Origin of the sequence: Bradyrhizobium sp. CCH5-F6 (genome assembly GCF_001556045.1) — a bacterium.
Classification (GTDB): domain Bacteria; phylum Pseudomonadota; class Alphaproteobacteria; order Rhizobiales; family Xanthobacteraceae; genus Bradyrhizobium.
Genome location: NZ_LSIC01000017.1, coordinates 1 through 96034, shown reverse-complemented (window position 1 = coordinate 96034; position 96034 = coordinate 1). Strand labels below are relative to the sequence as shown.

The following is a 96034-nucleotide window of genomic DNA, read 5'->3' as shown; positions in this document are numbered from 1 at the left end:
GCGGCTCCATGCCTGATTCTGAGACAGGATCACAGAGTCAAGATAAGGCGACCAGTTCCTCAAAGGCATATTTCTTGGTGCCGTAAGATCCACTGAGGTCGCGGTTGAGGCGCGAGCGATGCCCGGTCGCGTGGCCGAGTTCATGCAGCGCGGTGCGATGCCAATTGATCGGCTCGAAATAAGCCTGCGGCGGCGGGACTTGCACGAAGTCTTCAGCCGGTGCGTAGAATGCGCGATCGCCTCCAATCCGAAATGTAATCCCGGTGGCCTTGATCAGGGACTCCACCGTAGGCTCGATCAAACCAGCCGGCGGTGGCGGAGCCGCGGTCGCGATCTCGTCCGGAAGTCCGTCGCATTGATCCGTATTAAAGACGGTGAATCGCTTGAGAAATGGAATGGCCCGCGCTTCGTCGCCGGTCTCGGCGGCGCGCCGCTTTTCGTCGCTGGGTACGAAACGGTCAGCATAGACCACGGTGGTGCCGCGCTCGCCCTTGCGCACGTGGCCGCCAAGCGACAGCGCTTGCCGGAACGTGAGCCAGCTTTGACCGCTGTAACCATGCTCGATCGTACTTCCCCAGAGCAGCAGAATGTTGATCCCGCTGTAGGATCGACCGGTCGAAGCGTTTTTCGGCAGCGCTAAAGGCGCCTTTGCCGCGGCAGTGCCCCAAGGCTGGACCCAGGGCACGCGACCTGCCTCAAGCTCGGCAATGATCTTATCGGTGATTTCGTCATAGAGGGGCGCCCGGTCCTGACAGGCGCGCGCGCGAGAAGCATGGTTCGACATCGCGGGTCTCCGCGACGGGCGCCGCGAGCCTCTCTCGCAGCCAGTAACCCGTCACGGAAAAACCCAGCCTGCACTCTTACTCTCAGCCTCCTGCGCAAGGGCCGCAGGCCCTGACCAGGCGTGGGCCAAAGCGCATCGCCTTCAAGAAAATGGCACCCGCAGGAGCGTGAGCATAGCGACGCCGAAGGCGGCACGCGGGACCGAGTGCAGCGACGAGACCGGTTAAGAGGGCACCCGGGAACGGGGCAGTGATAGCGACGCCGGCATACTTCATGGCGGCGGGACCCTTTCCCGAGTGCCCCCGGCGAGGAGCTCCTTAAGCTCTGGCGCGAGGGATCGAAGCCATACGGCCGAGACGCTTTGCGGCTCGGTTCACGAGAGCCCGGTGCGGCGCAGCCGCACGCGCACTATCGCGGTTTCAGGACGCTGATCCGCCTCGCGCGACACGAGCCGCTTCCACTCTCCAAACCTAGAAGCATTGGGACGCGCATCGAGCAACTGAGTCTCGGCCCCACCGTCACGCCGATCTACGCTGCGGTTTCGCTGCCGGTTTCTTCGCCGCAGCTTCCTTCGCCGGCTTCTTTCCGGCAATTGGCATGAGCATTTCCTTCTGACCACTTGCGACCCTGCGCGGCTTCTTGGCCGGCTTGGAGCTCTTTGCCGCTACCTTTTCACTGCCAATGCTCTTGCGCAGCGCATCCATCAGATCGACGACGTTCTCGCCGCGGGGACGTGCTTTGGCGGTGATGGGCTTGCCGGCGCGCTTCTGGTTGATGAGATCGATGAGGGCGGTTTCGTACTGGTCTTCGAACTTGTCCGGCTCGAAGTGGCCCGCTTTCTGATTGACAATGTGTCTGGCGAGATCAAGCATGTCCTTGGTAACTTTGACGTCCTGGATGTCGTCAAAATATTCGTCCGCAGAACGTACCTCGTAAGGATAGCGCAGGAGCGTCCCCATCAGGCCCTTGTCCATGGGCTCAAGGGCGATGATGTGCTCACGGTTGGTCAGCACCACCCGCCCGATCGCGACCTTGTTCATTTCGCGGATGGTCTCGCGAATGACCGCAAAGGCGTCGTGACCGACCTTTCCGTCCGGCACCAGATAGTAGGGACGGATCAGATACCTCGAGTCGATCTCGCTGCGCTCGACGAACTCATCGATCTCGATGGTTCGCGTCGATTCTAGCGCGACATTCTCGAGCTCCTCCTTCGTCACCTCGATGAAGGTGTCGGTGTCGACCTTGTAGCCCTTGACGATGTCCTCGTTGGCGACTTCCTCGCCGGTGTCGGCGTCCACCTTGGCGTATCTGATGCGGTGGCCGGTCTTCCGGTTGAGCTGATTGAACGAGACCTTTTCGGATTCCGACGTGGCCGGATAGAGCGCGACCGGGCAGGTGACGAGGGAAAGACGCAGGAAGCCTTTCCAGTTAGCGCGGGGGGCCATGGCGGGGGAAACTCCGATACTAATGCCGGATTCAAGACGAACGGCCGGGCTTGGTTCCGACACCGCGCCCCTACCAAAAGGATGATTTTTTCTCGAATGCCAGCCCAAGCGGACTCGACTTTTGTTCTCTTTATGTTCTAATTCGGAATGCCCGACCGACCCGCGAGCTGGCGCATGCCGACCCCGAAGCAGATGGAAAAACTGGCTGCCGAAGCCGCCCGGAGGCCGGCTTCCCCCGGTGCGGCTCCAGATGTGCCACTCCCGGCCGAATATTGGGAATCGGTCCTCAAGGACCCTCGCGCCGGCACGACCGGGGCCCAGATACGACAGCGACGTCTTTCGGAAATTCAGCGCCATGTACTCCGCGTCTCCTGCCGCCGCTGCGAGCGGACCGTGGAAATCCAGACCGCCGATGCAGTCCGATTGTATGGCCGCAACGCAGTCTGGAAGGACGTGGCGCAGCGCCTGCTCGACAACACCTGCCAGCAGCGCACCGGCAGGCATGAAGAAGACGGGTGCTGGCCAGCGTTCGAGACGCCGTAGCCCCCTCTGGATTGCCGATCCGAACTGTTTGCGCCTGGATTTCCGGATGGCCCCGAAGTATCACCCTACGCCCCTGTCGGGCGGCGACCGCAAGGCTCTTGCGAAAGAGCTCGGCAAGGCGCGGGCAATGGCCAACATCTTGGCTACCCGATCGGCGGAGACGCGAGCGAAGGGGGAAGCGCTCATCCAGCAGGCCGACAAGCTGCTATGCGAGAGTTGGAACGAACGCATGTGGTCAGACGGAGAACCGATTGATCCGTCCCCGACGATCGATCAAGCGGTGAATGGCGGCTTCCCTTGGCTGGAGATCCAGTGCGCGCGCTGCAAGACGCCGAGCGACGTTGACCTCGCGGCGATGAAGCATCCACCGACCACCTTCGTGCACGACCTCGCCAGCCGGCTGCGCTGTCGCAAGTGCGCCAAGGCGGGCCGGCGTCCATCTGCGACTCTGCTACAATTGGCCTGGCAGCCGCGCCACCCTCGAACCGAAGCCTGACCCATGTGTAATCTCTATTCGATCACAACCAACCAGGCCGCGATCAGCGCGTTGTTCCGCGTCGTGAACCGATACGTCGGCAATCTGGCGCCGATGCCCGGGGTTTTTCCCGATTACAACGCACCGATCGTGCGCAACGGGGCCGAGGGCCGCGAACTCGCCACGGCGCGTTGGGGAATGCCGTCGTCGTCAAAAGCGCTGATGGACGCCACCAAGAAACGAGCCGAGAAGCTGCAGGCCAAGGGCAGGACCGTCGATTTCAAGGAATTGCTACGGATGGAGCCGGACGGCGGCACGACCAACATCCGCAACGTGAAGAGCAAGCACTGGACGAGATGGCTGGGAACCGAAAACCGTTGCCTAGTGCCGTTCAACTCCTTCAGCGAGTTCAACAAGGCCGAGGGCGGTGATATTTGGTTCGCGGTCGATGAGACCCGTCCCCTCGCCTGCTTCGCCGGCATCTGGACCAACTGGACGTCCGTTCGGAAGGTCATGGAAGGCGAGACCACCAACGACCTCTACGCGTTCCTCACAACAGAGCCGAACGCCGAGGTCGACGCCATCCACCCCCAGGCCATGCCTGTGATCCTGACGACGCCAGACGAAGTCGAGACCTGGATGACGGCGCCTCTGGACGAGGCCCTTAAGCTACAGCGGCCGCTTCCCGACAGCAGCCTTCGGATCATCGCCCGCGGCGTCAAAGAAGACCCTCCGGCTTGGCCGTCGTAACTGACGAGGCCGACGACCAAACAGGGCCGCGACCGCGTCCAATCCTCGGCGAATCAGACGATCGCGCGACACTGAAATACCCTGCAAAGTCCCAGTTTTTGGGTCGATAACTTCACTTCAGATCATATAGTTATCCTCCGCATACGAATCACGCTGTTGGAATCTGTCCAAAGGAATACGTCGCCATGGGGCGAGGTCCGAAGCTAGGAAAGGCGAAGCTCGACGCACGGTTTGCGTTTGCCGATACCGCGTTTTCTAGTGGCGTCGATGGCTGGCATTCTCAACTTCGCTTTGCCACCGGCATCGCCGACGGCGAAGACTATCTCCTCCGTCTGTTTAAGAAGACCGGATCTGCGCTCGACGAAGACCTGAAACGACTCATCACGCACGGGCTCAGGCGTGTCCGGCGCGTCCTGTCGTCACGCCGTGCACGACAGCTGTTGGTTGAGGTTCTTGAAATCGTCGAGGACCAGGATGAGATCGGCATCTTGATGGTCGATCCGGGCAGTCCGATCTCCGGGTCGTCGCACAGGGTTCGAGCGCGAGAAGGCCGGCTGCTTACGACGGCCGGTCGCAAGGTGTTTTGGCGCAATATCCTGCGCATAGCCGAAGGACTCGCGCTTTGTCATGATGCGGGAATTGTGCATGGCGCTATCAGCGAACATGCGATCTTCTCGCATAGCGATGAGAAGGAGGATTTCCGACTCGGCGGCTACGAGGCGTGTGTGCACATCGCCGACGGCGATATGGGCGGTGCGGGACATCTCCTGCGGCCCTCGGGCACCGTATCGTTCCGGCAGGACTGGAGCGATCTGGGGCAGACGGCGTCCCGTATCCTTGGCCTTACCGAGGACGGCGGTGGACCTTCCCTGCTGCCGATCGAACGGCGCATGCTCAATCGCCTTGCCAATCCACCACACCATCAGCTTTTCGACGGCAGTATTGTCCTGAGCGAGCTGACGGAGATCGTGGCCGATCTTGACCGGTCAGGATCGAGCGCCGAAGGCGAGCTTGTTCTCTATCCCTCGCCTCAAGTTATCCAAAGCGACCTTCCGGCTCTCACGTCGGGCACGATACAGGCAGATGACCGGGACGCAGTCCTCCGGTTTGTCGAAGACGATCTGAGCGGACCAACGGTACGTACTGTTGCTGTGGATCAGGCCTTTGTGCGTGTCGTCACTGATCTTGCCGCCTATGGCGTGAAAGTCGTCGATGATTGTGTCGGCATGATCGAGAATGCCAACAAAAGGCGGCCTGATGATCACATCTTCGATGCCGTCGAGGTTTCTCACAGGGTCTACCTCGCGCGAACGCGGAAAAGCGCTGAAGAGCGGGTGCGCAAGCTTGGTCCCGGTGCCAAGCGGTGGATCGACGCCAGTGGCAATAGCCGCGCGGCTCAACGACCCGACGATATTCCGACCTGGTACGCCCTCATCCTCCTCGAAGCCTTTACATGGTTGCGGGAGCAGTTTCGCATCTATCCCGTCGAAGTGCTTCATCCGCCATCGGACGGAGATACCGATTTGGCCTGGCTCGCATGCCGCGAGGATGACGAGCGCGACATCCGGCGCAAAATGATGGGACTGCGTCCGGCATACGATGCCTTAGGCCACGAGTTGAAGTACGACGACGGCAAGCCAAATTGGACGCTGTCACGCCTTGATGCGCTCGCCGGCGATCGCGAGCGGCTTCCCGAGCTCAGTTATGAAGGAACGGGCGGCCTCGTCGAGGGACGGCTGACTTACACATTCGCGACCAGCGAAGCGGTCGTGCCGGGGCAGACTCTCTATCTTCGCCCTAGACGCGATAGCGGATTTGAGCGCGCTATCCGCCGTCGCCTTCAAAATATCGTGGCGGCCCGGACCAATATTGAACTCTTAAGAGCGGTCGACGATCCGGCACAGGTCGCGCTCGACGATGTGCTGCGCGATATTGCAGCTCCCGGCAGCACGCCGCCGGACGACATGGATGCATCGAAAAAGTCGGCATGGGACGCGATTGTCGCCGGTAGATCCATCAATGTCGTTGTCGGCCCCCCTGGCGTCGGCAAGACCTTCCTGATCTCGCATCTCGTCAAGAGTATTTTGGGGAAAACACGGGACGCCAGGCTGCTGGTCTCGGCCCAAAACCACGAAACCTTGATTCAGATGGAGGACGAACTCAAAAAGACTCTGGCGGGAGGTCCGGAGATCGTGGTTCGTGTCGACCGCACGCGGCCGACCGACGAAGTAACCTCCCTGCGGACGAACTCCGTTGGCCTGCTCAATTCGGTCTCAGTCGCAGGCCACGCCGCGGAAAGTGCGATGGTCAACCAACGCCATCAAATCAAACAGGCCCTTCAACCCGTGGATCCGTCGGAAACGGTGGTTGCCGACCGCGTGTTTCGCGATACCGAAAATCTGTTGTTGCGATCATCGGATGTGACGCTTGCCACGACGTCGTCCCATATTATCGAAGAAATGATCGCTGACGGCGACCAGTTCGACTGGGTCATAGTGGAGGAGGCTGCCCGCGCCAATGGCGCGGAACTGATCGGCGCACTGTTGTTGGGCAACAGGAGGATCATGGTTGGAGACCATAACCAGCTGTCTCCATTCGATGCCGCGCAGCGGCAAAAGTTCTACGATCCTGAACGCGCGTCGGAGCTGCTGCGGGGCGCGAAAGAGCAACTTGAAACCATCTCCGATCTGCCGCCAGAAGTGAACGAGGCGCTCGATACTATTAAGTCGAACGACTTTCTGCTGAAAGAAGTGCTCGCCACAGCAGCCCGTCTTGAAGAACCCTTCCGATCAGTCGCAGAGCGCGAAGAGCAGCGGGAAAAGGACGCGCGACGGCCGAGTACGATCGTCAACACTCTCCTCGAGCAGAGCCGCATGCACCCCGCCATCGGGGACCTCGTCTCGAATACTTTCTACAACAGAAGGCTCGTTCCCTCCGAACGTGTCAAGCGTCGCGCGCTGACTGTCACGTCGACCGCGCCTCACCTCGCCGCGCCGATCGTTCTCCTCGATTTTCCGCCGCTCAGCGTGACGAAACGGCGCAATTTCGAAACGAAAGTGAAGCGATCGTACCGCAACGACCTTGAAGCTCAGGCTTTGATAGCAGCTTTAAAAGGCTTGCAGCCGGTCGTCGGCGACGACGGCCGCCGGCCCACGCTGGTGATCCTTTCGCCGTATCTGGCGCAGGTTAATTGGTTCAAACACCTGCTCAACCAACAAATCAAGAAAGACAAGACCCTGTTCGGCTTCGTCAGCCCGCGCAGCAATGGAGCGTTTATCTTTACGAGCGACAGCTTTCAGGGCGGTGAAGCCGACGTCGTCGTGGCCAGTCTCACGCGCAACAATGTCATGGTCGGATCGCGTGCGCTCGGCTTCGTTAAGAGCCCGCAACGCATGAATGTGCTGCTCAGCCGCGCCAAGCAAAAGCTGGTTCTTGCCACAAGCCAGCGCTTCATTCGAGAAGTGGTCGAAGGAATAGATCCCGATGGAAACAAAGATGAGCTTGAGTTCCTTCGCAAGATGCTGAAGGAGCTCGCGACGCTGGCCGGGACTGATTACGATCTCGTCAGGAAGGACGGCACCACCGTCAAGGTGAAGGGTGCTTCTATCATCACGGTCGATGAGAACGGGAGATTTCCCGCGTGAAAATCTACCTTCCCGCCTGGCACTATCGTGCGCGTGCCATCGTCCAACGCACCTGGGGATGGAGCCCAATCGAGGAGATGATCCTGCTCGCGCTCGATCGCGCCCCAGACACGATCGAGGGTGTTGCCGCGTCGCTCGGAGTTCCCGTCCAGGTCGCCGGCTCGACCATAGCGCGGCTGATGCAGTTCGGCTTAGTCGAGATTCGGCTGTCACCTGTTCCTCAACTGGCGACAAGCACTGTCGGTCACGACTTCATCCGGTTGGGGGGCGCTCTGCCAGAGCGAACCGAAGATCGCGAGATTCACATCAGTCTTGTGCTGGAAAAGGTCGGGCACTCCGTCTTTCGCAACCGCGACGTCGACACAGTCCAGCTCCATCGATTGTCCCACGCGGAGCACAAGGTCAACTTTCCTGCGGGGCCCGATGAGACCGACGACACGATGGTGGTTCGCGTCACCCAGTTTGTGACGAACATGCTTCGCCCAGGTGAATGGTTGCGCGGCGTGCAAACCATCAATTCGGTCCTCGAAAGGAAATATCTCGCCATCGAACTCAATGATGTGAAAAACGGTCTGCTCCCCGAGGGAGCCAGTCAAGATCTGATTGAATCCCTCCGAGCAACCCTCAAAACCGGCATCCTTCCTGAAGCCAGCGATCCACAACCAGACCGGTCACCGACCATCGATACGGCGATATCCACTGACGACTTGATCATGGGCGGCGACCAGCATCTGGAGACCTTCGAGCGCATCGTCGGCCAGGCCGAAGAAGACGTCTTTGTACTTTCGACCTTCATTACGCCGCACGAAGGAAAATACACGGAGCGCCACGAACGTATCCGCATCGCGCTTGAGCGGGCTTGTCTACGTGGCGTACGTTGCCATTTGTTCTATGGCACCGTGCTTGACGCCGAGAGAAAAAATGCAATCGCAATGCAGGAGCTGAACGTTCGACTCTCCTCAGTGCGCAACGCGCGTGGTTTTGTGCTTGCACACCGCGACTCGGTTCGAAGCCACGTGAAATGTCTCGCCGCAGATGACGGCCAAGGAGGGGCTGTCGTCTTGCTGGGCTCCTCCAATTGGCTGTCGTCGCCTTTTTCGGCCGTGGAGCTTTCTGTCGAGCTCACCGAAAATCAGGCGGCAGCGGCCGGCTTGGATCTTTTGCGTTCGATCATCTCGCCTCTTTCGAGCGCAAGTCGTTCGATCGAAACGCTACAGTTCATGGCATCGGACTTGAGGCGCACCAGAAGCCCCCTATCACCCACTACCGATACCGGCCAGAGCGTGCCGGTTCGGATGACTTTCCTGCAGGCTGACGATCACGAGCGATTGCTACGGCAGGTGGCGCACGAGGCCGATGAACGGTTCGTTTGCTGCAGCAACAAGGTCGGTGCACCCATGGTGCCCGGGCTCTTCAACCCGGCCGAAATCGCGGGCCGCCGCCTCGGCGACGTCCGTGTCTATTATTCGCGCTCGTCTGGACCCATCAAGCGGCGGCATGTCAGGGCCCACCGCGATCGGCTGAACGGCGTCGTCGATCTGATTGCCGTGGAGGATCCGCAAGTCCACGCGAAATTCCTGCTGTGGGGCAATGATGATGTTGTCGTGAGCACGATGAATTGGGGCTCTCAGACAGGTTCGCCCGACAATCCTCTCGACGAGATTGGCCTACATCTGGAAGGGGAAGGCCTGGCTACATCCCTTTTGGCAAAATTCGAGGGAGAGCTCGAGGGCTGATCGACCCATATAGCGGGTTACATGAGCTTAGTATGCGCAATGATCTGCATCTGGTGCCTAAACGAATTTGAACGCCTTTCGACCGAGCACGGCATCCCTGAGGCTCTCGGGTGCCCGGAAGACTTGGTCTTGCGCAACGTGATGTGCGTAAACTGCAACAACGCCTTGGGGACGGTGGATCAGGCCCTATTAAAGCAGTTCGAGGTGGCGACTGTCGTCTATGGCGTGCCCCGAAAGGGCGGGCGTAGACCTTCAATTGATAGCTGGCGCGCCATCAGCAGCAAACACTCGGCGACTGGACAGCATATTTTTCTCAACGCTGGGCCTCAAATTGTGGAAGCAGAGGGAAAGCGCCTGCACCCAGCGGCCAAGTCCAACGGTATTTTTGACACGTGGATAGAGCCGGAGGCCGGACGGCTCGGATTCAGCCAGCAGTTCGGGAATGACCCTCGTTTTGTGCGTGCACTCTACAAGATCGGGCTCAATCTTATCGCCAGGCACTATGGCGTAGCCGAAGCAGCTGACACACGATACGAACATGTTCGTGCGTTTGTATGGGGCCGACCTGACGCGCCAGCACTGCGTGCGGCGATGGACACAACTCAAACCCTAGGACCTGTTACGGGTGCGTCCACTCCGATCGCAAAAGACGGACGTAATTTTCCGCTGTTCAGCGTAACTATCCTTGGTCTGACGTTCTTGATCGACATGTCACCGCAGCAGCTGGGCCTTCGTGATTTGGAAGCCGCGGCGACTGTCCGTAATGAATTTCTCGTTTTTCTGCCGCCAGGGCGCCCATCATCAAATCGCTGAACTTCCAGGCTGGCGAGAGCGTTTTGCTCGCCCTAACCCTGATTGGTGCCTTGAAGGTTCAAGGCAAACCTCGAAGTTGGCAATGCGATGGCGCGCAATACAACAATAGTTCTTGAGCTCGATTCAGTGCATATCGACACTACCGCTTGCCGTAACGACGCCTCAAGAGCGCCAAACACTGCCGCATCGTTTGCTCGTCCTTTGTGTGGACGGTCGGGGAGACCAGGCCGGGCAGCTCTGGATCGCCCGCTGTCATGTAGAGGCGAAGCATGTCGAGCCGCGGAAGCAGCTTCGATGCTTCTCGCTCCAGTTCATCAACCCATTTCGCTTTCTTGATCAACTCTGCTTGAAAGCTGCGCAAAAGACGGGTTGCAATTTCGAGATGCCCTCCAGACAGTTCAGCGGCTTCGCGCGGCGACATCCCGTCAAGGTCCGAGTGTGGTGCCTCTAGCCAATTCGAATGGGCATCGCCGATCCGCGAGATTGAAAGAGCCGTGATTGTCCTTAGCCGCTCCAAACGCTGAAGTCGCTCTGCTTCCTCCTCTTCGGCCTTGCGCTCGGCGGCCCGGCTGTCGTGGATCGAACGCATCGCCTGAAGCGCACCGCGAACCGGCAGCCCGAGATCATCGGCCTTCTGCTCAGATTCATCTTTGAGAACTGCAAGGGTGGTCGCGAGAGCTTTTTTTAATGCCTGCCAAGCGGCATCGCCCTTGGTGGCGATTTGCTTCAGGGATTGCTGGCCATCCGGCGCATGCTCCATCCAAGATGCGACGTCGAAGCCCTGTCGCTCAATATCGGATCCAAGGAGGGCAATACTTTTGCCGAGACCGCTTAGGGATGCCAGCCGCGCCGCCAGCTGTGCAGCCTCTCGATCCGCACGATCCTGCTCAATGCGGCGCTGATGCAATTCAGCGGATCGCCGCTGCGTCTGCTTCCAGGCCCAGCCTGTATCCTCCACAATTCCTTTGACAGCAAGAGAACGCAGGAACTTAAGGACGGCTCGTTCGGCACCACCTTTAGGAAGGTTGGCGTCAACCAGAAGTGGATCCTGGTGCTGCCCGCTGAATTCCTCTGTGATCCAATCGCGCGTGCGAAACTCTCCGATCACGGAGAACGGGATTACGCCACTGAAACGCGGTACCATGTCACACAGGATGGCCGCCTTCCACACCTTGGGATGAACCGTGAAATATCCCTCTCCGATGGAAGGCCCGTCAAGGAGCGTGCCGTCTCCCGCCGCAGCAACAGCTTGTACCTGGGGCGATTCCCGCCAGTCAGACGATAATGCCCTTTGTCGTGCGGAAGCATAGGTTGCTTTGACCTTCTCGATCTGGATGCGACGTCTCTCCTCTGCTGCAGCTGCTTCCTGTTTCTCTATTTGCTCCAGTTCATCTCTGACGTGGGCGGCCTTGCGATTATAAATCCATTCACGCGGAGCCGACGTTAGAATCGCCTCGTCGAGACCTGCTATCGTCGTGTCTCGGGACAGCGCAGATAGATCAATTTCTACTGCCGAGATGCCAGCGCCCGAGATCTTGGCCCGCTTCTCGTGGCCGCAGCGATGCGTCACATAGACCTCGACCTGCATTCGATCATCGCCTTTTTGCAGGATAACATCCGGAATGGTTTCACCATCCATGGTCTCCAGCATAGCTGAGTCAAAGACGAAAGGCTTTGCCTGGCGAATTGTCCTGATGTGCGCGCCGTACGTGGCCTGCACGGGGGGAAGAACGAGGCTTTTGCGGCTATTGAGCAATTGCTCGGCATAATGATGGAGCGCCGTCATATTGCCGTGCTTGCAACTCGGGGCGATACCTGCTTCTCGCTCCGCCGCCGTGAGTGGCGCATGCGCGAAGTGGTGGGCCATGTCACTATCAGGCTTTCGCGCGACGAGCTTTCGGCCGCAATTTCTGGCCGGACACTGACAGCCACATGACGAGCCACGCGACGCCTGCGAAATGTGGATGATCTCCCCATCCCAGCGCTTGCCAAAGGCAAGCCTAACGCCATCTCGGGCGAAGAAGGCGTGGCCAATTTTTGACAATGCAGCCAACGGATCCATGGCGTCGCCATCAATTGCAGTGAGGTATTTATGTACGCGATCTATCGTTCACTGGCATCGTCGCAGTCGCGAATCCGAAGCTGCTATTTCTTCGGCTCTGCTGCGCTCCGAACACGTCGCATCGCGTCAGGCGATCGAGCGGATTCGCTAAGTTTCGTCCAATCGTCCGGAGGGTTGCCGCGCTTCAGCATCTTCCGAAATACGGCGTAGGCGTCGTTGGCGCTCTCGTAGGCGCGCAACGTTGAGTCGTCGTTGACCCAGGCCAGGATGATGACGTTGCCACCGGCTGATTGTTGGTAGCGAAAAAACAGGCGAAACTGCTGCAAAAACTTTGCACGGAACCAGTGCTTGTATTCACTGCCCAACGTCGAACCCTGACGGTAGGTGTCTCGAGTCGGATCGCTGGGAATATCCTCGAATGCGACCTTCAGCACCGCCGCAAGGAGCTTTGCGGCGCGCTTCTTTTTATAGTCCTTCGGATCTTTTTTGCGCGCTTGCTCGACCTTTTCGATCATCGCCTCGAGTTGATCGAGGAAGAGCGGGTGCGCATAGATTTTCCAACCATTGATTTCGGTGGTGTCGTCGCTCACCCTTCGTCATCCGGGAGCGCTGCGTCGAGATCTACCTTGACACCCCGGACCAACCCCTTGCCGCGCGCAACCAGCGACTGCGGCACCGACCGAATTCGTGCTGGCTCGTGAGCCATGTCACGTGCCAAGAATTTGAGGAACGTACCGATCACAGGGTCAGCTTCGGCTTCACGCCTCTGCTTCTTCGCTATGACGACAGTGCCGTCGGCGAGGCCACGGAACACGACCTTGTCCCGCTTGCCGAGAGCCAGCATCTTACGGATAGCGGCCGGCACTGTCGTCTGACCGCGCTCGGTGATGGTGGCGGGGATTTCGAGGATTTCAGCCGTTTTGGCCATAACTGACTCCTTGCATCATCACACCTTCCGATGTAATGCATTTGCATTGTAAGTCAAGTCCTGCCAAGTCGTTGGGCTGGCGCTGGATTGACAAAGAGCTGCGGAATTCTCCCCGTTGGTGGATGTTTCCGGCGACGCGCGAGCGGAAGGAGAACGCAGCATGGCTCTTATCCGTGTGGTTGAAATTGAGAACTTTCGAGCGGTGAAATCCCTTCGCTGGCTGCCTAGTCCGGGCATAAATTGCCTGGTCGGACCGGGCGACAGCGGCAAGTCGACGATCCTTGATGCAATCGATCTTTGCCTCGGTGCACGCCGATCGCTTTCGTTCACTGACGCGGATTTCCACGCCATAGATTTCGGCCGACCGATCCGCATTGCGCTGACCCTTGGTGACCTCGACGACCCTCTGAAGAACATCGATGCCTATGGTGACTTCCTCGTGGGCTTCGATGTGGACACCGGGCTCGTGGAGCCGGAACCCGGCGCCGGGCTCGAAACCGCCCTGACGCTCCAGCTCACAGTGCATGACGACCTCGAACCAGAATGGAAACTTGTCTCGCCGCGTGCCCAGGCAGCAGGTCGGACACGTAATCTCAACTGGGCGGACCGCACGCGTATCGCTCCGGCGAGGCTTGGCGTCACCGGGGACATGCATCTGACTTGGCGGCGAGGATCCGTGCTGACAAAGCTCAGCGACGGCAAAGCAAACGCATCAAAGGAGCTGACGCGGGCAGCTCGCGAGATGCGCGACGCCTTCGACAAGAAAGAGCTCGAAGAGCTTGCGGAACCGCTCAAGATCGTTACGGTCGCTGCAGATAATATGGGCGTACCGGTCGGAAAGGCTGTACAGGCGCTGATCGATGCCGGTTCTGTCACGTTCACCGGCGGCACGATCTCGCTGCATGACGATGACGGAGTGCCGCTGCGCGCTCTCGGACTTGGTTCTTCGCGGCTGCTGATCGCTGCCCTGCAGCGGAAGGCGGCCGAAAAGGCGACGACGTTTCTGATCGACGAGCTGGAATATGGGCTTGAGCCGCACCGGATCATCCGCTTGCTCGGCGCACTGGGAGCCAAGGAAGACGTGCCGCCGCTGCAGGTCTTTGCAACGAGCCATTCACCAATTGCCGTCACCGAGCTGAGCGCACACCAGCTTCATATCGTCCGCAAGAATGACGAGCAGCATACGGTCCGCCGCGCGAGCGACGCCGGGGACGTACAGGGCACGATCCGGGCCCACGCCCATGCATTGCTCGCCTCGTCCATCGTGGTGTGCGAGGGTGGCAGCGAAATCGGCCTATTGCGCGGCCTAGATCAGCATTTCACTAGCCTTGGCGAAAAATCGCTCGCAGCAAATGGCGCAGCCCTGGTCAACGGCAACGGCGACGAAACCTTCAGCCGCGCGGTCGCTCTGCAGTCTCTGGGTTACCGGACGGCTATCCTGCGAGACAGCGACAAACCCGCCCCAGCGGAGAAGGAAGCTACATTCATTGCGAGGGGCGGCAGCGTGTTTGCATGGGATGGCGGGCGAGCGCTGGAACAGGAATTGTTCGCCGCACTTCCGGACGGCCCCGCTGCTGATCTTCTGGATCTCGCCATCGAGGTGAAGGAACGCGCGTTGATCGAAGCGCATATCCAAACGATTTCGAACAACGAGGCGAGCCTCACGGATCTGGAAAACGAGGCATTGATAGATGGCCTCGGCCTCGATACGCGAACGCTTCTCGGAAATGCAGCGGCGCGCTTTGGATGGCTAAAGACCATCAGCACGATGGAGACGGCGGGCCGGACTATCGTGGGCCCCGCCTATAGCGAGACTGACGACAGTCTCACCGACGTGATGGACGGCGTTCTGGACTGGGTCGAAGATGGCGGCCGCTGACATCGACCTGCGCACGATTGGGCGTGGACTGGTGATAGCGCCAGCCGGCTGCGGCAAGACCCAACTTATCACGGATGCTCTCGCGAGGCATGACGGCTCAAAGCCAATCTTGGTGCTGACTCACACAAACGCTGGCGTCGCCGCACTACGCGGCCGCCTCGAAAAAGCGAGTGTAAAGCCGAGCGCTTACCGCGCAGCAACGCTGGACGGCTTCGCCATCAAACTTATTTCGACATTTCCTCAGCGAGCGGGGCATGATCCGCGCATCGTCACCGGTGCCCGACCGAACTATGAGGCGATCCGTGACACGGCAACCCGTCTCGTCGCCGCCGGCCACCTCAATGACATTCTCGCCGCCAGTTTCGCGCAACTATATGTAGATGAGTATCAGGACTGTTCGACCCGACAGCACGCGCTGGTAACGTGGTTAGCTCAGAGTCTACCCACAGCCATCGTCGGGGATCCGTTTCAGGCCATCTTTGGATTCGGCGCCGATCAGTTGGCGGATTGGCAGACGGACGTACTGGCGTTCTTCCCAAAGGCGGGAGAACTTACCACACCGTGGAGGTGGAACAACGCAGGCGCGCACGATCTGGGTCAGTGGCTGCTATCGATAAGACCCGACCTTGCAGCAGGGAAACCGATCGATCTTCGGACCGCACCGGGCAGTGTGCAGTGGGTTCAACTCGATGGCCGCCAGGACGATGCCTTGCGGCAGGCGGCGGCTTCGGTCGCCGCACCGGGCGACACGAAGGTTTTGATTATCGGCGACAGCACGGACCCTCGGGGACAACGTCGTTTCGCCCGGCAAGTCGAAGGAGCCGTCACCGTCGAGGCTGTGGACCTGCGCGACCTCACGGAGTTTGGCAGTGCCCTCGACCTTGCCAGACCAGACGCGCTCTCGGTCGTGGCCGGCTTTGCAGAAAACTTGATGAGCGCTTTTTCAGCAAGCGATCTGGTCAAGTCTGTTTCGACCGCACACGCCGGTAAACTCGGGCGGGCTCTCACGGCCATCGAGCAAGCGGCCGTAAGATTTGACAATTCGCGGTCGCTTGCAGATGTTGCGGATCTACTCACCACCATCAACCGCGCCGGCGGAGTTCGCTGCTACCGTCCTGCAGTTCTGGCAGCCGCACAGCGCGCTCTTCAACTTGCAACCTCACCGGAGGGACCATCGTTTCGAGAAGCGACTGTGACGATCCGAGAGTACTCGCGGCTCATCGGACGGCCGCTTGCGAAGCGTTCGGTCGGAAGCACCTTACTCCTGAAAGGTCTCGAAGCCGACATCTCGGTCGTCCTCAATGCCGGCGCTCTCAACGCGCGCAATCTCTACGTCGCGATGACTCGTGGATCGCGCCGGGTCTTGGTGTGCTCGCCGTCGCCAATCCTCAACCCTCCCTGGTAAATCGGGGCTACGGCGGTTCGACCCAAGACACTTGCGCCGCCGACATGTAGACGATCGCGCCCCGCTCGGCACCCGTGACACGCAGATAGTCGCGCAGTTGCGCCACATGCGCACTGTGTGTCGTCGCCGCGGGATTCACGTCTGACTTCCAGTCGACGACGAGTGTGATGCGCTCTCCCTCGATTGCGGCTGCATCTGCACGACCCGCAAGAAAACGCGGCGGATTTGCCGTCCAGAGCGAGACTTCGGGCACCAGTTTCGCGAGGAAGGGCGCGAGCTCAGGCAGGGCCAACGTGCTCAGCGCCGTCTCGGCCATCTCGATCGCGTCGGGCCTTGCGGCATCCGTCGGATCATCGGATTGCAGTTGAGCAAGCAGCTCGGTCGCGCGAAGGGTAGCCTCTTCACGAAATTGCTCAAGTTCCCCCGTGAGTAGCTCTTCCATAAGCTTGTGCAGGATCGTACCTCGGAGAGCGCCCGCTCCTACAATCCGCGCCGTCACGTCGGTCGCCGCATCGACTACGAATGCATCAACAAGGTCGGCGCTGCGATCAGCATCGCGGTCGCTCGGACGGTCCCATACGATCGGCGGTGAAGCGGCGGCTAGTCGCTGGCTTTCTGCAGAAAATACCGCCACTGTCTGATCATTGGCGATGGGTTGCGAAGCGCTCATCACAGGCTCGGGCAACGCGTCAGCTCGGATCTCGGAAAGTCGCTTTTGCCCCAGATTCATCACCCGCGACCACGATCGCGAGGGAGCGCCGGGCAGATCAGGGATCACCAAGAGATCTCGGGCACGCGTTGTTGCGACATACCAGAGCCGCTCGCGCTGCCGCGCCTCGCGAAATTCCTCCTCTTCACGGGCGGTAGCCAGTTCAGGCGGCTCGATCCCTCCGACGATCCAGTGAATTGTATCGTCTGACTGCCTATAGACGAACTGATCCTGGGGCTTGAACTGCGTCGACGAGTTCACGGTGATGACCACGGGCCATTCCAGCCCCTTGGCGCTGTGCATGGTGACGATCTCCACCGAGTCCTCGGACGCGTCGACTCTCCCTTCCGGATGCCGGCGCTTGCTCTGCCATCCGCGCTGGAGATCGAGCGCGAACGCGCGCAGCCCGGCAACGTTGTAGGGTCTGGCGAGTTCGACGATGGCATCAAGGTTTGCGAGCGCGCGCGCGTTGCGCTGGCCATGCCGAGCCGCCATGATCACTCTCAAGTTGAGGCGCTCGATTGCGAAAGCGACGAGCTGCATCGGCGTGAGTTCAGCGGCAAGGCGATGCAGCGCCTGGAGCTTCAACAGAACATCTTTTGCGAGGGGGTTGACTACGTCGTCCGCTGAGGTCCGCAACTGGAAGCGCCGGCGCCCATCTTGGTCGGGCGAGAGAGCCGCCGTAATATCAAGAAGGTCTTCATCGGTGAGTCCGAGGACGGGACCTCGCATGAGCGCGCCGAAAGCCAGAGTGTCGAGCGGGTCCGACAGCGCACGAACCAGGACGAGCATATCCTGAAGCTCCTGGCGCCGGAAGAGCGCGTGACCTGCCTGGGAGGCGACCGCGATGCGTTGCGCTTCGAGGGCGCGTTCGTAACGCCAGAGATCGGTGTGTGTAGGAGCAAGCAGCGCTATGTCGCCTGCGCGCAAATAGCGCTCAGTTCCATCCGGATGATGGATTTTCAGGGCGCCGATCAGGCGCGCGCACAGCTTGGCAACAGCTTCCGCCTCCGCTTCGCGCTGTTCCTCCGCGTTGGCATCACGTGGCACATCGATCGTCAGCTTCGCCGCCGCACTGATCGGCATTGGCGGCAGCGTAAGAGTCGGTGCGAGCGGGACGAAACCCGGTTGTCCCGCCTTTCCAAGAACGTCGCTGAACACGTGGTTTACGTGCGTGATGACATCCGGCCGGGATCTGAAATTCGCGGTGATAGAGAGTACGCAGCCATTGCCGGCCTTTCCAAGTACGGACTTCGCGAGGGCGTAAGACTCAATGTCAGCACCACGAAATCGATAGATCGCCTGTTTGGGGTCTCCTACCAAAAAGAGCGCTCCAGGGCGCAATGTTGCGCTGCTCCAAGTCGCTGGCTGCGAACGCGCAGCGAGGCAGAAAACGATCTCCGCCTGCACGGGATCAGTATCCTGGAATTCATCGACCAGCAGGTAAGCATACCGGCCGGCGAGCCAAGCGCGAATATCGGGGTTCTCGCAAACAAGCGCTCGCGCCTGACGTAACAAGTCATCGAAATCGAGAACGGCCGCCTCTCGCTTGCGCCGGTCGTACGCCTCGATCACCCCGGTCAGATGCGCAGCCAATTCATGCGCCAGACCTTGCGCAATGCAGCCAATCAACGTTCGATACGCGGTGCGAACCGTCTCGAAGTGTTCGACCGCTTCATTTGCGCGACGCCGTCCATCCTTCTCGCCAAGACTCTGCTTCCAAGCGCGCATCCTGTCATAAGACAGCAAGTCGATGCTTCTTTGCCGCATCATACCGATACGGGGCGGCTGGGTCAGGCGCCACAACGCGGAAAAACTCGCAGTGGCGTGATCGCCTGCAAAAAACGCAGAAAGGCGCTCAAGATCCGCGATGAGGCCTGCCGTCCACGGCTCTCCTGGTCCCGCGACATGCCAGCGGGCAAATGCAGAGACGGCGTCTGCGAACGTTTTGTCCGGGCGAGTTGAGAAATCCGGCGCCGGCACGGTCGCGGTGCGATGCTCTCGCCGGAGGATGGCAAGTTCGCGGACCCGCTCGACCACCCCCAGCGGGTCATCCTTGGCAAGGACACCGATGGGACCGCCGTCTGCTTCGTCAGAGACCAGCATCTCCTTCAGCCAATTCGCGAGCACTTCGTCAAAGAGTGCATTGGCAATGATCGCGTCCACAACACGCGAACCGGGATCGAGGCCCACGTCTATCCCGTGCGAACGAAGAATTCCTTGGCAAAACCCGTGGATGGTCGTGGCGGTGATTTCTCCGATGCGTGGTGCTGCCTCATCAAGATGCGCCCGCTCTGCTGGGTCTAACGGCAGTGAGAGAATTCCGGCAAGTGCGGGCGGAGTCCTTCCGTGGCGAAGCTCCTCGACCGTCCAGCGTATCCGCGCCTCCAGCTCGCTCGCCGCCGGTTCGGTGAAGGTGATCGCTGCAATCTTTGAAGGACCAATCCCGCTTGCGATCATCATCGCGACGCGCGCGGCCATCAATGACGTCTTGCCAGTGCCAGCCGCAGCCTCGACCAGCATGTTGGTCTCAAAATCAGTGAGCGCGCGTCTGCGGGCATCGAGGTCAGGCACGCTCACGGGCTACTCCAAAGTTTGTCTAGCGCGCTGTTCGCTCCAGCAAATAGACGCCGCTTTACGCGACGGTAAGAATCGAGCTCGGCTGGCAGGGCGATAGCAAGCGGATCAAAGAATATAGGCGCAGGTCCTGGCGCAATCTGGCCATTGCGTTGCAGCCGAACGCCGGCCGCCGTGAATGCGACCGCCTGGTCAATCGCCTTCTCAAGTTCCTCGTTCGTAAGGCTTAAAGTCCGCGCCGGGTCGTGCTTTAGGTAAGTCAATTGCGAGCTCACGCTCCGAACATCAGCAAGGAGAGACCGCACGGCGAGGCCGTAGAAGACACGCTGGAGTTCTGCGCCACGATCGAACACGACTAACTTCTTCCGCTCGGGCGCCGTCCCAACTTTATAGTCCGTGACGACTGCCGCGCCGCGTGCCGCGTCTTCGTCAAGGCGATCAATTCGTCCACGGAAGACAATTCCGGTCTTTCCGATCTGGACCGGTGAGAGTGTGGTCCATGGATGAGGTCCGTCATTGGGCTCGCCAAACGAAAGCTCGGTCCAGCTCCTGCCGCGCGGCTCATCGATTGTATCTTTGAGTCCTCGCAGCGCTCGCTCGCGTGCCATCTCCACTGTATGACGCCAGAGAAGCCCCGGTGGAACGGCTCTGGTGATTAGCCATCTTTCGGTAAGAAGGGCGGCCTCTCGATCCAGGGCAATCTCAATCTCATCGATGTTTTTTGGCGCGCCATTCCGCAACACGCCCGCAATAAGAGCGTGAACGAGCTCGCCGAAGGCGCGATGGTTTAGAGCGAGGGGCTGAGGGTCTAGATTTGGCTCGCGCCAGTGAAGGGCGTACTCCCAGACGAACCCCAACGGATCGCATAGAAGGCGATGGAGAGAGGTCGTGGATTGGACTTCGGAAAGGGCATCGACAACGAGCGGGTGGTTGGCACGAACCTTCCCATCATGAGCCGTGTGTTGCTCACCATCCCACCATGCGCGCCAACACGCACGACTTGCACGCACTTGGGGATCTTTGCCGGCGTCGCCAGGTCTGGCGTACAGACGATCGCTTTCGCTGAAAGCATGCGGGGGTATCGCGCTCCGCCCGACGACACGTTCTGCTTTTCTCGGCCACAATGTGCTGGCTGCTTGTAGAGATCCAGTCGCACTCCGATGGGCGCGTGACAGCGAGTAGTTGGTCGATTGGCCGACAATGATGTCATGCGTCATCCGGTCAATTTCGGCTGCTTCAGCGGACGGAAGTCGTAATTGCCCAAGCAGATGTTGCGGTAGCAACGCGTTTTCGTTCGACCGCCTGGGCCACGCGTTCGCATCCAGCCCGACGAGGCGAACATATGCGCGCGGGGCCGCCGCCACGTGACGGGCGGGTCCCCACGCGATAGAATTTCCCGGCTCGCGTCCGTCGGCAACGCGAAGAGCCTGCAAGGAGAGCTCGATTGCCTGTGGGGGCGCCATGCGCAAAGCATCCCGCCACAGGCTCAGCGCCGGCCCATTCAAAAGACTGCGCCCTACTCCCTCTGCCGACGCAATCCCGCCGGCCAAGTCTTCGAGAATCGGCAACAATGTCCGTTCCGCAAGGTCACCATTTGCCCTTTCGTCTCGAGTTTGCTCCAGAACATGCCGCCAAAGGGTCGGACTGGTCAGCGCCGCGCTTCGCCGCAAGCCTTTAGCCCAGTCGCTGGGCACGTTTTCCTTGGCTGGGCTGCGCGGCAGCCGGGCAAACAGGAGCCTCACGCGTTCCTGAGACAGCCCGCGTAGCAGGATGTCCGCGAGTGCAGCGCAGGCCTGCCCTTCACGGGTCGCTAGCGCCGGAATGCCGTGCGTGAAATGCACGGGCATACCTGCCTCGCGCGAGAGAACCAGAAACGCATCGTCCCAAGCCGACGGCGAGGCAGCCGAAATGGCGACCTCGTGGGGAGCGGCTTTTCCGTCCGCCACAAGCGCGCGCGCCCAACGCAATGATTCCCGCACTTCGTTTCGTGGATCGGCACAGAGATCTGCGGAGCCAAGCAATGCTGTGCCGGATGGGCGCGTTTGGGTCTTCCCAGAGAACCAGTCGCGCCGACTATGCTGCGATGCAATCCATCGCACCGGCACGACATCGCAGAGCGCCTGAATGAGCGGATACCAAACGGCTTGGATATTGGCGACGTCTTGAATAGTGACGGCGCCGAGTACTTTTGGAGCGAAACGAAGTCGCGCCAGGGCAGCTTTGACCAAATCGGGAGGCGTCAGCATTCCAGACGGCAGTTCGTCTCGGACGCGGCGTTCGAGCAACACAAAGTCCCTAAGGCGGGCATTGTCGGGCAAAGAAGCCGGGGCCTCCATGTCCCACCAGTCCCGGAGCGCCGATAGCGCAGCCGCGGGCATCCCCGGCAGTTCGGAAACCTTGCCAATGTCCTCGTATCCGCCCGCCTCGAGCGCCTGCCTGATAGCCAGATACAGGACCTCGTGCGAGGCTGGCGACACGAAGCCGCCGGCAAGGCGTGCGGCGAGAAGCGGCAGCGTCAGGACCTGCCGACCCGTGGCCCCTTCGCGAGCCGCATCAAGGCGCCGCATTCGCAGCGCTAAAGGCCCATCGACGACTACAGTATGGATTAGCATTTCGCGCCCTATCGCCGGACTGAAGGCAGCGATACCCGATCGCTGCCGAAATCGCGAATCTTAAGGGCGACGCAATTCCCGCCGTCTAACGCGTCGCCGCTATCGCGTCAGCCATCTCGTCGACGGTCTTCTTGAAGTGCGCCGGATCGTTCAGGGCGGCCTTCGCCGCTTCTGCCCATTCCGATCTTGTCGACATCCACCCGACCATCCTCCCGGCATCGATCCCGCGGTTTCGGGCGAGATAGGGTGACAAGATCTTAGCCGGCACCGATTCGCGCAGTAAGTCGGCGCTCTCTGGATGGATCATGTTAAACACGCGCCAAGCCCGGGAAACGGCAACCAGTTCTCCATTCTCTGCAAGCTTGGACAACAGTTCGAGGATTGGCCCAGGCGGTGTGATTTGTGTCTCCGAACCTTTGTCGACGACGGCTTCCGCTACACGCGTAGGCTGCTCAATTCCGGTTGCGGAGAGCGCCACGGAGAGCGCTTCCACTGCCTCGTCGCCTCCGACGCCAGCGAAATACTGTGCGCGGTCGGTGAACCCTCTGGCCGCGTGCGCAGCGACCTCGTCCTTGTCCGCCGGCAGGACCCGCAGGATGCCATCTTCGTATTCGAATATGCCGGCCGCCACGAGGGAGGCGAAATCCTTCTCGAACCGAGGATGCTCCGCATCGACGCCGAAAAGACTTGCGGTGTCGCCGGAAACGACGAGCGCTAAGGTGTCCGGCTCGAGCTGCGGGATCAATCTCTTGCTGCCTTTTCCTCCGAGCAAGAGAGAGACGACCATCGATTCCCGCAACCGCTGTCCCGCACCGGAGCCAGGCCGAAGCAGAGCGGACTTGCTTCGGTGAATGACGGACGATGAAAAAACGTAGGGCACGACGGCGCGGTAGTAGTTGTGCGAGAGTCCGTCGCCATCCGATATCTCCAGTTTCCCCTCATCCAACCAAAACAATGCGGGGATCCAACATGGCTGGGGCAGAAACGCGATCAGCCTCCGGCGAAATGCGCCAGGATCGACGGGCCGTTCCGACCCTGCCAACGATCTGCTGAGGTCGTGCCAATCTCGAAAGCCGCCCGCGATCGCGGCGGCTTGCTGGCAACGATTAAGCGGAAAAATGATCCCGCTGTCGTCGAACAAAGATTTGAGGTTCTTAGCGAATTTCTTCGCGCCTTCGAGGGTCGAGAACATGCGAGCGTCCTTCATCTCGGCCGGGTCAAGACGCGCTGCTCGTCTCATCGGCCGAATGAGGGGAATCGGTCGCGAGAGCTGGATGATGAAGTAGTCGTTGGACCAAAAGTCCTTTGCCGAGGCAGCGGCCTAGCCGACGAAGGCGGCGTGAGGCGAATCTATTGCCGTTCGCCGAACTTTTCAACAATTAGTGTGAATTGTCCCGTGATCTTTGCTCGTCCGAGATTCCCTTCCGAGGACTTCGGTCTGCGACCTTGGCGCATTGTAGACGTCACTCCGAACTGTCCGCGAAAGCAAGGCACGAAGCATGGAACTAACGTAGCAGGAGCTCCGCGACGCCGGCTTCATTGTAATCGCCAGCGATGCCAGCATCTAATCAGCGGACAGCACCGGTAGCGGTTTGTCGCATACACTTTCGTGACGCGATCGCTCGAGACACGTCAGGCAGGTGCATCTGCCGCGACCAGGATTTCCTGGACGCCTATCGAAGATAGTATCCGCCGGGCGGTACGGCGCGGCGGAAGAGATAAGCTCGACCCTTTCGGGCCGAGAGCAGTTTCACGCCGATAGCCGCTTGCCGATCTCACGCTCTATGATGCGCACGGCGCCGAATCGTTCGACAGGAATCAGCGATGAAGATCGCATATCGTTCCGACCATCGGAAACCGTTCAAGAGCGCGGACGTCATGGAAACGGGCGGTGACCATCTCGACGTCGCCGATTTTCCGGACATCTCGCGCAAAGCCGAGATGGCGTTGCGGAACAGCCCCGAGCATAGCGATATCCGCGCCAACGCGCTCTATCTCTACTCGGATCCGCAAATGGCCGAACAGGACTGGCGGCACCGCGGCAAAGGCGTGCGCACCCTCTACAAGGTGTCTTTCGAGGACGACGACCTGCTCCACACCGGGGACTTGGATACATTCGATCGCGTCGCGAAGGACATCGCAGCGGGGAATACCCCGTCCGTCAACGTCGAGAAGTATTGGGCCGGATGCAGCCCTTCCAGATATTCGGAGCATCTGGTCCGCAAGGCAACCGTCATCGAGATCGTGCGGGAAGCCGCAAGCTGGAAATCGTTTTATCGGACCGCGGTCGAGAGGCTTCGCGACGAGCCCGGCAACGCGGACTGGTACCGCAATCAGACGCTGGACCGGAAGGATTAGGGATCATGGGCCAGGCGAAGCACCGGCGCACGCAGATTGACGGTTGGAAAGCCACCCTCTCGCCCACCGAGGTCCAGATCGCCGAAGCGGCGCAGCGCTTGCTCGAACGTTTCATCGAGCCCGATGAAGCCACCGGCATGTGCTATCGCATGACGTTCCTGCTGCACCTGTACCTCGCAGAGCGAGGCATCGGCACGACGCCGGTCGTGGGCTACGTCAACGACGGGACGGACGACGCGATGATATCCCACGCGTGGCTCGGGTACGAAGGAAAGAAGACCGATTTGACCCTTGCGCGGGCCGAGCGCCCCGACCTCAATCCGCTCGGCGAGGTACTGATCCTGGATTTTCCTGTTCGGCAGGGGCACAAGTACACCTATCACATCACCAAATCGGAGGCGGCAACTGCGTTGGAGGAGAAGTGGCTCGCCCAGCCGCGATCGGCCGGCGTCGTTCTGAGCAAGCGCACCGAGCATGAAATGATGGCGGGACTTGCGCAGAGCCGGCAACGAATGCGGGTGTATCTCGACAACGCTCCTGATAGGCTCACCTACAGATTCTTTTCGGACATGTTGGATAGGCCATGACCTTCATGCTGCTCACCGGCGCGGGGTTCTCCCATAACTGGGGCGCACCGCTGGCATCGCAGGTGTTCAGTTCGGTCTTGAGCGATCGCGATATCGATGGAGAGACGCGCGAGAGGCTGATTGCTTCGGGCGGCGCTTTCGAGGGCGTTATGGCCGATTTTCAGATTTCGAGCGATCCTGAGGACCAGAAGCGCTACGAAGCGCTGCTCACGTCGGTGGTCGGGATCTTCAACGGCATGAACCAATCCTTCATGCAGACCCAGTTCGAATTTGAGAACCCGCCAAGCGTCCAGCATTCCATGGCTGCTTTCCTGAGCCGGTTTCACGCCATCTTCACGCTCAATCAGGACACTCTGTTGGAGCAGCATTACAATCCGCACATCGGGCCGCCGATGAACTGGGGTCATCTCCAATGTCCCGGCATGCGTTACATGCAGCCTTATACGCCGACCGGCTCGCGACACGACAAGTTCGCGATCATGGAGCCCCATCCACCCTTCGCCACCATCCCCGGGAGCGGCGCGCAGCCTTACGTGAAACTCCACGGTTCCGTGAATTGGGTAGAGTCCAATCGCGGCAAGCGCATCATCATCATGGGCGGTGCAAAAGCCGTCAGCATAGGCCGCTTTCCGGTTTTGACCTGGTACCACGATGAGTTTCGCAGAATGCTCGCACGACCATCGGCTCGGTTGATGGTGATCGGCTACAGCTTCAGCGACGAGCACATCAACGACGCCATCGTCGATGGCCTTGCTTCCCATCTGAAGCTGTTCGTCGTCGATCCCACCCCATTCCAGGCCATCGATCGAGACAAGCGCATCGACCGGAAGCAGATTATAGGGATGATGAATACGCCGCTGAAAGACATCTTCGGCGGCAACCGCTACGCCCACACCGAGATCTCGAAGTTCTTTAGCTGAAGTCCGGAGATCCGGCGCATTCTCGTCGTGGCTCGTCTCCTGCAATTGTCTCTCGGTTCGACACTCGGCGCAACGACGAACATTTGAGGAAGCAGACTGGCCGTCACCGTCACTGCGAAGATATTCAAGAAGCCGTTTTCAGGGGCGAACGGCACGAACATGCTCGGCGCCGCGCGCTGACATCATCCGTTCGTTAGTCGAGGTCGGCTAAAGCTAGCACCGCGCACCACACGTCGGTGTTGTTCATTGCGATGCATGCTTGTTCGGCCCGCTCTGCGAAGAGCCTTGTTGCCTTTGATCCGTTCAAGCGGATCCTTTGACAAGTCTCAATGATGTTCTGACGGTCAGAGAGCTAGGCGATCGGATCACTGAAATGGCGTGGAGGAGTTCGCCGATGTTCGCTGGCGCTTATTCGACGGATATTCGACGACTCTTCGAGAGAAGCCGTAAGTTGTTGAAATCTCTGGCGCTCCCTAGGGGAATCGAACCCCTGTTTCAGCCTTGAGAGGACGACGGCAAAGCGCAGGCGGGCGATAGCGCGAAGTCACTCACAAACGAGTGACGTCCAGTCGCCCAAGATCACCGTCGTCGCGGTAGCTAGTTGGTAGCTATGAGGGTATTTAAAACTACGGAGATTTCTTTAACCGCTTGATTTGTCTGGTACAGTTGGGTGGGCTCGAACCACCGACCTCCTGTTCCACAGACAGGCGCTCTAACCAACTGAGCTACAACTGCATCCTGGCGAGCCGCGCCTCGGGACGCCCGTAAGTAAGGGCCGGTGCCGAGGGGGCTGGACGGGGCGGAAACTAGGTGCAACGGGCGTTTTTGGCAAGGCCGCAGGACCCGATATTTGGCCTTCAGTCAACGCGAGAAAAGGTCGGTCGGCTGGGGGTTCACCTCTCCCCGACGGGGAGAGGTCGGATTGCTCCTGGCGATGCGAAGCATCGTCGGGAGCGATCCGGGTGAGGGGCCGCGGCCGCCAGTGAGACCTGAACCCCTCACCCGGATCGCATCTTCGATGCGATCCGACCTCTCCCTTTGGGAGAGGTGGACCGAGCTCTGGGCGCCGGCTGAGTCCATGCCGAAAGAAAAACCCGGGCACTTGGCCCGGGTTTCATCAGCTCAAACCGGCCTCACCGCTCAGGCGGCGGGCGGCATGTACTTCGAGGCGGAGGCCTTGATCGGCTCGGCGGTCTCGGCGGCGACGCGCTGGGTGAGCTCGACCAGCTCCTTGGCCTGGGACTGCAGGGTCTCGAGCTGCTTGCGGGCGTGGCCGGTCCACAGCTCCATCGCTTCCGACGGCGACTTGGCGCCGAACAGCTGCTGGGCGAAGTCCAGCTGGGCGCTGGTGTTGGCCTTCATGAACTCCACCAGCTTGGCGGTGTATTCGCTCGCGCCCTTGGAGGCCGAGGTGAACACGGCTTCCACGGTGCCGTTATGGGTCTCGGCGGCGTCCTTGAACTTGGCGTAGTTCTCGCGGGCCTGCGACACGCCCTTTTCGGCGAACGCACGCATCTGCTCGGGAACCTCGAACGGAATGATCGAGGCAGAAAACGGATCAGTCGCACCTGTCATGGTTGTCCCTCACGCAAAATGAAAAAATGGAGTGAGCCTTCTGGCGCGCCCGCCGGCCCCCATCTGGGCCCTTGCATTCAGCGGGAACGAAGACTGGAAACGCGAAACGAATGAGATGGCTCGCCCAGCGCCCAGCACTATGGCTGCCTATCATGTCAACATTGTGCATCGCAACGCGCCAGACGGGTGCGCTGCGAAATTTAATCTAGGTGAGGATGAGGTTCCGGTACGGGGGAACCGGGGGTTGAGGGCCAACCGTCCCTCTCTATCGTCATTCCGGGGCCCGAGCGAAGCGAGGGAGCTATGGTGCGCAATTGCGCACCTGAGAATCCATCGAACCGCAGCGACGGGAGATGGATGGATTCCGGGTTCGCGCTGGGCGCGCCCCGGAATGACGGCGGGGCGAATCCCTTGGATGCAACATTGGCGCGGCTTGCGGGGTTGGCACCATTAAGGTTATCGCCGCTTGGGGGGCCCTTCCGGGCCTGCGACCGTGGACCTGCCCGCGCCTCTCGGGCGATAACTCTTTCTTAAGGCTGCCAATCCCGGCAGCCGCCACACCTGATGCGAGAGCTGCAGCCGGCCTCATGACGCGTTCGGATTTCCAGTTGCGAGGTGTGGGCGATCCGCGGCTGGCCGTGCACGCGACCTCCCAGCTCGCGACCTGGCTATGGTCGATCGACGGCGCGCGCGTGCTGTGGGCCAATCCGGTCGGCGCCAGGCTGTTCGGCGCGGCGAACAGCGCAGCGCTCGCGGAGAAGACCTTCGGCCCGGCGGACAGCCACCGCCGCCACATCGTCCGGCTCGCGCGGCAACTGCCGGGAGGCGGCACGGTGCGGCTCGAACGGCTGCGCGGCTTCGGCGCCCGGCTCGGCTCACTCATGACCTGCGCCTGCGCGCGGCTCGACTTCGCCGATGGCAGCCAGGCCGTGCTCGTCACCGCGATGGACCCGACGCTGCGCACGATGCCGCTGATCGAGCGGCTGCATCGCCTGGTCGCGGGCGCCAAGGTGCCGATGGCGGCGTTCGCGCCGGACGGACAGTTCGTCGGGGCGAGCGAGACCGCCCGCTCCCTGCTCGGCTTCCGCGATCTCTTCGAGGCCGGGCTCGACCGGGCGCGCAGCGATGCGCTGGCGAACGGCCGCGCCGCGACGCCGATCGGGATCGGCCAGATGGTGCTGCAACGGGTCGGCACGGGCGCCGATGTCGGCCTGGTCGCGCTGATCGAGCCGGCCGCCACGACGGCGACGGCACGCGATGCCGCGTCCGAGGCCGCGCCGGATATCGCACGCGACCAGCCGGCCCAGCCCGCACCCGAGGCCGCCGCGAACGAGCCGCCGGCGGCCGTGCCTGACGACGCGCAGCCTGCGCCATCGCACGAGGCCGCGACGGGAATCGCGCTGTTCGACGCCTTCGCCGACCCGGTCGAAACGGCTGCACCGGCCGAGACGATCGCGCACGCGCCCGCCGAGCCGGCCGGCGCCACTGCACCGGATCTCGTGTCGGTCGAGGCCACCGACGAGACGATCGTAACCGACGCGATTGAATCCTCGCCCAAGACTCCGGTTGAAAACCCGGCGGAAGCCATTGTGTCGCCGCAGGCTGCCCCGATCACTGCCCGCATGGTCGAGCCGCCATCGGGCCAAGAGTCTTCGAGCCAAGAGTCTTCGGGCCAAGAGTCCTCGGGCCAAGCGCCGCCCGCACCGCGCCAGCATCCGCTGCGCTTCCTCTGGCAGATGGATGCAGAGGGCCGCTTTGCGCTCGAGTCCGATGAATTCATCCGCCTGATCGGCGCGCGCACCGCCGCCGGCTTCGGCCGCCCCTGGCGCGAGATCGCCGAGGCGTTCGGGCTCGATCCGGAAGGGCGCGTCGCAGCGGCGCTTGAAAGCCGCGACACCTGGGCCGGCATCACCGTGAACTGGCCGGCCGACGGCGGCGAGCGTCTGGCGGTCGAGCTCGCGGGGCTTCCGGTCTATGACGGCGAGCGCAGGTTCGCCGGCTTCAAGGGCTTTGGCGTCTGCCGCGATCTCGACGGCCTCAACCGGCTCGAGGCGCTGCGCCGCTTCGAGCTGCTCGCCGCGCCCGTGCAGCACGGCCTCTCCGCCGACGTCGCCGAACCCGGTCCGGAGCCTGAGGCCAGGCCGGAAGCACCGCCCGAAGCTGAGCCCGAAGCTGAGCCGGTAACGGAGCCCGAAGCGGCGGCAGCGCCTCCGCCGATCGAGCCGCCCGAGCCTGTGCCAACTCCCGAGCCTGAACTGCAAGACCCCACAAGCGAGCCGAATTCACACCCAACCGATCTGGAAACGCCCGTGGAAACGCCTCCGAATGTCGTGCCGTTCCGTTCGCCCGGCGATACGCGACCGCCGACGCTGACGCCGGTCGAGAACAGCGCGTTCAACGAGCTCGCGCGGCAATTGTCCGAACGGCTCGAACGCGAGCGCGAGACGATCGCGGTCGATACGGCCGAGCCGCCGGCGGCCGAGATGCCGTCCGAACCGGCCGCGCCGGAGCCCGAGGCGCCGCGCGCGGCGGCCGAATGGCTGAGCGAACCCGCGCCGGCGCCGCGCGGCGCCAGCGCGCGCGACCGCGCGCTGCTCGATCTCTTGCCGTCGGGCATCCTGATCTACCGGCTCGACCGCCTGCTCTACGCCAACCCCGCCTTCCTCGCGCGCATGGGCTATGCGAGCGTGAACGCGCTGGAGAATGCCGGCGGGCTGGATGCGCTCTATGTCGAGCCGGGCGTGTCGGCGGCGAGCAGCACCTCGCAAGGCGGCACGCCGGTCACGATCAGCGCGACGCTCGCGAACGGGCAAGCGCCGCTCGCGACGACCGAAGCGCATCTGCACACGATCGACTGGGACGGCGAGAGCGCGCATGCGCTGATCTGCGCTCTGCCGCAGGCGGCCCCCGTCGCCGCCGCCGCGGCGCCAGCCGTCGCGGAGACCGTCATCACAGGGACCGTCATCACCGAGTCCGTCGTCGCAGACTCCTATCCCTACGATGCCGAGCCCATGGCGGGCGAAGCCGAGGCCGAGGATCTCGCCGCGATCCTCGACACCACGGCGGAGGGCATCGTGATGTTCGATGCCGAAGGCAACATCCACGCCTGCAACCGCAGCGCAGAAGCGCTGTTCGGCTATGACGGCGAAGCGCTGCGCGAGCAGAACCTGATGACGCTGTTCGCGCCCGAGAGCCAGCAGATCGTCGCCGACTATCTCGAAAGCCTGAAGAGCCAGGACATTTCGAGCCTGCTCGACCACGGCCGCGAGGTGCTGGGACGCGAGAAGAAGGGCGGCGCGATTCCGCTCGCGATGATCATGGGCCGCACGCGGCCGGACGGGCCGAACTTCTTCGCCGTGTTCCGCGACCTCTCGCAGAGCAAGAAGGGCGAGAGCGAGCTGACCCAGGCCCGCCACCTCGTCGACGGCGCGGCCAATGCCAAGGCCGACATGCTGGCGCGGATCAGCCACGAAATCCGCACGCCGCTCAATGCCATCATCGGCTTTGCCGAGGTGATGATCTCCGAACGCTTCGGCGCGCTCGGCAACGAGCGCTACGGCGAATACATGAAGGACATCCGCGCCTCCGGCGAACGCGTCATCGCGATCATCGACGACCTGCTGGAGCTGTCGCGGATCGAGACCGGCAAGCTCGATCTCACCTTCGCCAACCTCAACCTCAACGACCTCGTCGAAGCCTGCGTGACGGTGATGCAGCCGCAGGCCAACCGCGAGCGCATCATCATCCGCACCTCGCTCGCCCATGCGCTGCCGCAGGTCGCGGCCGACGCGCGCGCGATGCGGCAGATCACCATGAACCTGATCTCGAACTCGATCCGGCTCGCCAGCGCCGGCGGCCAGGTCATCGTCTCGACCGCGCTCACCGACCGCGGCGAGATCGCGCTGCGCATCCGCGACACCGGCCACGGCCTCAGCGAACGCGAGGTCGCCGCCGCGATGGAGCCGTTCCGCACCCCGCCGCCCGGCGACGCCGCGGACAGCTCGGCGCTCAGCCTGTCGCTGACCAAGGCGCTGGTCGAAGCCAACCGCGCCCAGTTCAACATCAAGAACGCGGGCCACGGCACGCTGATCGAAGTGGTGTTCGCGCCGGCGCTGGCGAAGGCCTGAGGCGCTCACTGGCTCGCGGGTAGACCGCGCGCAAGCGCGGCCGCCTGCTGCAGGCTGATGCCGTTCGCGAGCGGGTCGGCGTGACGATGCGCCAAGTGCCACTCGCTTTCCACGCGCCGGTAGACGAGCGTCACGCGCAGTGCCCACTCCTGCGCGGGCAGCCCCCCGACCTCGACACTGTCCCGCTCGATCAGCGCGAGAACGACCATGTCCTGCGAGCCATAGGTCTGGACCACCTCCTGCCTGTGCGTGCCGTTGCTGAAGAAGCGGCCCATGCGCTCCCACCTTTCGGGCGTGTACTCCGCGGCTTTTGACGGGACGCCGCCGAAGGGCGACATCAGCACGAAGTCGTCGGTGATGGAGATCATCTGCCGGTAGGTGCCGACGTCGCCGCGCATCAGCGCCGCGTTCGATCGCTGCGTATGGTCGATCAGTTTTGCGATCACGTCGTCGGCCGTGGCCGCCTCGGCGACGACGAGCGGCATGCATGCCATCCCCGCGAGCGTGTGACGCCTGGACACCGCCGCGGGCGCGGCTGCGCGAGAGGCTTGATCGTTCTTCATTCGAGGGCTCCGTTGTCGAGGGGGCACGTGGCCGTACGAGAGCCTGGATGCCGCTTTGAACATCATGAATCCAGTGATAAGAACTCAGGATCATGCTGAATCCTGCTCAGCTTTCCCGGATCGACGTCAGCCTCCTCGTCGTGTTCAGCACGGTGCTGGAGGAGCGCCAGGTCTTGCGCGCGGCGGACAAGCTCAATCTCACGCCGTCCGCGGTGAGCCACGGATTGCGGCGGCTGCGGCGCATCTTCCACGATCCCTTGTTCCTGAAGACGCCGAACGGGGTGAAGCCGACGGAGCGTGCGCTCGCGCTTGCCGGTCCCGTCGCAGAGCTGCTGTCGCGCCTCGACGCGATCGTATCGGCAGCCGCGCCGTTTGACACAAGAACGGCGAGGCGCTCGTTCACGATCGGCGCACCTGATGCGCTTGCCGCGGTGTTTCTCGCCCCTCTCCTCAAGGCCCTGGCCCGGGAAGGACCGGGCATCGACATCCGGCTGCTGCAATTGATGCCGCAACGTCAGGGCAAGTCGTCGAGCCAGGTGTGGCAGGATACGCTCTCGGAGCTCGACTCGCACCGGCTCGACCTCACCGTGCTGCCGATCGGTCCGCTGCCGTCACGTTACGTGCAGCGATTGCTGTTCGAGGAAGACTTCGTTGTCGCCATGCGCAAGGGCCACCGCATGGCCCGCAAGGTCACGCTCGCGGCCTATCTGGCTGCACCGCATTTGCTGGTTTCAGCGATCGGCGATGCGCTCGGGATCGTCGACGTCAGGCTTGCCGAACGCGGCCATTCCCGGCGCGTCGCGCTGACGGTACCCAACTTCATGATGGCGCTGGCGCAGCTCGCCGAGAGCGATTTCATTGCGACCTTGCCACGCCATCTGGTCGAACGTCATGCCGCACGCTTCGGCCTGGTGATGCGTCCCGTGCCGTTTCCGTGGACGCCTGACCCGGTGCATGTCGTCGCCTCGCAAGCCGCAATGGCGGATGCCGGTGTAGCCTGGCTGTTCGAGACGCTTTCGCGCTGCATAGGTCCGGCGGCGCGTTCGGCGCTCAAGCGCGCCTCTCCGTCTGTCGCCGGATAACAAAAAGGGCACGGCGCGTGCCGTGCCCCTTCGCATTCCTGTCGCCTGGTCTCAGCTGTAGATCTCGAACAGGCCGGCGCCGCCCTGGCCGCCGCCGATGCACATCGTCACCACGCCCCACTTGGCCTTGCGGCGGGCGCCTTCCTGCAGCAGATGGCCGGTGAGACGGGCGCCGGTCATGCCGAAGGGATGGCCGATCGCGATCGAGCCGCCGTTGACGTTGTACTTGGCGGGATCGATGCCGAGCTTGTCGCGGCAATACAGGCACTGGCTGGCGAAGGCCTCGTTGAGCTCCCAGAGATCGATGTCGTCGATCTTGAGGCCGGTGCGCTTGAGCAGCTTCGGGATCGCGAACACCGGGCCGATGCCCATCTCGTCGGGCTCGCAGCCGGCGGTCGCCCAGGCGACGAAGCGGCCGAGCGGCTTGAGGCCGCGCTTCTCGGCATCCTTGGCCTCCATCAGCACCACGGCGGCGGCGCCGTCGGAGAGCTGGCTGGCATTGCCGGCGGTGACGAACTTGCCGGGACCCTTCACCGGCTCGAGTTTTGCCAATCCTTCCAGCGTGGTTTCGGGGCGATTGCATTCGTCGCGGTCTACGACGTAGTCGACGATGCTCTCGGCCTTGGTCGCCTTGTCGACGACCTTCATCTTCGTCTTCATCGGGACGATCTCGTCCTTGTACTTGCCCGCCTGCTGCGACGCCGCCATGCGGCGCTGCGATTCCAGCGAGAACTCGTCCTGGTATTCGCGGCTGAGCTTGTAGCGCTCCGCGACGATGTCGGCGGTGTCGATCATCGCCATGAAGATGTCGGGCGCGACCTTGAGCAGCTCCGGATCGATCGATTCCTTCGGCGTGGCGCCGCCCGGAATCGAGATGCTCTCGACGCCGCCCGCGACGATGCAGTCGGCGCCGTCCGAGCGGATCGAGTTGGCGGCCATCGCGATGGTCTGGAGCCCCGAAGAGCAGAAGCGGTTCACCGAGACGCCCGCGGTGGTCTTCGGCAGGCCGGCGAGCAGCGCGGCCTGGCGGCCGATGTTCGGCGCGCCATGGGCGCAATTGCCGAGATAGCAGTCCTCGACATAGTCCTTCTCGACGCCGGCGCGGTCGACCGCGTGCTGGATGGCGTGGGCCGCGAGCGACATCGGCGGCGTGATGTTGAACCCGCCGCGGCCGGATTTGGCGAGGCCCGTGCGCGCATAGGAAACGATGACGGCTTCACGCATGTGTTTCTCCCTGTCGAAGGATTTTGAACGGAGTGTAGGTACGAAGCGTTCCTGGCGTCATTGGTACACAAAGTTCGGCGGGCGCGGGAAATAAAAACGCCGCCTCCGGTGACAGAGGCGGCGTTGTTCCGCGGGTCGGAATATGTGGCGACAAGCGTGCTAAGATCCGCCTCTGCCGGCTTGCTCTGTCACCTCTCCCCAGCGGGGAGAGGTCGGATTGCGCAGCAATCCGGGTGAGGGGCCGCAGCAATCCGTGAGAGCCCAACCCCTCACCCGGATCGCATCTTGCGATGCGATCCGACCTCTCCCTTCGGGAGAGGTGAAGATCAGAACGCCAGCGCCTTGGCCTGCTTGACCTGCGGCAGGGCCTGCACCTTGGCGAGCAGGTCCGCCGGCACCGCACCGTCGACCTCGACCAGCGCGATGGCATCTGAGCCGGGCGCGACGCGGCCGAGGTGGAAGGTGGCGATGTTGATCCTGGCGTCGCCCAGAAGGCTCGCGAACTTGCCGATGAAGCCCGGCTTGTCCTCGTTGGTGACGTAGATCATCGACTTGCCGAACTCGGCATCGACGCGGATGCCCTTGATGTCGACGAGACGCGGCTTGCCGTCGGCATAGACGGTACCCGAGACCGAACGCTCCTGCCGCTCGGTCGTGACGGTGACGGTGATCAGGCTCTCATAGTCGCTCTGGGCGGCGCGCACGATCTCGTCCACCACCATGCCGCGCTCCTTGGCGATGACCGGCGCCGACACCACGTTGATCTCGCCCAGCATCGGCCGCAACAGACCGGACAGCACCGCGGAGGTGATCGCCTTGATCTTCATCTCGGCGACGTGGCCCTCATAGGTGATCTCGACCTTGAGAATGCCGGTCTCGGTGAGCTGGCCGGCGAAGGAGCCGAGCTTCTCGGCAAGCGCGATGAACGGCTTCAGCTTCGGCGCCTCTTCCGCCGTGATCGAGGGGAAGTTGACGGCGTTCGAAATCGCGCCGGTCAGGAGATAATCCGACATCTGCTCGGCGACCTGGAGCGCGACGTTCTCCTGCGCTTCTGTGGTGGACGCGCCGAGATGCGGCGTGCAGATCACATTGGGGTGGCCGAACAGCACGTTCTTGGTCGCGGGCTCCTCGACGAACACGTCGAAGGCGGCGCCGGCGATGTGCTTGGAGTTGAGCGCATCGACCACCGCCTGCTCGTCGACGAGACCGCCGCGGGCGCAGTTGATCAGGCGCACGCCCTTCTTCATCTTGGCGATCGCGGCCGCGTCGATGATGTTCTTCGTCTTCTCGGTGAGCGGGGTGTGCAGGGTGATGAAATCGGCGCGCTTCAGGAGATCGTCGAGCTCGACCTTCTCGACGCCGATGTCCTTGGCGCGCTCGGGCGACAGGAACGGATCGAACGCGATCACCTTCATGCGCAGGCCGAGCGCGCGGTCGGCGACGATCGAGCCGATATTGCCGCAGCCGATGACGCCGAGCACCTTGCCGGTGATCTCGACGCCCATGAAGCGGTTCTTCTCCCATTTGCCCGCCTGGGTCGAGGCGTCGGCCTGCGGGATCTCGCGCGCCAGCGCCAGCATCAGTGTGATGGCGTGCTCGGCGGTCGTGATCGAATTGCCGAACGGCGTGTTCATCACGATGATGCCCTTGGCCGTGGCGGCGGGGATCTCGACGTTGTCGACGCCGATGCCGGCGCGGCCGATCACCTTCAGTCTGGTCGCCTTCTCGAGGATCTTGGCGGTTGCCTTGGTCGCGGAACGGATCGCAAGGCCGTCGTAATTGCCGATGATCTCGGCGAGCTTGTCCTTGTCCTTGCCGAGATTGGGCTGGAAGTCGACCTCGATGCCGCGGTCCTTGAAGATCTGCACGGCGGCGGGCGAGAGCGCGTCGGAAATGAGAACTTTGGGTTTGGTCATGGGGGATGTTTTCCTTCGCCCCGCAACGAGGGCGGGCCACTGGGCTGATGTGGTGAAGTCTCTGGTCACGTCTCTCTCTCCCCGTTCTTACGGGGAGAGGGTCGGGGTGAGGGGCAGACACAGGCGAGGTGCAAGCCGAGAGAGGCCCCTCACCCGGATCGCTGCGCGATCCGACCTCTCCCCGTAAGAACGGGGAGAGGTGAAGAAAAAAGCTTACGCCGCCTTGGCCAACGTGGCCTTGGTCTCGGCGAAGGCCCAGTCGATCCACTGCGTCAGCAGCTCGACGTCCCTGGCCTCGACGGTGGCGCCGCACCAGATGCGCAGGCCGGCCGGGGCATCGCGGTAATAGGCGAAGTCGTAGCCGGCGCCTTCCTTCTCGACCAGCGCGACCAGCTTCTTGCTGAACTCGGCCTGCGCGTCGTCGGAGAGCGAGGTGATCGCGGGATCGGTGAACTTCAGGCACACCGAGGTGTTGGAGCGGATCGAGGCGTCCTTGGCCAGGAAGTCGATCCACGGCGTCCTCGCCTTCCAGTCGGCGAGCACCTTGGTGTTGGCATCGGCGCGCGCGATCAGCGCCTTGAGGCCGCCGATCGACTTGGCCCAGTTCAGCGCGTCGAGATAATCCTCGACGCAGAGCATCGACGGCGTGTTGATGGTCTCGCCGACGAAGATGCCCTCGTTGATCTTGCCGCCCTTGGTCATGCGGAAGATTTTCGGCAGCGGCCAGGCCGGCTTGTAGGTTTCGAGCCGCTCCACCGCGCGCGGCGACAGGATCAGCATGCCATGCGCGGCCTCGCCGCCGAGCGCCTTCTGCCAGGAGAAGGTGACGACGTCGAGCTTCGGCCAATCGAGCGCCTGCGCGAATGCGGCGGACGTCGCGTCGCAGATGGTCAGGCCCTCGCGGGTCGCGCTGATCCAGTCGGCGTTCGGCACGCGCACGCCTGAGGTGGTGCCGTTCCAGGTGAAGACGACGTCGCTCTTGGGATCGACCTTCGACAGATCGGGAATCTCACCGTAAGCCGCGCTCAGCTTGGTGACGTCCTTGAGCTTCAATTCCTTGACGATGTCGCTGACCCAGCCCTCGCCGAAGGATTCCCAGGCGAGCGTGGTGACGGGCCGCGCACCGAGCAGCGACCACAGCGCCATCTCGACCGCGCCGGTATCGGAGGCCGGCACGATGCCGATGCGGTAATCGGCGGGCACCTCAAGCACTTCGCGCGTCAGATCGATCGCGAGCTTGAGCTTGGTCTTGCCGACCTTCGCGCGATGCGAACGGCCGAGTGCTGCGTCCTTGAGATTTTGGGCGTTCCAGCCGGGGCGCTTGGCGCAGGGGCCGGAGGAGAAATGCGGCACGGTCGGCCGCGAAGCGGGCTTCGCTACAGTCATGATCTACCCTTCCAGATAGTAAGCCTCCCGTTGGGGGGAGGTGTCCCGCCGCGGCTGATACGGGAAACGGGAAGAGTCGTCAAGGAAGTTCCGGGGCCTCACGGGCGAGTGATGGCGCCTCCGGTGCGATCTCCGGGGCTTCGACCGCGGCAAGCGCATTCAGCAGGTCCGTGGCATCGCTGATCAATTGCGCGGCCCTGCGGCGGCTGCCGACCTTCAAAATGCATTCGTCATTGGCCTGAACGACATAGTCGTTGCCGACCTTGATCATTGAATAGCTTGTCATCGAAATCCCCGAACCGACAGAGCTCGGTGTCAGAAGTTGCCGTAGCACCATTCGTTCCTCGTTCAACATGAACGACGGATGCGTAGTTTACCACCGATTAAGATGAACGAATGCGCGATCCGAATTCGCTGATCGCGCAACGTTCGCGCGGAGCTGCTTCAAAAGCGGACAGTCATGCCCACATGGCTCGCCGCAAATCCGAGGCGCTTGTAGAAGCGCTGCGCATCGATTCGCGTCTGATGCGTGAGCAGCTCGACGAGATTGCAGCCGCGTGATTTCGCTTCCGTCAGCGCCCATTGCACCAGCTGCTCGCCGATGCCACGGCTGCGACAATCGGAAGCAACGCGAACGTCCTCGAGCAGACCGCGCACACCGCCCTGCGAGCTGATGCCTGGCAGGATCGCGAGCTGCAGGCAGCCGACCACCCTGCCCGCGCTCTCGGCCACCACGAGCGCAAGATTCGGATCGCGCTCGACCCGCGCGAAGGCCTCGTAATAGGACGCGGGCAACGGATCCTCCACGCGCTCGCGCGCGCGGCCGAGATGATCGTCGGCCAGCATCGCCACGATGGCGGCGACGTCCTCGCGGCGCGCGGGACGGATGGAGACGGCTGCGGCGTTCATGTCATCCAACTCCGCACTCAACGCGCCGGCGAAAGGCCGAGAAAGGCCTCGACTTCGCCGATCCAGCGGCGGACGGACGCGTGGCGGGCGAGATCGAAGCCGCCTTCATGCGCGACACGCGTATAGGCGAGCAGCGACACGTCGGCGAGCGAAACCTCATCGCCGGCGAAGAAGCGGCTGCCGGAGAGATGCTGCTCCATACGGTCGAGCGCAGCATAGCCGCGCTTGACCTTTTCAGGGTCGAGCTCGGAGACGTCCTTGCCGAGATAGACGATCTGGAAGCGGCACACCGCGATGTAGGGCTCGTGGCTGTACTGCTCCCAGAACAGCCATTCGTCCATCTTGGCCGCCGTGAAGGCGTCGGGCGGGATCAGCGCGCTGTCGCGGGCGAGATAGCGGATGATGGCGTTGGACTGCGCCAGTGTGCGGCCGTCGTCGAATGCGACGGTCGGCACCTGGCCGGCGCCGTTCATGGCGAGGAACTGCGGCGTGCGCGTCTCGCCCTTGCGAGTGTCGATCTCAATCCATTGGTAAGGCAGCGCGAGCCTGTCGCAGACCCACTTCACCTTGAGACAATTTCCGGAATTGCTGTCGCCGTATATCTTCATCGCTGCTGCCCCGTTGGGACGACACAGCATCAGGGTCGGCTTGACCTGTCAATCGGCGCCATGCGCACGCGTCAGAACTTGTAGCCGAGCCCGGCGCGGACGGAATTGATGTTCGACTCGATGTCCGCGGTCACGCGCTGGAATTCGTATTCGGCTCGGAAGAACAGCCCACCGACCAGCATGGCGTCCACGCCCAGACCGGCGGAATACCCGTAGACCAGCTTGTCCTTGCTCGCGTAGGTCGTCGCCGGCAGCACAGGCGAAGGCGAGGCCGACGCATAGCGATCGACGGTCTGATAGCCGACGCCGCCGCCGATGAACGCATAGGGCAGAAAGCATCCCCAGGCATAACCGGCGCGGACGCGCAGCGATCCGAAGTCGGAGATGCCGACGACCGCCGAGGATGCGGTGGTGGCGATCAGCGCATTCACATTGTTGAACGTCTGCCCGACCGACCTCGAGGTCGACTTGAAGCCGCCATGAATGTAGTTCGCCTCGATGCCCATCACGACGTCGTCCCATTGCCCGTTATAGCCGGCAAAGACGCCGTAGCCGCCGCTGTTGCTGGTCGCCGCCGCGAGCGGCTGCCAGTTGTAGGCCGGGCCGGGCGTGACGAAGGTCGACTGCATGTCGCTGTTGATGCTGGACGAAATCTTCGAGGTGATGGTGCCGTAATCGCCCTGGCCGCCGACGTAATAGCCCTGCCAGTTGACGGCGGATGTCGTCAGGCCGTCGGTGAAGCTGCCGCGCAGGATCGGCAGGTCAGGCATGTCGGCCGCGTGCGCGGCAGAAACCGTCCCCAACATCGCCGCCGCCAACAAAAGCCTACGCATCACCACGCTCCATCGGACTCGAACCGTTGCGATGATCATCGCCCGTTAACCTTAATCAATGGTTGCGTCAGAGCGCCTCACCGCTGCGAGCAATGAAAAAAACGCAAAGCAAAACGGCGCGGGATGATCCCGCGCCGTTAAGAAGTCCTAATCGATCGACTCGACGATCAGCCCTTGGTGACGAGCGGCGGGGGCATGTAGGCCGGCGGGCTGTTGAGATCCCAGCGCACGCCGATCTTGACGTCGTGCGAAGTGATATCCTTGACCTTGATCGAAGTCGGGCCGGAGGCGCTGTTGTCGAACAAGCGATAGTTGCCGGGCGCCGCGTCGCCGAGATTCATGTAGCTGTAGGCCAGTTCGACGGTGAACCCGGGATTGACCTTGTAGGCGAGACCGGCATGAGCGGCCCAGGCGAGGTTCCATTTGCCGTTGTCGGCGAAGTAGGCGACGCTGTTGTTCAGACCGGGGCTGTACGACACGCCGTCGTCGCGGAAGCCGCTGATCTTGTTGTAGGAGCCACCAACACCGGCGCCGATGAACGGCGTAATGCACCACCAGGTGCCGAGGTCGACATAGGCATTGGCCATGACGACCCACTCGGACTTGCTGCCGCTGTAATTATTGACGCCGACGAAGCCGGGTCCAACGACGTTGTCGCTGCCGTGCAGATTGGCCTTGCCACGGTACTGGCCGATCACGTCGCCGCGGAACCAGTTGTTGAAGCGGTAGCCGACGCCGAGGCCGAACAGCGGCGAAGAGTCGAAACCGAGACCCTCCGTGGACTTCGTATATCCGGCCGGCAGCGCGCTCTCGATGCGCTTGGCGCTCTGGTTGGTCATGCCGATGTCGCCGCGCAGATACCAGCCGCCGAAATCGGCGGGCGGAGCCGGCGGCGCGTACATGGGAGGGGGCGCCGCGATCGGCATGTCGGCGGCGAACGCCATCGACGAGATCAGGGTTGCCGCACCCGCGGCAAGGAGAGACTTAACGCTACGCATTGGCTTCGTCCTTTTGGCCGGTGAGGCAACACCGACGCCTCACGTTCTGGAAACTCACGGCCCGGACGATGCCAGCAAATGTTTAAGCGCCACTTAACCCTAATTTTTAAGGTTGATTTTTTCTCTACGCACACGCGCGCCCCTCGCCAGCGTTGCAAAAACGCCGCGCCAAATGCGGCGACTTCGCCGCATTTCCTAACGATGTGTGAAGCTGGAAGGCGGCGAGACAGGATGCGTCAACGCACGTGCCGCGGCAGCTTGGGCAGGAATACCGCGAGGAGCCCGATCGCCGGAAGCCAGGCACAGACCTGGTAGACGAACGCGATCGAGGTGTGGTCGGCGAGCTTGCCGAGCACGGCCGCGCCCAGGCCCCCGATGCCGAAGGCGACGCCGAAGAACACGCCGGAGATCATGCCGAAGCGGTGCGGCACCAGCTCCTGCGCGAACACGATGATCGACGACGTCGTCGAGGAGATGATCAGACCGATGACGACGCTGAGAACGGCGCTGCCGACGAGCCCCGCATAAGGCAGCGCCAGCGTGAACGGAAGCGCGCCGAGAATCGAGATCCAGATTACGATCTTGCGTCCGAACCGATCGCCCAACGGACCTCCGAGAAACGCGCCCACAGCGTTCGCCGCCAGGAAGACGAAGAGATAGATCTGGGCTGCCTGCGTCGACACGCCGAAGCGGTCGATCAGATAGAAGATGTAGTAGCTCGACAGGCTCGAGACGTAGAGCTGTTTCGAGAACAACAGCGCGACCAGCACGAGCAGCGCCGCCGCGACACGGCGCGAGCTCGGCCCGCCCGGCTCGGTGTGAACGGGGGTCGCCTTCTTCGCCTTGATCTGCGGTGCGTACCAGCGGCCGATGCGCCAGAGGATGAGGATCGCGAGGAAGGCGATCGAAGAGAACCAGGCGATGCTGCCCTGACCGAACGGCACCACGATCAGCGCCGCCAGCACCGGTCCCATCGAGGTGCCGAAACTGCCGCCGAGCTGGAACACCGATTGCGCAAAGCCGTAGCGGCCGCCGGACGCGAGCCGCGCGATGCGCGCCGACTCGGGGTGAAACACCGCCGAACCGAGGCCGACCAACGCGGCGGCGACGAGGATGACGAGATATTGGTGCGCGGCGCTGAGCAGCAACAGGCCGAAGAACGTCGCGGCCATGCCGATCGCCAGCGAATAGGGCTGCGCCTTCTTGTCGGTATAGTGGCCGACCACCGGCTGCAGCAGCGAGGCCGTGAACTGGAAAGCCAGCGTGATCATGCCGATCTGCGCGAAGTCGAGCGCGTAGGTGTCCTTCAGGATCGGATACACCGAGGCGATCAGCGACTGCATGGTGTCGTTGAGGAAGTGCGAGAAGCTGATGCCGGCAAGCACGACATAAGCCGGCCCCGCGGCCCTGGCGGCAGCGGGCGCCACGTCGGCGACGACGACGGGCTCGGTCAGCGTTTCCTCGGAGACGACGACAGGCTTGTTCACTGAAGCATCCCGGCGCGGCAGGCTGCCGCGAGCTCTTGGGTACGATGGTGGCGACGGCCGAACCACCACCAATCGCAAATGGCTGGGATGCGTGGTCCCTGCTGCGAGGTTCGTAGCCCGGATGGAGCGAAGCGCAATCCGGGTCCTTATCGCCTGTTGCGCGAATCCCGGATTTCGCTTCGCTCCATCCGGGCTACAGTTGTGCCCTACGCCGCGGCCTGGCCGAGCGCCAGGACGATGGTGTCGACGACGTCTTCGACCAGGATGCGGTCCTCGCCTTCGCCCATGACGCGGATCACGGGCTCCGTGCCCGAGGAGCGGATCAAGAGACGGCCGTGGCCGTTGAGCCGCTTCTCGCCGTCCGAGATCGCCGACTTGACGTCGGAATCGTCGAGCGGCTTGCCGCCCTTGTGGCGAACGTTCTTGAGGATCTGCGGCAGCGGATCGAAGCGGTGGCAGACTTCGGAGACGGGACGGCGCAGCTTCTGCACCACGGCCAGCACCTGCAAGGCGGCAACGAAGCCGTCGCCGGTGGTGGCATAGTCGGACAGGATGATGTGGCCGGACTGCTCGCCGCCGAGATTGTAGCCGCCGTTCAGCATCTGCTCGAGCACGTAGCGGTCGCCGACCGGCGTTCGCACGAGTTCGAGCCCCTGCCCTTGCAGGAAGCGTTCGAGCCCGAGATTGGACATCACGGTGGCGACGATGCCCGGCCGCGACAGCCGGCCGTCTTCCTTCCAGCTCTGCGCGATCACCGCGAGCAACTGGTCGCCGTCGACGACGTGGCCGCGCTCGTCGACCAGGATGACGCGGTCGGCGTCACCGTCGAGCGCGATGCCGATGTCGGCGCGCATCTCGCGCACCTTTTTCGACAGTGCTTCCGGCGAAGTCGAGCCGCATTCCTTGTTGATGTTGAAGCCGTCGGGCTCGACGCCGATCGGCACGACGTCGGCGCCCAGCTCCCACAGCGCCTCCGGCACCACCTTGTAGGCGGCACCGTTCGCGCAATCGACCACGACGCGCAGGCCGTCCAGCGACAGATCGCGCGGCAGCGTGCGCTTGGCGAATTCGATGTAGCGGTCGTGCACGCCGTCGATACGGCGGGCGCGCCCGAGGCTCGCGCTCTGTGCGAGCCGCTTGTCGAGAGACTCGTCGAGCAGCTGCTCGATCTGCTTCTCGACGTCGTCGGAAAGCTTGAAGCCCTGCGGCCCGAACAGCTTGATGCCGTTGTCCTCGAACAGATTGTGCGAGGCCGAGATCATCACGCCGAGGTCGGCGCGCATCGACTTGGTCAGCATCGCGACGGCCGGTGTCGGCATCGGGCCGACCAGCAGCACGTCCATGCCGACCGAGGTGAAGCCTGCAACCATCGCATATTCGATCATGTAGCCGGACAGCCGCGTGTCCTTGCCGATCACGACCCGGTGGCGGTGGTCGCCGCGCTGAAACGCCAGGCCAGCGGCCTGGCCGACCTTGAGCGCGAGCTCCGGCGTGATCAGTCCGTTGGCGCGGCCCCTGATCCCGTCCGTCCCGAAATATTTGCGGCTCATATCGTCCCCCAAGGCAACAACCAGGGGATCCCCTCGCAACCACGGGCTGCCCGAAGGAGGCCCGCATCCCTGATTTGCTTGGGGTCTTATAGTCCCATTGCGGCTAACTTGGCTTCAAAAAATATGATGAATCATTACGGAACCGGCAGCGGCCGGCTCGGTAAGATCCTGTTAACACTATATTTCCTGCCGGAAAGCCGCACCGGGGCGGGAACCCCGCCTCTAGCCTTTGCGCTTCACATGGCCGTCCTCACGGCTCGGCGCCGGCTGGGTCACGTTGACCGGATCGGAGCCCGGAAAGGTCTCTTCCAGTCCCTCTTCCAGCGCCTCCTCGAGATCGTGCTTCTCCTTGATCTCTTCCGGCGAAGGTCCAGTGTGCGGCTTCGTCATGGCGCCCTCCCGCAAAACGTTCTGCAAACGATTTGGCTGTGCATCCAACCATGCTAGATGACCCCGAAATCTTCCGATGCAAGACTTCCGAGTAAGACGGGCCGGGGAAACGACATGAAGCACATCACCTGTATCGACGATCTTCGCACGCTGCACCAGCGCCGCGTGCCGAAGGCGTTCTTCGACTATTGCGACCGCGGCTCCTATGCGGAGGAAACGCTGCGCGCCAACCGCGAGGACATGCAGGCGATCAAGTTCCGCCAGCGCATCCTGGTCGACGTCTCCAAGCGCGACACCTCGACCACGATCCTCGGCGAACCCTCGACCATGCCGCTGATGCTCGCGCCCGTGGGCCTGCTCGGCATGCAGCATGGCGACGGCGAGATCCACGCCTGCCGCGCCGCCCAGGCCGCCGGCATCCCGTTCACGCAGTCGACGATGTCGATCTGCTCGATCGAGGACATCGCCGCCAATGTCGAGAAGCCGTTCTGGTTCCAGCTTTACGTGATGAAGGACCGCGGCTTCATCAAGGAATTGATCCAGCGCGCGATGGCGGCGAAATGCAGCGCGCTGGTGCTCACCGTCGACCTGCAGGTGATCGGCCAGCGCCATGCCGACATCAAGAACGGCATGACGGTGCCCCCCGAATGGTCGCTGTCGAAGCTGCTGGACTTCGCCAGCAAGCCGGCCTGGGTCTCCGGCGTGCTGCAAGGCAAGCGCCGCACCTTCGGCAACATCGCCGGCCACGTGAAGAACACCGAGGATCTCAACCGCCTCGCCGAATGGACGGCGTCGCAGTTCGACACCTCGCTGAACTGGAAGGACGTCGACTGGGTCCGCAGCATCTGGCCGGGCAAGCTCGTCATCAAGGGCATTCTCGACGTCGAGGACGCCGAGGAAGCCGCCAAGACCGGCGCGCAGGCCCTCGTCGTCTCCAACCACGGCGGCCGCCAGCTCGACGGCGCGCCGTCCTCGATCGAGGTGTTGCCGGAGATCGCCGACGCGGTCGGCGACAAGATGGAGATCATGTTCGACGGCGGCATCCGCTCCGGCCAGGACGTGATGCGCGCGCTCGCGCTCGGCGCAAAGTCCTGCATGATCGGCCGCGCCTATGCCTATGGCCTGGGCGCCGGCGGCCAGGCCGGCGTCGCCAAGGCGATCGACATCATCCAGAAGGAGCTGCTCACCACCATGGGCCTGTGCGGCGTCAACCGGATCGACGAGATCGACGATCATGTGATTGCGGTGTGAGCGCGGAGACGGTGCCGTAGCGTAGGGTGGGCAAAGCGAAGCGTGCCCACCACCTTTCGCGCGACGTAAAGCAGATGTGGGCACGGCGCAAAGGCGCCTTTGCCCACACTACGACGCTACGGAAGCGTACCTCCCCACCTCACATCGGCGGCGTGAGGCCGTCGCGGCCGACGCTGACGCGGTTGGCCTCGAACGAGCCATCCGGCAATTGCTTGATGAAGGCGATGACCTTGGCGCCCGGCTTCAACTCGGATTTGTCGCTCGGCACGAAGGTCACCACCGGCGTGTTGTCGGCGACGAACACCTTCTTCTCGCCGTCCTTGTACTTGACCAGCAGCGTGTGACCGTCGTTGCCGACGACGCTTTCGGCCACCGTCGCATTGGTCATGCTGGAGTTCGGCTTGAGGTCCCAGGGCCGCGAGCCTTCGCCGGTGCCGCGCATGCTCTCCGGAAACACGTGGACCTCGACGGCGTTCTGGCTGCCGTCCGGTCCCGGCACGGTGGTCGCGCCGATGAACGAACCCGGCTTGACGTCGGCGAGTGAAATCCTGGTAATGCCCGACACGTTCACGTCAGAAGCGAGGTGAAGCTTCACGTCCTCGCCGGTGCGCGACTTGACCTGCATGGTGTCGTTATTGACGCTTTCGATGGTGCCGCGCACGCGCGTCGGCACCGGCGCCCTCTGGGCGAAGGCGCAGTAAGTCGAGACGACCACCATCGCGACGGCGATCAGTGGACGTGTGAAAGTAGCGCGTTGAATCGTCATGATGGTCTCCGATCGTCCCCACGGGGGTAGAACTCCGGAGATGGTGTGCTATTCGCCGCGTCCCTCTCAAGTCTTTGTGAGATCGGCCTCGACCAGCGCACGGAGCTCGGCGGTGACCTCGGGCCGCCGGCCGAACCACAGCTCGAAGCCGCGCACCGCCTGGTGCAGCAGCATGCCGAGCCCGTCGGCGGTCTTCAGGCCGCGCGCCCTTGCCGCGGCGAGCAGCGGCGTCACCAGCGGAACATAGACGAGATCGGCAACGACTGCCGCTTGCGGCAGGCGTGCGACATCAACATCGAGTGAAGGCTGGCCGCGCATGCCGAGCGAGGTCGTGTTCACGAGAAGTCCTGCGCGCGGCAGCACGTCGTCGATCGCGTCCCACGGCAGCGGACGCACGTTCGGCCCGAACTGCTTTGCCAGCGTCTCGGCCCGCGCGACGGTACGATTGGCGACGTGCACGCATTTGATGCCGCGTTCGAGCAGGCCGAACACGACCGCGCGCGAGGATCCTCCGGCGCCAAGCACCAGCGCCTCCTCGGCCGCGCCCCAGCCTGGCGCGCTGGCGTCGAGATTGTTGATGAAGCCTTCGACGTCGGTGTTGGTCGAACGCAGCTCGCCATCGGCAAACCACAGCGTGTTCGCTGCGCCGACCGCCTGTGCGCGGGCGTCGGGCGTCGACAGCGCCAGCACGCCTTCCTTGTGCGGGATGGTGACGTTGGCACCGACGAAGCCGCGCAACGACAGCCGCAGCACGAAATCGCGCAGGTCCTCGGGCGGCACCGCCTCGATGACGTAGCCGCCCTCGATGCCGAGCGTGCGCAGCCAGTGATGATGGATCAGTGGCGAGCGCGAATGCGCCGCCGGCCATCCGATCAGACAGGCTGCGGGGGTCTTGCGCGCGGTCATCTTTCCCTCGGGTCGTTTCCGAGGCGATCCATTTCGCGTCCGGCGGGGTCTGTCAAGCGCGCGGGACGCCCGCTAGTCCGCGGCAGCCTCAGCGGGCGCAGAGCCCTTGATGTCGGCGATGGCGCGCTCGAGGCTCGTGCGATAGCGCGCGCGCGGCGGCGTGACACCATGGGTGAGCAGCGCGCGGCGGACCGTGGGCGAGGCTCCCGTGATGAACAGCCTGATGCCCTGGCGGTGCGCCTTGGCGGCGACGCGGCCAAGCACGTTGGCCGCGGTCGAATCCAGGAACGGCACCGCGGCGAAGTCGACCACGAAGGCCTTGCGCCCGTCGGCGACGCCGTCGAGCACGCTGCCGATCGCCGAGGCGGCGCCGAAGAAGAACGCACCGGTGATGCGATAGACCAGCACGTCGCGATCGACCGCGAGGGCGGGATCGTAGGGAACACGCGCGCCGTTGCCGTCGTCGGGTCGATCGGCGGCTACGAACGGTGCGCGCTCCTCAATGCCCGTCATCTCCGACATGCGGTGAATGAACAGCACCGCGCCGAGTGCGAAGCCGACGAGAATGCCTTCGGTCAGGTCGCGGAAGACCGTGAGCAGGAAAGTCGAAAGCAGCACGACGGCATCGCCCCATGATGAGCGCAGGAGCGTGGCGAATTCGTGCTTCTCCGCCATGGTCCAGGCCACCACGACCAGGACCGAGGCGAGCGCGGCCAGCGGAATGTAGCTCGCCAGCGGCGCCGCGATCAGCATGAACAGCAGCAGGAACACCGAATGCAGCATGCCCGCGAGCGGACCGCGCGCGCCGGCGCGGATGTTGGTGGCGGTGCGAGCGATCAGGCCGGTGACGCAGATGCCGCCGAACAGCGCCGAGCCTATATTGGCCGCGCCTTGCGCCACCAGCTCGCAATTCGAGCGGTGACGGCGGCCGGTCATGCCGTCGGCGACCACCGCCGACAGCAGCGATTCGATGGCGGCCAGCAGCGCGAAGGCGATCGCGTCCGGCAGCACCGCCCTTGCCTTCTCCAGCGAGAACGCGGGCAGCGCCGGCGAGGGAAGTTCGCGCGGAATGCCGCCGAAGCGCGAGCCGATGGTCTCGACGGGGAGCGACAGCAGCGCAGTCGCGACCGCAGCAAACACGACCGCGATCAGAATACCGGGCCAGGACGGCCGCCAGCGCCGCAAGGCGGCGATGATGGCGATGCTGACGATGGCGACCGCGACGGCGGACGGATTGACGGTGTTGAGGCCGCCGGCGAGCGCGACGAGCTTCGGCACGAACTCGCTGGGTTCCTTCCCCGTGAGCGTGATGCCTGAGAGATCGCGGAGCTGGCTGGCAAAGATGATGACCGCGATGCCGGCGGTGAAGCCGACCGTCACCGGATAGGGAATGAACTTGATGTAGGTGCCGACCCGCAACAGGCCCGCGGCGATCAGGAACAGGCCCGCCATCAGGGTCGCGAGGATGACACCGTCGACGCCGTGACGCTCCGCGGTCGCGGCGACCAGGACGATGAAGGCGCCGGCAGGTCCGCCGATCTGGAACCGGCTGCCGCCGAGCAGGGATGCGATGAAGCCGCCGACGACGGCGGTGTAGAGGCCGCGGTCGGGCGTCACGCCCGAGGCGATGGCGATCGCCATCGACAGCGGCAGCGCGACGATCGCGACCGTCAGGCCCGCGAAAACGTCGGCACGGAAGTCCGCCAAGCCATAGCCTTCGCGCCAGACGGTGACGAGCTTTGGCAGATACAGTTCGGCAAAGGTCGGCCGGCGAAGCTGATGCAGTTTGCCCGCGTGATCGCTCGTGATGCTCATCTCAGCAAAGTGCTCCGCTGCCCCACAATGCCCCGAAGCATCGTGCGTCGCGTGTTGCCGAGGCGCGACGATGCGCTAGCTCATCCTGATCCCGAGCACGATCAATACAAGATCATGCCCCCACCCGTCGCGGCGGCCCCGGCTCCTTGAGACGAACGCCACGCCCGCCGCTGTCGCTGCGCGCCTGCTCGCCGATCAGCTCGACGCCGGCCCGATCGAACGCGTCGACCACCTTGATCAGGGTCTCGACGACGCCGCGAACATTGCCGGTAGAAGCCTCCATCCGCTGGATGGTCGGCAGCGACACGCCGGCGAGCTCGGCCAAGGCTTTCTGGTCAATGCCGAGCAGCGCCCGCGCCGCCCGCATCTGAAATGACGTGATCAACTTGGCCTCACGTATGAGATACTATAAGTGATATCCTACACATATACAATGATGTAAAATACATCATCTTAGGACGAATGCAAGCGCCTCCTCCGTCATTGCGAGCGCAGCGAAGCAATCCAGAATCCCGCCGCGGAAAGACTCTGGATTGCTTCGCTGCGCTCGCAATGACGCTTGGAGAAACCGCAGCCTAAAGGAAGCTCCGCACGCGCGGAGGCAGCCCCTCACCCTGCCCTCTCCCCATGAAGAACGGGGAGAGGGAGAGAGAGGCCGTCACCTCCCTAACCGATCACGCCGCGTGTTGATGCGCGGCGATGATCTGGTCGGCGGCACGGCCGGTGACTTCGGCCATGTGGTCGAACTGGCGGGTGAAGCTGCCGGCGCCGGCAGTGGCCGAGCGCAGCTCGACGATGAGTTCGCCGATCTCGGCTTCCGGCATCATGGCGCGGACGCAGTCCCAGCCGCTCCAGCCGTCGCGGGTGTCGAAGCCGAGGATCTGGCCGCGACGCGCCGACAGGATCGCGTTGATCCTGGCGGTGGCCTCGGTCGGGCAGACGATCTCGACCATGTGGATCGGCTCCAGCAACACCGGTTGGCATTGCGGCAGGCCTTCGTTGAGCCCGATCCGCGCCGCCGTGCGGAAGGCGAGGTCGGAGGAATCGACGCTGTGATAGGAGCCGTCGGTCAGCGTCACCTGCACGTCGGTGACGGGGAAGCCGAGCGGGCCACGCGCCAGCCCGTCGACGACGCCTTCCTCCACCGCCGGGATGTAGTTGCGGGGCACCGCGCCGCCCACCACCTTCTCGGCGAACTTGAAGCCGTCGCCGCGCGGCAGCGGCCTGATGTCGAGCACGACGTCGCCGAACTGGCCGTGGCCGCCGGACTGCTTCTTGTGGCGGCCGCGCTGGACGATCGGCTTGCGAATGGTCTCCTGATAGCCGATCGCGGGCGGATGCGAGGTGACCTTGACGCCGAAGCGGTCGCGCAGCCGTTCGCCGGCGACGCGCAGATGCATCTCGCCCTGCCCCCACAGCACCGTATCGTGGGTCTGGGCGTTCTGCACCACGACCAGCGAGGGATCCTCCTCGTGCAGCCGGGCCATCGCCTGGCCGAGCTTCACGTCGTCCTTGCGATCGGTGGCCGCGATCGAGATCGCGAGCACCGGCGATGTCGGCTCGATTGCAATCAAGGCCGCGAGCGGGGTCTTGCCGTTCGAGACCGTGTCGCCGGTCCTGATCGGATCGAGCTTGGCGAGCGCCACCGTGTCGCCGGCTTCGGCCGACGCGCGCTTGGTGTCATAGGCGCCGTTGACGGCGAGGATGCCGGAGATGCGCCCTGCGCCGCCGGACGACGATTGCAGCGTCGCACCGTCGTCGACTTGGCCGGCGAGCAGCCGCGTCAGCGACAGCTTTCCGCCATGCTGCGAATGCAGCGTCTTGAAGACGTAGCCGATCGCATCCCTGGTCTCGGGCACGCCGAGACGTCTTGCGGTGTCCGCGACGCCCGGCGCCTCGTGGCGCAGCGCCTTCATCAGGCGCAGCACGCCGTTCTCGCGCGCGGCGGCGCCCAGCAGCACGGGACAGATCAACCCTTCGCGCAATTCGCGGGCGAGATCGTCGAATACGGCATCGCGCGGCGGCTGGATGTCTTCGAGCAGTTGCTCCATCAGCGCGTCGTCGTGGTCGGCGAGCTTCTCCAGCATCGAGAAGCGGGCCTCCTTCTCGCGGTCGAGATCGCCGCCTTCGAGCGCGATCACCTCTGAGGCCTTGTGCTCGCGATAGATGAAGGCGCGCTCGAGCGCGAGATCGACGAAGCCCTCGATCAGCTCGCCCTTCCAGATCGGGATCTGGCGCAGCACCAGCGGCACGCGCGAGGCGGGCTGGAGGGTCGCGAGAGTCTCGCGGACGCGCTGGCTGGCGCGGTCGATCTTGTTGAGGAACAGGAAGCGCGGAATCTTCAGCTCCTCCAGCTCGCGCAGGATGATCTGAAGCTGCGGCAGCTTCTTCTCGTCGGCTTCGCACACCACGATTGCGGCGTCGACCGCGGGAAGCGCGGCGCGCATGTCGTGGGCAAACTCGACGGAACCGGGACAATCGAGAAAGGTGTAGCTGTCTCCCATGAAACTCGTGGTCGCGGCAGTCAACCCGACGGTCATCTTGTGATGGCGGGCCTCGGGCGTGGCGTCGCCGACGGAAGTTCCGGCATCCACGCTGCCGGCGCGCGGGATTGCGCCCGTTCGCGCCAGGATTGCTTCGAGAAGTGTCGTTTTACCGCTTTGGAAAGGGCCCACCAGCGCGATGCACCGTGGACCTCGGGGACTTCTGACGTCTTGTCCCATTCGCCGCCTCCTTCTTGTGGAGCTCGGCCCATGATTGGGTCGGCAAACGCAGATGGTCTGCCCGTCCCCAGGATTTGGCAAGCGTCAAACGTCGCTGCGCTGCGTCGTTGCGGTTTCACCTCTCCCGAAGGGAGAGTTGAAGACCGGCGGGGACACCTACCGGCCCGGACGCAGTTCCAGGCTTTCGAGGCCCGCGGCGATGTTGAGGCCGACCTGGCCCTGTACGCTCAGCGGCTGCAGCGCGATCGAATTGTTGGACCCGCCGACCAGCACGTTGCCGCCGAGACCGACGCCGATCGAGGCACTGCCCTGCGCGCCTACGTAATTGCCGGAGAGGTCGCCGGGGCCGAGGCGGTCGACCGGTGCGAACACGCCCCACGCGAGCGCGGTCTCTTGAGTGATGCCGATGTCGAGGCCGACCTTGCGGATCGTCGCGACGTAGCGGTCATCGGGCGAGCCGTCGGCGCGCAGCACGCAGCCGAGATGGGTCACCGATCCCACGATGAAGCCGACACTGGCGCCGCCGCGGCACTCCAGCACGCCGACGCGCGCCATCCGCTGCTGCGCTTCACTGTTCGCGACGGAGGCAAGGAGGCTGACGGCAGTGAGCCCTGCGAGGAGGAATGAACGACGCATGAAATGTCTCCGGCGATGATGATGCGAGCAGAGAGAGCGCCCACCCGTGTTACGTGATGGTCTATGCCACAACAGCCGTGATGGTGCCAGATCGGACACGGCGCAATGATGCAGTGTCGTCCCTTCTCCCCTTGTGGGAGAGGGTGGCGCGCAGCGCCGGATGAGGGGTTCTCTCGGCGAATTCAAGCAAGAGTTGGACTCGTGGAGACGCCCCCTCACCCGTCTCGCCGCTTCGCGGCGATCCACCCTCTCCCACAAGGGGAGAGGGCACACACCGCGTACTCTCGGCTTACCGCAGATTGCCGCAGAAGCGCTGGATGCGTTTGCAGGCGTCTTCGAGGTCCGAGGTCTTGGTCGCATAGGAGATGCGGAACGCAGGCCCAAGGCCGAAGGCCGAACCCTGCACCACGGCAACGCCTTCGGTCTCCAGCAGCTCGGTGACGAACTGCTCGTCGTTCGAGATCACGTTGCCCGACGGCGCTTTCTTGCCGATCGTGCCGGCGCAGGAGGGATAGACGTAGAATGCGCCTTCGGGGCGCGGGCACTCGATGCCATTGGCCTGGTTGAGCATGGAGACCACGAGGTCGCGCCGCTCCTTGAAGACCTTGTTGTTGGCGGGAATGAATTCCTGCGGACCGTTCAGCGCCTCGACCGAGGCCCACTGCGCGATCGAGCACGGATTCGAGGTCGATTGCGACTGGATGGTCGCCATCGCCTTGATGAGATGCGCCGGACCGCCGGCATAGCCGATACGCCAGCCGGTCATGCAATAGGCCTTGGAAACGCCGTTCACGGTGAGCGTGCGGTCGTAGAGGCCGGGCTCGACCTGCGCGACGGTGGTGAACTGGAAGTCGTCGTAGACGAGATGCTCATACATGTCGTCGGTCATCACCCAGACATGGGGATGCTTCATCAGCACGTCGGTGAGCGCTTTCAGTTCCGAACGCGTGTAGGCGGCTCCGGTCGGGTTCGACGGCGAGCACAGGATGACCCATTTGGTCTTCGGCGTGATCGCGCGCTCCAGCGCCTCGGCCTGGAGCTTGAAACCGGTCGCGGCAGTGCAGACCACCGGCACCGGCTCGCCGCCGGCGAGCGCGACCATCTCGGGATAGCTGACCCAATAGGGCGCGGGGATGATCACCTCGTCGCCCGGATTGATGGTCGCCATCAGCGCGTTGTAGAGCACCTGCTTGCCGCCGGTGCCGACGATGATCTGGTTCGGCTTGTAGGCGACGCCGTTCTCGCGCTGAAACTTGGCGATGATGGCTTCCTTCAGCTCGGGGATGCCGTCGACCGCAGTATACTTGGTCTTGCCGGCCTCGATGGCGTGGATCGCCGCCAGCTTGATGTTGGCGGGCGTGTCGAAGTCGGGCTCGCCGGCGCCAAGGCCGATGACGTTGCGCCCCGCCGCTTTCAGCGCGCGTGCTTTATCCGTGACCGCGATGGTCGCGGACGGCTTCACACGGTCGAGCGCGGCGGCAAGGAAGGACATCATCATCTCCTGGCGAGCGTCGTGAAGCCTTTCGCCTCACGACTCTGATTGTGGGAATGAGCCACCCTAAAACGTGCGCCGCTGCGCCGCAAGAAACTTCGGCCCGATCCCGCAAAAGTTTACGGATTCCAGCACTTCGAGGCGCGATCTCCCGCAATATTGGGCAACTTTGCCGCCCAAATCCCTCATATCCGGCAAGGCCTGTCCTCGGAGCAATTTTGCGCATCGGCGTCGGCAGGAGAGACGTCGCCGTCATGGCCGGTCGGCCATGACGATGCGGAAGCATTGGTTCATCCCCCGATCGTCGATACGATGCCCAACTGCTTCACGATCTCGCAGAGCAATGCCTCCCCGCGTTGACGCAAGCGTGAACTGAGTTGCATCGCCGCGCGGAAATCATCTTCCGCAACATTGCAGTGCGGCAGGGTTTTCGAGTTTTTCTATTGGCTGGCTCTTGCGGCGGATTCGCATCGGCATCATTGTTTAGCCGCCTTGCGCGGCAACAAGCCTGCGTCTTCACGTCCTCGGATCCGAACCTCAGAATGTACAAGCTCTATTCGATGCAACGCTCGGGCAACAGCTACAAGGTCCGCCTTGCGCTGGCGCTGCTCAACCTGCCCTACGAAGCGGTGGAGGTGGACATTCTGCGCGGCGAGAGCCGCACGCCGGACTTTCTGAGCAAGAACCCGTCGGGGCAGGTGCCGCTGCTCGAGGTCGGCGAGGACCGCTATCTCGCCGAGTCCAATGCCATCCTCTGGTACGTCGCGGTCGGCACACCGCTCGCGCCGGAGAATCGCATCGATCGCGCCGAGGCGCTGCAATGGATGTTCTTCGAGCAGCACGCGCTCGAGCCGAACATCGGCGCCGCCTATTTCTGGCTGTCGCTGGTCAAGGGCGGCCGCGATCTCCAGACCCATTCGCTGGAGGACTGGATGGAGCGCGGCTATGGCGCGCTCCAGGTGATGGAGAACCATCTCAAGACCAACGCCTATTTCGCCGCGCGCCAGCTGACGGTCGCCGACATCGCGCTGTACGGCTACACCCACCTTGCCGACCGCTGCGACTTCGATCTTTCAACCTTTCCTGCCATCCGGGACTGGCTGAAGCGGGTTGAGGCCGCGCCCGGCTTCGTGTCGATGGACTGGTGCCCTGCCGATATCTCCGACCCCGCCAGCATCGCGGCCGGCGCCTGACGGCGACCCCGCTCCGTCGAATAGCGGGCATAAGGGACGCTGCTGCCGCAATCTCGCCGTTTTTGGCGCGACCGCCGCCGCAATATTGCCGGTTGCAACGGTGAAATTGCGGGAGGTCGCGGGTGATTCGCTCGCGCGTTGAAGGATTTAGACCATGATGCGGGCGTCCGGCACGGCAGGCTTTCAGAGCCCATCCGCTACCGTCGCGTCTTCCCGGCTCACCCATGCGGTCGCGGCCTCGCTCGCCGTCGCCGCGCTTTCGCTGTGCGTGATCGTCACCCTGACGGTGCTGTCGACCAAGGCGACCATGGCGATGGGCCTGCCGGTCTGATTCCCGTTTCATCCTGGACCTGCCTTCAGGGCGCCGTGCGGCCCGCGCCGACCGGCATCGCGACAGGACGTCGATGAAATCACCTGTGGTCGTCGTTGCAATCACCCTGACCGCGGCCATCCTGGTCGCAGCGTCGCTGCTGATCATCGTCGGTACGCGCAAGGGCGTGGGGACGTCGACGCTGAATGGGCCCGCAATGCAACAGCGCGTCAAGCACGCGCACATGGTCTAAAATCATCCGAAAGCTTTAGGCTTGTACGCAAGCGCGCCTTAAGCACGCCGCACGAAATCGCGTCGGGATCGCGAAACAATCAGTCAGTGTTGCGACCTTACCTCGTTCGGGAGGAGCGAGACTGGTCCATGCGTTTCGGATGGCGTGCGATCTCCGGTCCGGCGCTGACGGCAGCGACCCTGTTGCTGGCGATGCTGTTCGATCGCTTTGTCCCTACTCCCTCGCCCGCGCCGCTGTTCATCTGCATCGTGGCTCTCGCCGGCGCGCTCGCGGGTCTCGCCTCCGCCATGACCACCGCGGTTCTCGCGGTGATCGGCGCGGCACTGTTCTTCCTCAACCATCACGGCGTGTCCGGCTATGGACCCGCCGATCTGGTCCGGCTCGGCCTCCTTGCCATCACGGCTGCCGGCACCGCCGGCATCACCGGCCTGATGCGCCAGAGGCTGCTCGACACGTTCGCGGCCGAGCGGAAGAGCCACGCCACGGCCGCGCGGCTGTCGGCCGCGCTCGACCAGGTCGATATCGGTATCGTGCTGCTCGATGCCGAGACCCGGGCCGAATTCATCAACCGCGCGTTCCGCAGTTACTTCGCAGTGCCGGACGTGATCGCCGACGGCAAGCCGCCCTTCATCGCGCTGATGTATCACGGCCGAGACACCGGCGCGTTCGAGCTGCCGGAGGACGAGCTCGGCACCTTCATCGCGCAGCGCATGGAGATGGTGCGGCTCGGCGATGCCACGCCGATCAACATCAAACTGCGCAACGGCGAGGTGCTGCGCTTCGTTTGCACCGCGCTGCCCGACGGCGGGCGGATGCTGAGCTACACGCCGGTGACCGACCTCGTGCGCCACACCGATGCGCCCTCACGCGCCGACTACTACCGCTCACTGCGCGACCCCACGGCCGGCCGGCTGATCCGGACCTTGCGCGTCGCCGAGTAGAGCATGATCTTGTCCGGATTGGCCGCCAGGTTGCTCGACGACGCAATCATCACGTATGAAGGGTGCTTCATCGGCTTCGGAAGCTCACATGTCCCTCACCATTCGCGCCGTCACCAGGCAGGACTACGATCAATGGCTGCCGCTGTGGGACGGCTACAACGCCTTCTACGGCCGCTCCGGTCCGACCGCGCTCGCGCCCGAGATCACGCGCATGACGTGGCAGCGCTTCTTCGACGCCTATGAGCCGATGCACGCGCTGGTCGCCGAGGACGAAGGCCGCTTGCTCGGCCTGACGCACTATCTTTTTCATCGCAGCACCACCGCGATCGAACCATCCTGCTATTTGCAGGATCTGTTCACGCTCGAGGCGGCGCGCGGCAAGGGTGTCGCCTCGGCGCTGATCCATGGCGTCTACGAGCGGGCAAGGCTGGCGGGATCGCCGCGCGTCTACTGGCAGACGCATGAGACCAATCTCACGGCACAGCGCCTATACGACAAGGTCGCCGAGCGGTCCGGCTTCATCGTCTATCGCAAGATCTTCTGAGCCCCTGCGCCGGGAGCCCTGTGGATAACTCCGCCTGTCACCCGCGCGTAACATAGCAAGGCTAGGTTGCACCTGCGTCTGGTCAGGCCCCCCGTCACCGATCAAGCGCTCCAAAGCGGTCCCCGTCAGTCGCCGCGTCTGACAGGGACCGCATTTTTTTGTGTTGGCCGCGTCACTTCGCGCCGCGCCCGACCGTCTGCACCACCTCGAAGCCCTCGAACTGGGGATGGCCGAGATAAAGCGGCTTGTTGTCACCCGCCTTGTGATGCGCCGCGCGAAACGCCTCCGACTTGGTCCAGGCCTCGAACGCCGCGTGGTTCGCCCACACGGTGTGGGAGGCGTAGAGCGTGTGGTCCTCGAGTTCGGGGCCCCTCAGCAGATGGAATTCGACGAAGCCCGGCACCTTGTCGAGATGGGTGTCGCGCGTGAGCCAGACCTGCTCGAAAGCGGCCTCGGAGCCCTTGGCGACGCGGAAGCGATTCATGGCGATGTACATGGGTGGTCTCTCCTGATGCTCCGCCCATCATGTCGTCATTCCGGGATGCGCCGCAAGGCGCAGGCCCGGAATCCATTTCGCCACGGAACTGGTCGATAAATGGATTCCGGGTTCGCGCTTCCGCCTTCGCTCTTCGAGCTTCGGCGGACAAGCCGCGCGCCCCGGAATGACGGCCTAGACAACCAGCCCCTTCATCAGCCTTGCGCTTGCGCTATCCGGAAACACCGTCTCCGCCAGCACGCGATCGGACAGGCCGAACTGGTCCTGCAGCACGCCCTTGATCACGGAGCGCAGATCTGTCGTCGGCTTGAGGTCGCGCCCTTCATGGAGGTTGGCGAGCTTGAGGCCCGGCCAGTCGGCGATGACGCGGCCGCCCTTCACCGCGCCGCCGGCGAGCAGCGCGACCGTTCCCGTGCCGTGATCGGTGCCCTCGGTGCCGTTGATGCGCGCGGTGCGGCCGAACTCGGTGGCGACGACGACGACGGTGTCGCGCCAGCGCGCGCCGAGCCCGCTCTCGAATTCGGATAGCGCGCCGTCGAGCCCGCCGAGCAGGAAGGCGAGCCGCCCCACGGGACCACCTTCATTGGCGTGCGTGTCCCAGCCGTCGAAGGCGAGCGCGGCGATGCGCGGGCCGTCATCGGCCGCCATCAGTTTTGCCGCGCCGCGCGCGACCTGCCGCATCTGAGCGACGGCGTTGCCGCCTTTCGGCTTCATGTCATCGCCGGCTGCGACCTTGTCGAGCTGAAGACCTTGCGACAACGCAGTCGCTAGCGCGGGATCGCGATGGCGATAGAGCTCGACGAGGCGCATCGCAGTGTCCTCGTCGGCCTGCGGCAGGGCGACCGGCGCCCAGCCAACAGTCGGCGCATTGCCGCGCAGCACCAGCGGCGTGGTCGGCCCGACGGCTAGACCGCTCGATACCCGCTCGCCGCGCGGCAGCGCTTCCAGCGCGCGGTTGAGCCAGCCGGACTGCACGCGGCCCGGGCCGGCATAGCCGCTTTCGAGCACGTCCTGGCCGTCGAAATGCGAGCGGTCGCGATAGGGCGTCGCCACCGCATGAATCACTGCGGCATGGCTGTCGCGATACATGCGCGCAAATTCCGGCATCGCCGGATGCAATGCGAAGAACGAGTCGAGCATGATCGCGGGATGCGCACCATCCGCGGCGAGCGCGATCGAGCCGTGCAGGCCCGCATAGTCAGGATCGCCTATGGGCGCAACGGTGGAGAGCCCGTCCAGCGCGCCGCGCAGGATCACCACGACCAGGCGCGGATCGCGCCCCTCGGCCGCGCGCGCGAATTTCGGCAAGTAAGCCCAGGCGGCAAAGGACGCGCCGCCGAGCAGGAGGCCGCGACGCGAGGTGAGGAGCCGGTTCTCGACGCAGTCGATCATCATCACCTCCGCTGCATTTCCGGCGACATCAACAGCAGAGACAGCGCCTGCTGCCGCGATTCCGCGCGTTCGATGGTCCGCCGCGTCTCGATGGACGCCGCATCCGCCGCGGCGAATTCCAGAAGGTCGAGCGGATCGATGTTGTTGCCGAGCCGCGCGCCGATTTGCGCCGCGATATCGAGCCTGAGCTTGATACCTTCAGGCGCGGCCCAGGCGGCATTGCTGTCGGGAAAGCCGTTGGGGCCGGGCGGCGACCAGAGCGGCTGCCCAAGCAGATTGAGGCCGTTGAGATAGCGGCTGGGATCCTCCGGCACACGCGCGAGCAGCCGACCGCTCGCGACCAGGAATTCGTAGGGCGAGCGCATCTTGGTGAGTGGTGCCGTCCACGCCTCGTCGGAATCGACCAGCGCGGTCGCGAGCGCCTTGAGGTCGCCGTCGGACTTGACGAAGACATCGCGCAGGCGCGCGACGAGCGCCGGCGGCGGATCGTCTGCGACGAAGTGACGAACGAATTTGGTGGCGATGAAATTCGCGGTCGACGGATGGCGCGCGAGGTCGGCGAGCGCGGCTTCGCCCTGCGCAAGGCCGACCGGCTCATAGGTCTTGCCGAGCAGAACCTGCGGCCCCGGCTGATGGGCGTTGACGTTGAAGACGAAGGAGCCGGGGGTGCCGAGCTGCCCCTGCCGCCCGGCGAAGGTCCAGCCGGTGATGATGCGCGCGAGCGAGGTGACATCCTCCTGCGTGTAGCCGCCGCCGACGCCGAGCGTATGCAGCTCCATGATCTCGCGCGCGAGATTCTCGTTCAGCCCGCGCTTGCGGTTTTGCCCCGCGCGCGAATCCGGACCGAGCGATTGCTGGTTGTCGAGGAAGAACAGCATTGCCGGATGCTGCTCGACCGCCTTCAGCATGTCGGCGAAGCGCCCGAGCACATGCGGCCGGATCGCCTCGCGCTCGAATGCACCCGCCCAGATCCGCGCCAGCTCGCCCTTGCTGGCGGAGATGCAGAAATGGTTGGACCAGAACGCGACGAGGCGCTCGGTGAAGCCGCATTCGGCCAGCGTCGCGCGCTGCAAGCGCGCCAGCGCCTCGGTGCGAAAGGTCTTCTGGATGACGTTGAGCGGCTGCGGCGCGGGCTTTGCGGCGGGCGGCGCGTTCGCTTGCATCCTGTCGGACCTGGCGGTGGTCTCGCCGGGCTTTGCAGCCGCCATCTGGCCGGCGATGTCCGCCGCGGCGTTCAGCGACAGATTGCGGCGCAGCCCCGGCTTTTGATCAGCCGGCGCCTGTGTGGGCGGTGCTTCAGCAGGCGCGGCGGCCTTCGCAGCCTCGCGGGCCTGCTTGACCTGGTCCTGATAGGCAAACACCGCCTGCCCAAGCTGCGGCGTCGATTGCAGGCCCGGCGCTTCCAGCAGCACGCCGTTCGCGCGCGCGAGCTCCGCCTTCACGAAGCCGCGCGGATCGGAGGCCGCGTTGATGAGATCGCCGGATGCGCCGCCGCGGGCGCCGAAGCCGAAGCGGTTGAGCGCGACGAGGGCGGCTTGCGAATCGCGGGCCATCGATCTGTCCTTCGCGCCTTGCCAACCGCTTTCCTGATACGTGCGCAGCGCTTACTATACCGCAGCGGCAGATGAACCCGACATGAAAATGACGGCGAAACCTTTGCGTAAATCATGACAAATCCGAAAGAATCCCTGACGCAGGAACCACGCCGCCTCGTCTGCGCGCGTTGCGGCACCGAGTTCGGCTGCGATCTCTCGGGCACGTGCTGGTGCGCGGAGGAAACGGCAAAACTGCCGATGCCGGTCAAGGGCGAGGACTGCCTGTGCCGCGAATGCTTGCGCAAGGCTGCGGAGGCAGCCCGTAGCCCGGATGGAGCGCAAGCGTAATCCGGGAATCCTTCCACAGGCACGGGCCCCGGATTTCGCTGCGCTCCATCCGGGCTACGAAGTTTACACCTCAAACCCCGGCGATGTCCGCGCCATGCCGTCGAACGCGTCGAGCAGTCTTTCGCGCCAAGCATAGACCGGATCGTCCGCCTCCAGCAGCTTGAACGGACTGACCACCCGCGCCCACTGAAAACCTCCGAACACGATGTAGTCTGCGTAGTTCGGCGCGTTGCCGCCGAGATAGGGCTGCTTCTTCAAGGTCTGCCGCATCACCTCCAGCGACTTGCGGAACGCGATCACGCCGGTGTCGCGGCTTGCCATCACCTCTTCCAGGCTCTTGCCGCCGAAGCGCGCCTCGCGCGACTGGCGGAAATAGGCGGCGTCGACTTCGGCCAGATTGTTCGGGATGTCGGCGACGATCAGCGGAAAGATGCCGCCGACGATGGCGATGTCGCCCCATGCATTGATCATGCGCGCCATGGCGCGGCCGCCCTCGCCGCCGAACAATGACGGATGATCCGGAAAACTGTCTTCCAGATAATTGGCGATCGTCCAGGATTCGACCACCGCCTTGTCGTCATGCAGCAGCACCGGCACCTTCTCCGAGCCGTGCGGCGCGATCGCGCTCTTCTCGGTGAAACGCCAGGGCAGCGACTGCGCCGACAATCCCTTGTGCGCCAGAGCCATCCGCGTGCGCCAGCAGAACGGGCTGAACGGCCGCTCGGCGTCGGTGCCGACGAGCTCGAAGAGTTTGAGTGACATGAGCTCCCTCCACATGCTCCGTCATTGCGAGGAGCCCTTGCGACGAAGCAATCCAGACTGCCGCCGCGGCGACATTCTGGATTGCTTCGCTGGCGCTCGCAATGACGATGTGGAGACGGCAGTGCGAGTCACCGCCCGTTGCTTCGCAGCAGCCGCTCGCCGCCCTCCGTCACCGCGATGACCATCCCGATTCCGGGCACCGTCTCGCGCGCGACGTAACCGCGGTCCGCGGCGTCCTCCCAGATGGTGAGGCGCGGGCACGAGGTTTTCCAGGTCGCGATCACCTCGGCATAGGCGCGCGGCTCGCGCGCGACCCATTCGACGAAGTCCAGCACCAGCGGATCGGCATTACGGTTCATTGCAAACCTCCCTTGTCGAGGGCGGCCAGCACTGGCGTGCGAAGCATGAGCCAGCCGCCATAGGCAATGTAGTAGCAGGCGATGGCGGTGATCAGCTTGTTCGACCAGGCCACGAACTGCTGATCGGTCATGGCTTCGAGGATGCGCCGTGCCAGCGTGGTGCCGAGCATGGAGGCGAGAATCGCAACAGCTGCGAGCACGGGGTCGAGGCTCGCGGCCTGGTCGATGATGCCGCCGAAATAGACCAGCTTGGTGAAATGGCTGACGAGCTGGCACATCGCCTTGGTCGCGACCTTCTCGCGCCGGCCGAAATCGCCGCCGAGGAAGAAGGTGTCGAGCAGCGGGCCGGAGACGCCGGTCATCAGCATCAGGCCCATGCAGATCGTGCCATAGACCGTGCCCTGCCAGAGACGGTCGGGATCGGGCTTGATGTTCGTCGGCAAGAGCCGCGCCATGAACGGCGTGGCTCCCAACATCAGCAGCGCCACCGGCTTGTCCGGCACGTAGCGGGTGAGCGACCAGGCCGCGAGCGCGACCGCAGCGCCGACCATATAGTTCGCGACCGGCCGCCAGCGGATATGCGCGCGCCACAGGAACGCGCGCCAGCCGTTCGAGGCCATCTGCGTGATCGCGTGCAGCACCATCGCTGTCGGCAGCGGCATCAGGGCCAGCAGCACGCCGATCAGGATCAGCCCGCCCGCCATGCCGAACAGCCCCGACAGGAACGCGGTGGCGACCATCAGCAATCCGAGGGCCGCGATCATGATGGGCGTCACGAGCAAAATCTCCGTGGTGCATGTAAGGGACGTGAGCTGCTCATTCCCCCTTGTCCCGCTTGCGGGGAGAGGCGAAGAGGCCGCGCCCGCGCTCCAACAAATCAGCAGGAATTGCGCTCATTCTAGTGCCTTGCTTGCCCCCTCTCCGCAAACTGAGTTATCTTGCCCTGGCATCAGCTTTCCTGAGGGTCGGTCATTTGCGGCGGTTGCTGTTTCTCAACGGCATCAAGGCGTTCGAGGCGGCGGCGCGGACCGGCAGCTTTGCTGCGGCCGGCCTGGAGCTGAGCGTGTCCGCGGCCGCGGTCAGCCGCATGGTGCATCTGCTCGAGGAGCGGCTCGGCGTCGCGTTGTTCGAGCGCAAGGCCAACCGCCTGGTGCTGACGCAGGCCGGCCGCGCCTATCAGAGCGGGCTGACCCCGATCTTCGACGCGCTGGCGAGCCTGACCGCGCAGGTGACGGCGCCCTCGAGCGTGCGCGTGCTCACCATCGGCGTCGGCCACACCTTCGCGATGCGCTGGCTGATCCCGCGCCTGTCGGAGTTCCGCAGCGAGGAGCCCGACATCGAGGTGCGCTTCACCACCGGCGGCGCGTCGGTGCCGTTCGGCGAGGACTGGAGCTGCGGCATCAAGCTCGGCACCGGCGACTGGCCTGGCCTCGTCGCCGAGCCGCTGTTTGCCGGCGACCTCACCCCCGTTTGCGTGCCCCGCCTCGCGGGCGGCCTGAAGCGCCCGGCCGACCTGAAGGGTCCGAGCCTGATCCGGGTCGCGCACTCCGCCGAGGACTGGCCGATCTGGCTGAGGGCCGCGGGCGTTGCGCGGATCAACGCGCGCGGGCCCGAGTTCCAGTTCTACGGCCAGGCCTTGCAGGCCGCCGCCGACGGGCTCGGCATCGCCATGGGCATCCGCCCCTATATCGACGACGATCTCGCTGCCGGCCGCCTGGTCGCGCCGTTCGACCTCTCGGTGCCCAAGGGCATGCGCTGGTACCTGCTCTATCGCAGCTTCCAGACCGAGCAGCGCGACTTTGCCGCGTTCCGCCGCTGGATCATGCGCGCGGCCTCGGAACCCGCCGCCCGCCCCCGGCGGATCGGCCGCGCCGGCGCGCGGACCTGAAGCCTTTTCGATAAGCTTGGGCAAAAAAGCCGCATCGCTTGTGAACGGCTTCACATTCTGAAATGCGCAAATGTGGTCCCCTGACTCTCCGAGAAGAAACGTGGGACCTACACTCATGACGACCCTTTACGACGGCTTTGACATCGAATCCTTCGAAGCTGGCAAGGGGCTGTGGCACGCGCGGATCCGGCGTGCCGATTTCAGCCCGGTGGCCATCGACGGCGTGCTGTTTCCTGCCATGGAAGTCGGCTTCGCCTGGCCCGATCGCGATGCCGCGATTGCCGACGCCAAGCACCACATCGATCGCTTCCGCCGACGGACCGACAGCGACGACGAATGAGGCGATCCGCGGACTGACCAGGGGCAAGGCGGCGCAGAGGGGGGAAACATGTCTACCATCGAAATCGACGGGCTGCGGCCGCGGATCTATGCCCGCGCCGTGCTGTCCAATTGCCCGGAATGCGACGGCGATCTCGCGGTTCTCCGCGTGATCCCCGGTCGCGCCGGATGCGAGTACTGGGCCATGCGCTGCACTGGCTGCGGCGGCATCCATCTCGACATCCTCGAGCCGCATGTCACGGCCGAGGACGACGGCGGGCCGCTGCCGGCGGCGTGAGATCCCGCCTGCTGCCAACCTGCTGTCAGCAGCCTGCATGACGACGGCCATTCGCCCTTTATCGCGGGGCGGACTCGTCCCATATTCGCCTCATGGCGAAGAAACCAGCATCCTCCGAAAAATCCGGCAAATCCCCGAAGACCAGGACCCCGAACTCGAAAGCGCATCGTCCCGACGTGCAGCCGATCGGGCCGGCGCTGGCCGAGCTGCTCAATCCCGCGATCAATCGCGGCGATGCCGGGCTGGGATCTGGCACCGGGCTGCAGCCGCCGCCGGACAATTCGCGCGACCGCCGGGCCGGGGGCGAGGCCGCCGCGCATCGCGCGCGGGCTTCGACGCCGAAGGAGTTTCCGCAGGACAATACGCGACCGATGCCGCTGCGGCCCAACCCGCAGCCGCCGGGCGCACGCGCGTCGACCGAGAGTGGCGGTTTCGACGAGGCGCCGCAGGCCAATTACGGAACCGCGGCCACCATCCCGACGCTCGATCCGGAACTCGCGCGGCAGCTCGGCCTTCCCACCGAAGAGGACGATACCGAGGCGCTGGCACGGCCGCCGCGCAGCAAGATGGAGGCGCTCGGCGTCAAGGCGACCGCGGATGCGCTGGAAGCGCTGATCCGCGAGGGCCGGCCGGAGTTCCGCAGGGGCGACGGCTCCATGAAGGTGTGGACGCCGCACCGGCCGCCGCGCCCGGAGAAGTCCGAAGGCGGCGTGCGTTTCGAGATCAAGTCGTCCTACGAGCCCAAGGGCGACCAGCCGACCGCGATCGCCGAGCTGGTCGAGGGCATCAATCGCAACGACCGCAGCCAGGTGCTGCTCGGCGTCACCGGCTCGGGCAAGACCTACACCATGGCCAAGGTGATCGAGGCGACGCAGCGCCCGGCCCTGATCCTCGCGCCGAACAAGACGCTTGCCGCGCAGCTCTATGGCGAGTTCAAGAACTTCTTCCCGGACAACGCGGTCGAGTACTTCGTCTCGTACTACGACTATTACCAGCCGGAGGCCTACGTCCCCCGCACCGACACCTATATCGAGAAGGACTCCTCCATCAACGAGCAGATCGACCGCATGCGCCACTCGGCGACGCGCGCGCTGCTCGAACGCGACGACGTCATCATCGTCGCCTCGGTGTCCTGCATCTACGGTATTGGCTCGGTCGAGACCTACACCGCGATGACCTTCGCGCTGAAGAAGGGCGAGCGCATCGACCAGCGCCAGCTCATCGCAGACCTGGTCGCGCTCCAGTACAAGCGCACCCAGGCCGATTTCACCCGCGGCACCTTCCGTGTCCGCGGCGACGTCATCGACATCTTCCCGGCGCACTATGAAGACCGCGCCTGGCGCGTGAACCTGTTCGGCGACACCATCGAGACCATCGAGGAGTTCGATCCGCTCACCGGCCACAAGCAGGACGAGCTCGAATTCATCAAGATGTACGCCAATTCGCACTATGTGACGCCGCGCCCGACGCTGGTGCAGGCGATCAAGTCGATCAAGTTCGAGCTGAAGCAGCGGCTCGACCAGCTGCACGACCAGGGACGCCTGCTGGAGGCGCAGCGGCTGGAGCAGCGCACCACCTTCGACCTCGAGATGATGGAAGCGACCGGAAGCTGCGCCGGCATCGAGAACTATTCGCGCTACCTCACCGGACGCCGGCCGGGCGAGCCGCCGCCGACGCTGTTCGAATACGTGCCCGACAACGCGCTGATCTTCGCCGACGAGAGCCACGTCACCATCCCGCAGATCGGCGCCATGTTCCGCGGCGACTTCCGCCGCAAGGCGACGCTGGCCGAATACGGCTTCCGCCTGCCCTCCTGCATGGACAACCGCCCCTTGCGCTTCGAGGAGTGGGACATGATGCGGCCGCAGACCGTCGCCGTCTCCGCCACGCCCGGCAGCTGGGAGCTGAACGAGAGCGGCGGCGTGTTCGTCGAGCAGGTCATTCGCCCGACCGGGCTGATCGATCCGCCCGTCGATATCCGTCCGGCGCGTACGCAGGTGGACGATCTCGTCGGCGAGGTCCGTGCCACCGCGCAGGCCGGCTATCGCTCGCTGATCACGGTGCTCACCAAGCGCATGGCGGAGGACCTCACCGAATACCTGCACGAGCAGGGCATCCGCGTCCGCTACATGCACAGCGATATCGACACCATCGAGCGCATCGAGATCATCAGGGATCTCAGGCTCGGCGCCTTCGACGCGCTGGTCGGCATCAACCTCCTGCGCGAAGGCCTCGACATTCCCGAATGCGCGCTGGTCGCGATTCTCGACGCCGACAAGGAAGGCTTTTTGCGCAGCGAGACCTCGCTGATCCAGACCATCGGCCGCGCCGCGCGCAACGTCGATGGCAAGGTGATCCTCTATGCCGACCAGATGACCGGCTCGATGGAGCGGGCCATCGCCGAGACCAATCGGCGCCGCGAGAAGCAGGTCGAGTACAACACCGCCAACGGCATCACGCCGGAGAGCGTCAAGAAGCAGATCGGCGACATCCTCAATTCCGTCTACGAGCGCGACCACGTGCTGGTCGAGGTCGGCGGTCACGACATGACCGACGACGTCATCTCGATCGGCCACAATTTCGAGGCCGTGCTCGCCGATCTCGAAACGAGGATGCGCGAAGCCGCCGCCGATCTGAACTTCGAGGAAGCCGCGCGCCTGCGCGACGAGGTCAAGCGCCTGCGCGCGACGGAGCTTGCCGTTGTCGACGATCCCACCGCCAAGCAGCGCACGGTGCAGGGCAAGGCCGGCGCCTATGCCGGCACGAAGAAGTATGGCGACGCCGCCAACCTGCCGGTCAGCGCCATGAAGAAGAAAACCGTCAGCTCCGCGCTGAAGGCGAGCGGCGGCGGCAGCGGCTCGAAGGTGCACAAGCCGCATCTCGACGAGATGCACGGCCCGGAATCGCTGCCCTTCCGCGAAAACCGCGCGCTCCCGTCAAAGCCGTTCGGCAGCACCAGCCGGATCATCCAGCCGACGGACTCGCGGCAATCGGGACCGGAGTTCGGACCCGCACCGAAGTCGACGGGCGGCATGCCGGGGCGACGGGGCGGGTGGAAGAAGAGGTAGGGCATCTGCGCCAGCGGTGGTTATGGATTCCAGGCTCGCCGCTTTGCGACGCCCCGGAATGACGGGGAGATTTGCGTCCTCACCCCACGCTCGCCGTCACCACGGCCATCACCGACAGCAGCAGCACGATCGTCATGAGCTGGAGCGAGGCGACCGGCTGGGTGCGCCAGGCCGTGATCTTGTCGGAGAGCGACAGATGGGCCTCGAAGAATTTCGGCTCATAGACGGTCTTGAGCAAGACGGGGAAGCTCGGTCCCAGGGTCACCGCGATCAGCGCGTGGGCGAGCGAGGCGATGGCGACGAAGATGGCGACGCCGGGGTCGCCGGCGAGGTCGTGGTCGCCGCAGAGCTTGAGCAGGAAGGCAGCGGCGGCGAAGGTCGGGAAGCTCTGGAGGGTCGCGGTCAGCGCGAGGCCTTCGAGCGCGTTGTGCAGGCGGGACTTTCTGGCGGTGGCGATGGCGGCCATGGCACGTCTCCCTGATGACATGGGGATGACGTTAGTCGCGGTCTCGGAGGGATGATGTGAGATGCGTCACGCGGCACCTTTGCCTCGCGCGCTTGCGGGGGCGAGGGAGCGCGCCGCCCGCATGACTGTAGCGCCTTGCAACGTCCCTGCCCGTTCACCTGGCTCTGCTTTCGCGGCGGCGTGCCGTTGCGCATCCGTCCACGCCGCGTTGCGCCCGACGCGGCCGAAGGCGACGGAAATTCGAGCAAGCAAGGCCGCGGCTCGAACCGCACGGCGTGCCATGAACCTGGCATTGCGCTGGCGCGTCAAACCATTTGCAGCGTTCCGGTGGTTTTGCGGATTGCCGGTGCGTGAGACCGCGCGTTAGCCTCGCGCGACGCCACAGGACCAACAAGGACGGGCGGAATGACGGTCGAGAAGCTGAATCGCCAGCGCGTCGTGCATCTGCTCGATGCCTTCGCGCGCGGCGATATCGAGGCTGCGCTGGCCTGCTGCACCGACGACGTCGACTTCCTCACCCACGCCCCGGTCGACGTGCTGCCGCACATGATGCCGCGCCACGGCAAGGCCGAGCTGCGTGAGCTTTGGGAGACGATCTGGTCGCGCTATTCGGAAGTGCGCTACAAGGCGCCGCACATCCTCGCCGACGGCGATGAGGTCGCGACCTACATGCACATCTATTTCAAGAAGCGCAGCAACGACCGCATCGTGCAGTTCGACGCGGCGGTGTTCTACACCTTCCGCGGCGGGCTGGTGGCGCAGATCCGCGAGATCATCGATTCCTACGACCTGGTGCAGCAGGTGCTGGAGCGGGAGATCGGGCCGCTGATCGTGGGCGCGCGGGTGGACGGGGCGTGATGCGCAGCCGGTCAGTTCTGCGCGGCCGGCGCGCCGTGCCTGGCGTCCGTCGACCGTTTGGACGGCGCCTGCGCCTTCGGCGCTGACGGCGGCGGCGCCACCGGGCCCGATTGTCCGACGTTGACCGACAATCCGAACAGGCGCCACTGACTGTTCACCGGCTCGTAAAGCAGCTCGAAATTCACCTGCGAGGGCACGGAGGGGAAGAAGCCCGCCATGCGCATCATGCCATTCGGCTCGATCTGGGGCAGCAGGCTGAGCTGGGGATCGATGACCGCGACGCCCGAGAGATCGATCTTCTCGTTGCGCTGGGCGGCGAAGATCTCGGCGAGACGAGCGGCTGTGTTTGCGCCCTGGAAGCCGGGAGCGCCCAGATCGCGCAGGACGGTGTAGTTGCCGGTCTTGTTGGCATGGTCGAGGGCCAGCAAGGTCGAGCGCACCAACATGAGCACGCCGTTGCGATCGATGTTGGCGGGCTTGGCCGCCTGTTGTGCCTGCTGAGCGCTCGATTCGAGGCAAGCTGCCGCCAGGACGAGAAGCGTTGCGCCAATCCGGCGTGCGGTCGTTGCGAGCTGATTGCTAGCCACTTGAGAGAACCGGCTCCCATCAAACTGCCGCAGCTGCGTATCCATGTGCAGAGCGGGCAGAGATCATCCGCCATATAGCAGGGCGCTTCGCGCCGATGCAACGTGATCGGGCCGGAGAAACTCCCGGGCCGGGGGACCCAATCGCCGGAGCGAGTCCGGCCACGGGCCATGTGGGACGCCCTCGTCGCCGCTACGCACCGTCTCAATCTCGACTCGGCCGTGCCGCTGATGGTGCAAGGCAGCTTCGCCAATGCCGGCGGGATGAAGGTCGGCCGCGCGGGCGTCGCCGTCGAGTTCTAACCCCAAACCGAGGAGCGACAGCGGGTCGCCCGGATGGCGTTGCCATCTTCATTCAACATCAAGCCTACTACGCGCCCGCCCGCGGATCCGGAGCGCAATGCGGACCGTGAGACTACGGGGTTCTATTGCAAATCCCACAAAGCCCGCGCAATTGTGCATTGCAAAAATGTGAATTGCGCTTTGATCGAAACGCTCTATTTTGTTTGTATACAAATGAGTTGAGCGGCCTCCGCGGCGTCCTTGATGCCCGGGGCCTTTCTCGTTTCTTTCGCAAGCCAGCTTCAGGACGCCCCAAAATGACAGAGCACAGCCTCTGGCGTTTCTCGCGCGCGTTGCACCGCGCGATCAACGACCGGCATTTCGAGGAGATCGAGGCCCTGATCGACGAGGACGTCGAATGGGCGCTCTACGGCCCGATCGACATGTTTCCGTTCCTCGGCGCACGCCAGGGCAAGGACGCCGTGCTCGACGTCATCCGCCAGCTTGCCGACAATTTCCAGGTCCGCCGCTTCGACCGCGAGAGCATCATGCTCGGCGTGGATTCCGCCGCCTCGATGGTGCGCTATTCGCTGACGGCGCTGGATTCCAGCAAGCCGATCAGCCTGCGCGTCGCGCAGTTCGCCCAGTTCAGGGCCGGCAAGCTCATCAGCATGCGCGTGCTGATCGACACGTTCGATCTGGTCGAGCAGGCACTCGGCCGCGCCATTCATCTGCCGAAGATGACCAGCGTCGGCTGACGCATGATCCGGAAAAGTGCGAAGCGGTTTTCCGAAAAGATCAAGCGCAAACAACAACCTAAAGCGCGATGACGATCATCGCGCTTTAGGGGGGACGCCAACGGGCCCCGCTTGTCGGGACCGATGACGAGGCGACCGCGACGTTCCGGCCTCCAGCCCCGCCGGATGCCGTCGCATCGGGAGTTCGTCACCGGGCGCGCGCGGTTCGCGCCGCCCGTTGGTTCGCGTCCCCTGGCGAGCCGCCACAATTCCGCAACGATGGATCAGCATCGTGGGGGCGGAATGGCGCATGGCTGAAGGCCGGTATATATTCTCGGACAGCGTGCGTTGGGGCTTGCGGGCAGGACGATGGAATTCTCGACAGGGTTTGGCTGGACCAGGCTGCCGTTGCTGGCGGCCGCCTTCATTCTGGGCTCGGTGCTGACGGTTTCTGCGCAGATCATTCCGCCCTTCTCCCCCGCCGCGGCCGCGCCTGACGACGAGGCCGAGACCGAGCCGGCGGAGGCCGCGGACGTCAACGACGCGGACGTGCTCAAGGGCATCGACGTCGACAAGCTGGACTGGAGTCAGCTCGCGGTCGATGCCGGGACCGGCATCGACCCCATGGCCGCCAGGAAGCGCGCCCAGGCCGCGGCCAAGGATGGCCTGGACTGGTCGTCCAATTCCAATGCAAACGGCTCCTCGGCGGTGACGGTGAAGCAGTCCGTGACCTCGTTCTGGGACACGCGGATCGGCGCCGACATGACGGTCACGAGCGAGCCGCGGACGATGTCCGAGCTTCTGGCACAGAAGGCGACCAATGGCGGCAGCCTGCCGCAATCCTCCGGCAGCGCCTGGGCCGCCGCGACCGCGCCCGGCGCGGGCTCGCTCTGGGACAAGACCGCCGTGGAAGCCCGGGTCGATCCCGGCGCCGAGCACAGCAAGATCGGAGCGTCGCTGACCAAGTCGGTGCCGCTGTCGGGCGACACCTCGCTGACGCTCCAGAACGGCTATAGCGTCAACCAGCAGGGCACCACCGCGGTCCCCGGCATCGGCGGACACGTCACGCGCAATTACGAGACCGACCAGACCGCCAGGGTCACCCTCACCGACACCGGCACCAGCATCACCGCCGGCCAGACGCTGTCGACCACCGACGACAAATGGCTGCGCAGGTTCGGCGCCGAGCAGAAGCTGTTCGACAACGTCACCGTCTCGGGCTCGGTCGGCGAGACCTCGCAGGGCGCGATCAACAAGAGCCTGACGGCGGGGTTCAAGAAGAGCTGGTGATTTCCCTACTCGCCCCGCTTGCGGGGCGAGGGAGTTGAACCACCAGCCGAGCCGCGAACGCGCTTCGCCCCGGCCGCATTCACACTCTCCTAACCATGCGCCACGGCAATACCCCCGAATGGTCCGCCCTTGCCGCATCTCGGCCCATTTGCGGTCAAAATCGGACGGTCCTGATGAGGGACCTCACAGACGTCGTCGTGCGGGGGACACTCGCGCTGCGCTCAACGCGAACAGGGGAACAACGATGAACGCCATGCGTCCCGAAAAGATCGAAGCCACCGAAACCGAGACGGTCGACACCGACCTTGCCGCCGTGACCGAGGTCGAAGCCGGCATCCGCGATTTCGTCCGCAACGACATCGCCTATCTGCGCCGCCCGGCCGCAACGACCACCGACGCGCCGCCGCTCGACCCGAGCGCGGAAGCCACGGTCAACAACGTCAACTCGCTGATCCAGCGCGTCGCCGGCACCTCGCTCGCCGAGATCGAGAACTTGATCTCCGAGCTCGAGAGCCTGCGCGACCTGCTCCACGCCGAAGGCCAGCGCGTCCAGCGCGAGATCTCCGGCTACGCCCAGCTCAGCCAGGCCGCGATGAAGTCGACCCGCATGATCGCCGACAACGTCGCGCAGTGGAAGCGCGCCGCCGACGGCCTGCGCAACAGCTGATCGCAAGACACGGCATCACCGGCCGCCGCGTTCCCGGAAGGGAGCGCGGCGGTTTTTTTGGGGGGGGCGGCGATCTCCCCAACGAAGGTGTCATCGCCCGACTTGATTGGGCGATCCAGTACTCCGAGATGGTGAGGCAGGAGCCGAGAGGCCGCGGCGTACTGGATGCCCCGGTCAAGCCGGGGCATGACCGTGGAGGGGATGGCTGAAGGACATGGCAGCGCGGCAGTGAACAGGCGGTCACACACTCACGCGGCCCAACACAGCCCCACCTTTGAACCCTCCGCCCCTGCCCGGCGACAAATGCCCAGCGCTCGTGGCCGCTATGGCCGAGCCCTGGGGACAGTCATGGAAAGCATTCGGCCCGACAACACGGACCCTATATCGCTGCGGCCCGCGCCGAATCAGCTCGGCACGATCATGCTGCGTTTCGTCGGATTGCTGGTGGTTGCGATCGCGGTGCTGGCGTTCGTGTACAGCCGCTGACCGAGGGCCGGACGCGCGGCCCCTCAAGCGCGATGCGAGTGGGATGAAGCGTCATCTGCGGTCTGGATCGTCGTTTCGCAGATCGTTCCTGAAACCGCTGCGTGCTTTTCCGAATCATGCCTCGGAAATCAACGCCCCTTCTCGGGCGGCTTCTTATCGGGCGGCTTCCGTGGTGGAGGCTTCCAGGGTGTAGCCGCCATCGGCATAGCCCTTGACCACCATGCCGGCGACCAGCATCACGGCGAGCGTCGCGGTCGCGAAGATGAATCCAACGAATTTGAGTGCGCCGCGGTCTGCCATGGTCCTCGTCCCCTGTCCTCTGCCAGTTCGTTTCAAATAGACAGCGACAAGTTCATAATTAGTTAGCAACTCATCGGTTCCGCCAAACTGCTCGCGGTAACCATGTTGCGCAGGCTTATGGCAGCCGTCCGGAATCGCGTCCATAGCGCGCGGGCAACACTCGCGCACTCATTTCCACGTTCATCCTGGAACAAGTCTAAGCAGCGTTCACGCGCGTCGGCACGAACGCGCTGGCGGTGATGGAATAGACCTCCTCGCCGCGCTGGTTGGTGCCGGTGGTGCGGGCCGTCAGAATGCCCCAGCCGGGGCGCGAGGCCGACGAACGCTTGTCGACGACGACGTTGACGAAAGCGACGGTGTCGCCGGCGAGCACGGGCCTGATCCAGCGCAGGTCGCGAAAGCCCGGCGACGGGCCCCACACCGCAACCTCCTCGCCGCGCGCTGCAGCTTCCCGCGCCAGACGCTGGCCATCGGCGACAAGAAGGCTCATGCAGGCCGAGCCGACATGCCAGCCCGAGGCGGCGAGCCCGCCGAACAGCGAGTTCTTGCCTTCCTCCTCGTCGAGATGGAAGCGCTGCGGATCGAACTTGGCGGCGAAATTCTTGATGGCCTCGGCCGTGAACGTATAGCTGCCGATCTCGCGGCGCTGACCGATTTCGATGTCCTCGAAAAACCGCATCAGACCGCCCCCTCGCGCCGCTTGATCAGGATCGGCGAGGTCATCTCGGCGAGGGCCTGTCCCTTGGCGTTGCGCACGGTGCATTTGAACTTGACGATGCCGAGCCCCGGGCGGCTCTTCGAGGTGCGCGCCTCCACGACATCGACATCGAGCATGAGATCGTCGCCGGGCCGCAAGGGCGACAGCCAGCGCACCTCATCGACGCCGGGCGAGCCGAGCGATGCGGCGCGGGTGATGAAGCCGTCGGCCATCATCCGCATCATCAGCGAGCACAAGTGCCAGCCCGAGCCGGACAGGCCGCGCAGCATGCTCTTCGCCGCCGCCTCCTCGTCGAGGTGCATCGGTTGCGGATCGAACTCGGCGGCAAAGGCCAGAATCTCGTCGCGGGTGACGTGGCGCGGGCCGAATGTTCCGAACCGGCCGGGCGGGAAATCTTCAAAGGTCAGGGTCATCTTGGGAAAGCTTTGCAGGATGACAGATTGTGGCCGCACTTTGCGGCAATCTCAACCCGCCGGCCCGCATGGCTCGTGCTACATATGGGGTGTCGGCATTGGTCTTGAGTCGGATCGACCGACGGCCGAGGCCTGATTTGCCCCTGGGGAGAGCGATGTTTTCATTCAGCGACCTGTTTCAATGGGACCGCTTCATCACGCCGACGATCATCAAGACCTTTTATTGGCTGGTGATCGCGCTGATCTGCCTGTTCGGCCTCTCCGGTATCTTCTCGGGCCTGGCTGCGATGGCGATCAGCCCGTTCGGCGGCTTCCTGGTGCTGCTGTCGTCGATCGCCAGCGTCATCGTCGGCATCGTGTTCTCGCGCATCATCGCCGAGTTGATCCTGATCGTCTTCCGCATCAACGAGCATCTCGGCGCGATCCGGGATCAGGGCGGCGGGATGCGGTGAGGGTGGTCTCGTAGGGTGGGTTAGGCGAAGCCGTAACCCACCTCTTCTGTTTCCGCGGATCGAGTCATTGGTGGGTTACGCTACGCAGATGCGCTTCGCACATCTGCGCAGCTAACCCACCCTACGGGACCGCTGTTCGCAGCTTACGTATTGAACCTGAAATGCATCACGTCGCCGTCGGCGACGACGTATTCCTTGCCTTCGAGGCGCAGCTTGCCGGCATCGCGGGCGCCGGCTTCGCCGCCCAGCGCGACGTAGTCCTCATACGCGATGGTCTCGGCGCGGATGAAGCCTTTCTCGAAATCGGTGTGGATCACGCCGGCCGCTGCCGGCGCCTTGGTGCCGCGACGGATGGTCCAGGCGCGCGCTTCCTTCGGGCCCACCGTGAAATAGGTGATGAGGTCGAGCAGCGTGTAGCCGGCGCGGATCAGGCGGTCGAGGCCGGCTTCTTCGAGGCCCAGCGTCTCCAGGAAGTCCGCACGCTCCTCGCGGGAAATGGTGGCGATCTCGGATTCGATCTTCGCCGAGATGACGACGGCGACCGCGCCTTCCTTTGCCGCCTGCTCCTCGACCGCCTTGGAGAAAGCGTTGCCGGTGGCGGCCGAACTTTCCTCGACGTTGCAGACATAAAGCACGGGCTTGGACGAGAGCAGCCCCAGCATGGAGAACGCACGCTCCTCCTCGGCCTTGCGCTCGACGAGGCGCGCGGGCTTGCCCTCGCGCAGCAGCACCAGGGTGCGGTTGACGAGGTCGAGCTGCTCCTTGGCGTCCTTGTCGTTGCCCTTGGCTTTCTTGGTGAGATTGTCGACGCGCTTCTCGAGGCTGTCGAGATCGGCGAGCATCAACTCGGTCTCGATGGTCTCGATGTCGGCGAGCGGGGCGATCTTGCCCTCGACATGGGTGATGTCGGAATCCTCGAAGCAGCGCACCACATGCGCGATGGCGTCGACCTCGCGGATATTGGCGAGGAACTGGTTGCCGAGGCCTTCGCCCTTGGAGGCGCCGCGCACGAGGCCCGCGATGTCGACGAAGGTCAGCCGGGTCGGGATGATCTGGCCGGACTTGGCGATGGCGGCGAGCTTATCCAGCCGCGGATCGGGCACGGCGACCTCGCCGACATTCGGCTCGATGGTGCAGAAAGGATAGTTCGCGGCCTGCGCCGCAGCCGTCTCGGTCAGCGCATTGAACAAGGTCGACTTGCCGACATTGGGCAATCCGACGATCCCGCATTTGAATCCCACGAGCGTTATTCCTTGCCGTTGTCGTCCTTGGTCAAAAATCCCTTCGCCTGCATCGCGAGATGCACTCTGTTGGCGAAGGTCGCGTCCGTGCCCTTGGCAACCAGGCCTGCGTGCTCGGCCACCGCCTCGCACAGCGTCGCCACCCATTCGTTGTCGGCCTTGGCGAAGTCCGACAGCACGTGGCCGTGCACGAGTTCCTTGACGCCGGGATGACCGATGCCGAGCCTGATACGGCGATACTCGTTGCCGATATGCGCCGAGATCGAGCGCAGGCCGTTGTGGCCGGCGATGCCGCCGCCGATCTTCACCCGCACCTTGCCCGGCGGCAGCTCGAGCTCGTCATGGAACACGGTGACGTCGCCTGGCGCGATCTTGAAGAAGCCTGCCGCCTCCTGAACGCTGCGGCCGGACTCGTTCATGTAGGTCGTGGGCTTGAGCAGGATCACGCGCTCAGGTCCAAGCGTGCCTTCCGATGTCTCGCCCTGAAAACGACGGCGCCATGGTGCGAAACCATGACGCCGCGCGATCTCATCGACGGCCATGAAGCCGATATTGTGCCGGTTACGTGCGTATTTCGCGCCGGGATTGCCGAGCCCAACAAAGAGTCGCATGACGCGGCGCGCCCCTCGCTCGGCGCGCGATCAGAGACCGCGCGCCAGCTCTTTGAGAGATTACTTCTTCTTGTCGCCGCCGGCGGGAGCCTTGGCAGCGGCCGCCGGAGCAGCACCCGCGGCCGGAGCAGCACCCGCCGCCGGAGCAGCCGCAGCAGCGCCAGGAGCTGCAGCCGCAGCCGCGGCCTTCTGCTCTTCGGCGTAGCCGGACGGCGGCACGATGGTGACGAGGGTGGCGTCCTCGCGGGTCAGCGCCTTCACGCCGGCCGGCAGCTTGACGTCCGACAGATGCAGCGAGTGACCGATTTCGAGCGAGCCGACATCGGCCTCGATGTATTGCGGAATGCTCTCGACACCGCATTCGAGCTCGATCGCATGGGCAACGATGTTGACGGTGCCGCCGCGCTTCACGCCCGGCGAGGCTTCCGACTTCACGACATGCAAGGGAACGCTGATGCGGATGGTGGCGCCTTCGCCGAGCCGCATGAAGTCGACATGGATCGGGAAATCCTTGACCGGATCGAGGTGATAGTCGCGCGGAATGACGCGGTGCTTCTTGCCCTCGAGGTCGATGTCGACCAGCGTGGTCAGGAACCGGCCGGCGAGGATGCGCTGGCGCAGCTCACGATCTGCAATCGAGATCGTCAGCGGGGGCTGGTTGTTGCCGTAGATCACTCCGGGCACTCTGCCGGCGCGACGCTCAGCCCGGGCGGCCCCCTTGCCGCTCTTCGGACGTGCGGTCGCCTTCAATTCCTTGACGGTCGTCGCCATGTCGTTAAGTCCTTGTTTTTGCAAAAGTTAATGGGCCGCAAGGCGGCCCATGGTGCCGTCCACAGCAAGCCTCCAGGGGTGCGGGGGCCGCGGACGTGGCGGGCTTTTACCCGGAAGATGCGGAAATGACAAGGAGAATGGGCCGGTAGGAAGTAGCCCGGATGAGCGAAGCGACATCCGGGGCCGGCGGCAGTTGAGGCAAGATCCCGGATATCGCTTCGCTCATCCGGGCTACGGACCGGAACTACCCGCCGAGCTTGGCCTCCAGCGCCGCAATCCGCGCCTTCAGGGCCTCGTTCTCCTCGCGGGCGAGGCGGGCCATGTCCTTGACCGCCTCGAACTCCTCGCGCTTGACCAGATCCATGTCGCGCAGGAATTTTTCGGCTTGGGTTCGCATCACCGTGTCGAACTCGCGCTTGACGCCTTGGGCTGCACCGGCGGCGTCGTTCATCAGGCGGCCGATCTCGTCGAAAAACCGGTTGCTGGTCTGGGTCATTTCGGTCTCCTGGCGGCTTACGATAAACTTTGCGCGAACTCTCGAGAAACAATGGCAACCCGAGCGGGACGGTTCAAGGGCCGATCGCCGCTATCCTTGTCATGCCCCGGTTTCCTTGCAATCGTATTCAACGTCCCTGCATAACGGGAATCACCGGGTGACCGGAGGCGATCGGCTAGCCGATCGCCGGGAGACGGCCGACGGCGGCCTGCCCCCAATCTCGCTTGGACACAATAAGGCGCGATGCCCTTTCTTCTCATCGACTTTCCCGCCTTCAAGCCGATCGCGATCGAGATCGGTCCGTTCGCGATCCGCTGGTATGCGCTGGCCTACATCTGCGGCATCGTGTTCGGCTGGCTTTATGCGCGCTCGCTCCTGAAGAACCAGCGCCTGTGGGGCGGACCCGCGCCGATCTCGCTGCTCCAGATCGACGACTTCATCCTCTGGGTGACGCTCGGCATCATCCTGGGCGGCCGCACCGGCTACGTGCTGTTCTACAATCTGCCGTTCTTCATCGAGCATCCGGCCGCGATCTTCAGATTGTGGGAGGGCGGCATGTCGTTCCATGGCGGCTTCCTCGGCTGCGTCGTCGCCGTGATGTGGTTTGCCTATCGCAACCGCATCTCGATCCTGTCGCTCGGCGACATCACCACGGCGGTCGCTCCGGTCGGGCTGCTGCTCGGGCGCATCGCCAATTTCATCAATGGCGAATTATGGGGCCGCGCCACCGACCCCAGCCTGCCCTGGGCCATGATCTTCCCCAACGACCCGACGCAGCTGCCGCGTCATCCGAGCCAGCTCTATGAGGCCGGCATGGAGGGCATCCTGCTCTTCGTGGTGCTCGCGGTGATGATCCGCCTCGGCGCCTTGAAGCGGCCCGGCATGATCCTCGGCGCCTTCATCCTGATCTATGGCCTGAGCCGGATCGCCGGCGAACATTTCCGCGAGCCGGATGCGCAGCTCGGTTTCCTCTGGGGCGGATTAACCATGGGCATGCTGTTGTCGATCCCGATGCTTATCGTAGGCCTCATACTTATTGTATGGGCAGTCAGGCGCGGTGCGCCGAAGCCCCTCGAGGCCATTCGTTAATTCACTTCGAGAAGATGGACAGTGAGCGACTCGCCGCTACTCAACGAGATCAAGGCGCTGATCAAATCCGCAGGCCCGATGCCGGTCTGGCGGTACATGGAACTGTGCCTGATGCATCCGCGCTACGGCTATTACGTCTCGCGCGATCCGCTCGGGCGCGAGGGCGACTTCACCACCGCGCCCGAGGTCAGCCAGATGTTCGGCGAACTGCTGGGACTGTGGACCGCCTCGGTCTGGAAGCAGATGGGCTCGCCGCAATTCTTGCGGCTGATCGAGCTCGGTCCCGGTCGCGGCACCATGATGGCGGATGCGCTGCGCGCACTCCGCGTGTTGCCGCCGCTTTACCAGGCGCTCCACATCCATCTGGTCGAGGTCAATCCCGTCCTGCGTGATCGGCAGAGTGCGACACTCGCCAACGTGCGCAACATCGCTTGGCACGACAGCATCGACGACGTGCCCGAAGGCCCCGGCATCATTCTCGCCAACGAATATTTCGACGTGCTGCCGATCCACCAGATGATCCGCCACGAGACCGGCTGGCACGAGCGCGTGATCGAGATCGATCCCAACGGAAGGCTTCAGTTCGGCGCAGCGGCCGAGCCGACGCCACGCTTCGACGTGCTGCTCCCGCCTTTGGTGCGCGCCGCGCCCATCGGCGCCGTGTTCGAGTGGCGACCCGATACCGAAATCATGAAGCTCGCCACGCGCGTGCGCGACCAGGACGGCGCGGCCCTCATCATCGACTACGGCCACCTGCGCAGCGATGCCGGCGACACCTTCCAGGCCATCGCGCGCCACACCTTCGCCGATCCCTTGAAGGCGCCGGGCCAGGCCGACGTGACCGCCCATGTGGACTTCCAGGCGCTGGCGCGCGCGGCCGAGGATGTCGGCGCCCGCGTGCATGGCCCGGTGACGCAAGGCGACTTCCTCAAGCGTATCGGCATCGATACCCGCGCCGCCGCCTTGATGCAGAAGGCGGCGCCGGACGTCGCCACCGACATTTCGGTGGCGCACAAGCGCCTGACCGATACCGGGCGCGGCGGCATGGGTTCGATGTTCAAGGTGCTCGGCATCTCCGAGCCGCGGCTATCGGGCCTTGCCGGCTTCAGCGATCCCGAACAGTCTGGAGAGACCTGATGACGCTTGCTTCGTCGCTGCTGTCGTCCGTGCCCGGCCTGCGCCATGCCTTCTTCACCCGCGAGGGCGGCGTCTCCGGCGGCATCTATTCGGCGCTGAATGGCGGGCTCGGCTCCAACGACGATCAGGCGCTCGTCGCGGAGAACCGCCGCCGGATGGCCGAGCATGTCGGCGTCGCGCCCGAGCGTTTCCTCAGCCTGCACCAGATCCATTCGCCCGACGTGCTCGTCGCCGATGCGCACTGGCCGAGCGGACCGCGGCCAAGGGGCGACGCGCTCGTCACCAACAAGCCCGGCATTGCACTTGGTGTCTCCACCGCCGATTGCGGACCGGTGCTGTTCGTCGATCCCAACGCCCGCGTGATCGGCGGCGCGCATGCCGGCTGGAAGGGCGCGCTGACGGGCGTGCTCGAAGCGACCATCTCGGCGATGGAAAAGCTCGGCGCCACCCGCGGCGGCATCATCGCCGCAATCGGCCCGCTGATCCGCCAGGAGAGCTATGAGGTCGGCAACGAGTTCGTGACGCGTTTCATCGAGGCTGACGCCGAGAACGCCGTGTTCTTCATCCCGTCCGTGCGCGAGGGCCACGCGATGTTCGATCTCGCCGGCTTCATCCGCAAGCGGCTGGAAGCCGCCGGAATCCTGATGATCGACGATCTCGGGCTCGACACCTACGCCGACGAGCGCTTCTTCAGCTATCGCCGCTCCGTGCATCGCAAGGAGCCGGACTACGGCCGGCACGTTCACGCCATCGCGCTTGAAGCGTGAATTCTCGTGCCCCGGACGCGGCGCAGCACGTCAGTGATGCGCCCCAGCGCACCCCGGGGCGCGAAACCTTCCTTCTGGCTCAAGCCCAAGTGACAACACGGGAATCCGTGTATTCCCGGTGTGTGTCGCCGCTGCCCTAGACCTTAATCGATTTTAACGATATCGCTGCCCTCCATAATGAGGGACGCGTCATTCATCCTGGGCCGTGCGGGTTCGCGCGTGCTGGCGGTCATGCTGCTGGCGGCTGCGACCGCCCTCGGCGGCTGTGCCGGGGGCGGCGGCAATGCCGCCAACTCCTATGCGATGGCGCCGAGCACCGGCGGCGGGGCGACCGTGGCGTTCGAATCCATCGACGGACCGCCGCCACAGGTGTTCGACCGCATGGTCGGCGTGCTCGACAGCGAATCCAAGTTGCGCAGCCTGTCCGTCGTTTCCCGCGAGGGCACGGCCGCCTACCGCGTGCGCAGCTACCTCTCGGCCCAGGTGGTGCGCGGCAAGACCGTCATCGCCTGGGTCTGGGACGTCTATGACGCCAACCAGCAACGGGCGCTGCGTCTCTCCGGGGAGGAACCGACCTCGGCCAAGGGCGGCCGCGACGCATGGGCGGCTGCCGACGACCTCGTGTTGCGGAAGATCGCCCAGGCCGGATTCAGCGGACTTTCCAACATGATCAACGGCGCGCCGGATGCTCCGAGCGCAGCGCCTGGCCTGCGCGGACCGGCAGTGGCAAGCATGAGCCCGGTCGCGCCCGTGCCTGAGATGCCCGCCTCGGCGCTCGGCTATGCCGACCGATAACCCCCGCTAAACCACGGCCTCAAGTTGCGGCCAAGCCGTTGGCCCGACTCAGGATTTTCGAAGGGAAAACGTAGCATGCCGGGTTGCCATTGCGGCCTCTCGCCTGATATTTCCTCGCCCGTCGTAACCGTGCTGCCAGTGGGTATTTTCTGATGTTGAACGTCGTATCCAGCAAAGCGCGGGAGGAAGCGTCCATGTCGGCCAAGAACGGCTCCATCAAGCTCGTCGCCGGCAACTCCAATCCGGCCCTCGCACAGGCCATCGCGCAGGGCCTCGACCTGCCGCTGACCAAGGCGGTGGTGCGGCGCTTCGCCGACATGGAGATCTTCGTCGAGATCCAGGAGAACGTCCGCGGCTCGGATGCTTTCATCATCCAGTCGACCTCGTTCCCGGCAAACGACCATCTGATGGAGCTCCTGATCATCACCGACGCGCTGCGCCGCTCCTCGGCGCGCCGCATCACCGCGGTGCTGCCCTATTTCGGCTACGCAAGGCAGGACCGCAAATCGGGCTCGCGCACGCCGATCTCGGCCAAGCTCGTCGCCAACCTGATCACGCAGGCCGGTGTCGACCGAGTCATGACGCTCGACCTGCATGCCGGCCAGATCCAGGGCTTCTTCGACATCCCGACCGACAATCTCTACGCGGCGCCGCTGATGGTGCGCGACATCAAGGAGCGGTTCGACCTCTCCAAGGTGATGGTGATCTCGCCGGACGTCGGCGGCGTGGCGCGTGCGCGCGGCCTCGCCAAGCGCATCAACACCCCGCTCGCGATCGTCGACAAGCGTCGCGAGCGTCCGGGCGAGTCCGAAGTCATGAACGTGATCGGCGACGTCGCCGGCTACACCTGTATCCTGGTCGACGACATCGTCGACTCCGGCGGCACGCTGGTGAATGCGGCCGATGCGCTGATCGCAAAGGGTGCCAAGGACGTCTACGCCTACATCACCCATGGCGTGCTCTCCGGCGGCGCCGCCGCGCGCATCTCCGGCTCCAAGCTGAAGGAACTGGTGATCACCGACTCGATCCTGCCGACGGATGCGGTGAGCAAGGCGCCCAACATCCGCACGCTGCCCATCGCCAGCCTGATCTCCGACGCGATCGCGCGCACGGCAGCCGAAGAGTCGGTCTCGAGCCTGTTCGACTGATTTTCTCCAGTCGTCATTCCGGGGCGCCTCGAAGAGGCGAACCCGGAATCCATCTTCTAGCAATCCGTGAGATCAATGGATTCCGGGCTCGTGCGACGCACGCCCCGGAATGACGACCATCTACCCTACGCCACGGTGCCCGCAGCGACCTGACCGCGCGGGTTGTTGCCAACGGCAGCCCATGACATCATCCGGGGACCGAGTCATCTCTGCCCACTGGATGCCTGATGCCACGCCGGAAATTTGCCTGGGAGAAGCTGTCGGACGACGCCTTGCTCAAGCAGCGTCTCTCCAGCCTGAGGGTTACGGTCGAAGGTACCTGGCTCGAGGACTGCGTCAGCACGCTCCACGAGGAACTTGAAGAACGCGGCATTCGGCTGCGGCCGCACACCTGGATCTCGAGCGAATGGTTCAGTCCGGGCGACGTCCCCGGCATCGCTATACCCTTCTATCTCGCCCATCCGCGCCTGATGAAGCTCGAGAAGAAGATGATGTTCGACGTCGAGGGCGGGACCTGGCGCGAATGCATGGCCATCCTCCGTCACGAGGCCGGCCATGCCCTGCAGCACGGCTACCAGCTGCAGCGCCGACGGCGCTGGCAGCAGCTGTTCGGCCCGTCGTCGAAACACTACCCTCGCTACTATCGGCCCAATCCTGCGAGCAGACGATACGTCCAGCATCTGCGGCTGTGGTACGCGCAGAGCCATCCGGATGAGGATTTCGCCGAGACCTTCGCGGTGTGGCTGCGGCCGCGCTCGAACTGGCGGACGCGATATGCCGGCTGGCCGGCGCTGAAGAAGCTCGAATATGTCGACGAGCTGATGAGCGAGATTGCGGGAAAGCGACCGCAGATAACGACGCGGGAGCGCGTCGACCCGCTGAGCCGGCTGAGCCAGACGCTCGAAGACCACTACAAGAAGAAGCAGGCGTTCTACGCCTTCACGCCGCCGAAGACCTACGACCGCGACCTCTCCCGGCTGTTTTCAGCCGACCCACGGCATCACCGCTCAAAGCCGGCTTCGGCCCTGATCAGGCGGCACCGCGCCCATATCAGGCAACTGGTCGCGCGATGGACGGGCGAGAACCAGCTCACGCTCGATGCCGTGCTCGACGAGATGATCTCCCGCTGCCGCGAGCTCGACCTGCGCGCCGTCGGCCCTGAACAGAAGCTCGTTCTCGACTTCACCGTCCTCGTGACCGCCAAGACGATGCACACGATGTTCGGCCCGTCTCGGCGCAAATGGATCGCGCTATGAGACGCTTGCGCATTCTGGTCCTGATGCATCCGGACTTCATGCCCCCGGACTCCTCCGACGGATACACCGCGCAGGAAATCAACAATTGGAAAACGGAATACGACGTCGTCAGCACCTTGCGTGCGGCTGGCCACGACGTGCGCGCGCTCGGCGCGCAGGAGGAAATCAAGCCGGTGCGCGTAGAGATCGAGAGCTTCAAGCCGCATGTGGTGTTCACGTTGCTCGAGGAGTTCCACAACAACGTCGCCTTCGACCAGCACATCGCGAGCTATCTCGAACTGATGAAGGTGCCCTATACCGGATGCAATCCGCGCGGCCTGATCCTGGCGCGCGGCAAGGACCTGTCAAAGACGCTGGTGCATCATCGCCGGATCGCGGTGCCGGCCTTCGCCGTTTTCCCGATGCGACGTAAGGTCAAGCGACCGAAGCATCTTGCGCTGCCGCTGATCGTCAAGAGCCTGAACATGGATGGATCTGCCGGCATTTCCCAGGCCTCGATCGTCGACACCGATGAAAAGCTCGCGGAGCGCGTCGCCTTCATCCACGATCGGAGCGAAACCGCCGCCATCGCCGAGCAATTCATCGAGGGGCGCGAGCTTTACGTCGGCGTGATCGGCAACAATCGTCTGCGCGTCCTGCCGGTGTGGGAACTGAAATTCGGCAGCATGGGCGGGCGCAGGTCTCGGCACATCGCCACCGAAAAGGCCAAGCACGACACCGACTATCAGGAGAAGGTCGGCATCGTCGACGGGCCGGCGAAAGACCTGTCGCCTGAAGTTACCGCGCGCATCCAGCGCGCGGCGAAGCGCATCTATCGGGCGCTTGGCCTCGACGGCTACGCGCGTATCGATTTTCGTCTCACCGCCGACGGCACGCCGTATTTCATCGAAGCAAACCCAAATCCCGAAATCGCGAAGAGCCAGGAGTTCGCCACGGCCGCTCTACATGACGGGCTTAAATATCCGGATCTCCTGCACCGCATCCTTTCCCTCGGGATCAGCCGGGCCAAGGCGGGTGTATCGCTCGGCTGACGACGGCGGCCGGAGAGTCGGTTTCGAGCCTGTTTTGACTGCTTTTTTGTTGTCATTCCGGGGCGGCGCGTCAGCGCCGGACCCGGAATCCATGTTGCAGCAATCCGTGGCAATGAACAGATTCCGGGCTCGCGCTCCGCGCGCCCCGGAACGACCATTGCCTACCCCACGATCCCCGCCGCGACCTGGCCACGGAGACGTTCGAGGCCGAGCAATGTCTCCGCACAGGCGGCCGCGACCTCGACGCCCTTGATCGCGAAATGCTTGCGGAAGAAGTCGTAGTGCACCTCGGTCTCGTGGAATTGCTGCGGCGTCAGCACGGCTGAGAATACCGGCACCTCGGTACGGAGCTGCACGTCCATCAACGCCTTGATCACGGTATCGGCGACGAATTCGTGGCGATAAATGCCGCCGTCGACGACGAGGCCCGCCGCGACGATCGCGGTATAGCGCCGCGTCTTGGCGAGGACCTGGGCGTGCAGCGGGATCTCGAACGAGCCCGGCACCTCGAATACATCGACATGGGTGAGGTGCCGCGCCTCGGCTTCCCTGATGAAGGCGATGCGGGCTTCCTCGACCACGTCGCGGTGCCAGCAGGCCTGCACGAAGGCCACCCGCTGCGGCTTTGCGAAGCGCGGATGATCCGTCACCGGGTCACGTGGAACCGGCGATTCGGTGGAGTGGGAGGTTTGGACTTGGGAAGTTTCGACTTGGGGATCTTGCAGCATCTGATTCATGGCTTTCCTCGGTTCAAGGACCAGAATCAGGGCACACGGAACGACAAACAGCCGCATCTTGCGATGCGTCTGCCACCGACCGTTCTCTTTCATCCGGACTATGACCGTCGGCTTCGGAGTTGCACCGAATCTGCTGACCCCTCCCTTCGGCGAAATCCTTTTCAGGAACCCTGGGGGAAGGCGCTCGCGGGCTTAGGCCTTTCGGCCCTTACCGCCGGTGGGGACTTTCACCCCGCCCTGAGAACATCGGCCGCCCGGAATGAACGGCCTAGTCGGAAATATGCAGCCCTCGCACAGTCGCGGCAAGCGCGTTCCGCATGGGCAAATCGCATGGTCCCATGCCAGCCCCGCGGGAGCGGGCCTCGCGGGGCGGAATTCAACGATTGACGCCCGCCCGGTGAATCCGATTCCGGTTTGTTCTCCTCCATCCGGATTGGAGCCCCCCGACGTTAATAATTGTGGCGGAGATGAGCTGTGGACGAACGAGTCCTGGCTTGTGGACGGACTCGGGACCCCGTTGCGCAGATTCCGCAAATCACATCACTTGATCCGCGACAGGCCCGTGCTGATCCGAGGGGATCGCGAGAGCGACCCCGGAGATCGCCGTAGCGACGTTTAGGGAGCGCGCGCCGGGCCCAACCGCGTGCGTATCAAAGACAACAAGAAGGCAAGAGGTCGAGACGGCATGTCCCTGCTCGAAGGCACTATCGATTCCAGAAGCCATCCGCTCGCGGTCGTCGAGGACATCGCCGCCAGCAACAATTGGCCGTTCGAACGCTCCGGCGAGGACGAACTCACGATCGTCTCCAAGGGACAATGGACCGACTACCAGCTCTCCTTCACCTGGATGGGAGAGATCGAGGCGCTGCATCTGGCCTGCGCCTTCGACATGAAGATTCCGGTGCCGCGGCGAAGCGAGGTGCAGCGACTCGTCGCCGCCGTCAACGAGCAGCTGTGGGTCGGCCATTTCGACCTGTGGACCAACACCGGCATGGTGATGCACCGCCAGGCCCTGGTGCTGCCGGGCGGCCTCACCGCCTCCACCGCGCAGTGCGAAGCCATGCTCGCCGGCGCCATCCACGCCTGCGAACGCTACTTCCCGGCGTTCCAGTTCGTGGTGTGGGCCGGCAAGACCACGGCCGAGGCGATGGACGCCGCAATGTTCGACACGGTGGGAGAGGCGTAAGGCCTGCTCTTCAGCAAGTGAGGAGGCCCACTTCTCTCTCCTCATCGTCCTCCCTGCGAACGCAGGGACCCATACCGCGTGATGCCCCTCGTGGCACAACGCTTGTTGCTCCGCCTTCCATCCACTAGAACCGCTTGTGGTTATGGGTCCCTGCGTTCGCAGGGACGACACCTTTTGCTTGGGTGATCACAGTGGCAGATAGCAACCCCCTCCAAAACATCACCGGCACCATCCTCATCGCCGGCGCCGGTAAGATGGGGGGCGCGATGCTGACCGGGTGGCTGGCCGGCGGGCTTGATCCGCGACGGGTCGCAGTGATCGAGCCGCATGTCTCGCCTGAGATCACCGCGCTCGCCGCCAAGGGCGTGGTGCTCAATCCCGACGCAAAGACCGCCGGCCAGGTCGACACGCTGGTCGTCGCGGTCAAGCCGCAGATGTTCCGCGAGGCCGGCGCCAAGCTGAAGCCGTTCGTCTCGAACCAGACCTCGGTGGTCTCGATCATGGCGGGCACCACGATCGCGTCGCTTGAAGAGGTCTGCGGCGGCGCCGTCGTGCGCGCGATGCCGAACACCCCGGCCGCGATCGGCCGCGGCATCACCGTTGCGGTCGCAGCGAAAAGCGTCAGCGCCGCCCAGCGCGCGGTGGCCGATGCGCTGCTGCGCGCCACCGGCTCGGTCGAATGGGTCGAGGATGAAGGCCTGATGGACGCGGTCACCGCCGTGTCCGGCTCGGGCCCGGCCTACGTGTTCCTGCTCGCCGAGGAGCTCGCGCGCGCCGGCGTCGAGGCAGGATTGCCCGAATCGCTCGCAACAAAGCTCGCCCGCGAAACCGTCGCCGGCTCCGGCGAGCTGCTGCACCGGTCAGACCTTCCCGCCAGCACGCTGCGCCAGAACGTCACCTCGCCCGGCGGCACCACGGCTGCGGCGCTCGGCGTGCTGATGGGCGAGCCGGGCCTCCGCGAGTTGATGATCCGCGCCATCGCGGCGGCCACGAAGCGGTCGAAGGAACTGGCGAAGTAGCCGCTACGCCCCCAGCCGCTTGTTGAACATCTCGACATTCACCAGCCCGCGCGCATGGCGGCCCTCGCCGAGCTTGCGCGTGCCTTCGAACGCCTCGACCTCGAAGCGGATGACGCGGCGCTCGACGGCAACCACCTTCGCCGTGGTCCGCACCGTCGCGCCGACAAGGGCTGCTGCAAGATGACGGATGTCGACTTCGGTGCCGACAGTGACCCAGCCCGGCTGGAGTGCGGAGCGGATCGCATCGCCCGACGTCATCTCCATCTCGAGGATCATCATCGGCGTTGCATAGACCATGGGCATGCCGGGCACGAAATGCCCGACCGTGCGCTCGGCCGGGACCACCAGCGTACGCTCGGCACTCATGCCGATCATGATGAAGTCGCGTGCGTCCATGGGTCTTGCTCGTCATTCCGGGGCGGCGCGCAGCGCCGAACCCGGAATCCAGAAGTTTGCAGCTCGCGATTCCGGGTTCGCGCTTCGCGCGCCCCGGAATGACGCTAACGCGTCACTTCTTCGCAGCCGCCGCGCGTTCCACGAAGGTCTTGCCGCCCTTCATCTTGTGGCGGAGCGGGGCTTCGTTGATCTGGATGACGACGGCATCGGCGTCGACGCCGAGGTTCTTCACCAGCGCCTGGGTGATGTCGCGCATCATGCCGGCCTTCTGCTCGTCGGTGCGGCCTTCGGCCATGCTGATGGTGATCTCAGGCATCGTTGTCTCCCTGCTGCTGTCGTCATGGCCGGCATAGTAGTCTGCTCTTGCAGACTGCGTAAACTTGTCTGCACCCGGCCCTTCATCATTTTGAAGATGGATGCGCGGGTCAAGCCCGCGCATGGCAATCGAGGCGAATGGCTAGCCCCAGCTCACGTCATGGCGGGCCAGGACCTCGCGCACCTTGGTGACGAGATCGGATTCGCTGCACGAGAACTGCGCCGGCCGGGTCTCGCGCCATTCCTGGTTGGAGGCGATCGCGGCGGCGGCCTTGGCGCCCTCGATGAGATCCTTGATCTGCACCTCGCCGCGCGCTTTTTCATCCGAACCCTGGATGATCACGCAAGGTGAGTTGCGGCGATCGGCATATTTGAGCTGGTTGCCCATGTTCTTGGGATTGCCGAGATAAAGCTCGGCGCGGATCCCGGCGGTGCGCAAGGCAGCCACCATCTTCTGGTAGTCGGCGACGCGGTCGCGGTCGAACACGGTGACGACGACGGGGCCGAATTCCGGCCGCGTGTCGAGCTTGCCGAGCAGCGTCAGCGCGGCCTGGAGCCTGGACACGCCGATCGAGAAACCGGTCGCCGGCACCGGCTCGCCGCGGAAGCGCGAGACCAGGCCGTCGTAGCGCCCGCCGCCACCGACCGAGCCGAAGCGAACCGGGCGGCCCTTCTCGTCTTTGGTATCGAGCAGGAGTTCGACCTCGTAGACGGGGCCGGTGTAATATTCGAGGCCGCGCACGACGGACGGATCGATCTTGATGCGGTCCGCACCGTAGCCCGACGCTGTGACCAACTTGGCAATCTCTTCGAGCTCGCTGACGCCGGCCTGACCGACCTGGGTCTTGGCAAGGTAGGCTTCTGCCGCGGCGATGGCTTCTTTCCAATCCTCACGCGGCTTGGTGATGGCGAGAACGACGTCTGCCTCAGCCTCACTCAGGTCGGCTCCTTTCGTGAAGTCGCCCTTGCCTTCTTCGCCTCCGTCCCAACGCCCGGGACCAAGCAGCTTGCGCACTTCGTCGGCGGAAAACTTGTCGAGCTTGTCGATCGCGCGCAGCACAATGAGCCTGCGCGCGGCGTTCTCGTCACCGGCGAGCCCGATCGCTTCCAGAACACCATCGAGCACTTTTCGGTTATTCACCTTCACGACATAGGAGCCGCGCGCAATGCCGAGCGCCTCCATCGTGTCGGCCGCCATCATGCAGATTTCGGCATCAGCTGCCGGCGTCGCCGAGCCCACCGTGTCGGCATCGAACTGCATGAACTGGCGGAAGCGCCCGGGGCCGGGCTTCTCGTTGCGGAAGACATAGCCGACGCGGTAGCTGCGGTAGGGCAAGACCAGACCGTCGGTGCCGTAGCGCTCGCCGACGTAACGCGCGAGCGGCGCGGTCAGGTCGTAGCGCAGGCTGATCCACTGCTCGTCGTCGTCCTGGAACGAGAACACGCCCTCGTTCGGACGATCCTGGTCGGGCAGGAATTTGCCGAGCGCGTCGGTGTATTCCATCGCCGGCGTTTCCACGGGCTCGAAGCCGTAGAGCTCGTAGACGGCGCGGATCTTCTCGACCATCTCGCGCGTCGCCCGGATCGCGGCGGGGTCGCGATCCTCGAGCCCGCGCGGCAGTCGCGCCTTCAGTTTCTGGGGTTTTTTGGGTTTCTCGGCCATGCGCGGCGTTTACCAGCCGACGCGGGAAGCGGCAACCGGGCTGTTCTTCACCTCGCCCCGCAGGCGGGGAGAGGGGAAGAGAATTTACGGCTGCTCCATCCGGGCCCTGAGGGCGTCGGCATCCGCCTTCGGCAGCGATTTCAGCGTCGGCTTGATGGTTTCGCCGCCGACGATCTTGCCGTTGCGCATGAACATCCAGTCCGAGATGTCGGCGTCGCTGAACGAGACCTTGTCGCCAGCGTGCTTGCCCGGCATGTCGCGCGGCTCGTTGGCGAAGAGGCCGGAATAGGTGCCATTTGGCATTTTCTTCACCTCGCCGATCCAGATGTGCTCGCCGCCCTTACGGGTCGAGAAGCGCACCTTCAGGGCGTGCCCGGTCTCGGCCGGCTTCGCCGATTCGTAGGAGGCCCAGAAGGTCGGGAGCGTGCCGCGGGCCCGCGCGATCGCCGCGTTCATCTCGGGATCGCTGGTGCGCACGTCGACGATCGGCGAGCGGTCTTGCGCTGCGACCTCGTGCGTCGGGCCGATGGTCAGGATGCCGAAGACGGAGAGGCCGGTGATTGCGGCGAGAACGACCCATTTCACGGGTTGGGAGAGCTTTGTTGCCATGATCGCAATGTCCAGGATGACTCGATGTATCCTGGCTTTGTCGCGGAGTTGTGGCGGTACGTTCAGTGCACGAAAAGCCACAAGCGATGCGCGTTTCCCCTCTCCCCTTGGTTGTCCAGGAGGAGAAGGAGAGACGCTCTCATCGCCGATCAAAACACCTTGCGGATCCAGTTGTGCGGATCGTTGGTGCGGCCGTACTGGATGTCGACGAGCTGCTTGCGCAGGCCCATGGCGACGGGGCCGGCGGCGCCGCCGCTGATGTCGAAATCGCCGCTCACCGAGCGCACCTTGCCGATCGGCGAGATCACCGCCGCGGTGCCGCAGGCGAACGCCTCCTTCAGCTTGCCCGAGGCCGCATCCTTGCGCCACTGATCGAGCGAATAGGGCTCCTCGCGCACGATCTTGCCGGCATCCTTCGCGAGCGTGATGATGGAGTCGCGGGTGATGCCCGGCAGGATGGTGCCGAGCGGCGGCGTCAGCAGCGAGCCGTCGTCGAACACGAAGAAGACGTTCATGCCGCCGAGCTCCTCGATGTAGCGGCGCTCGATCGCGTCGAGGAAGACGACCTGATCGCAGCCGTGCTGGATCGCTTCGGCCTGGGCGCGCAGGCTCGCGGCATAGTTGCCGCCGCACTTGACGGCGCCGGTGCCGCCGACGGCTGCGCGCGTGTAATTCTCCGACACCCAGATCGAGACCGGGGCGGGTCCGCCCTTGAAGTATGACCCCACCGGCGAGGCGATGACCGAGAAGATGTACTCGGACGACGGCTTGACGCCGAGGAAGGTCTCGCTCGCGATCATGAAGGGACGCAGGTAAAGGCTGCCTTCGCCGCCGGGGATCCAGGCGCGATCGATGCGCACGACCTGCTCGACCGCCTCGATGAAGACGTCCTCGGGCAGTTGAGCCATTGCCATGCGGTCGGCGGAGTCCTTGAAGCGGCGCGCATTGGCGTCGGGACGGAACAGGTTCACGCCGCCGTCATCTCGCTTGTAGGCCTTCAGGCCCTCGAAGATTTCCTGGGCGTAGTGCAGGACGGCGCCGGCCGGATCGAGCTGGAAGTTGGCGCGCGCCTCGATCCGCGCCTCGTACCAGCCGCCCTTGGCCTGATTGTAGCGGACGATCGCCATATGATCGGTGAAGATCCGTCCGAAGCCGGGGTCCACCAGCTTGGCGACGCGGTCCTTCTCAGGAGTCGGATTGGATGCGGGCTGGATGTCGAATGTCATGCTCATGTCCTTGCCTCCCGCTGCCCGGTGGCGGCGCTGTTCTGGCGCCCGCCCTGCCCGCTTTGGGGCCCGGCTGGCTCGATTGGTTGCTGCCGGACCGCCGCCAGCCTTGTTTAAGGCCGGTTTCCGTGGCCAGCATGCCGCCGAGGACATGCTTTTGCGGAAGGCAGAAGTCCAGTATGTTTTGCCGAAATGCCGCTCGACAATCGCACGGTAGATCAGATCCGGCGTCGTCGCCTGTCCGGCTCCTTCCGCCGTCCCTGCTTCGATGCCGCCCCGTCGTGAAACGATCTAAAATTTCGTACGGGCCGATCGTTTTGTAACATTGAACCCAAGATACGTCAATATGCCTGACATAAATTTCGTAACTTCCTCTCATGACGCCGCCGAGCCCCGGCCGGCCGGCTCCGATGGAGGGAATTTGCGCTGGGATATCATCGAGCTGCTGTTCTTCGCCTATCGCGACTTCGTCGGCGATCCCGACCAGGAGCTGGAGGCGTTCGGGTTCGGCCGGGCCCACCACAGGGTCATGCACTTCGTCTATCGCTATCCCGGCCTCAAGGTCGCCGACCTCCTCGACGTCCTGCGCATCACCAAGCAGTCGCTCGGCCGCGTGCTCAAGCAGCTGCTGGACGAAGGCTATATCGTGCAGAAGACCGGCGACAATGATCGCCGCCAGCGCCTCCTCTACGCGACGCCGAAGGGCGAGGCGCTGGTGCAGAAGCTCGCCGGACTGCAGACCACGCGGATCACGAGGGCGCTCGCCGAGATGGCTCCGCAAGACGCCGAGACCGTGAAGCGCTTCCTGCGCGCGATGATCGACCGCGACGATCCGGACAAGGTGCTCGAGACGATCTTCGCTTCCGACAACCACGACAAGGAGTGACCGTGCCGCTCGCTGCCACGCTCGCCCGCCCGCCGGTGCAACCCGCCGACGACGCCCCGCATCTGCTGCTGGTCGACGACGACCGCCGCATCCGCGATCTGCTCTCGCGGTTTCTCGCCAGTGAAGGCTACCGCGTCACCACCGCTGCGAGCGCCGGCGATGCGCGCTCGAAACTGCTGGGCCTGCATTTCGACCTCCTGATCCTCGACGTGATGATGCCCGGCGAGACCGGCTTCGACCTCGCCCGCTTCATCCGGACCTCCTCCTCGGTGCCGATCGTGATGCTGACGGCGCGCCACGAACCTGAATCCCGCATCGAGGGCTTGCAGATCGGCGCCGACGATTACGTGGCAAAGCCGTTCGAGCCGCGCGAGCTCGCGCTACGCATCAACAACATCCTCAAGCGCGCCGCCCCGCCGCCGCAGGCCGCGACCGTCGAGAAGATTGCCTTCGGTCCCTACGTCTACCATCTCGAGCGCGGCGAGTTGCGCCAGGGCGAGGAGGTCATCCACCTCACCGACCGCGAGCGCGAAATGCTGCGGATTCTCTCGGAGACACCGGGCGAGACCGTGCCGCGCAGCGCGCTGACCGGCAACGGCAGCGTCAACGAGCGCGCCGTCGACGTGCAGATCAACCGGCTCAGGCGCAAGATCGAGACCGACCCCGCCAATCCGCTGTTCCTGCAGGCGGTGCGCGGCATCGGCTACCGGCTGGTGGCCTCGCCTTGAGACCCAAGCAGTGAAGCGCGAGCGATGAGCACGATCGATACCGGCCTGACGCTGCTGCGAAGCGCCGCCGGCCGCGTCTCCGCAGCCAATGGCTGGATGGGCAATGCGTTCAAGGGCTGGATGCCGACCGGCCTCTACGCCCGCGCGCTTCTCATCATGATCGTGCCGATGGTGGTGCTGCAATCGGTCGTCGCCTTCGTGTTCATGGAGCGGCACTGGAACACGGTGACGCGCAGATTGTCGGCCGCGGTGGTGCAGGACATCGCCGCGCTGATCGACGTCTACAAGGGCTATCCGCAGGACAAGGACCGCGACCAGATCCGCCGCATCGCCCAGCAGCGGCTCGGCCTGGTGGTCGATTTCCTGCCCGCCGGCGACATGCCGCCGCCAGGGCCAAAGCCGTTCTTCTCGCTGCTCGACCAGACGCTATCGGTGCAGCTCGGGCGCCAGATCGGACGCTCGTTCTGGATCGACACGGTCGGCCGCTCCAACCTCGTCGAGATCCGCATCCAGCTCGACGATGCCGTGATGCGCGTGTTCGCGCAGCGCAGCGCGGCCTACGCCTCCAACTCGGAGATATTCCTGTTCTGGATGGTCGGCACGTCCTCGATCCTGTTGATCGTCGCGGTGCTGTTCCTGCGCAACCAGATCAAGCCGATCCTTCGTCTTGCCGACGCCGCCGAAAGCTTCGGCAAGGGCCGCGAAGCGCCGAACTTCCGCCCGAGGGGCGCGCGCGAGGTGCGGCGCGCGGCAGTCGCCTTCCTCGAAATGAAATCGCGCATCGAGCGCACCATGGAGCAGCGCACCGCGATGCTCGCCGGCGTCAGCCACGATCTGCGCACCATCCTGACCCGTTTCAAGCTCGAGCTGGCGCTGATCGGCGACAGCCCCGAGCTGGAGGGCATGCGCAAGGACGTCGACGAGATGTCGATGATGCTGGAGGATTATCTCGCCTTCGCCCGCGGCGATTCCGGCGAGCAGTCGCAGCCGACCGACATGGCGCAGGCACTCGAGGAGTTGCGCAGCGATGCCGAACGCCATGGCCACACCGCGACCGTTGCCTTCCACGGCCTGCCCGTGGTCACGGTGAAGCCGGCCTCGTTCAAGCGCTGCCTCGCCAACCTCGTCACCAACGCAGCGCGCTACGGCAAGGCCATCGCCATCACCGGCCAGCGCGATCACCGTTATTTGACCGTAACGGTGGACGACGACGGCCCGGGCATTCCCGCTCACTTGCGCGAAGAGGTGTTCAAGCCGTTCCTGCGGCTGGACAATGCTCGCAACCAGGACGAAGGCGGCACCGGCCTTGGCCTCGCGATCGCCCGCGACATCGCACGCTCGCACGGCGGCGACATCACGCTCGGCGACAGCCCGATGGGCGGCTTGAGGGCGAGCGTGCGGATTCCGGTGTAGCGGTTCTACCTCGCCCCACTTTCTGGGAAAGGTCGGATTGATCTTCCCCCGATAAAGTGGACGGGTTAAGCGGCTTTTAGCTCCATCTCGATC

The 96034-nt window shown here is 64.1% G+C and carries 91 protein-coding genes, 1 tRNA gene, 1 pseudogene and 1 riboswitch; of the genes and pseudogenes, 43 read left to right on the top strand and 50 right to left on the bottom strand.

The genetic code is table 11. The annotated features are described in order from the left end of the window. Window positions 1-46: 46 nt before the first annotated feature. Window positions 47-784 (bottom strand): annotated as a pseudogene (locus AX729_RS03750) (ArdC family protein); the annotation flags it as partial. Between the two features lie 517 nt (window positions 785-1301). Next, complete coding sequence (gene ku, locus AX729_RS03745; protein ID WP_061020554.1) at window positions 1302-2228, bottom strand: non-homologous end joining protein Ku; 927 nt, start codon at window positions 2226-2228, stop codon at window positions 1302-1304. A 147-nt stretch (window positions 2229-2375) separates the two neighbouring features. Here ku and AX729_RS40995 point away from each other — a divergent pair, with 147 nt between their 5' ends. The 6 genes from AX729_RS40995 (at window position 2376) to AX729_RS03715 (ending at window position 10189) form a co-directional block, all read left to right on the top strand. Continuing rightward, on the top strand, window positions 2376-2771 hold the full coding sequence (locus tag AX729_RS40995; protein ID WP_245325053.1) for a hypothetical protein: 396 nt from the start codon (window positions 2376-2378) through the stop codon (window positions 2769-2771). A gap of 46 nt (window positions 2772-2817) precedes the next feature. Then, entirely contained in the window at window positions 2818-3267 is a 450-nt protein-coding gene (locus tag AX729_RS03735) for a hypothetical protein (protein WP_061020552.1), read from the top strand. 3 nt (window positions 3268-3270) lie between these two features. Continuing rightward, complete coding sequence (locus tag AX729_RS03730; RefSeq protein ID WP_061020551.1) at window positions 3271-3996, top strand: SOS response-associated peptidase; 726 nt, start codon at window positions 3271-3273, stop codon at window positions 3994-3996. 185 nt (window positions 3997-4181) lie between these two features. Next, window positions 4182-7640, top strand: coding sequence for a DEAD/DEAH box helicase (locus AX729_RS03725; RefSeq protein ID WP_082770329.1), 3459 nt, complete (start codon window positions 4182-4184; stop codon window positions 7638-7640). Next, window positions 7637-9376, top strand: a complete 1740-nt coding sequence (locus AX729_RS03720) for a phospholipase D-like domain-containing protein (RefSeq protein ID WP_061020550.1) — start codon at window positions 7637-7639, stop codon at window positions 9374-9376. The genes AX729_RS03725 and AX729_RS03720 overlap by 4 nt, the downstream gene beginning before the upstream one ends. A gap of 129 nt (window positions 9377-9505) precedes the next feature. Then, the gene (locus AX729_RS03715; protein ID WP_492338710.1) at window positions 9506-10189 is read left to right on the top strand and encodes a hypothetical protein; all 684 of its coding nucleotides are present in this window, start codon (window positions 9506-9508) and stop codon (window positions 10187-10189) included. 139 nt (window positions 10190-10328) lie between these two features. On the opposite strand, the gene AX729_RS03710 is transcribed toward AX729_RS03715, so the two are convergent. The 3 genes from AX729_RS03710 to AX729_RS03700 form a co-directional block, all read right to left on the bottom strand. Then, window positions 10329-12251 (bottom strand): hypothetical protein, encoded by a 1923-nt coding sequence (locus AX729_RS03710; RefSeq protein ID WP_061020548.1) that lies wholly within the window; start codon window positions 12249-12251, stop codon window positions 10329-10331. An 83-nt stretch (window positions 12252-12334) separates the two neighbouring features. Then, window positions 12335-12841, bottom strand: coding sequence for a type II toxin-antitoxin system YhaV family toxin (locus AX729_RS03705; protein WP_061020547.1), 507 nt, complete (start codon window positions 12839-12841; stop codon window positions 12335-12337). Next, window positions 12838-13179 carry a type II toxin-antitoxin system PrlF family antitoxin gene (locus AX729_RS03700; RefSeq protein ID WP_061020546.1) on the bottom strand — a complete coding sequence of 114 codons (342 nt, stop codon included), beginning with the start codon at window positions 13177-13179 and terminating at the stop codon, window positions 12838-12840. Before AX729_RS03700 ends, AX729_RS03705 begins: the two co-directional genes overlap by 4 nt. Before the next feature lie 160 nt (window positions 13180-13339). On the opposite strand from AX729_RS03700, the gene AX729_RS03695 reads away from it, so the two are divergent. Both AX729_RS03695 and AX729_RS03690 read left to right on the top strand, forming a co-directional pair. Beyond that, a complete protein-coding gene (locus tag AX729_RS03695; RefSeq protein ID WP_061020545.1) occupies window positions 13340-15058 on the top strand; it encodes an ATP-dependent nuclease in 1719 nt (572 codons plus the stop codon). Then, entirely contained in the window at window positions 15045-16463 is a 1419-nt protein-coding gene (locus AX729_RS03690) for a UvrD-helicase domain-containing protein (protein ID WP_061020544.1), read from the top strand. Before AX729_RS03695 ends, AX729_RS03690 begins: the two co-directional genes overlap by 14 nt. 7 nt (window positions 16464-16470) lie before the next feature. On the opposite strand, the gene AX729_RS03685 is transcribed toward AX729_RS03690, so the two are convergent. The 3 genes from AX729_RS03685 to AX729_RS03675 form a co-directional block, all read right to left on the bottom strand. Then, on the bottom strand, window positions 16471-19752 hold the full coding sequence (locus AX729_RS03685) for a UvrD-helicase domain-containing protein (RefSeq protein ID WP_245325050.1): 3282 nt from the start codon (window positions 19750-19752) through the stop codon (window positions 16471-16473). Continuing rightward, on the bottom strand, window positions 19749-22316 hold the full coding sequence (locus AX729_RS03680) for a PD-(D/E)XK nuclease family protein (protein ID WP_245325048.1): 2568 nt from the start codon (window positions 22314-22316) through the stop codon (window positions 19749-19751). Before AX729_RS03680 ends, AX729_RS03685 begins: the two co-directional genes overlap by 4 nt. Window positions 22317-22446: 130 nt before the next feature. Beyond that, complete coding sequence (locus tag AX729_RS03675) at window positions 22447-23553, bottom strand: hypothetical protein (RefSeq protein WP_156456690.1); 1107 nt, start codon at window positions 23551-23553, stop codon at window positions 22447-22449. Between the two features lie 632 nt (window positions 23554-24185). Between AX729_RS03675 and AX729_RS03670 the strand changes: the two genes are divergently transcribed. From AX729_RS03670 to AX729_RS03660, 3 genes are read left to right on the top strand one after another with little or no spacing between them, the layout of a single operon-like run. Then, window positions 24186-24719 (top strand): hypothetical protein, encoded by a 534-nt coding sequence (locus AX729_RS03670; RefSeq protein WP_061020541.1) that lies wholly within the window; start codon window positions 24186-24188, stop codon window positions 24717-24719. 5 nt (window positions 24720-24724) lie between these two features. Continuing rightward, on the top strand, window positions 24725-25306 hold the full coding sequence (locus tag AX729_RS03665; RefSeq protein WP_061020540.1) for a hypothetical protein: 582 nt from the start codon (window positions 24725-24727) through the stop codon (window positions 25304-25306). Then, the gene (locus AX729_RS03660) at window positions 25303-26226 is read left to right on the top strand and encodes an SIR2 family protein (protein ID WP_061020539.1); all 924 of its coding nucleotides are present in this window, start codon (window positions 25303-25305) and stop codon (window positions 26224-26226) included. Before AX729_RS03665 ends, AX729_RS03660 begins: the two co-directional genes overlap by 4 nt. Window positions 26227-26884: 658 nt before the next feature. On the opposite strand, the gene AX729_RS03655 is transcribed toward AX729_RS03660, so the two are convergent. Both AX729_RS03655 and AX729_RS03650 read right to left on the bottom strand, forming a co-directional pair. Then, a tRNA-His gene (locus tag AX729_RS03655) sits at window positions 26885-26961 on the bottom strand. 405 nt (window positions 26962-27366) lie between these two features. Then, window positions 27367-27801, bottom strand: a complete 435-nt coding sequence (locus AX729_RS03650; protein ID WP_061020538.1) for a phasin — start codon at window positions 27799-27801, stop codon at window positions 27367-27369. Window positions 27802-28388: 587 nt separating this feature from the next. On the opposite strand from AX729_RS03650, the gene AX729_RS03645 reads away from it, so the two are divergent. Continuing rightward, window positions 28389-31928 (top strand): PAS domain-containing sensor histidine kinase, encoded by a 3540-nt coding sequence (locus AX729_RS03645; protein ID WP_061020537.1) that lies wholly within the window; start codon window positions 28389-28391, stop codon window positions 31926-31928. A 5-nt stretch (window positions 31929-31933) separates the two neighbouring features. Here the strand turns inward: AX729_RS03645 and AX729_RS03640 are convergent, their stop codons facing one another. Beyond that, window positions 31934-32413, bottom strand: coding sequence for a YybH family protein (locus AX729_RS03640; RefSeq protein ID WP_245325046.1), 480 nt, complete (start codon window positions 32411-32413; stop codon window positions 31934-31936). Window positions 32414-32583: 170 nt separating this feature from the next. Between AX729_RS03640 and AX729_RS03635 the strand changes: the two genes are divergently transcribed. Further along, a complete protein-coding gene (locus AX729_RS03635; protein WP_061020536.1) occupies window positions 32584-33573 on the top strand; it encodes a LysR family transcriptional regulator in 990 nt (329 codons plus the stop codon). A 51-nt stretch (window positions 33574-33624) separates the two neighbouring features. On the opposite strand, the gene AX729_RS03630 is transcribed toward AX729_RS03635, so the two are convergent. The 11 genes from AX729_RS03630 to AX729_RS40365 form a co-directional block, all read right to left on the bottom strand. Beyond that, a complete protein-coding gene (locus AX729_RS03630; protein ID WP_061020535.1) occupies window positions 33625-34797 on the bottom strand; it encodes a thiolase family protein in 1173 nt (390 codons plus the stop codon). A gap of 326 nt (window positions 34798-35123) precedes the next feature. Then, window positions 35124-36713 carry a phosphoglycerate dehydrogenase gene (serA, locus tag AX729_RS03625; protein WP_061020534.1) on the bottom strand — a complete coding sequence of 530 codons (1590 nt, stop codon included), beginning with the start codon at window positions 36711-36713 and terminating at the stop codon, window positions 35124-35126. A 213-nt stretch (window positions 36714-36926) separates the two neighbouring features. Next, a complete protein-coding gene (locus tag AX729_RS03620; RefSeq protein WP_061020533.1) occupies window positions 36927-38099 on the bottom strand; it encodes a phosphoserine transaminase in 1173 nt (390 codons plus the stop codon). Between the two features lie 79 nt (window positions 38100-38178). Continuing rightward, window positions 38179-38370, bottom strand: a complete 192-nt coding sequence (locus tag AX729_RS03615) for a hypothetical protein (RefSeq protein ID WP_245325045.1) — start codon at window positions 38368-38370, stop codon at window positions 38179-38181. A gap of 173 nt (window positions 38371-38543) precedes the next feature. Continuing rightward, window positions 38544-39008, bottom strand: coding sequence for a GNAT family N-acetyltransferase (locus tag AX729_RS03610; protein ID WP_061020531.1), 465 nt, complete (start codon window positions 39006-39008; stop codon window positions 38544-38546). 17 nt (window positions 39009-39025) lie between these two features. Further along, on the bottom strand, window positions 39026-39616 hold the full coding sequence (locus AX729_RS03605; RefSeq protein WP_061020530.1) for a glutathione S-transferase family protein: 591 nt from the start codon (window positions 39614-39616) through the stop codon (window positions 39026-39028). A gap of 71 nt (window positions 39617-39687) precedes the next feature. Then, entirely contained in the window at window positions 39688-40449 is a 762-nt protein-coding gene (locus AX729_RS03600; protein ID WP_061020562.1) for an outer membrane protein, read from the bottom strand. Window positions 40450-40616: 167 nt separating this feature from the next. Continuing rightward, window positions 40617-41447: an outer membrane protein gene (locus tag AX729_RS03595; protein ID WP_061020529.1), complete on the bottom strand. Its 831-nt coding sequence runs from the start codon at window positions 41445-41447 to the stop codon at window positions 40617-40619. A 236-nt stretch (window positions 41448-41683) separates the two neighbouring features. Further along, entirely contained in the window at window positions 41684-42934 is a 1251-nt protein-coding gene (locus AX729_RS03590; RefSeq protein WP_061020528.1) for an MFS transporter, read from the bottom strand. A 206-nt stretch (window positions 42935-43140) separates the two neighbouring features. Beyond that, window positions 43141-44484, bottom strand: a complete 1344-nt coding sequence (gene glmM, locus AX729_RS03585) for a phosphoglucosamine mutase (protein WP_061020527.1) — start codon at window positions 44482-44484, stop codon at window positions 43141-43143. 222 nt (window positions 44485-44706) lie between these two features. Then, window positions 44707-44874: a hypothetical protein gene (locus tag AX729_RS40365; protein WP_197433529.1), complete on the bottom strand. Its 168-nt coding sequence runs from the start codon at window positions 44872-44874 to the stop codon at window positions 44707-44709. Between the two features lie 114 nt (window positions 44875-44988). Here AX729_RS40365 and AX729_RS03580 point away from each other — a divergent pair, with 114 nt between their 5' ends. Continuing rightward, window positions 44989-46125: an alpha-hydroxy acid oxidase gene (locus AX729_RS03580; RefSeq protein WP_061020526.1), complete on the top strand. Its 1137-nt coding sequence runs from the start codon at window positions 44989-44991 to the stop codon at window positions 46123-46125. A 139-nt stretch (window positions 46126-46264) separates the two neighbouring features. Here AX729_RS03580 and AX729_RS03575 read toward each other — a convergent pair whose 3' ends face one another. The 7 genes from AX729_RS03575 to AX729_RS03545 form a co-directional block, all read right to left on the bottom strand. Beyond that, entirely contained in the window at window positions 46265-46891 is a 627-nt protein-coding gene (locus AX729_RS03575) for a hypothetical protein (RefSeq protein WP_061020525.1), read from the bottom strand. A gap of 66 nt (window positions 46892-46957) precedes the next feature. After that, window positions 46958-47797, bottom strand: a complete 840-nt coding sequence (locus tag AX729_RS03570; protein ID WP_061020524.1) for a shikimate dehydrogenase — start codon at window positions 47795-47797, stop codon at window positions 46958-46960. Window positions 47798-47869: 72 nt separating this feature from the next. After that, complete coding sequence (locus AX729_RS03565; RefSeq protein ID WP_061020523.1) at window positions 47870-49612, bottom strand: SulP family inorganic anion transporter; 1743 nt, start codon at window positions 49610-49612, stop codon at window positions 47870-47872. 112 nt (window positions 49613-49724) lie between these two features. Then, window positions 49725-49997 (bottom strand): helix-turn-helix domain-containing protein, encoded by a 273-nt coding sequence (locus AX729_RS03560; protein ID WP_061020522.1) that lies wholly within the window; start codon window positions 49995-49997, stop codon window positions 49725-49727. Window positions 49998-50286: 289 nt separating this feature from the next. Then, window positions 50287-52335: an elongation factor G gene (locus tag AX729_RS03555; RefSeq protein ID WP_061020521.1), complete on the bottom strand. Its 2049-nt coding sequence runs from the start codon at window positions 52333-52335 to the stop codon at window positions 50287-50289. A 156-nt stretch (window positions 52336-52491) separates the two neighbouring features. Continuing rightward, the gene (locus AX729_RS03550; RefSeq protein WP_061020520.1) at window positions 52492-52971 is read right to left on the bottom strand and encodes a DUF992 domain-containing protein; all 480 of its coding nucleotides are present in this window, start codon (window positions 52969-52971) and stop codon (window positions 52492-52494) included. 289 nt (window positions 52972-53260) lie between these two features. After that, window positions 53261-54463 carry a pyridoxal phosphate-dependent aminotransferase gene (locus AX729_RS03545; RefSeq protein WP_061020561.1) on the bottom strand — a complete coding sequence of 401 codons (1203 nt, stop codon included), beginning with the start codon at window positions 54461-54463 and terminating at the stop codon, window positions 53261-53263. A gap of 542 nt (window positions 54464-55005) precedes the next feature. On the opposite strand from AX729_RS03545, the gene AX729_RS03540 reads away from it, so the two are divergent. From AX729_RS03540 to AX729_RS03525, 5 genes are all read left to right on the top strand, one after another. Then, window positions 55006-55656: a glutathione S-transferase family protein gene (locus AX729_RS03540; protein ID WP_061020519.1), complete on the top strand. Its 651-nt coding sequence runs from the start codon at window positions 55006-55008 to the stop codon at window positions 55654-55656. Between the two features lie 154 nt (window positions 55657-55810). Next, window positions 55811-55987, top strand: a complete 177-nt coding sequence (locus AX729_RS40360) for a hypothetical protein (protein ID WP_197433528.1) — start codon at window positions 55811-55813, stop codon at window positions 55985-55987. Window positions 55988-56060: 73 nt separating this feature from the next. Next, window positions 56061-56219 (top strand): hypothetical protein, encoded by a 159-nt coding sequence (locus AX729_RS39375; protein WP_061020518.1) that lies wholly within the window; start codon window positions 56061-56063, stop codon window positions 56217-56219. Window positions 56220-56347: 128 nt separating this feature from the next. Then, the gene (locus AX729_RS03530) at window positions 56348-57160 is read left to right on the top strand and encodes a PAS-domain containing protein (RefSeq protein WP_061020517.1); all 813 of its coding nucleotides are present in this window, start codon (window positions 56348-56350) and stop codon (window positions 57158-57160) included. Window positions 57161-57248: 88 nt separating this feature from the next. Continuing rightward, window positions 57249-57704, top strand: a complete 456-nt coding sequence (locus AX729_RS03525; RefSeq protein WP_061020516.1) for a GNAT family N-acetyltransferase — start codon at window positions 57249-57251, stop codon at window positions 57702-57704. A 172-nt stretch (window positions 57705-57876) separates the two neighbouring features. On the opposite strand, the gene hmuQ is transcribed toward AX729_RS03525, so the two are convergent. The 3 genes from hmuQ to AX729_RS03510 all read right to left on the bottom strand — a co-directional run bounded on the left by hmuQ (window position 57877) and on the right by AX729_RS03510 (window position 61145). Continuing rightward, on the bottom strand, window positions 57877-58200 hold the full coding sequence (gene hmuQ, locus AX729_RS03520) for a heme-degrading protein HmuQ (protein ID WP_061020515.1): 324 nt from the start codon (window positions 58198-58200) through the stop codon (window positions 57877-57879). Window positions 58201-58374: 174 nt separating this feature from the next. Beyond that, complete coding sequence (locus tag AX729_RS03515) at window positions 58375-59592, bottom strand: DUF1501 domain-containing protein (RefSeq protein ID WP_061020560.1); 1218 nt, start codon at window positions 59590-59592, stop codon at window positions 58375-58377. A gap of 2 nt (window positions 59593-59594) precedes the next feature. Continuing rightward, window positions 59595-61145 carry a DUF1800 domain-containing protein gene (locus AX729_RS03510; protein WP_061020514.1) on the bottom strand — a complete coding sequence of 517 codons (1551 nt, stop codon included), beginning with the start codon at window positions 61143-61145 and terminating at the stop codon, window positions 59595-59597. A 114-nt stretch (window positions 61146-61259) separates the two neighbouring features. Between AX729_RS03510 and AX729_RS40990 the strand changes: the two genes are divergently transcribed. Next, on the top strand, window positions 61260-61475 hold the full coding sequence (locus AX729_RS40990; RefSeq protein ID WP_061020513.1) for a cysteine-rich CWC family protein: 216 nt from the start codon (window positions 61260-61262) through the stop codon (window positions 61473-61475). Window positions 61476-61538: 63 nt separating this feature from the next. Here the strand turns inward: AX729_RS40990 and AX729_RS03500 are convergent, their stop codons facing one another. From AX729_RS03500 to AX729_RS03490, 3 genes are all read right to left on the bottom strand, one after another. Continuing rightward, window positions 61539-62237 carry a glutathione S-transferase family protein gene (locus AX729_RS03500; protein WP_061020512.1) on the bottom strand — a complete coding sequence of 233 codons (699 nt, stop codon included), beginning with the start codon at window positions 62235-62237 and terminating at the stop codon, window positions 61539-61541. A gap of 128 nt (window positions 62238-62365) precedes the next feature. Then, window positions 62366-62596, bottom strand: coding sequence for a hypothetical protein (locus AX729_RS03495; RefSeq protein WP_061020511.1), 231 nt, complete (start codon window positions 62594-62596; stop codon window positions 62366-62368). Continuing rightward, window positions 62593-63372, bottom strand: coding sequence for a sulfite exporter TauE/SafE family protein (locus AX729_RS03490; RefSeq protein WP_061020559.1), 780 nt, complete (start codon window positions 63370-63372; stop codon window positions 62593-62595). The genes AX729_RS03495 and AX729_RS03490 overlap by 4 nt, the downstream gene beginning before the upstream one ends. Window positions 63373-63569: 197 nt before the next feature. Between AX729_RS03490 and AX729_RS03485 the strand changes: the two genes are divergently transcribed. The 4 genes from AX729_RS03485 (at window position 63570) to uvrB (ending at window position 68168) form a co-directional block, all read left to right on the top strand. Further along, complete coding sequence (locus tag AX729_RS03485) at window positions 63570-64484, top strand: LysR substrate-binding domain-containing protein (protein ID WP_061020510.1); 915 nt, start codon at window positions 63570-63572, stop codon at window positions 64482-64484. A 115-nt stretch (window positions 64485-64599) separates the two neighbouring features. Then, complete coding sequence (locus tag AX729_RS03480; protein WP_061020509.1) at window positions 64600-64824, top strand: hypothetical protein; 225 nt, start codon at window positions 64600-64602, stop codon at window positions 64822-64824. A 48-nt stretch (window positions 64825-64872) separates the two neighbouring features. Further along, window positions 64873-65100 carry a hypothetical protein gene (locus AX729_RS03475; protein WP_061020508.1) on the top strand — a complete coding sequence of 76 codons (228 nt, stop codon included), beginning with the start codon at window positions 64873-64875 and terminating at the stop codon, window positions 65098-65100. Between the two features lie 92 nt (window positions 65101-65192). Continuing rightward, the gene (gene uvrB / locus AX729_RS03470; protein WP_082770327.1) at window positions 65193-68168 is read left to right on the top strand and encodes an excinuclease ABC subunit UvrB; all 2976 of its coding nucleotides are present in this window, start codon (window positions 65193-65195) and stop codon (window positions 68166-68168) included. A 79-nt stretch (window positions 68169-68247) separates the two neighbouring features. Here the strand turns inward: uvrB and AX729_RS03465 are convergent, their stop codons facing one another. After that, window positions 68248-68634: a hypothetical protein gene (locus AX729_RS03465; protein ID WP_061020507.1), complete on the bottom strand. Its 387-nt coding sequence runs from the start codon at window positions 68632-68634 to the stop codon at window positions 68248-68250. Between the two features lie 405 nt (window positions 68635-69039). Between AX729_RS03465 and AX729_RS03460 the strand changes: the two genes are divergently transcribed. Further along, entirely contained in the window at window positions 69040-69492 is a 453-nt protein-coding gene (locus AX729_RS03460) for a nuclear transport factor 2 family protein (protein ID WP_061020506.1), read from the top strand. An 11-nt stretch (window positions 69493-69503) separates the two neighbouring features. On the opposite strand, the gene AX729_RS03455 is transcribed toward AX729_RS03460, so the two are convergent. Further along, on the bottom strand, window positions 69504-70079 hold the full coding sequence (locus tag AX729_RS03455) for a hypothetical protein (RefSeq protein ID WP_502686896.1): 576 nt from the start codon (window positions 70077-70079) through the stop codon (window positions 69504-69506). A gap of 168 nt (window positions 70080-70247) precedes the next feature. Between AX729_RS03455 and AX729_RS41470 the strand changes: the two genes are divergently transcribed. The 5 genes from AX729_RS41470 (at window position 70248) to AX729_RS40355 (ending at window position 73538) form a co-directional block, all read left to right on the top strand. After that, window positions 70248-70379: a hypothetical protein gene (locus tag AX729_RS41470; protein ID WP_283807775.1), complete on the top strand. Its 132-nt coding sequence runs from the start codon at window positions 70248-70250 to the stop codon at window positions 70377-70379. 296 nt (window positions 70380-70675) lie between these two features. Continuing rightward, window positions 70676-71116, top strand: coding sequence for a nuclear transport factor 2 family protein (locus AX729_RS03450; RefSeq protein ID WP_061020505.1), 441 nt, complete (start codon window positions 70676-70678; stop codon window positions 71114-71116). A gap of 348 nt (window positions 71117-71464) precedes the next feature. Continuing rightward, window positions 71465-72385 (top strand): hypothetical protein, encoded by a 921-nt coding sequence (locus tag AX729_RS03445; RefSeq protein WP_061020504.1) that lies wholly within the window; start codon window positions 71465-71467, stop codon window positions 72383-72385. Between the two features lie 244 nt (window positions 72386-72629). Beyond that, window positions 72630-73052 (top strand): hypothetical protein, encoded by a 423-nt coding sequence (locus AX729_RS03440; RefSeq protein ID WP_061020503.1) that lies wholly within the window; start codon window positions 72630-72632, stop codon window positions 73050-73052. 348 nt (window positions 73053-73400) lie between these two features. Continuing rightward, on the top strand, window positions 73401-73538 hold the full coding sequence (locus AX729_RS40355) for a hypothetical protein (RefSeq protein ID WP_164936752.1): 138 nt from the start codon (window positions 73401-73403) through the stop codon (window positions 73536-73538). Window positions 73539-73691: 153 nt separating this feature from the next. On the opposite strand, the gene AX729_RS40350 is transcribed toward AX729_RS40355, so the two are convergent. The 3 genes from AX729_RS40350 to AX729_RS03430 all read right to left on the bottom strand — a co-directional run bounded on the left by AX729_RS40350 (window position 73692) and on the right by AX729_RS03430 (window position 74969). Next, complete coding sequence (locus AX729_RS40350; protein WP_197433527.1) at window positions 73692-73838, bottom strand: hypothetical protein; 147 nt, start codon at window positions 73836-73838, stop codon at window positions 73692-73694. A 196-nt stretch (window positions 73839-74034) separates the two neighbouring features. Further along, the gene (locus AX729_RS03435; RefSeq protein WP_061020502.1) at window positions 74035-74517 is read right to left on the bottom strand and encodes a MaoC family dehydratase; all 483 of its coding nucleotides are present in this window, start codon (window positions 74515-74517) and stop codon (window positions 74035-74037) included. After that, window positions 74517-74969: a MaoC family dehydratase gene (locus AX729_RS03430; RefSeq protein ID WP_061020501.1), complete on the bottom strand. Its 453-nt coding sequence runs from the start codon at window positions 74967-74969 to the stop codon at window positions 74517-74519. Before AX729_RS03430 ends, AX729_RS03435 begins: the two co-directional genes overlap by 1 nt. A gap of 155 nt (window positions 74970-75124) precedes the next feature. Here AX729_RS03430 and AX729_RS03425 point away from each other — a divergent pair, with 155 nt between their 5' ends. Then, window positions 75125-75421 carry a DUF4282 domain-containing protein gene (locus tag AX729_RS03425; RefSeq protein WP_061020500.1) on the top strand — a complete coding sequence of 99 codons (297 nt, stop codon included), beginning with the start codon at window positions 75125-75127 and terminating at the stop codon, window positions 75419-75421. Window positions 75422-75564: 143 nt separating this feature from the next. On the opposite strand, the gene ychF is transcribed toward AX729_RS03425, so the two are convergent. The 4 genes from ychF to AX729_RS03405 all read right to left on the bottom strand — a co-directional run bounded on the left by ychF (window position 75565) and on the right by AX729_RS03405 (window position 78540). Beyond that, a complete protein-coding gene (ychF, locus tag AX729_RS03420) occupies window positions 75565-76662 on the bottom strand; it encodes a redox-regulated ATPase YchF (RefSeq protein WP_061020499.1) in 1098 nt (365 codons plus the stop codon). 5 nt (window positions 76663-76667) lie between these two features. After that, window positions 76668-77273 carry an aminoacyl-tRNA hydrolase gene (gene pth / locus AX729_RS03415; RefSeq protein ID WP_061020498.1) on the bottom strand — a complete coding sequence of 202 codons (606 nt, stop codon included), beginning with the start codon at window positions 77271-77273 and terminating at the stop codon, window positions 76668-76670. Between the two features lie 60 nt (window positions 77274-77333). After that, entirely contained in the window at window positions 77334-78044 is a 711-nt protein-coding gene (locus AX729_RS03410; RefSeq protein ID WP_061020497.1) for a 50S ribosomal protein L25/general stress protein Ctc, read from the bottom strand. A gap of 244 nt (window positions 78045-78288) precedes the next feature. Next, window positions 78289-78540 (bottom strand): accessory factor UbiK family protein, encoded by a 252-nt coding sequence (locus AX729_RS03405; RefSeq protein WP_018648337.1) that lies wholly within the window; start codon window positions 78538-78540, stop codon window positions 78289-78291. 243 nt (window positions 78541-78783) lie between these two features. Here AX729_RS03405 and lgt point away from each other — a divergent pair, with 243 nt between their 5' ends. The 7 genes from lgt (at window position 78784) to AX729_RS03370 (ending at window position 85763) form a co-directional block, all read left to right on the top strand. Continuing rightward, window positions 78784-79629, top strand: a complete 846-nt coding sequence (gene lgt, locus AX729_RS03400; protein ID WP_061020496.1) for a prolipoprotein diacylglyceryl transferase — start codon at window positions 78784-78786, stop codon at window positions 79627-79629. 21 nt (window positions 79630-79650) lie between these two features. Further along, a complete protein-coding gene (locus AX729_RS03395) occupies window positions 79651-80766 on the top strand; it encodes a class I SAM-dependent methyltransferase (RefSeq protein ID WP_061020495.1) in 1116 nt (371 codons plus the stop codon). Then, window positions 80766-81533: a peptidoglycan editing factor PgeF gene (gene pgeF, locus AX729_RS03390; RefSeq protein WP_061020494.1), complete on the top strand. Its 768-nt coding sequence runs from the start codon at window positions 80766-80768 to the stop codon at window positions 81531-81533. Before AX729_RS03395 ends, pgeF begins: the two co-directional genes overlap by 1 nt. 177 nt (window positions 81534-81710) lie before the next feature. Next, the gene (locus AX729_RS03385) at window positions 81711-82328 is read left to right on the top strand and encodes a hypothetical protein (protein WP_061020493.1); all 618 of its coding nucleotides are present in this window, start codon (window positions 81711-81713) and stop codon (window positions 82326-82328) included. A gap of 194 nt (window positions 82329-82522) precedes the next feature. Further along, window positions 82523-83476, top strand: a complete 954-nt coding sequence (locus AX729_RS03380; RefSeq protein WP_061020556.1) for a ribose-phosphate pyrophosphokinase — start codon at window positions 82523-82525, stop codon at window positions 83474-83476. 227 nt (window positions 83477-83703) lie between these two features. Next, window positions 83704-84732 carry a putative zinc-binding metallopeptidase gene (locus tag AX729_RS03375; RefSeq protein WP_061020492.1) on the top strand — a complete coding sequence of 343 codons (1029 nt, stop codon included), beginning with the start codon at window positions 83704-83706 and terminating at the stop codon, window positions 84730-84732. Further along, on the top strand, window positions 84729-85763 hold the full coding sequence (locus tag AX729_RS03370; protein WP_061020491.1) for a D-alanine--D-alanine ligase family protein: 1035 nt from the start codon (window positions 84729-84731) through the stop codon (window positions 85761-85763). The genes AX729_RS03375 and AX729_RS03370 overlap by 4 nt, the downstream gene beginning before the upstream one ends. A gap of 161 nt (window positions 85764-85924) precedes the next feature. On the opposite strand, the gene AX729_RS03365 is transcribed toward AX729_RS03370, so the two are convergent. Further along, window positions 85925-86500, bottom strand: a complete 576-nt coding sequence (locus AX729_RS03365; protein WP_061020555.1) for a 6,7-dimethyl-8-ribityllumazine synthase — start codon at window positions 86498-86500, stop codon at window positions 85925-85927. 77 nt (window positions 86501-86577) lie between these two features. After that, a riboswitch (FMN riboswitch) is annotated at window positions 86578-86749 on the bottom strand. A gap of 436 nt (window positions 86750-87185) precedes the next feature. Here AX729_RS03365 and AX729_RS03360 point away from each other — a divergent pair. Together AX729_RS03360 and proC are read left to right on the top strand one after the other, a co-directional pair. After that, entirely contained in the window at window positions 87186-87686 is a 501-nt protein-coding gene (locus AX729_RS03360; protein WP_061020490.1) for a type III secretion system chaperone family protein, read from the top strand. Window positions 87687-87868: 182 nt separating this feature from the next. Beyond that, entirely contained in the window at window positions 87869-88705 is an 837-nt protein-coding gene (proC, locus tag AX729_RS03355; protein ID WP_502686895.1) for a pyrroline-5-carboxylate reductase, read from the top strand. A gap of 3 nt (window positions 88706-88708) precedes the next feature. Here the strand turns inward: proC and AX729_RS03350 are convergent, their stop codons facing one another. From AX729_RS03350 to AX729_RS03330, 5 genes are all read right to left on the bottom strand, one after another. Continuing rightward, window positions 88709-89101, bottom strand: a complete 393-nt coding sequence (locus AX729_RS03350) for a thioesterase family protein (protein WP_061020488.1) — start codon at window positions 89099-89101, stop codon at window positions 88709-88711. A 112-nt stretch (window positions 89102-89213) separates the two neighbouring features. Then, the gene (locus AX729_RS41465; RefSeq protein WP_283807774.1) at window positions 89214-89540 is read right to left on the bottom strand and encodes a tautomerase family protein; all 327 of its coding nucleotides are present in this window, start codon (window positions 89538-89540) and stop codon (window positions 89214-89216) included. Window positions 89541-89558: 18 nt separating this feature from the next. Then, window positions 89559-91079, bottom strand: a complete 1521-nt coding sequence (gene hisS, locus AX729_RS03340) for a histidine--tRNA ligase (RefSeq protein ID WP_061020487.1) — start codon at window positions 91077-91079, stop codon at window positions 89559-89561. An 84-nt stretch (window positions 91080-91163) separates the two neighbouring features. Next, a complete protein-coding gene (locus tag AX729_RS03335; RefSeq protein WP_061020486.1) occupies window positions 91164-91688 on the bottom strand; it encodes a YegJ family protein in 525 nt (174 codons plus the stop codon). A gap of 149 nt (window positions 91689-91837) precedes the next feature. Continuing rightward, the gene (locus AX729_RS03330) at window positions 91838-92920 is read right to left on the bottom strand and encodes a branched-chain amino acid aminotransferase (protein WP_061020485.1); all 1083 of its coding nucleotides are present in this window, start codon (window positions 92918-92920) and stop codon (window positions 91838-91840) included. 340 nt (window positions 92921-93260) lie between these two features. Between AX729_RS03330 and AX729_RS03325 the strand changes: the two genes are divergently transcribed. From AX729_RS03325 to AX729_RS03315, 3 genes are read left to right on the top strand one after another with little or no spacing between them, the layout of a single operon-like run. After that, on the top strand, window positions 93261-93800 hold the full coding sequence (locus tag AX729_RS03325; protein ID WP_061020484.1) for a MarR family winged helix-turn-helix transcriptional regulator: 540 nt from the start codon (window positions 93261-93263) through the stop codon (window positions 93798-93800). Further along, a complete protein-coding gene (locus AX729_RS03320) occupies window positions 93797-94528 on the top strand; it encodes a response regulator (RefSeq protein ID WP_061020483.1) in 732 nt (243 codons plus the stop codon). Before AX729_RS03325 ends, AX729_RS03320 begins: the two co-directional genes overlap by 4 nt. Before the next feature lie 24 nt (window positions 94529-94552). Then, a complete protein-coding gene (locus tag AX729_RS03315; protein ID WP_061020482.1) occupies window positions 94553-95941 on the top strand; it encodes an ATP-binding protein in 1389 nt (462 codons plus the stop codon). Window positions 95942-96034: the final 93 nt, after the last annotated feature.

Bases quoted from the DNA above. Each gene is read 5' to 3' on its own strand.
- glmM (WP_061020527.1), bottom strand. From the start codon at position 44,484: ATGAGCCGCAAATATTTCGGGACGGACGGGATCAGGGGCCGCGCCAAC.
- AX729_RS40995 (WP_245325053.1), top strand. From the start codon at position 2,376: ATGCCCGACCGACCCGCGAGCTGGCGCATGCCGACCCCGAAGCAGATG.
- AX729_RS03600 (WP_061020562.1), bottom strand. From the start codon at position 40,449: ATGCGTAGGCTTTTGTTGGCGGCGGCGATGTTGGGGACGGTTTCTGCC.
- AX729_RS03370 (WP_061020491.1), top strand. From the start codon at position 84,729: ATGAGACGCTTGCGCATTCTGGTCCTGATGCATCCGGACTTCATGCCC.
- AX729_RS03460 (WP_061020506.1), top strand. From the start codon at position 69,040: ATGACGGTCGAGAAGCTGAATCGCCAGCGCGTCGTGCATCTGCTCGAT.
- pgeF (WP_061020494.1), top strand. From the start codon at position 80,766: ATGACGCTTGCTTCGTCGCTGCTGTCGTCCGTGCCCGGCCTGCGCCAT.
- AX729_RS03580 (WP_061020526.1), top strand. From the start codon at position 44,989: ATGAAGCACATCACCTGTATCGACGATCTTCGCACGCTGCACCAGCGC.
- AX729_RS03610 (WP_061020531.1), bottom strand. From the start codon at position 39,008: ATGAACGCCGCAGCCGTCTCCATCCGTCCCGCGCGCCGCGAGGACGTC.
- AX729_RS03445 (WP_061020504.1), top strand. From the start codon at position 71,465: ATGGAATTCTCGACAGGGTTTGGCTGGACCAGGCTGCCGTTGCTGGCG.
- AX729_RS03495 (WP_061020511.1), bottom strand. From the start codon at position 62,596: ATGAACCGTAATGCCGATCCGCTGGTGCTGGACTTCGTCGAATGGGTC.
- hisS (WP_061020487.1), bottom strand. From the start codon at position 91,079: ATGGCCGAGAAACCCAAAAAACCCCAGAAACTGAAGGCGCGACTGCCG.
- AX729_RS03450 (WP_061020505.1), top strand. From the start codon at position 70,676: ATGACAGAGCACAGCCTCTGGCGTTTCTCGCGCGCGTTGCACCGCGCG.
- AX729_RS03595 (WP_061020529.1), bottom strand. From the start codon at position 41,447: ATGCGTAGCGTTAAGTCTCTCCTTGCCGCGGGTGCGGCAACCCTGATC.
- AX729_RS03670 (WP_061020541.1), top strand. From the start codon at position 24,186: ATGAAGATCGCATATCGTTCCGACCATCGGAAACCGTTCAAGAGCGCG.
- AX729_RS03690 (WP_061020544.1), top strand. From the start codon at position 15,045: ATGGCGGCCGCTGACATCGACCTGCGCACGATTGGGCGTGGACTGGTG.
- AX729_RS40350 (WP_197433527.1), bottom strand. From the start codon at position 73,838: ATGGCAGACCGCGGCGCACTCAAATTCGTTGGATTCATCTTCGCGACC.
- AX729_RS41465 (WP_283807774.1), bottom strand. From the start codon at position 89,540: ATGCGCGGGCTTGACCCGCGCATCCATCTTCAAAATGATGAAGGGCCG.
- AX729_RS03645 (WP_061020537.1), top strand. From the start codon at position 28,389: ATGACGCGTTCGGATTTCCAGTTGCGAGGTGTGGGCGATCCGCGGCTG.
- AX729_RS03725 (WP_082770329.1), top strand. From the start codon at position 4,182: ATGGGGCGAGGTCCGAAGCTAGGAAAGGCGAAGCTCGACGCACGGTTT.
- hmuQ (WP_061020515.1), bottom strand. From the start codon at position 58,200: ATGTACATCGCCATGAATCGCTTCCGCGTCGCCAAGGGCTCCGAGGCC.
- AX729_RS03640 (WP_245325046.1), bottom strand. From the start codon at position 32,413: ATGCCGCTCGTCGTCGCCGAGGCGGCCACGGCCGACGACGTGATCGCA.
- AX729_RS03735 (WP_061020552.1), top strand. From the start codon at position 2,818: ATGGCCCCGAAGTATCACCCTACGCCCCTGTCGGGCGGCGACCGCAAG.
- ku (WP_061020554.1), bottom strand. From the start codon at position 2,228: ATGGCCCCCCGCGCTAACTGGAAAGGCTTCCTGCGTCTTTCCCTCGTC.
- AX729_RS03635 (WP_061020536.1), top strand. From the start codon at position 32,584: ATGCTGAATCCTGCTCAGCTTTCCCGGATCGACGTCAGCCTCCTCGTC.
- AX729_RS03440 (WP_061020503.1), top strand. From the start codon at position 72,630: ATGAACGCCATGCGTCCCGAAAAGATCGAAGCCACCGAAACCGAGACG.
- AX729_RS03375 (WP_061020492.1), top strand. From the start codon at position 83,704: ATGCCACGCCGGAAATTTGCCTGGGAGAAGCTGTCGGACGACGCCTTG.
- AX729_RS03380 (WP_061020556.1), top strand. From the start codon at position 82,523: ATGTCGGCCAAGAACGGCTCCATCAAGCTCGTCGCCGGCAACTCCAAT.
- AX729_RS03515 (WP_061020560.1), bottom strand. From the start codon at position 59,592: ATGATCGACTGCGTCGAGAACCGGCTCCTCACCTCGCGTCGCGGCCTC.
- AX729_RS03550 (WP_061020520.1), bottom strand. From the start codon at position 52,971: ATGCGTCGTTCATTCCTCCTCGCAGGGCTCACTGCCGTCAGCCTCCTT.
- AX729_RS03430 (WP_061020501.1), bottom strand. From the start codon at position 74,969: ATGACCCTGACCTTTGAAGATTTCCCGCCCGGCCGGTTCGGAACATTC.
- AX729_RS03615 (WP_245325045.1), bottom strand. From the start codon at position 38,370: ATGATCAAGGTCGGCAACGACTATGTCGTTCAGGCCAATGACGAATGC.
- AX729_RS03730 (WP_061020551.1), top strand. From the start codon at position 3,271: ATGTGTAATCTCTATTCGATCACAACCAACCAGGCCGCGATCAGCGCG.
- AX729_RS03365 (WP_061020555.1), bottom strand. From the start codon at position 86,500: ATGAATCAGATGCTGCAAGATCCCCAAGTCGAAACTTCCCAAGTCCAA.
- AX729_RS03675 (WP_156456690.1), bottom strand. From the start codon at position 23,553: ATGTTCTCGACCCTCGAAGGCGCGAAGAAATTCGCTAAGAACCTCAAA.
- AX729_RS03325 (WP_061020484.1), top strand. From the start codon at position 93,261: ATGCCTGACATAAATTTCGTAACTTCCTCTCATGACGCCGCCGAGCCC.
- AX729_RS03630 (WP_061020535.1), bottom strand. From the start codon at position 34,797: ATGCGTGAAGCCGTCATCGTTTCCTATGCGCGCACGGGCCTCGCCAAA.
- AX729_RS03500 (WP_061020512.1), bottom strand. From the start codon at position 62,237: ATGTCACTCAAACTCTTCGAGCTCGTCGGCACCGACGCCGAGCGGCCG.
- AX729_RS03350 (WP_061020488.1), bottom strand. From the start codon at position 89,101: ATGGACGCACGCGACTTCATCATGATCGGCATGAGTGCCGAGCGTACG.
- AX729_RS40990 (WP_061020513.1), top strand. From the start codon at position 61,260: ATGACAAATCCGAAAGAATCCCTGACGCAGGAACCACGCCGCCTCGTC.
- AX729_RS03410 (WP_061020497.1), bottom strand. From the start codon at position 78,044: ATGGCGACGACCGTCAAGGAATTGAAGGCGACCGCACGTCCGAAGAGC.
- AX729_RS41470 (WP_283807775.1), top strand. From the start codon at position 70,248: ATGTGGGACGCCCTCGTCGCCGCTACGCACCGTCTCAATCTCGACTCG.
- AX729_RS03575 (WP_061020525.1), bottom strand. From the start codon at position 46,891: ATGACGATTCAACGCGCTACTTTCACACGTCCACTGATCGCCGTCGCG.
- AX729_RS03465 (WP_061020507.1), bottom strand. From the start codon at position 68,634: ATGGCCGCCATCGCCACCGCCAGAAAGTCCCGCCTGCACAACGCGCTC.
- AX729_RS03530 (WP_061020517.1), top strand. From the start codon at position 56,348: ATGCGTTTCGGATGGCGTGCGATCTCCGGTCCGGCGCTGACGGCAGCG.
- AX729_RS03710 (WP_061020548.1), bottom strand. From the start codon at position 12,251: ATGGATCCGTTGGCTGCATTGTCAAAAATTGGCCACGCCTTCTTCGCC.
- AX729_RS03475 (WP_061020508.1), top strand. From the start codon at position 64,873: ATGTCTACCATCGAAATCGACGGGCTGCGGCCGCGGATCTATGCCCGC.
- AX729_RS03605 (WP_061020530.1), bottom strand. From the start codon at position 39,616: ATGAAGATATACGGCGACAGCAATTCCGGAAATTGTCTCAAGGTGAAG.
- AX729_RS03680 (WP_245325048.1), bottom strand. From the start codon at position 22,316: ATGCGGCGCCTTGATGCGGCTCGCGAAGGGGCCACGGGTCGGCAGGTC.
- AX729_RS03620 (WP_061020533.1), bottom strand. From the start codon at position 38,099: ATGACTGTAGCGAAGCCCGCTTCGCGGCCGACCGTGCCGCATTTCTCC.
- AX729_RS03665 (WP_061020540.1), top strand. From the start codon at position 24,725: ATGGGCCAGGCGAAGCACCGGCGCACGCAGATTGACGGTTGGAAAGCC.
- AX729_RS03695 (WP_061020545.1), top strand. From the start codon at position 13,340: ATGGCTCTTATCCGTGTGGTTGAAATTGAGAACTTTCGAGCGGTGAAA.
- AX729_RS03660 (WP_061020539.1), top strand. From the start codon at position 25,303: ATGACCTTCATGCTGCTCACCGGCGCGGGGTTCTCCCATAACTGGGGC.
- AX729_RS03510 (WP_061020514.1), bottom strand. From the start codon at position 61,145: ATGGCCCGCGATTCGCAAGCCGCCCTCGTCGCGCTCAACCGCTTCGGC.
- AX729_RS03330 (WP_061020485.1), bottom strand. From the start codon at position 92,920: ATGAGCATGACATTCGACATCCAGCCCGCATCCAATCCGACTCCTGAG.
- AX729_RS03480 (WP_061020509.1), top strand. From the start codon at position 64,600: ATGACGACCCTTTACGACGGCTTTGACATCGAATCCTTCGAAGCTGGC.
- AX729_RS03555 (WP_061020521.1), bottom strand. From the start codon at position 52,335: ATGGGACAAGACGTCAGAAGTCCCCGAGGTCCACGGTGCATCGCGCTG.
- serA (WP_061020534.1), bottom strand. From the start codon at position 36,713: ATGACCAAACCCAAAGTTCTCATTTCCGACGCGCTCTCGCCCGCCGCC.
- AX729_RS03405 (WP_018648337.1), bottom strand. From the start codon at position 78,540: ATGACCCAGACCAGCAACCGGTTTTTCGACGAGATCGGCCGCCTGATG.
- AX729_RS03540 (WP_061020519.1), top strand. From the start codon at position 55,006: ATGTACAAGCTCTATTCGATGCAACGCTCGGGCAACAGCTACAAGGTC.
- AX729_RS40355 (WP_164936752.1), top strand. From the start codon at position 73,401: ATGGAAAGCATTCGGCCCGACAACACGGACCCTATATCGCTGCGGCCC.
- AX729_RS03335 (WP_061020486.1), bottom strand. From the start codon at position 91,688: ATGGCAACAAAGCTCTCCCAACCCGTGAAATGGGTCGTTCTCGCCGCA.
- AX729_RS03425 (WP_061020500.1), top strand. From the start codon at position 75,125: ATGTTTTCATTCAGCGACCTGTTTCAATGGGACCGCTTCATCACGCCG.
- AX729_RS03385 (WP_061020493.1), top strand. From the start codon at position 81,711: ATGAGGGACGCGTCATTCATCCTGGGCCGTGCGGGTTCGCGCGTGCTG.
- lgt (WP_061020496.1), top strand. From the start codon at position 78,784: ATGCCCTTTCTTCTCATCGACTTTCCCGCCTTCAAGCCGATCGCGATC.
- AX729_RS03435 (WP_061020502.1), bottom strand. From the start codon at position 74,517: ATGCGGTTTTTCGAGGACATCGAAATCGGTCAGCGCCGCGAGATCGGC.
- AX729_RS40360 (WP_197433528.1), top strand. From the start codon at position 55,811: ATGATGCGGGCGTCCGGCACGGCAGGCTTTCAGAGCCCATCCGCTACC.
- AX729_RS03525 (WP_061020516.1), top strand. From the start codon at position 57,249: ATGTCCCTCACCATTCGCGCCGTCACCAGGCAGGACTACGATCAATGG.
- AX729_RS03360 (WP_061020490.1), top strand. From the start codon at position 87,186: ATGTCCCTGCTCGAAGGCACTATCGATTCCAGAAGCCATCCGCTCGCG.
- AX729_RS03650 (WP_061020538.1), bottom strand. From the start codon at position 27,801: ATGACAGGTGCGACTGATCCGTTTTCTGCCTCGATCATTCCGTTCGAG.
- AX729_RS03700 (WP_061020546.1), bottom strand. From the start codon at position 13,179: ATGGCCAAAACGGCTGAAATCCTCGAAATCCCCGCCACCATCACCGAG.
- AX729_RS03545 (WP_061020561.1), bottom strand. From the start codon at position 54,463: ATGTCCTTCCTTGCCGCCGCGCTCGACCGTGTGAAGCCGTCCGCGACC.
- uvrB (WP_082770327.1), top strand. From the start codon at position 65,193: ATGGCGAAGAAACCAGCATCCTCCGAAAAATCCGGCAAATCCCCGAAG.
- AX729_RS39375 (WP_061020518.1), top strand. From the start codon at position 56,061: ATGAAATCACCTGTGGTCGTCGTTGCAATCACCCTGACCGCGGCCATC.
- AX729_RS03570 (WP_061020524.1), bottom strand. From the start codon at position 47,797: ATGACCGCGCGCAAGACCCCCGCAGCCTGTCTGATCGGATGGCCGGCG.
- AX729_RS40365 (WP_197433529.1), bottom strand. From the start codon at position 44,874: ATGACGAAGCCGCACACTGGACCTTCGCCGGAAGAGATCAAGGAGAAG.
- pth (WP_061020498.1), bottom strand. From the start codon at position 77,273: ATGCGACTCTTTGTTGGGCTCGGCAATCCCGGCGCGAAATACGCACGT.
- AX729_RS03315 (WP_061020482.1), top strand. From the start codon at position 94,553: ATGAGCACGATCGATACCGGCCTGACGCTGCTGCGAAGCGCCGCCGGC.
- AX729_RS03565 (WP_061020523.1), bottom strand. From the start codon at position 49,612: ATGAGCATCACGAGCGATCACGCGGGCAAACTGCATCAGCTTCGCCGG.